This is a genomic window from Streptomyces sp. NPDC052012 (assembly GCF_040689265.1).
GTDB lineage: Bacteria > Actinomycetota > Actinomycetes > Streptomycetales > Streptomycetaceae > Streptomyces.
The window spans coordinates 57672-169222 of sequence record NZ_JBFAXA010000004.1; the positions used below are offsets into that span (position 1 = coordinate 57672).

Below are 111551 nucleotides of genomic sequence, written 5' to 3' on the forward strand. Positions count from 1 at the left end.
CGAGGCGTATCCCCTCGACAACGGCGACGCGAAGGTCGACCTGACGATGGCGTACGCCGGGATCCGCAAGAACTTCGAACGCGCCGGCTTCACCCACGCCGCCGACACCACCTCCGTCCTCGCCGGTCATCCCCGCGTCCTGATGCGGCTCGACCTGCGCTGACGACCGGCCGGGAGCGGACCGACGGCGTACTGTCGGCCTATGCCGCAGCTCTCACCCCGCCTCGCCCGGGCCGTAGCCGCACTTCCGCTGGAGCCGCACCTGCGGGTCCTGGAGATCGGGTGCGGGCCCGGCGCCGCGGCCCGGGCGGTCGCCGCCCGCCTGGAGAGCGGGCACATCCTCGCCATCGACCGCTCCGCCGCGGCCGTCGCCCAGGCGCGCACCGCCTGCGCCGAGGAGATCGCGTCGGGCCGGCTGACCGTACGGCAGTGTGCGGCCGAGGACTTCGTCCCGGCGCCCGGTGAGGGACCGTTCGATCTGGTCTTCGCCTTCCGGGTCGGTGCGCTCGACGGCCGTCACCCGGAAGCCGGCCGTCAGGCCCTCGCCCGCATCACGGCGGCGCTCGCGCCCACCGGGCGGCTCTTCGTCGACGGGGGAGACCCCCTGCGTGAGGTGCCCGTACCCAGGTGAGGGTTCACGCCATGCTGTTTCTCCGGTCGGCCGTGGCCTGCCACTGCCGGCCCATGGCCCGCAGCAGCGCCGGATACACCCCCACGTACCGGAAGGGTTTGATGCCGAGCATGTACACGGCGCCGAACGGCCCGTTCGGCTTGACGAGGACGGCCATCTGGCCACGGTAGGTGCCGGTCGTCCCGTCCTGGACCCAGCCGATGTGCATCACCGCGTGCACCGTGCGGTTGGCGATCTCGGCCGCCCATTCGTCGTGCAGCTGGTAGACGGAGGTGAACGGGGCGGAGCGCACGTCGGGCCCTCGTGGAGAGTCCCGGAGGTCCGCCGGGAGGCGGTCGCGCAGGGTCTGTACCCGGCCGCCGAGGCCGCCGTCGTCCTTGTCCCAGCCGAACAGCCGCCCGAGCTGCCAGCGCACCGCGAACAGTGCGCGGTACACCGGCGACGGGGCCTTGCCGGCGCCGCCCGCGATCTGCTCGACCAGGTGAGGGAGATCGTCGGGGCCGCCGGGGGTGGGCAGCGCCCACACGTCCTCCAGCCGGAAGTCGCCGGCGATCTCGTGGATCCGCCAGGGGCGGGACGTGTGCGCGGTACTGGCGAGTCTCATCGGTCGGCCCCTATCTATACGATGCCGTATAGATAAAGGCTAGCCCGATCTATACGCTCCCGTATAGATGACTCGGCTGCTGTGAGGGGAGACACACCATGGCCGTTGCCCGCACGCCCCGCGGCAGGTGGATCGAGGCGGGACTGCGGGCGCTCACCGCCGGGGGCCCCGAGGCCGTCCGCATCGAGGTACTGGCCCAGTCGCTGGGCGTCAGCAAGGGCGGCTTCTACGGATACTTCCGCAACCGGGACGCCCTGCTCACCGAGATGCTCGACACCTGGGAGCGGGCGGTCACCGACAACGTGATCGAGCAGATCGAGAGCGGCGGCGGCGACGCGCGGGCCAAGCTGGAGCGGCTGTTCAGCATCGCCTCCTCCGCCGACGAGCCGATGACGGGCGTCGCGGCCGAGCTCGCCATCCGTGACTGGTCCCGCCGCGACGAGGCCGTCGCCGAGCGTCTCCGGCGCGTCGACAACCGGCGCATGGACTACCTGCGCACCCTCTTCGCCTCCTTCTGCCCGGACGAGGACGACGTCGAGGTCCGCTGCCTGCTCGCCTTCTCGGTACGCGTCGGCCAGCACTACATCGCCGCCGACCACGGCCCCCGCAGCCGCGCGGAGGTCATGGAGATGACCAGAGGCTGGCTCCTGCGATGACCTTCCGGGCCGCGCTAGGGCGCTCCCTGCCGGCCGGGGAGCTGTTCGAGCGTGGCGGCGACGCCGGCGTGGCGGGCGAGGTCCGTCAGGGCGCGGGCCATGACCGAACCCGGCTCCCTGGTGGTGACGACCAGCCCGACCGGCACCGTCCGGGTGGGCTCGGTCAGGGGCAGGGCGCGCATGCCGTGCGGGACGCCGAAGACATGCAGCCAGGTGTGCGGCACCACGCTCGCCCAACGGCCCGTCCTGACATGGGCGAACAAGGTGGCCACCGAGTCGGTCTCCACACGGGGCGAGGGCCGCACCCCCGCCTCGGCGAACACGTCGTCCAGCACCCGGCGCCCCTGCATCGCCTCGGTCAGCAGACACAGCGGCAGCCTCGACGCCTCCGCCCAGGTCGCCGTCGTCCGGTGGGCGAGGCCGTCGGCGGTGGTGGTCAGCAGGGCGTACCGCTCCTCGTACAGCGGAACCGCCCGGAAGCCGTCCGCCAGGCCCTTGTGCAGATAGGTGACGCCCGCGTCCAGCTCGAAGTTCTGCAACTGCCGCAGGATGTCGTCCGACTGGAGGTCGGCCATCACCTCCACGGTGACCAGCGGATGCTCCGCGCAGAACGGCCCGGTCAGCAGGGACACCGCCCCCGACGCGGTCGGGATCGCGCCGATCCGCAGCCTGCCGCTCAGCCCGGTGCGCAGCGCCCCGACCTCGTTCTTCAGGGCATCGCGGTCGGCGAGGATCCGCTGCGCCCACACCACGATGCGCTCACCCTCGGGGGTGAGGCCCTCGTACCGGCGGCCGCGCCGCACCAGCGGCACGTCCAGCTCGTCCTCCAGCTTCCGGATCGCCTCGGACAGAGCGGGCTGGGAGACGTAGCAGGCCTGCGCGGCACGCGCGAAATGACGCTCCCGCGCCAGGGCCACCAGGTACTCGAGTTGACGGAACAGCACTCCACGGGTGTACCCGAGCCCCCGGCGCAACGCCAATCGGCGGCCGTCCCGGTGCCGGTCAGGCCGGCGGAACCCCTGTCAGCCGTTCGGCGCCGGCGTACACGTTCATCGAGGCACCGCGCAGAAAGCCGACCAGGGTCAGGCCGCTGTCCGCGGCCAGCTCCACGGCGAGCGACGACGGCGCGGAGACGGCCGCAAGCAGGGGAATGCCCGCCATCACCGCCTTCTGCACCAGCTCGAACGACGCCCGGCCGCTGACCATCAGCACCGTCTCGCGCAACGGCAGCAGACCGGCCCGCAGGGCGTGGCCGACGACCTTGTCCACCGCGTTGTGCCGGCCCACGTCCTCCCGCAGGCACAGCAGTTCGCCGTCGGCCGAGAAGAGCCCGGCCGCGTGCAGGCCCCCGGTGGTATCGAAGACCCGCTGGGCCGCCCGCAACCGGTCCGGAAGCGCCGTCAGCACCCGCGGCGCGACGCGCAGCGGGTCCCCGGCCACGGACCACGCCGCCTGGGTGCGCACCGCGTCCAGGCCCGCCTTGCCGCACAGCCCGCACGAGGACGTCGTGTAGAAGTTCCGCTCCAGCGACGCGTCCGGGGCGGCCACACCGGCGGCCAGAGCGACGTCCACCACGTTGAAGGTGTTGCCGCCGTCCGCGGTGGCGCCCGCGCAGTAACGGATCGCGGCGACGTCACCGGCGGCGTGCACCACTGCCTCGCTCACCAGGAAACCGGCCGCCAGATCGAAGTCGTCACCCGGGGTGCGCATGGTCACCGCGAGCGGGCGCCCGCCCACCCTGATCTCCATCGGCTCCTCGGCGGCCAGGGTGTCCGGGCGGTACGAGGCCGCGTCGTCGCGGATGCGCAGCACCCGCCGCCGTGCCGTCACGCGCCCCACGCTGCACCCCCGGCGCGCTCCAGGCGGATCACGACCCCCTTGGAGGTGGGGCAGTTGCTGATGTCGGCGACGCTGTCCAGCGGCACGAGGACGTTCGTCTCCGGGTAGTAGGCCGCCGCCGAACCGCGGCTCGTGGGGTAGGCGACGGCGCGGAAGTTCTCCGCGCGGCGCTCCCGTCCGTCGTGCCAGACGCTCACCAGGTGCACCAGGTCCCGGTCGGCGAGACCGAGGGCCTCCAGGTCGGCGGGGTTGACGAGCACGACGCGACGGGCGCCGTGGATGCCCCGGTAGCGGTCGTTCGGTGCGTACCAGACGGTGTTCCACTGATCGTGCGAGCGCAGCGTCTGCAGCAGCAGATGCCCTTCGGGGACGTGCGGCATCGTGAACTCGTTGCAGGTGAACACGGCCCTGCCGCTGGGGGTGGGGAACACCCGCTCGTTCACCGGGTTGGGCAGCGTGAAGCCGCCGGGCCGGGCCACGCGGGCGTCGAAGTCCTCGAAGCCCGGTACGACGCGGGAGATCCGGTCACGGATGGTGCCGTAGTCCTTCTCGAACTCCTCCCAGGGCAGCGGCGGGGTGTCCCCGAGGGTCCGGCGCGCCAGGCGGCTGATGATCGCCACCTCGCTGAGCAGGTGTGGGGAGGCGGGCGGCAGCTTCCCTCGGGAGGCGTGGACCTCGCTCATCGAGTCCTCGACGGTGACGAACTGCTCACCCGTGGCCTGTACGTCCCGGTCGCTGCGGCCCAGCGTGGGCAGGATCAGCGCGGTGTCCCCGCACACGGTGTGGGAGCGGTTGAGCTTGGTGGATATGTGCGCGGTGAGCCGGCAACGGCGCATCGCCTTCTCGGTGACCGCGCTGTCCGGGCTGGCCCGGACGAAGTTGCCCGCGACGCCGAGGAACACCTTGGCGCGCCCTTCGTGCATGGCCCGGATCGCGTTGACCGCGTCCAGCCCGTGATGCGCGGGCGGGGTGAAGCCGAACTCGCGCTCCAGGGAGTCGAGGAACTCCTGCGGCATCCGCTCCCACACCCCCATGGTGCGGTCGCCCTGGACGTTGCTGTGGCCGCGCACCGGGCACACCCCCGCGCCCGGCCTGCCGACGTTTCCCCGTAGCAGCAGGAAGTTGACGACCTCACGGATGGTGGGCACGCCGTGCTTGTGCTGGGTCAGTCCCATCGCCCAGCACACGATGATCTTCTCGCTCCTCAGGACCCGGGCGTGCACCTGCTCGATCTCGTCCCGGGTCAGTCCGGTCGCGGTGAGCACGTCGTCCCAGTCGGTCTTGGCGGCGTGCCGGGCGAACTCCTCGAACCCGGTGGTGCAGCTCTCGATGAACGCGTGGTCGAGCACCGTACCGGGCGCCGCGTCCTCCGCCTCCAGCAGCAGCCGGTTCAGGGCCTGGAACAGGGCGAGATCGCCGCCGGCGCGGATGTGCAGGAACTGGTCGGCGATCGGCGTGCCGCGGCCGAGAAGTCCGCGGACCTTCTGCGGATGCTTGAACCGCATCAGCCCGGCCTCGGGCAGCGTGTTGACCGCGACGACCTGCCCGCCGCGCCGCTTGGTCTCCTCCAGTGCCGACAGCATCCGGGGATGGTTGGTGCCCGGGTTCTGGCCCACGACGAACACCAGGTCGGCGTCGTGAAGGTCCTCCAGCGAGACGCTGCCCTTGCCGACGCCCAGGGTCTCCGTCAGCGCGGAACCGCTGGACTCGTGGCACATGTTGGAGCAGTCCGGGAGGTTGTTGGTGCCGTAGGCACGGGCGAAGAGCTGCAGGAGGAACGCGGCCTCGTTGTTCAGCCGCCCGGAGACGTAGAAGAGGGCCTCGTCGGGGGAGTCCAGCCGCCTGAGTTCACCTGCGAGCAGGTCGAGCGCCTCGTCCCAGCCGATCGGCTCGTAGTGGGTGGCGCCGGGCCGCTTGACCATCGGCTCGGTGAGCCGGCCCTGCTGGTTGAGCCAGTAGTCGGACCTGCCGTCCAGCTCGGCGATCGAGTGGGCGCGGAAGAAGTCCCGGGTCACCCGCCGTGACGTCGCCTCGTCGTTGATGTGCTTGGCGCCGTTCTCGCAGTACTCGTTCATGTGCCGCTCACCCGGCGCGGGCTCCGGCCAGGCGCAGCCCGGGCAGTCGATGCCGCCGGCCTGGTTGATGTTCAGCAGCGTCAGCGCGGTGCGCCGCGGGGACGTCTGACTCAGCGAGTACTCCAGTGCGTGGGTCACCGCGGGCAGACCCGTCGCCCAGGTCTTGGGCGGGGATACCGACAGGTCGTCGCCCGGGTCCTCGATGCTGCTCATGTTCCGCTCTGCCTCTCCGGCGGGCTGTGACGATCGGCCCCCGCCGTCACAGCACTCTGCGCGCCCGTCCGACGGCAAGTCAAAGACGGGTTGCCGATGAGCTGATAGGTCCCGCTTGTCATCGCACGCGGCGCCCACGACCGGATAGCCGGCGCCGATCAGGCCATCGGAAGCGGCTCTTTGACGGCCGTCGCGTCATCACCGAGGGTGACGCACGAGTCCGTCGTCTGCCGCGTGCCGCGTCGGCGGCCCTCTCGGCACGGAACCGGCACATGCTCCCAGAAACAGCTGATATATACCGCTCATGCCCCCTATGTCCTCGTATCCTCCTGCCCCGACGGGCCGCCCCTGGCGCCGTTGGGCAGCGGGCGTGGCGCGCGTGCTCTCCCCGCGCGGCGCGCTCGTCCTGCACAGGGCCGACGGGGCCTTCACCTTCGCCCTTCGCGCCGCGCTCGCCACGGCCCTGCCCGCGTTGCCGCTGGTGGCGGCGGGGCGGGCCGAACTCGCCGTCTACGCGATGCTGGGTTCCTTCACCACCACCTTCGGGCACAACCTGCCCTACGCCCGCCGCGCCCGGGCCCTCGCCGTGGCCGGCGCGGCCATGACCCTGTGCGTCGGCTGCGGTTCGGCACTCGGCGCCTGGGCGCACCCGACGGGCGGCGGGGCGGGCGCCGCCGTGGTGATCGCGGCGACGGCCCTGGTGGCCGGGCTGGCGAAGTACGCCTGCGACGCGGCGCGGCTGGGCGGCCTCGGCGCCGTGCTGCTGCTCTTCTCCTTCGCGGTGGCCGCCAACGACCCGACCTCCTTCGCCGACGTGCTCCCGCAGACGGGCCTGGCCGCGGTGGGCGCGGCCGTCGCCTGGACCCTGGCCGTGTCCGGGCGGCTCGTCCATCCCGACCGCCCGCAGCGCCTCGCGGTGGCCGCCGCGCTGCGCGACCTCGCGGAGCTGCTCGACGCGAGCACCGCGCCGGGCGGCGGCGGGCCCGCCCGGTACCGGGCGACCGGATCGGTCCTGCGGGCGTACGACTGCCTGCGCCTGATGCCGCCCACCGGCGCGGAGCGGGACGACCGGCGCGGTGTGTGCGCCCGCCTGGCCGAGCTGTGCTGGTCGCTCCTGACCGGCTCCGCCCGCGGGACCCCCGACGACTCCGCCGACCTGGCCCGGCACCTGCGCCGGCAGGCCCGCCTGCTCGCCGACCGGCGGCGCCGGGCACCGGTGCTGCTGCCCGAGCTCGCGCACGCGGCCGGCAGCGGGCCGGCGGCCCGTACCGACGAGAGCCGGCCCCGCGGCCCCGCCGGCGCCCGCACCGCCGAACTGCTGTGGGGTCCCGCCCCCGGGCATCCCGGCCGTCCCGGACATGCGTCCGTGCTGCTCGTGCCGGCCCTGCGGATGGTCCTCGGCACGGGGCTGGCGGGCGGGATGGCGCTCGTCCTCGGCCTCGGGCACGGCTACTGGGCCGCGGTCTCCGCCGCCGCGGTGCTGCACTCGGTCAATGTCCGCACGGCCGCGCAACGCGCCGCCCAGCGCACCCTGGGCACGGTCGCCGGACTGCTGATCGCCTTCGGCGTGCTGGCCGCGCGCCCGGACGCGGCCACGCTCGTCGCCGTGATCGTGCTCCTGGAGTTCCTGCTGGAATACGTCGTCGTCCGCAACTACGCCCTGGGCGTCGTCTTCGTGACACCGCTGGCGCTGCTGCTGACCGATCTGGCCGCGCCGGAGGACGCCGGGGCACTCGTCGTGGACAGGGCGCTGGGCAGTCTCCTGGGGATCGTCATCGGTCTGGCGTGTGCGCTCCTGGTCGTCCACGACCGTGCCGCGGTCCGAGTGGAGCGCGCGCTGACCGCGTGCGCCGAGGCGGCCGACCGGGCGGAGCGGGTGCTGGCCGGCCGGACGGGGACCGCGTACCCCGCCGTCCAGGCGCGGCTGGCCGCGGCGGTGGTGGAACTGCGCGAGGCGGACGACGCCGCGGCCGGTGAGCTGTGGACCGCGGAGATCGACCCGGCCGAACTGGCCGCCGCGGAACAACGCGCCTACGCGCTGCTGGCCCGGCTCACGCGGCATCCGTGACGCCGCGGCCGGGCGGGATCAGCCGACCGGCCAGTGCGCGACCCTGCTGCGCGGCGGGGCCTGTTCCGAAGGCTGCACCTGCCCGTTCCGGATGACGCCCCGCCAGGCGCCCCCCTCCTGCCCCAGCCCCTCGATGAACTCCTTGAAATGACGAAGCTCCGCCCGCAGGACACGGGGCATCGTCCCGGCGCGGTGCAGCAGACGGTCCCTGACGCCCAGCGGCTCGAAGCGGACGCTGACGACGACCTCGGTACGGTCCGCCGCCAGCGCCCGGAACGTCACCTCGCCGCGATGACCGGCACGCCGGTCGAGGGTGCGCCAGGCCACCAGCTCGTCGGGCCGCTGCTCCACGATCTCCGCCGTGAACTCGTGCCGCAGCGGGCCGGCCCCGACCACCCAGCGCGTGAGATTGGGCCGCAACTGCTCGACCCGCTTCACGGCGGTCATGAACCGGGGAAAGCTCTTGAACTGCGTCCACTGGTTGTAGGCGGTGTGCACCGGAACGGCGACTTCGATCGACTCTTCGACGGAATGCGTTGCTGAACGCGTGGCTGTCTGCATGACCCCACCTGTCGTCAGGCACTGCTGACCTCAGTGTCACCGCCCACGCGGCGATCCGCCACCAGGCGGTCCCCGCACCGGCCGCGTGGCCCGTACGGGTCAGCAGGAATGGCCGCCCCTCTCCCTCAGGGAGAAGGGTGGGCGCAGGCTCCGGGAACGTGGGAGGTTCCGTGCGGGAGAAACTGCTGACCAAGGTCGACGACGAACTGCTGCGCCTGCGTCACGCCTTCGCAACCACCGCGGAGGGCCGGGCGGCCCCGGGCGGATTCGCCATCGACAGCACGCTCGTCGGCGATTTCCTCGCCGGCACCATCACCGACCAGCGGGAGAACGAACTGGCCCAGCAGGTGGCCCAGGTGCTTCCGTTCCACTACGTGCAGGCCAACAAAGTGGCCGAGACCATGTCGCGACTCGCCCAGCACCTCGGTGGACAGCGCCAACTGGTGGCCTGGCTCGACCGCTTCCCGGGCCTGCCGCGGCTCGTCGCGCGCCTCTACGTCTTCATGGGCCTGCTGGACCAGTGGAGCGAGAACCCCGCCGTCGTGACCGCACTGCGCGAGTACCGGGAGCAGACACCGTATCCGGAAGGCCTCAAGGGCTATCTGCTGCCGCAGACCGACGACGAGACACTCGCCGGCCTCGCCTTCAGGATCGAGGAACTGCTCGGCGACGGGCAGCGCGCCCACGCGGTGGAACTCGCCCGGGCCACGGCCTCGTGCCTCCGGGAGATCGCCCCGCACGCCGCGGAACTCGATCCCGGGCTGGACGAGATGGGCGAACTGATGGACCACACACGGGACGAACTCGACGCCACCGTATGACGGCCCGCTACGGCAGACCGGCGACAAAGCGCCGGCGGTCGACGACGACCCGGTCGATCTCGCCCTCCGCGACCGCTTCTCCAGAGCCGTCGACGGCACGGACCACGAAGGTGAGCAGCCGGCCGCTCACCGTCGGGGGCTCGGCGGTCACCTCCACCACGCCGCCCACGCCCGTGGCCCGCAGATGCCGGACACGGACCTCCGTGCCCACGCTCGTCCGGCCCGGCTCGGTGAAGGGTTCGGCGGCCCGCAGCGTGGCCGCCTCCAGCCAGGCGATCAGCCGCGGAGTGGCGAGCACGGGCACATCACCGCTGCCCACCGCCACCGCCGTGTCGTCGTCGGTCACTTCATGGCGCATCGGCCCCACGGTAGCGGCCGGGGACCGCCCTCACCCGCACAGGGTGGTCCTGTGGCGGCCATCGGTCACCGGAGCAACACTGAGGTGAGCCGAGCCCACCGGTCGAGAGGGTGCCCCATGCCGAAACCGTCCCGCGACGAGTCGAAGGACCCGCTCACCGTGACCCCGCCCAAGCGCTGGGCGGCGGGCGTACCGGCGGTGGTGCACGCGCTGGAGTACTCCCTGGAGCAGACGTCGCCCGTGCGCGCCGGGACGACACTGCTGACGATGAATCAGGTGGGCGGCATCGACTGCCCCGGCTGCGCCTGGGCCGACCCCGCTCCGGGGCACCGGCACCGCAACGAGTACTGCGAGAACGGCGCCAAGCACATCAACGACGAGGCGACGACCCGCCGTATCACCGCCGACTTCTTCCGCGAACACCCGGTCTCCGACCTGGCACAGCGCTCCGACATGTGGCTGAACCACCAGGGACGGCTCACCGAACCGGTCGTCAAATGGCCCGGCTCGGACCTCTACGAGCCCATCAGCTGGAACGACGCCATCGGCCTGCTCGCCGAGGAACTGACCGCGCTGGACTCGCCCGACGAGGCGGTCTTCTACACCTCGGGCCGGGCCTCCAACGAGGCCGCGTTCGTGCTGCAGCTGTTCGCCCGCGCCTTCGGCACCAACAACCTGCCCGACTGCTCCAACATGTGCCACGAGTCCAGCGGCTTCGCCCTGCACGAGACCCTCGGCACCGGCAAGGGCACCGTCAGCCTGGAGGACCTGCACCACGCGGACCTGATCTTCCTGGTGGGCCAGAACCCCGCGACGAACCATCCCCGGCAGCTCTCCGCGCTGGAACAGGCCAAGCGCAACGGCGCCCGCATCATCGCGGTGAACCCGCTGCCCGAAGCCGGACTGCTGCGGTTCAAGAACCCGCAGAAGGCCGGCGGCATCATCGGCAACGGCGTCCGGATCGCCGACCGGTTCCTGCACATCCGCTGCGGGGGAGACCTCGCCCTGTTCCAGGGCCTGAACCGTCTGCTGCTCCAGGCCGAGGACGACCGGCCCGGCGGCGTCCTCGACCACGACTTCATCCGCACCCACACCAGCGGCTTCGAGGACTTCTCCCGGCACGCCCGCACCATCGGCTGGGACGACATCCGCAGCGCGACCGGACTGACCCGCGAGGAGATCGAGAAGGTCCGCGACGACGTGCTGCGCAGCGAACGGGTCATCGTCTGCTGGGCCATGGGCGTGACCCAGCACAAGCACGGCGTCGCCACCATCCGGGAGATCGTCAACTTCCTGATGCTGCGCGGGAACCTCGGCCGCGCCGGAGCCGGAGCCTGCCCAGTGCGCGGACACAGCAACGTGCAGGGCGACCGGACCATGGGCATCTGGGAGCAGATGCCGGACTCCTTCCTCGACGCCCTGCAGCAGGAGTTCGGCTTCGACCCGCCCCGCGCCCACGGACTGGACTCGGTGAACGCCATCAGGGCCATGCGCGAGGACCGCGTCAAGTTCTTCCTCGCCCTCGCCGGCAACTTTGTGCGCGCCGCCCCCGACAGCGCCGTCACCGAGGAGGCCATGCGCACCTGCCGGCTGACCGCCCACATCTCCACCAAGCTCAACCGCTCCCACACCGTGTGCGGCCGGACCGCGCTCATCCTGCCCACCCTGGGCCGCACCGAACGCGACTTCCAGGCAGGCGGCGAGCAGTTCGTCACCGTGGAGAACTCGATGAGCGAGGTGCACGTCTCCCGCGGACGGCTGAAGCCGGCCTCCAAGCTGCTGCTCAGCGAGGTCGCCATCCTGTGCCGGCTCGCCCGGCGCACCCTCGGCGCCCAGCCGGGGATCCCGTGGGAGGCGTTCGAGGCCGACTACGGCGCGATCCGGGACCGCATCTCCCGCATCGTGCCGGGACTGCACGACTTCAACCGGCGCGTGGCCCGCCCCAGCGGCATCAGACTGCCCAACCCGGTCAACGAGGGCGTGTTCCCCACACCGGTCGGCAAGGCCCTGTTCACCTGCAACGACTTCGACATGCCGCGCGTGCCCGAGGGACACCTGCTGCTGCAGACGCTGCGCTCCCACGACCAGTGGAACACCATCCCGTACACGCCGAACGACCGCTACCGCGGCATCCACGGCAGCCGCCGCGTCGTCCTCGTCAACCGTGCGGACGTGACCGGCCTCGGCCTGACCGAGGGCGAACACGTCGACCTGGTCGGCGTGTGGACGGACGGCACCGAGCGACGCGCCGAGAACTTCCAGGTCGTCACCTACCCGACCACCCGCGGCTGCGCCGCCGCGTACTACCCGGAGACCAACGTCCTGGTGCCGTTGGACAGCGTCGCTGACACCAGCAACCAGCCCACCTCGAAGGGTGTCGTCGTACGGCTCGAGCCCGTGGGCCGTCGGACGGCACCCGTGCCGCAGTGAGCGAGGTACACCGACCCGCATGGCCGATCGCCGACGCACCGGAGACGACCCCGGCCCGGCGCGCGACGCCGCACTGGCGGAACTGGTCGCCTGGGCCGGACACCGGCTGCCCCGGTTGATCGACGAGGTGTGCGAGGCCGTACGGGAGCGCATCCCCCTGTACCGCGAGGACGACGTGGTGCCGGGCGACGATCTGCGGCGGTCGGTCGCGGCCAATCTCACGTTCATGATCAGCGGTCTCGGCGACCCCGGCGTCACGCCCGACAGCGCCGCGCCGTCGGAGACCGGACGACGCAGAGCGCATCAGCGGGCTCCGCTGCCCGAGGTGCTGCAGGTCTACCGGATGGGCTGCTCGACGCTCTTCGACGCACTCGTCGCCCATGCCCGCCGCGACCACCGCCCGGACACCGCGGAGGCGCTGCTGGACGTGTCGAGCAGGCTGTGGCGGCTGTCCGACGAGCACGCCCTGCTGCTGACGGAGGCGTACCGGGAGGCGACCGCGGAGCTCCTGGCCGTCCAGCAGCGGCGACGCTCCGCACTCGTCGAGGCCTTGTTCACCGGTCACCGGATGCAGGACGCCGGACCGTGGGAGGTGGGCAGGCTCCTCGGTCTGCCCCTCGACACGAAGCTGGTCGTGGTGGCCGCGGAGACCCGCGGCCTGGCCGAGGAGAGCCTGGTCGCGGTGGAGCGACGGCTCGCCCGGAGCGGCATCGTCTCGGCCTGGCGGCTCACCTCCACCCAGCAGGCCGGCGTGGTGGCGCTGCGCGACGAGCAGGGCGCCACCGTGCTGGACATCCTGCGCACCGCGGCCGGCGCACGTACCGGTGTCAGTCCGCCCTACGTGGCGCTCACCGACACACCCCGCGCGCTGCATCTGGCCCGCACGGCCCTCGCCGGGATCCCGGCGGGCGAGGCCGGCGTACGCATGTTCAGCGCCAGCCCCCTCGCCGCACTGATCGCCTACGACCCGGACGAGGGACGGCGACTGGCGGAGCAGGTGCTCGGCGCCGTGGTGGACCTGCCACCGGAGGACCGTGACGCGCTCCTGAACGCCCTGCACGCCTTCCTGCACCACGGCGGCTCGGCCGACCGGGCCGCGCGGGTCCTGCACTGCCATCCCAACACGGTCCGCAACCGTCTGAACCGGCTGCGCGAACTCACCGGCCGCTCACTGAACGACCCCCTGGCCCTCGCCGAACTGGCCGCCGCGGCCGAGGCGATGCGCCTCGGCCCGCATGCCGGGTAGCCGGGTGGGTCGGCCGTCAGCCGCTGCTGTAACGGGTCGGCGGGAAGGGACCCTGCCGACTCCCCTCCGTACGGAGCATCCCCGCCCCGGCCTGCCGGTCGATCTCGGCTGTCGCCTCGCGATACACCGCGTCACGGTCGGTGGCGGATCCGCTGTCCGAGGGGTGGGTCAGCCCCGCCTCCACACGATCGGCTTCCGTGCGCCGTGCCAGTTCCTCGTCGTCGGGCCGCAGGGGCAGTCCGCGCCCGTGACCGAAGCCGGGGTCGCCCTCGACCTGCCGGTTCGACTTGTGGTGTCCCATCGTTCCTCCTCAGGAGGAGATCGGTGATCTGCGGCGCCGCTGTCAGGCTGCCTCGGCCTCCGGGCCGGTGGGCGCGTCACGGCGCACGGTGCAGTGCAGGGTGTCGTGGACGACGTCGGCCACGATCGTGTCGCCCGGCTCGGCCTCGCCACCGAGCAGCAGGGAGGCGATGCGGTTGTCGAGCTCGGTCTGGATGGTGCGGCGCAAGGGGCGGGCACCGAACTCGGGCTGGTGTCCGTGGGCGATGAGCAGCTTCTTCGCGGCCTCGGTGACCTCCAGCCTCATGCCCTGCGCGTGGACCCGGTGCACGCTCCGGTCGAGCAGGTGGTCGACGATCTCGGTGAGGTCCTCCTTGGTGAGGGCGTGGAAGACGATGATGTCGTCGATGCGGTTGAGGAACTCGGGCAGGAAGCGGGACCGCAGGTCCTCCATCAACGCGTCCTTGATCTCGGACACATCGCCATGGTGGTCGAGGATGCGGTGGGCGCCGATGTTGGACGTCATGATGACGATGCAGTGACGGAAGTCCACGGTGCGTCCCTGGGCGTCGGTCAGCCGTCCGTCGTCGAGGATCTGCAGCAGCGTGTTGAACACGTCGCGGTGCGCCTTCTCGATCTCGTCGAACAGAAGCACGCTGTAGGGCTTGCGGCGGACCTTCTCGGTGAGCTGTCCGGCCTCCTCGTAGCCGACGTATCCGGGAGGGGCGCCGACCAGACGGGCGACGGTGTGCTTCTCCTGGAACTCGCTCATGTCGAAGCGGATCATGCTGCTCTCGTCGCCGAACAGCAACTCGGCGAGCGTCTTGGCCAGTTCGGTCTTGCCGACCCCGGTGGGGCCGAGGAAGAGGAACGAGCCGACGGGCCGGTTCGGATCGCCCATGCCGGAACGATTGCGCCGCACGGCCTGCGACACCGCGGTGACGGCCTCGTCCTGGCCCACGATCCGCTCGTGCATCTGCTCCTCGAGCTTGAGGAGCTTCTCCTTCTCGCCCGACGTGAGCTGGGAGACGGGGATGCCGGTGCGACGGGACACCACGTCGGCGATGTCGGCCGCCGTCACGGACACCACGCCCTCACGGCGTTCCTCGACACCCGCGAGCTCCGCCTCGGCCGTGTCGATCTGCCGCTTCAGCTCCGAGGCCTTCTCGAAGTCCTCCGCCGCCACGGCCTGGTCCTTCTCCCGCCGCAGCTTGGCGATGCGGTCCTCGCGCTCGGTCATCTCGGACGAACGGCCGGCACTGCGCAGCCGCACCCGTGCGCCTGCCTGGTCCATCAGGTCGATGGCCTTGTCGGGCAGGAACCGGTCGCCGATGTACCGGTCGGACAGCTCCGCCGCGGCGGCCAGGGCGCCGTCCTCGAAGCGGACCTGGTGGTGCGCCTCGTAGGCATCGCGCAGACCCTCCAGGATCTGCACCGTCTCCTCCACCGTCGGCTCGGGCACCATCACCGGCTGGAAGCGGCGTTCCAGGGCGGCGTCCTTCTCGATGTGCTTGCGGTACTCGTCGATGGTCGTCGCACCCACCACATGCAGCTCACCTCGTGCCAGGGCGGGCTTGAGGATGTTGGCCGCGTCCATCGAGCCCTCGCCCGTGGCACCCGCACCGACGACGGTGTGCAGTTCGTCGATGAACAGGATGACGTCCCCGCCCGCCGCCCTGACGTCCTCGATGACCTTCTTCAGCCGCTCCTCGAACTGCCCCCGGTACTGCGCCCCCGCCACCATCCCGGACAGGTCCAGGACGACGACCCGCTTGCCCTTCAGCGTCTGAGGCACCTCGTCCGCCACGATCCGCTGCGCCAGGCCCTCCACGATCGCCGTCTTGCCCACGCCCGGCTCACCGATCAGCACCGGGTTGTTCTTCGACCGCCGCGAGAGGATCTCGACCGTCTGCTCGATCTCCTCCGCCCGGCCGACCACCGGATCCAGCCGTCCCGCCCTGGCCTCCTCCGTCAGGTCCCGCCCGAACTCGTCCAGGGTCGTGGACGGCTTTCCCGGCTCCGCCGGAGCACCGTCGGGACGGGGCGCCTGCTCCGTGAGACCGCGCAGCTTGCGCACGTCCGTGCCGTCACCGCTCAGCAGACGCGACGCGCCGTTGCCGACGTCGTCCAGAAGGGCGCCGAGGATGTGCTCGGGACCGATGTAGGACGCGCCGGCCGCCTGGGAGTGGGCGTAGGCGGTGGCGAGCGTGCGCTTCGCGGCGGGCGTGAGCCCCGGTTCGGCCGACGGTTCTCCCGATGCGCGCGGAAGCACTTCTGTGATCTTGGACGCGAGTTCGTCGGGGTCGATCCCGACCTGCGACAGCAGCTTGCGTGAGGGAGGCACCTGGGCGGCGGCCCACAGCAGGTGCTCGGTGTCGAGGTCCGGCGTGCCGTCCTCCAGCGCCCGCCGAGCCGCGAGGTTGAGCAGTTCCTGGGACGACTCCGTCAGCAGCCGGCCGATCGGCACGCGCTGCACGGCCGGCGGGGATGTGGCGGGGGACATTCCGAAGAACCGGTTCAACAGTTCATTGAAAGGGTCGGACGACCCGAAAGCTGAGCTGAACGGCGTCGACATGGGAGCTCCAGACGCGTTGTACAAGGCGTGCGTGGACTGTCCTGGGAACCCTCGTCGAGGTAGGGCATGTGACCACGCTAACGCCGCCTCTCGCCCGGGACAGCTCCGCGCGGGAACACTGGTGCTCCCCACAGAGAAGGCTGTCGGGCCGTCCAATGCCACGGGCGGGATCTCAGGACTGAGGCCGCTTTCCGTGGTTCGCCGCGTGCTTGCGGCGGGACTTCTTCTTGCGCCGTCGTTTCGAGGACATGGCGACCTCCTGATGACAGGGACGACAGCCGCCGCTCGCGGCGACATCCGACCAGCCCAGGCAATCACCGTTTCCGCGCGGCCGCGACTCCGGCTCAGGACGGCGGCGGATAGGTGAGGCGCCCGTTCCGCACCCGCGCGTGCTCACTGAGGACCGCCGGCTTCGTCACCGTCGGGGACATGATGTGGGCGACCTCCGCGCCCGCGACGATCAACGCGTCCGTGATCAGTCTGCGATGGCAGCGCCATGGCACCGCCTCACTGCACATGATCGCCGGCCGTTCGTGCTCGGCGAGCTCCAGCAGTTCGTCCAGACCCTCCCGGAATTCGCTGCTCGCCATGTGATCGGCGTAATCGCGGAACGCTTTGACGCGCCATGCGCCGTTCTCGCTGGGCACCCCCGCGGGGGTGTGCCGGCGGCCGCCGAGTGCGGGAATCCAGCGGTATCCGATGTCGGGAGGCAGTGCGTCGACGAGGGCCTGCTGGTTCCACTGCGGGTATGTCCTCGACGACGGAAAGGAGCGGACGTCGACCAGGCAGGTGACGTCATTGCGCCGCAGCATCTCCAGCACGTCACCGACCTCGCGTGTGGAGTGACCCACGGTGCAGATCCGGTTCACCCTTCCCGAGTCTAGGCGGGAGCCGCCCGGACGCCGGCCGCGCTGTCAGTGCCGCGTGACAGACTGCGCGCCATGTCAGAACCGAACGCGCAGGCCGATCTCCTCCGTTATCTGCAAGAGGCTCGCGACGCACTGTTGTGGAAGCTCGAAGGGCTCTCGGAGTACGACGTACGCCGCCCGCTGACCCCCACGGGCACCAATCTGCTGGGACTGGTCAAGCACCTCGCCCGCGTCGAGCTGGGGTACTTCGGTGACACCTTCGGCCGGCCGTTCTTCGACAAGGAGCGGCCGCCCGCGTGGTACGTGGACGACGCCGAGGCCAACTCCGACATGTGGGCCACCCCCGACGAGACCCGCGAGGAGATCGTGGGCCTGTACCGGCAGGCGTGGGCGCACACCGACGCGACCGTCGCGGCGCTCGGTCCGGACGCGATCGGTCGTGTGCCGTGGTGGCCGGAGGAGCGGCGCGAGACGACGCTGCACCACATCCTCGTGCGGGTCCTGTCCGACACCCAGCGCCACGCCGGCCAGGCCGACATCGTGCGCGAGCTCATCGACGGTTCGGTGGGGGCGCTCCCGGGCAACACGAGCCTGCCGCCGGGCGACCGGGAGTGGTGGCACGCCCACCGCGACCGCGTGGAACGCGCCGCACGGGAGGCCGACGCCGCCGGCTGAGCTGCCGCCCGCAGGCGGGCACTGTCCACAACCCGGCGCTGTCCGCAGCCGGGCAGCCGATGACCGGCGTGATCCGACGCCCGCCGGCCGCCGACGAGTTCCGACGCCCGCCGGCCGCCGGCGAGCTCTGCCGCCCGCCGGTGAGCACGCCGACGCCCGCCTCACCGCCCTCCGCCCCGCGTCCCGGCGCCCCCCGTGCCGGAGCCGGCGGCATGCGCGCATCCGCGCCACGTCGTCCTGTGGGGCCGGGTGACGGGCAGAGTAGCGGCGCCATGGGGCGTACTTGACCCGGACGACGTCCGCTCGCGGCCGGTCCCGGCCGTAAAACGTCCTGTCCGTGAGAGTTGGGTGAGGAGATGGTCACAGTTCTCGCGCAGGCCCTGGTTGGATCTTCAACCAGCCTTTCTAGCTCGGCATTTGTTCGGTGGTTGGCTCAACTATGCGCGGACCTTGTGGAGATGGCACGCGGTGCCGCGCCGCCCCGCGAGCACGGGGATTGATCTGACCGCGACAAGTAGTCACTCTTCTCGTCATCCTCCGAACGCCACGCCGCGCCGGAGGTGAATCCCCCCACCTGACGAGGAGACCCCTCTTCATGACGCATCAGACGCACACCGGTGCACGCAAGCTCGCCGCCGCGACGCTCGCGGTGACCGCCGCGACCACGGCAGCGCTCCTCACCGCGCCGTCCGCCCACGCCGAGCCTCCCCAGGGCACCGTCCACGGCCTCGACGCCGAAGGGGCCGTCGCGGGCAGCTTCATCGTCCTCCTCGACGAGAAGACCACGGCCGACGACAAGAAGGACCTGGCCCGCGAGTACGGCGGCAAGCTCAGCCGGGCCTACGGCTCGGCCGTCAACGGCTTCGCGGCCACCGGCCTGACCGACGCCGAGGCCAAGCGCCTCGCCGCCGACCCGGCCGTCGGCTCCGTCGTCGCCAACCGCACCCTGCACACCACCGCCACCCAGGACAACCCGCCCTCCTGGGGTCTGGACCGGGTCGACCAGGCCGACACCGCGGGCGACAGCAAGTACACCTACCCCGACAAGGCCGGCGAGGGCGTCACCGCCTACGTCATCGACACCGGTGTGCGCGTCACGCACAAGGACTTCGAGGGCCGCGCCAAGCACGGCTTCGACGCCATCGACAACGACGACACCGCCGACGACGGCAACGGCCACGGCACGCACGTCGCCGCCACCATCGCAGGCGCCGCGCACGGCGTCGCCAAGAAGGCCGACATCGTGGCCGTCAGAGTCCTCGACGACAACGGCTCCGGCACCACCGAGCAGGTCATCGCCGGCATCGACTGGGTCACCAAGAACCACCAGGGCCCCTCCGTCGCCAACATGAGCCTCGGCGGCGCCGCCGACCCCGCCCTCGACGCGGCGGTCAGCAAGGCCATCGCCTCCGGAGTCACCTTCGCCGTCGCCGCCGGCAACGAGTCCGCCGACGCCGGCGGAGGCTCGCCCGCCCGCGTCCCGGAGGCCCTCACCGTCGCCTCCAGCACCAAGGACGACGCCCAGTCCGACTTCTCCAACTTCGGCTCCGTCGTGGACATCTACGCGCCCGGCTCCGACATCACCTCGGCCTGGAACGACTCCGACGACGGCACCAAGACGATATCCGGCACCTCGATGGCCTCCCCCCACGTCGCGGGCGCCGCCGCCGTGTACCTGGCGGGCCACCCCGACGCCACCCCTGACGCCGTGGCCAAGGCCCTGACCGACGGAGCCACCGGCGACAAGATCAGCAACCCGGGCGCCGGTACGCCCAACAAGCTGCTGAAGGTCACCGAGTAGCCCGGGCAGCGCCGGTGAGGGGCCGCGGAGGACACCGTCCTCCGCGGCCCCTCAACACGCGGAGTGGCCCGGCTCACATGGCGTATCGGACCTGCCACCGACACGATGGTCTTCGTCACCGGCAGGCTGAAGGGATCACCAATGTTCCGCAAGGTGCTCGTCGCCAACCGCGGTGAGATTGCGATTCGCGCGTTCCGCGCGGGCTACGAGCTGGGCGCCCGTACCGTCGCCGTCTTCCCGTACGAGGACCGCAATTCGCTGCACCGGCTCAAGGCCGACGAGGCATACGAGATCGGGGAACCCGGGCATCCGGTGCGCGCCTATCTCTCCGTGGACGAGATCGTCCGCGCGGCGCGCCGCGCCGGAGCCGACGCCGTCTACCCGGGCTACGGCTTCCTGTCCGAGAACCCCGAGCTGGCCCGCGCCTGCGAAGAGGCGGGCATCACCTTCGTGGGACCGAGCGCCCGGATCCTCGAACTGACCGGCAACAAGGCCCGCGCCGTGGCCGCCGCCCGCGAGGCCGGTGTTCCGGTGCTCGGCTCCTCGCAGCCCTCCAACGACGTCGACGAACTCGTCCGCGCCGCCGAGGACATCGGCTTCCCGGTGTTCGTCAAGGCGGTCGCGGGCGGCGGCGGGCGCGGCATGCGCCGCGTCGAGGACCCCGCCCAGCTGCGGGAGTCCATCGAAGCGGCGTCCCGGGAGGCGGCGTCCGCCTTCGGCGACCCGACGGTCTTCCTGGAGAAGGCCGTCGTCGAACCCCGCCACATCGAGGTGCAGATCCTCGCCGACGGCGAGGGCGACGTCATCCACCTGTTCGAGCGGGACTGCTCGGTGCAGCGCCGCCACCAGAAGGTCATCGAACTGGCCCCCGCCCCGAACCTCGACCCGGAGCTGCGCGAGCGGATCTGCGCCGACGCCGTACGGTTCGCCCGGCAGATCGGCTACCGCAACGCCGGCACCGTGGAGTTCCTCCTCGACCGCGACGGCAACCACGTCTTCATCGAGATGAACCCGCGCATCCAGGTCGAGCACACGGTGACCGAGGAGGTCACCGACGTCGACCTCGTGCAGGCGCAGCTGCGCATCGCCGCCGGTGAGACGCTGGCCGACCTCGGCCTCGCCCAGGAGACGATCACCCTGCGCGGCGCCGCGCTGCAGTGCCGTATCACCACCGAGGACCCGGCGAACGGCTTCCGCCCGGACACCGGCCGGATCAGCGCCTACCGCTCGCCCGGCGGCTCCGGCATCCGCCTGGACGGCGGCACCACCCACGCCGGCACGGAGATCAGCGCCCACTTCGACTCGATGCTGGTCAAGCTCAGCTGCCGGGGCCGTGACTTCACCACGGCGGTCAACCGGGCCCGGCGCGCCGTGGCCGAGTTCCGCATCCGCGGCGTGGCGACGAACATCCCCTTCCTGCAGGCGGTGCTGGACGACCCCGAGTTCCAGGCCGGACGGGTCACCACCTCCTTCATCGAGCAGCGCCCCCACCTGCTGACCGCGCGCCACTCCGCCGACCGCGGCACCAAGCTGCTCACCTATCTCGCCGACGTCACCGTGAACAAGCCGCACGGCGAGCGGCCCGAGCTGATCGACCCGCTGACCAAGCTGCCCGCGCTGCCCACCGGGCAGCCGCCGGCCGGCTCCCGGCAGCGGCTCACCGAACTCGGCCCCGAGGGCTTCGCCCGCTGGCTGCGCGAGTCACCCACCCTGGGCGTCACCGACACCACCTTCCGCGACGCCCACCAGTCGCTGCTCGCCACCCGTGTGCGCACCAAGGACATGCTCGCCGTGGCGCCGGTGGTCGCGCGCACCCTGCCCCAGCTGCTGTCCCTGGAGTGCTGGGGCGGCGCCACCTACGACGTCGCCCTGCGCTTCCTCGCCGAGGACCCGTGGGAGCGGCTGGCCGCCCTGCGCGAGGCCGTCCCCAACATCTGCCTGCAGATGCTGCTGCGCGGCCGCAACACCGTGGGCTACACCCCGTACCCGACCGAGGTCACCGACGCCTTCGTGCAGGAGGCGGCGGCCACCGGCATCGACATCTTCCGCATCTTCGACGCGCTCAACGACGTCGACCAGATGAGGCCCGCCATCGAGGCCGTACGGGAGACGGGCACGGCGATCGCGGAGGTCGCCCTGTGCTACACCTCCGACCTGTCCGACCCGAACGAACGCCTCTACACCCTCGACTACTACCTGCGCCTCGCGGAGCAGATCGCCGAGGCGGGCGCCCACGTCCTGGCCGTCAAGGACATGGCCGGACTGCTCAGGGCACCGGCGGCGGCGAAGCTGGTGTCGGCACTGCGCCGAGAGTTCGACCTGCCGGTGCATCTGCACACCCATGACACCGCCGGCGGCCAGCTCGCCACCTACCTCGCCGCCGTCCAGGCGGGGGCGGACGCGGTCGACGGGGCGGTGGCGTCCATGGCGGGCACCACCTCGCAGCCGTCGCTGTCGGCGATCGTCGCCGCGACCGACCACTCCGAGCGGCCCACCGGCCTCGACCTCCAGGCCGTCGGCGACCTGGAGCCGTACTGGGAGAGCGTCCGCAAGGTCTACGCCCCCTTCGAGGCGGGCCTCGCCTCCCCGACCGGACGCGTCTACCACCACGAGATCCCCGGTGGCCAGCTGTCCAACCTGCGTACGCAGGCGATCGCACTGGGTCTCGGCGACCGCTTCGAGGACATCGAGGCGATGTACGCCGCCGCCGACCGCATCCTCGGCCGGCTGGTGAAGGTCACCCCCTCCTCCAAGGTGGTCGGCGACCTGGCCCTGCACCTGGTGGGCGCCGGTGTGTCCCCGAGCGACTTCGAGGCCGACCCCGGCCGGTTCGACATCCCGGACTCCGTCATCGGCTTCCTGCGCGGCGAGCTGGGCACCCCGCCCGGCGGCTGGCCCGAGCCGTTCCGCAGCAAGGCCCTCAAGGGCCGCGCCGAGCCCAAGCCCGTCCAGGAGCTGTCCGCCGACGACCGAGCGGGGCTGGCGAAGGACCGGCGGGCGACGCTCAACCGGCTGCTGTTCCCCGGACCGACCCGCGAGTTCGAGACGCACCGCCAGAGCTTCGGCGACACCAGCGTCCTCGACAGCAAGGCCTTCTTCTACGGGCTGCGCCCCGGCAAGGAGTACGCCGTCGACCTCGACCCCGGGGTGCGGCTGCTCATCGAGCTCCAGGCGGTGGGCGACGCCGACGAGCGCGGCATGCGCACCGTGATGTCCACCCTGAACGGCCAGCTGCGGCCGATCCAGGTCCGCGACCGGGCGGCGGCCTCCGACGTCCCGGTCACCGAGAAGGCCGACCGGGCCAACCCCGGGCATGTCGCGGCGCCCTTCGCCGGCGTGGTGACCCTGGCGGTCGCCGAGGGCGACGAGGTGGCGGCCGGTGCCACGGTGGCCACCATCGAGGCGATGAAGATGGAGGCCGCGATCACCGCCCCGAAGGCCGGCACGGTCGCACGCCTGGCCATCAACCGCATCCAGCAGGTGGAGGGCGGCGACCTGCTCGTCGAACTCGCCTGACCCGGCCCGCGCGCGGGAGGCGTCGAACGCGATGCCTCCCGCGCGCCCGCACGACCGCCGAACCGTCCCGTGATGACTCCGTCCGTAGTACTCTGCCTGAAGTAGTCTGAGCGCGGCACATGGAGTCGGGTCATGGTGAGAAGGAACGACCAGCGGCGCGCCGCCCTCGTCGACGCCGCGATCGAGGTGCTGGCCAGGGACGGCGCGCGCGGGCTGACCTTCCGCGCGGTGGACACCGAGGCCGCCGTACCCACCGGCACCGCGTCCAACTACTTCGCCAACCGCGACGACCTGCTCACCCAGGCCGGCGCCCGGGTCTACGAACGGCTCCAGCCCGACGAGGCCACCATCGCCCGCCAGCGGGCCGCCGGCCGGGACCGGGAGACGTACGCGGAGCTGATGCGCGAACTCGTCGGCCGTGTCGCCTCCTTCCGCACGGGCTACCTGGCGCTGCTCGAACTGCGCCTGGAGTCCACGCGCCGCCCCGCCCTGCGCAAGCTGCTCACCGGACGCGTCCGCGCGGACGTCGACGCGAACGTCGCCTACCACGAGGCGTCCGGCCTCCCCGGCGACGCCACCGCCGTCAAGCTGCTCTACCTGGCTCTCAACTGGCTCGTCGTGGAACAGCTCACCCTGCCGGACGTCTTCACCGAGACCGAGCGCGAGCAGCTCGTCACCGCCGCGGTCGAGCGCATCGTGGCCGCCGAGTAGGCCCGTACGGCGGGACCGACGGGCGATTGTCAGTGGCGGGTGTCACGCTGAGGACGAAGAGGATTCAGCGAAAGGGAATCGCCGTGATCACCACTGACTACGCTCCCGGGGCACCCTGTTGGCTCGACCTCGGTGCCCCCGACGTCCCGGCCGCCGCGGCCTTCTACAGCGCGGTGCTCGGCTGGGACTACGAGTCCATGGACGACGAGAACATGGAAGGCGGGATGTTCCGCAAGGACGGCAAGATCGTCGCCGGGCTCGGGAAGCTCACGGAGGAGGGTGCCCGTTCGGCCTGGATGATCTACTACAGCGTCACCGACGCCGATGCCACCACGCAGGCCGTGGAGCGGGCCGGCGGCAGCGTCCGGGTGGCGCCGATGGACCTCGACGAATGGGGCCGGATGGCCCAGTACACCGACCCGCAGGGCGGCCAGTTCGCCGTCTGGCAGCCGGGGACCAGCAAGGGCCTCGAGCTGGTGGACCAGCCGGGCTCGCTGTCCTGGACCGAGCTGATGACCACCGACGCCGCCGCGGCCAAGGAGTTCTACGGCGAGGTCTTCGGCTGGCAGTACAGCGAGATGCAGCTGCCCGGAGGTGGCGGCGCGTACCACATCATCACCCCGGCCGGGCAGCCCGAGGAGCGCATGCACGGCGGCCTCATGGAGCTCGGCAAGGAGGACCTGTCACTGACGAACGGGCGGCCCTACTGGCACCCGGTCTTCGCGGTGGACGACTGCGACGCCGCGGTCGCCAAGGTCACCGAGAACGGCGGCACCGTGCAGATGGGCCCGGAGGACGCGGAGGGCGTCGGCCGCCTGGCCGTGTGCCTCGACCGGGCCGACGCGGACTTCGTGGTGCTGAAGCCGGCGGAGAGCTGAACACGCCCCCGACCGCACGCCCACCGATCGCATGCCCCCCGACCGGCTCCCGGCCGTCACGGCGCCCCGTGCCCGGCCAGGGCGGGAGCCGGCGGGTCCAGCGACTGCTCGGTCCACAGCACCTTGCCCGCCTCGGTGTAGCGCACGCCCCAGCGCGGGGCGAACCGCGCGACGATGTACAGACCGCGGCCCGACTCGTCCATGGTGCGCGCATGCCGCAGACGCGGCGCCGCCCGGCCCGTGTCGGACACCTCGCACGTCAGCGCGTCGGACAGGATCAGCCGCAGTCGGATCGGGGGAGCGCCGTAGCGGATGGCGTTGGTGACGAGTTCGCTGCCGATGAGCTCGGCGGCCTGCGCGGTGTCGTCGTCGATGTGCCATGCGGCGCACCGCTCCCGGATGACCGCCCGTGCCGCCGAGGCACTGGTGCCGTCCTGGGGGAGTTCCACGCAGGTCACGTGATCCGCGGGCAGGGACAGGGTGCGGCACAGCAGCAGCACGGCTCCGTCGCCCACCGCCGGGTCCGGCAGCGCGTAGACCATCGCGTCGGACACCTCGGTCAGATCCCGGCTCGCCCCGGCCAGCGCCCGCCGCAGTGCCGCGTCGGCAGGGCCGGGCGGCGGCAGGAAGCCCCCACCGCGAAAGGCCAGCACACTGCCCTCCTCCACCGTGAAACCGGTGCACGTCACCGGCTCCGGGTCGGCCGACCCCAGTTCCGGCCCCGGCACCACGTCGGGCTCGTGCAGCGTGCCTTCCGGGGACAGCACCAGCGGGGAAGCGTGTCCGGCCGAGGCGATCGCACAATGCCGGGTGGACGGATCGTAGACGGCGTAGGCGCAGGTCGCGGTGAGCGGCTCGCGGTGCAGGGGGTCGCCCGGCGGCAGCGCGGCCCGCTCCTCGGCCAGCCGCAGGGCGCACTCGTTCAGGCGGGCCAGCAACTCGTCCGGCGCGGCGTCGAGTTCCGCCAACGACCTGATGACCATGCGCAGCTGGCCCATCGTCGCGGCGGAGTCGATGCCGTCTCCCGCGACGGATCCGACGACCAGCGCGGTCCGCGCCCCGGGCAGGTCGATCACGTCGTACCAGCAGCTCTGCCCAGCGCCGGTGCGATGCACATGGGCCGTCTCCAATCCCGCCCGCGCACCCGACCACTGCGGCAGGAGCCGCCGTTGAACGGTCGCGGCGATCGTGTGGTCGCGGGCATAGCGGCGCGCGTTGTCCATGCACAGCGCCGCGTGCGCGGCCACGTCGGCCGCCGTGTCGAGATCCGCGGCGGCGAAGGGATCGTCCCCGGCGCACCGGTACAGCGTCAGCAGTCCGAGGACGGCCCCGTGCAACGCCAACGGGGCGATGAGCAGTGAGTGCGCCCCGGCCTCACGCACCGCCCGGGTCCACCGAGGATCGAGATCGGGCCACGACAGGGCCGGGTCCAGGTCGACCAGGCGGGGCCGCAGATCGGCCAGGGTCCGGGCGAACGGAGTACGCGGCGCGCTGAGGCGGGGGCCCGCGGCGGCCTGCGCGGCCAGGGTCACCGTGCTGCGCACGGCCGCGCGTCGCATCGGGCTCGCCTCCGCCGCGGCGGCCGGTGGAGGTTCCTGGCCGTTCAGCACGTCGTCGACGATGTCCACCGTCGCGATGTGGGCATAGCCGGGCACGAGACAGGCCACCAGGTCCCGCGCCGTGGCCGTGAGGTCCAGGGTCTTGCCCACGGCTTCGCGTACCGCGGCCGGCACGGCCGCGCGCCGCCGTGCCCGAGCGGCCTGGGTCTCGTCCTTGACCACCAGGAGCACACCGAGGGGCTCGTCGCAGGCGTCGTGCAGCCGGTGGGCGGTCAGCAGCAGGCTCCGCGCGGACGTCTCCTGCCCGTCCGGGTGCCCCTTCAGACGCAGCCGACCCGGCTCGTGGCCGGACCGCACGCTGCGTACGAACCTTTCGAACGCCTCGGAGTCGTCGAGCCGGTACACCTCGTCGAAGCGGCGGCCGACGCCGTCCACGGCCGTCCCGCCCGGTGCGCGGTACGCCCAGGTGATCCGCAGGTGATCGTCGAGCACGGCCATGTCCGCTCCGGCGCGCGACAGGAGTGCAGCCGCCAGCGCCCGGCTCAGCACGGGGTCCTGCAATGCGTCCCGCATCGATGGCTCACTACCGCCCACCGCTCCACCGCCTTCCCGGTCACCGATCGCCGGTCCGGCGCGCCGGACCGGAGACCTCCACCCTCCGCCACCGCGCACCGTCATGCATCCGGAGTACCTCCGCGTCGCACGCAGCCGGTGACGGGCGAGCCGCACCGAACGCCGCCTCGTAGGATTGGGTGGGGCGGTCCGCTTTGTCGCCCGTCTGAACGGCGTGACACACCATGGGCGAACCCACCGGCTCGCGCACCTGCTCACCCGGGTGCTGCGCTCCCACGACGCGCACGCCGTCCTGCGCGCCCTGACGGCCGACGGCGGCGGAGGCCCGGGACTCCCGCCCGGACGAACGGTTCTCCACCTGCGGGGCGACGCGGGCGTGCGGACCGTTCCGGCCACGGCGACCGGCGACGAGCGGGTGGGCGAAGCCGTCGCCCGCGTCATCACCACCGGACGGCGCACCGTGCTGGACGGCGCGCACGGACGGACCCGTCTGCTGCCGCTCCCGGTCGACGGGACCGTGCACGGCACACTCAGCGTGTCGGTCGACGGCAGTGCCGACGCCCCCGGCCGGCCGGACCTAGCTACCTCGACAGCCGGGGCGAGCTCACCGGCGTCGGCCGGACCGTGGTGATCGTCGGCTTCTCCCGGATCGGCAGCCGTGTGGTCCGGCTGCTGCGCGACCTCGACCTGGCCCGCGTCCTCGTCGTCGACCCGGTCGCCGACCCCGCGGCGATCCGTGCCGCCGGCGCCGAACCCGCCCCGCTGGCCGACGCGTTGCCCCAGGCCGACGTCCTCAGCCTGCACGCCCCCGCGCTCCCGGAGACCCGGCACATGATCGGCGCCGCACAACTCGCGGCTCTTCCCGAACACGCCGTCCTCGTCAACACGGCCCGCGGCAGCCTGGTCGACACCGCCGCGCTCGAAGCAGCCTGCACCGCCGGCCTGCACGCCGTCCTCGACGTCACGGAACCGGAGCCCCTGCCCCCCGACTCACCGCTGTACTCCCTGCCGAACGTGATGCTCACCCCGCACATCGCCGCGCGCTCGGCTCCGAGTCCCGGCGGATGAGCGCGCCGGCCCTGACCGAACTGGAACGCTACGCCGCGGGCCAGGCGCCCCTCGCCCCCGTCACCCGCGACAGCCTGGCCACCCAGGCATAACACCCCGACCGGACAACGGCGGTTCAGCACCGTGACCCGTCAAGGACTCGTGAGGACCACGAGCTGCCGGGTCGCGCGTGTCATCGCGACATAGTGGTCGACCGCTCCTTCGACGCCCGCGCCGAACCGCTCCGGGTCGACGAGGACGACCAGGTCGAACTCCAGGCCCTTCGACAGCTCCGGGGTCAGCGAGCGCACCCGGGACGACGCCGGCCGGAAGTCGGGATCACCGATGACGCAGGCGGTCCCCTCGGCGTGAGCGGCGAGCCAGGTGCCGAGCACGGAATCCCGCTCGGAGACGGAGCCGTGCACGACGGGCACGCCGCCGCTGCGGATGGACGTCGGCACGTTGGCGTCCGGGAGCACGGCCCGGATGACCGGCTCCGCCTCTGTCATGATCTCCTGCGGCGTCCGGTAGTTGATGCTCAGGGAGGCCGACGCGATCCGGTCGAAGCCCACCCGCTCCAGCCGCTCCCGCCACGACTCGGTGAACCCGTGCCGGGCCTGCGCACGGTCCCCGACGATGGTGAAGCTCCGGGACGGGCACCGCAGCAGCAGCATCTGCCACTCGGCGTCGGTCAGTTCCTGCGCCTCGTCCACGACGATGTGCGCGAACGGGCCGGCGAGCAGATCCGGGTCGGCCACGGGCAGTTCGGACTCGTCGACCATGCTGACCCGCGCGTCCTCGCCGCGCAGCATCCTCACCAGGCCCACCCCGTCGTCACCGTCCGCGCCGGAGTCGGCCGCGGCCTCGATCAGATGGTCGACGACCTGCGCCATCCGCTCGCGCTGCACGGCGAGAACGGCCTCCTGACGGCGCTTGCGCCGGGCCGTCTCCGGGTCGCCGAGCCGCTGCCGTGCCGCGTCCAGGAGCGGCAGATCGGACACGGTCCACGCCTGGGGTTCCGCGCGCTGCAGCCTGCGCACCTCGTCGCGGCTCAGCCAGGGCGCGCACAGGCGCAGATAGGCGGGCACCGACCACAGGTCCGCCACGAGGTCCGCCGCCTCGAGCAGCGGCCACGCCCGGTCGAGGGCCGTGACCAGCTCCCGGTTCTGCCGCAGCGACTTGCGGAGCAACTCCTCGGGGACATCGCCGTCGTGCTTGTCCACCAGGATCGCGAGCAGCTCCTCCCGCACCTGCTCGCGCGCCTCGTTGTGGGGGGTACCGGGCTCCGCCGCCCGGAACGCCGCCGCCCAGTCGTCGGCGCTGAGCCGGACGTCGGACCAGTGGGTGGTGACCGTCATCCCCTCGGCGGGCGGCTCCTCGTAGAACGCGACCGCCTTCTCGATCGCCCGCACCATGTCCGCGGACGACTTCAGCCGCGCCACCTCGGGGTCGGCCTCGTCCGTCGCCGACGCCCCCTCGGCGACGAGGTCCCGCAGGACGCAGGTCTGCACGCCCTCCTCGCCGAGGCTGGGCAGGACGTCGGCGACGTACGCCAGGTAGGGGCGGTGCGGGCCGACGAACAGCACACCGCCCTTGCGGTGCCCGAGCCGCGGATCGGAGTACAGGAGGTAGGCCGAGCGGTGCAGGGCGACGACGGTCTTTCCGGTCCCCGGACCGCCGTCGACGACGAGAGCGCCGCGGGATCCCGCGCGGATGATGGCGTCCTGGTCGGCCTGGATGGTGCCGAGCACGTCCCGCATCCGCTCCGACCGGTTGCCGCCGAGGCTGGCGATGAACGCGGACTGGTCGTCGAGCGCGGCGTGCCGGTCCAGGCCGTCCGGGGTGAACACCTCGTCCCAGTAGTCACTGATCCGGCCGTCGGTCCAGCGATACCTGCGGCGGCTGGTCAGCCCCATCGGGTTGGCGTGGGTCGCCCCGAAGAACGGCTCGGCCGCCGGGGAACGCCAGTCGACCAGCAGCCGGCGCCCCGTGCTGTCGGTCAGCCCGAGCCGTCCGACGTACACGGGCTCGCCGCCGTCCGCGGTCACCATGCGCCCGAGGCACAGGTCCAGCCCGAAGCGGCGCAGGGTGCGCAGCCGCGCGGTCAGGCGGTGGATCTCCGCGTCCCGGTCCATGGCGTGCCGGCCCATGCCGCCCGGCGCCCGGCGCTCGGCGTCGAGCCGGGCCGACACCTCGGCGATCGACTGTTCCAGGCATTCCGCGATCGCCGCGAAGTGCTGCTCGTCGGCGGCGATCAGCGCCGGGTCGGCCTTGGCCGAGAGACGGTCGGGAAGAGCGAAGGCGCTGAAGGCCAGCGATTCCGCACCTTTGTGCGACCCATACGTCGACAATTCCCCATGCACGTAGCGACTCTCCCGTTTCCGCAGGTTCTGGCCTAGGCCGGAGATTCTGCGGTACGGAGGGGGCCTTGCCGCAAGCCCCCCGGTGCGCTATAAGTTGAGAGTGGCAAGGAGCGCGTACTCCTTGTCTTTTCTTTTTGTCCCCGGTTTCTGTTCCCGCGGTTTTGTCCCACGGTCCCGTTCGCCGGGACGGCTCCTCGTGCCTCTCAGGAGGCGGGACCGCCGAGGAGTTCGGAAGCCGTCCGGAGCGGCGGGGCGGCACGCACCGCGTCGGGATGCTCGTGGCAGGTGAAGCCGAGCCGGGTCATGGCCCGGACGACTTCCCCGCTGGTGAAGTCGCGGCGGTCCTGACCCGTGACGACCTCGCCCACCTGCTTCACGGGGAAGCGGCGCCGGCCGATGGTGACGGACTCAGCGGTGATCAGCTCGGGTGTGATGCCCTTCATCGTGTCCAGCACACCGTTCTTGCTGAGCTCGAACGGGTATCGAGCGATGACACAGCGCATGACGCCTCACAGGGAGTAGGGGAGCGGACTGCTGGGGAAGGGGACGGCCGGCGCGGAGAGGACGTCCCGCAGCCGCATCCGGTCCGTGTACGCGCTGCTGTCGCGGACGACCGCCAGCTGGGCCCGGGTCACGGAACCCGTGCCCTGGTCGTCGCCGTCGCACAGGAGCAGATGCCCTACCCGGGCACCGGCCATGACGGACAGCGCCACCTCGACGGTCATGTCGTCACGGACCCGGGGCCAGGACGCGTCCGTGACGTCGACGAACGGTACGGGGGCGGGTGCTGCCTGAAGTCGCGGTGCCTGAATCGGTGTCACAACTGCTCCTGCTCGATCGCGAGACGGGTGAACTCCCTGATCCGGCGGCTCTAGGCGGCCGCGGACCGTGCGGTCTGCCGCCGTGCCCTGCGCCGCGCCGCCTCGCCCGCGGGCCCGCCCTGCGCTGCACGACGGCGGCGCCCCCGCGACGAGGACGAGGCGGACGACGACTTCGCGGACACGACCGGCGCGTTGACGACGACGGGCACACCGGAGGGCTCCCGCGCCCCGGTGATGCGGCTCAGCTCCGCCTCGCCCGAGCGTACGGAGGTGATCCGCGGGGTGACACCGGCCGCGGCCATCAGGCGGCTCATGTCACGCTGCTGGTCCGGCGTGACCAGGGTGACCACGCTGCCGGACTCGCCGGCGCGGGCCGTACGTCCGCCGCGGTGCAGGTAGTCCTTCGGGTCGGTGGGCGGATCGACGTTGACGACCAGGTCGAGGTTGTCGACGTGGATGCCGCGCGCCGCGACGTTGGTCGCCACCAGCACGGTCACCTGCCCGCTCTTGAACTGCGTGAGAGTACGGGTGCGCTGGGGCTGGGACTTGCCGCCGTGCAGGGCGGCGGCGCGCACGCCGCTGCTCAGCAGGTGCTTCGTCAGCCGGTCCACCGCGCGCTTGGTGTCCAGGAACATGATGACCCGGCCGTCGCGTGCCGCGATCTCGGTGGTGGCGCGGCGCTTGTCGGCGTCCTGCACGTGCAGCACGTGGTGCTCCATCGTGGTGACGGCGCCCGCGGACGGGTCCACGGAGTGGACCACCGGGTCGTGGAGGTAGCGGCGCACCAGCCGGTCGACATTGCGGTCCAAGGTGGCCGAGAACAGCATCCGCTGCCCTCCGGGGCGCACCTGGTCGAGCAGGGCGGTGACCTGCGGCATGAAGCCCATGTCGGTCATCTGGTCGGCTTCGTCGAGGACGGTGACGGCGACCTCGTCCAGCCGGCAGTCGCGCCGGTCGATCAGGTCCTTCAGCCGCCCCGGCGTGGCCACGACGACCTCGGCACCGGCGCGCAGGGCAGCGGCCTGCTTGCCGATCGACATTCCGCCGACCACGGTGGCCAGCCTCAGCTGGACGGCGCGGGCGTAGGGGGTCAGCGCGTCGGTGACCTGCTGGGCGAGTTCGCGGGTGGGTACCAGGACGAGCGCCAAGGGCTGTCGCGGCGCGGCACGCCGGCCCGCGGTGCGGGCGAGGACCGCCAGGCCGAAGGCGAGGGTCTTGCCCGAGCCGGTGCGACCCCGCCCGAGGACGTCACGGCCGGCCAGGGAGTTCGGCAGGGTCGCCGCCTGGATCGGGAACGGTGTGGTCACACCCTGCCGGCCGAGAGCGGCCAGGACCGGGGCGGGCAGGTCGAGAGCGGCGAACGACTCGACGGCGGGCAGTGCGGGCGTCGTCGTGACCGGCAGGGCGAACTCGGCCTGGGGGGCGGCCGGTTGACGTCCGACGCTCTGGGCGCGACGCGGGGCGCCGGAGCGGCCGGCCGCGGTGCGGCCGAAGCGGGCAGGGGTGCGGGGTGTACGTGCTCGGCTCATGCGAGACCAGACTTCCTTGATGCGGCACGTATCAAGGAAATCGCGCGGTGAGGCTGCGCGGAGTATCGCGAGAACGAACCGGGGTGGGGGCGCGTCGAGGCGCCCGGAAAAGGATCGAGCTGGGGCCCGCACCCGAAGGTGCGGGCCCCAGCTGCGATGTGCGTGTGCGTGCGGGTCAGGCGGGAACGATGTTCTCGGCCGTCGGGCCCTTCTGGCCCTGCGCGACGTCGAAGCTCACCTTCTGGCCTTCCTGCAGCTCGCGGAAGCCCTGGGTGGCGATGTTCGAGTAGTGGGCGAAGACGTCGGCGCCGCCGCCGTCCTGCGCGATGAAGCCGAAGCCCTTTTCCGCGTTGAACCACTTCACGGTACCGGTTGCCATTGTTTTCTCCTTCGGAACGGTGTTCGGAGTTCCTCCTGCGGGGACTCCGGTCGCCGCGATGATCACCCCGTCGGAAAACGTTCTGGCAACCACGACTGCAACTGATCTCGACACTATCACGCCGTGATCGGCGATGCACGGTCAGCAATTTCACTCGCCTGACGGCCGATCGGTGCCATGGACGGGAATATTCCGGACGGCCACCGAAAATTCCCCTTCCCGGCCACGGAAATATGCCGCGAGGGCGAGTCGCGGCCGCGCAGGCGTGCCGCGTCGAGGCGTTCCTGTCCCGGGGCCGGCGGCGCGCGTCACGCGCGGCCACGGTCCACCCGTCAGGCGCGGCCACGTCCGCCCCAGACGCGCGGTCGTCACGCTTCCGACGGACACGGACGGAAGTCTTCCGGCCTCCGTCCTGCCCGCCGCGGCAGAAAAGCTGTCGGCGCGACTAGAGTTGTCCTGTGGGGAAACCAGGTTCCCCGTGGCGGGCCGCGTCCCTCGGGCGACCCGCGGAAAGGTGCGCATGCCCTCGGAGCACAGGCTGGACACGGAAGTCCGGCCGCCGGCCGGCGAACGGCTCGACGACGACCACTACCCGGCGTACACCATGGGCAGGGCCGCCGAGCTGATCGGTGCCACCCCGGCGTTCCTGCGTGCCCTCGGTGAGACGCGGCTGATCACTCCGAGCCGCTCGGAAGGCGGTCACCGGCGCTACTCACGCCATCAGCTGCGCATCGCGGCACGGGTGCGGGAACTGGTCGACCAGGGGACGCCGATCGAGGCCGCCAGCCGCATCGTCGACCTCGAGGACCAGCTGGAGGCGGCGCACCGCACCCACGCGCAGGCCGGCCGTCCGGCCGGGGCACCAGAGAAAACCGACGAGTGAAAACCTCCGTTCGCCGCACCAGATATGGGTGTCGAGCGGGACGAGCTTTTCCTTTCACCGCGCCGGGAGGAACTTTCCGGTGAATCGGGGATCCCTCGGCCGCCCGTTATTTCGTGCTAGGCTCGGTGGCTGTTGCGGTTGTGGTTGCCCTTTGCGTTAGCGGATTTATCCCGGGCAGGTAATCATCTACAGCGATGTGAAGGCCCGCACGGTGTGGGCCCGAAACTGTCTAGGAGTATGGATATGGCCACCGGTACTGTGAAGTGGTTCAACGCGGAAAAGGGCTTCGGCTTCATCGAGCAGGACGGCGGCGGCGCCGACGTCTTCGCGCACTACTCGAACATCGCCGCCCAGGGTTTCCGTGAGCTGCACGAAGGCCAGAAGGTGAGCTTCGACGTCACGCAGGGCCAGAAGGGCCCGCAGGCGGAGAACATCGTTCTCGTCTGACGTCCTCGCGTCCCGCACGGACCAGCACGACAGGCCCGCACCCCTCAGGGGTGCGGGCCTGTCGTCGTCGTGCCCGGACCCCTGCGGGGCCGGGTCGTACGTGCCCGTGCGGGCACCGGCGTCAGGACGGTGCCGCACGGGCGGTCAGGGGGAGCGCCGGTCCGCCGGCTCAGTGATACGGGCGATGGCCTCGACGGTCAGGGCGCGGTCGTGGGGCTTGCTCGCCAGTGCCCGATGGAGCGTCAGGCCCTCGATGAGCGCGTCGAGTTGGCGGGCCGTGTCCGGATCGAAGTGCTTCTCGAGGTGGACCCGGCTGCGGCGCATCCATTCGTGGGTGAGCTCCCGGTAGGCCGGCCGCCGGGCGGCGAGGGTGTACAGCTCCTGGGTCAGCACCAGGTCGCGCTGGCTCTCCTCGGACAGGCTGTGCACGAGATCGGCGACGGCCGTCCGGGCCTGGTCGCGGTCGGCCGCGGCCCCGAGATGGGTGTCGAAGACGGCGACGATGTGGTCGGTGAAGCGGCTGAACGCCTCGCGCAGCAACTCGTCGATGCCGCTGAAGTGGTAGGTCATCGAGCCCAGGGGAACCCCGGCGCGTGCGGCGATCTTCCGGTGGGAGACATGCGCGATCCCCTCCTCGGCGATGAGGTCGAGGGTGGCCGCGATGATGCGTTCGCGTCGCCGGGGATCGGTGTGTCCGGTTGCCATGACGACAGTCCTACAGGGTGCGGACCGGGCGCGCGGGATTGCCGACGGCGACGACACCCGCGGGCACGTCCTTGGTCACCACGGCACCCGCGCCGATGACGGAGTTGTCGCCGATGGTGACGCCGGGCAGGACGATGGCGCCGCCGCCCAGCCAGACGTTGTCGCCGATGGTGATGGGCAGGGCGGCCTCCAGCTTGTCGCGCCGGGGCTGCGGCTCCAGCGGATGCGTCGGCGTGAGCAGCTGCACGTTCGGACCGATCTGGCAGTCCTCCCCGATGGTGATCGCCGCGACGTCGAGCGCGGTCAGGTTGTAGTTGACGAAGGTGCGCGCCCCGATGGTGATGTTGCTGCCGTAGTCGACGTACAGCGGCGGCCGCACATAGGCCTCGTCCCCCAGGCGGCCCAGCAGTTCGGCGAGGATCGGCCGGGCGGTGCCGGCGTCCTCGGCGTAGGCGGCCTGGTAGCGGGCGGCCAGCTGGACGGCGTGCTGCTGCCTGCGGGCGATCTCCGGGTCGTCGGCGATGTAGAGGTCGCCCGCCAGCATGCGTTCGAAGTTGGTGCGCGGGTCCTGCGCGAAGTGGTCCGTCGCCATGCGGAGGACCGTACACCCTGGAGCGTACGAACGTACACTCAGCCGCTCCGCCGGGGCCGGAGCACTCCCGCGAGGGAGATCACCAGGATTCCGGCGAGGGGGATCACCAGCAGGCCCGCCCGCAGACTCGTGGCGTCGGCGACCAGCCCGACCGCCGACGGCGACAGCAGGAAGCCCAGCCGCATCAGCCACGAGACGATCGTCAGCCCCGAACCGGGCTTGGGGGCCGGGCAGTTCGTCGGTCTCGTGCATCGCCGCGGGCACCAGGGTCGCCACCCCGAGCCCGGCCGCGGCGAAGCCGAGGGCCGTGCCCGGCACGGTGGGGACGGCCAGCGCCAGGCCCATGCCGGCTGCGGCGACGAGACCGCCCGCCCGGGCCACGGCACGCTGGCCGAACCGGTCGACGTCAGCAACTGGCTCCGCCCGGACGCGCCGACCAGCGCGGACCGTCTCCGAAGTGCGACGCACAGCCCGGCTCACCCTGCCGCTCGCGCGGCGGCGCGGTCGGTTCCGCCTACCGCACCCGCCGCTTCACCCAGGTGCCCCGCCTGAGGCCGGCCGCACGGGCGGGAGCCGTTCAGCGAGGAATCACCCAGCTCGGTGCCCAAGTCCCGGCGGCGTCTTGGCCGGCCGTCGTGGCGGCGAGATAGGTGCGGAGGGTGGCCAGCGCCGGGTGGGGGTTGTCTCGGTGCCAGAGGAGCGAGTGCGGGTAGACGGGTGTCGGGTCGGTCACCGGGATACGGCGCAGGCCGTGGTCGGTGGGCCAGATGAGGCGGGTGTGTTCGCCCATGAAGGTGGCCAGGGCCGGGGTGTCGGCGATGGTGTCGAGGAGTGCGTCGGAGCCGAAGTTGGGGCCGGTCACTTCGATGGTGAGGCGGAACTCGGCGACGAGGTCGTCGTAGTAGGCGCCCCACTCGGTACCGGGGGCGATGCCAGGCATCCAGATCCGGTGCCCGGCGAGCTGAGCGACGGTCACCGACCGGGCGCCCGCCAGTGCATGGGCGGGGCCGGTGAGGAGCTGGAGCGGCTCGTCGAGCACCCGGACGGACGCGATGTCCCCGGGAAGGGGCCGGCCCGGCGCGGCGACGGCGCGGAAGGACGCGTCGATCTCACCGGAGCGAATGGCGGTGACGGCCGTCTCGATGTCGAAGAGCATCAGCACGTCGAGGTCGATCTCGGGGTGTGCGCGATGGAAGCCGCGCATCAGGTTCGACTGCGCGCTGCGCGAGGCGATCACGTCGACGCGCAGCGGACGGTGGCCCGGGCGCACGGACGCGCCTGCACGCTCGGCGACGCGCAGCAGCTCGCGTGCATGGGGCAGGAACGCCTGCCCGTCGATGGTGAGCTCAGCGCCGCGTGGGGCACGGGTGAACAGCCGCACTCCGAGGTCGTGCTCCAGTGCGGCGATGCGTTTGGAGACGGCCTGCTGGGTGATCGACAGGTCGGCGGCGGCTTTCTGGAACTGGCCCGCTTCCGCGGCGGCGACGAAGGTACGTACTGCTTGGAGATCCACGCCGACCCACCTTAGTGAACAACTGATGGTTGTGGATTGGTGGCGGATCAGTTGTTTGACCTGCTGTTGTCCTGCCCGCTTATCTCTCCTCGGTCAACGTCGGTTTGTTCGGGTGGAGCCATCAAGGGGAGTGCGCCGAGCATGGTGGGCAGGAGACGGCTGGGCCGGCAGTTCGGCTGGCTGTGGGCGTCATATGCGGTGAGCGCGTATGGGTCCGGGCTGGGGTTCGGGGCGTTGCCGCTGATCGCTGTGCTGGTGCTGCATGCCGGCCCGGCTGAGGTGTCCGCGCTGTCCGCGGTGGGGCCTGCGGTGGGTGCGCTGATCGCGGTGCCGCTCGCGCCGTGGGTGGAGTTCCGACGCAAGCGCCCGGTCATGATCATGATGGATTTGGCCCGGTTTGCGGCCATGGTGACGATCCCCGTCGCCTACGCCTTCGGATGGCTCAGTTTCGTCCAACTGCTGGTGGTCTCGGCCGTGGTCGCCGCAGCCAAGATCGCCTTCAACGCGGCCGGCGGCGCCTGTCTCAAGGCCCTCGTCCGACCGGATGACCTGCTCGTCGCCAACGCGCGGTTCGAGTCCACGAACTGGAGCTCCATCGCGGTCGGGCCACCGCTGGGCGGGGCGGCGATCGGCCTGTTCGGGCCGGTCACGACCGTGGTGGCCGACGCGCTCAGCTACCTGCTCTCCGCGTTGGGCATCACCGCGATCCGCGGCCGAGAAGAAGCACCGCGAACGACCGACAAGAGCCCGGTCCGGGCGGGCGCACTGGTCGACGGCTGGCGACACATCATGGGCCACCCCGGTCTGCGGCCTTTCTACCTCAACCAAATGCTCGTCTCCGGTCTGATCATGGCCACCGAGCCGCTGCTGGCCGTGCTCCTGCTACGCCGGCTTGGGTTCCCACCCTGGCAGTACGCCCTCGCCTTCGCCGCTCCCTGCCTCGGCGGACTCATCGGCTCCCGGCTGGCCCGCCGTGTCGTGGCCCGCTTCGGCCGGCACTGGGTCTTCCGTACCGTCGGCACACTGCGCGCCGTCTGGCTGATCGGTCTGGCCTTTGTCCGTCCCGGCGTCGTCGGCCTCGTCACCGTGATCGTTGTTGAGCTGGCGATCATCATCAACATGAGCCTGTACAGCCCAGTACTGGCCACCTACCGGCTCGAACACACTCCCAGGCATCTCGTCGCCCGCACCCTGTCGGCCTGGTCGATCGGCCAGCAGGCGTCCATCGCGATCCTCACAGCACTCGCCGGGCTGCTCGCCGACGTCACCAGCCCACGCACCGCGCTCACGGTCGCAGGACTGCTCATCCTGACCACCCCGCTCCTGCTTCCCCGACAGGACCAGACGTCGCACGAGCCGGAAGTGTGCCGCAGCCACTCATGAGACACCGCAACTCACCACTGAAGTCCGCAGCCCTCAGCCGGTCCACCGGTGCGCGTCCGCGCCTACAGGCACACCAGCAAGTCGACAGGCACACCAGCAAGGTCTGGCGGACGTCCATGGCGGAGGGGTCAAGATCACTCCCTTAGTGCCAATGGCTGTTCCCTTGTTCCCCGATGCCGGTGAAGAACAGCACGGCGACCGCGATGCGGGCCCGCCGTTCGGCCGGGGCGGGCCGGCGCAGCACGTCAACAGGCATGCGCGGCACCCTGCAGGCAGGAGCGTACGAACGTACACTCCTGCCTGTGAACGTGCTCAGGCACGCGGTGAGGCCCCGGCCGCCTCAGCCGACCGGCGGCATCTCCGTGGGCGTCGAGTCCAGGCCCGGCCGCCGCTCCCGCCAGGCGCCCCGGGTGAAGTCGGGTATCTCCACCGGGCGGCCGTCCCTGGCGAGGGAGGCGGCGCTCAGCGGCACCGCCGAGCACCAGGCTGCCGAGTCGTACACGTCGATGTCGGGCACGAGGCCCGCCCGCATCAACTGGACCGTGCGCCACTGCAGGATGTAGTCCATGCCGCCGTGACCGCCGTTGTTCGCGGCGTCGTCGCCCACCTTCTGCCAAAGCCAGTGGTCGAACTCCTTGCGGTAGCTGTCGAAGTCCCGCCAGGAGTGGCCGCTGTGATCCGGCTCGATGTACACGCGAGCGCCGGTCGGTGCCGGGCCCGCGTAGTCCTCGACGATGCCCCGGCTGCCGGCGAGGGTGTTGATCCGGCTGTACGGCCGCGGCGAACTCACGTCGTGCTCCGCCCGGATGGTCCGGCCCTTCGCCGTCTCGATCATGCAGGTGATGAGATCGCCGTTGATGTACGTCTCCTTCCAGGACGGGTGCCCCTTGGGGACGAAGCGCTCGCGGTAGTCGGCCAGACCCCTCGGCGCGGTCGCGGTGGCGCGCAGGGTGACCATGCGGTCGCCGCGATTGACGTCCATCGCCGCCGCGATCGGGGCCAGGCCGTGCATGGGGTACAGGGACGCGGTGCTGCGCGTGTGCCACAGCCGCCGCCAGGAGTCGGTGTAGTAGGTGTCGGAGAACAGCAGTTCGCGCAGGTCGTGCAGATAACCCCCGTGGCCGTTGGTGATCTCCCCGAACAGCCCGTCGTGCGCCATCCTCAGCATGGCCAGCTCGTTACGGCCGTAGCTGCAGTTCTCGGCCAGCAGCAGGTGCCTGCGGGTGCGCTCGGAGGTGTCGACCAGGTCCCACAGCTGTCGCAGCTCGGTGGCGATGGGCAGCTCCACCACGGCATGGCGGCCGCTCAGCAGCGCGGCCCGGCCGTGCTCGTAGTGGAACTCCCACGGGGTGGCGACGTACACCAGGTCGATGTCGTCCCGCTCCAGCATGCGGACGTACGACTCGGCCGAGCCGCCGTACTCGGCGGGGCGCGGCTCGCCCTTGCTCACCAGCCGGTCGGCGGCGCGCCGGGCGCGGTCGGCGCGGATGTCGCAGACGGCGGTGACTGTGCAGCCGGGCACGGCCGCCCAGCCCGTCACCATGCCCGAGCCCCGGTTGCCCAGGCCGATCACGGCGACCCGGACGGTCCTGTGGGCGTCGAACGGCACACCGATCATCGACTTCTGGCCCGGTCTGCGGCTCGGCGCCGGACCGGCCGCGGCCGAGGCGGCCGGAGCCGCGGCGGACATCCCGGCCGCGAGCGCGCCCGTGGCGACGGCGCCGCCCAGCAGAAGTCGGCGTGAGACAGCGGGAATTGGGGACATGACGGCAACACTCCTCGGTGGGCGGCCTGCATCACTGTCGGAGCAAGACTCTGCGGGCTTGGCGATTGCATGTCAATATGTGCTCGATACCGAGCTGTTTCGAACAGGACTGAGCATGAAGGATGCAGTGCGGGCCCTGACGACAGGCCACGGGCTCCGGGACACGGCACAGTGGACGCATGAACGCAGACGACACGGGCACGCTCGCCCGGGCCCGCGTGGCGACCAGGCTCCCCGCCCAGGACCTCGACCGCGCCCGGCGCTTCTACTCCGAGAAGCTCGGACTGGAGCCGGTCGACGAACGCCCCGGCGGGCTCCTGTACCGCGGTGCGGCCGGTGACTTCGCGCTGTTCCAGTCGGCGGGGAGCTCGCCCGGCACGTTCACCCAGATGGCCTTCGAGATCGACGACCTCGACACGGTCGTGGCGGAGCTCAAGCGGCGCGGCGTGGTGTTCGAAGAGGTGGACCTGCCCGGCTTCCGCACGAAGGACGGCATCGCCGAGATCGAGGGGAACTACCCGAGCAAGGGGGCGCGCGGGGAACGTGGCGCGTGGTTCCGGGACAGCGAGGGGAACCTGCTGGGCATCGGCGAGCCGATCGTCTGACACGGTCGACGCGCCGCCCCGATGGGCCGCGCCGGTGGCACAGTGGCGGTATGTGCGGCCGATACGTAGCCACCCGCAGCCCCGACGACCTGGTCCAGCTGTTCCAGGTCGCCGACTGGCGGGCCGAAAAGGCGCTCGCGCCGAGCTGGAACGTCGCCCCGACCGACCAGGTCTACGCCGTTCTCGAACGCCGCCCGCGGCACGACCGCGACAGCGACGAGGTGCGCAGGCAGCTGCGCACCCTGCGGTGGGGCCTGGTGCCGTCCTGGGCCGACGACCTGAAGATCGGCCCCCGGTTGATCAACGCGCGGGTCGAGACCGTCCACGAGAAGCCGGCCTTCCGCCGGGCGTTCGTCAAGCGCCGGTGCCTGCTGCCGGCCGACGGCTTCTACGAATGGCGCCAGATCGAGGATCCGGCCACGGGCAGGAAGCGCAAACAGCCGTACTTCATCCACGGCGAGGACGACCAGGTGATGGCGCTGGCCGGGCTGTACGAGTTCTGGCGCAACCCCGACATCGAGCAGGACGACGACCCCGCCGCCTGGCTGATCACCTGCACCGTCATCACCACCGAGGCCACCGACGCCGCGGGCCACATCCACCCGCGCATGCCGCTCGCTCTCACCCCCGACCACTACGACGCGTGGCTCGACCCCCGCCACCAGGACCCCGACGCCCTGCGCAACCTTCTGACCAGCCCCGCGGACGGCCACCTGCACGCCCGCCCCGTCTCCACGGCCGTCAACGACGTGCGCAACAACGGGCCCGAGCTGCTCCATGAGGCGGCGTAGAAGGAGCGGCCCCATCCGACCGACGCGCCATAGGGGGCAGAACGGCCGAATACGGGGCAGCGGCGGCCGATGTGCGCTGATAGTCCGTAAGAGGTGCCGCCCACTCCGCATCGCCGGCGGACGGCACACCGGAAGGACGGCGGACCGGCGAGGGACGGAGAGGCACCGATGGCGACGACAGGCAACCCCGATGAGCGCTCGGCCGATCTGCGGTTACCCGGGATCGTGCTCGGAGTGGGCCTGGGCGGATTCGCCGACGGCATCCTGCTGCACCAGCTGCTGCAGTGGCACCACATGCTCACCAGCACCGACCAGGACCGCGTCGGTGTGAAGTACTACGACCCCGACACGGTCCCCGGACTGCGGATGAACACCGTGTGGGACGGCATCTTCCACACCGTGTGCTGGCTCGCGGTCCTGACCGGGCTCGCGATCCTCTACTCCCGGGTCACCCACGACCGGCGGCGCGTGTGGACCTCCCGGGTGCTCTGGGGCTGGATGCTCACCGGCTGGGGGCTGTTCAACCTCGTCGAGGGAGTCCTGGACCACCATGTGCTCGGCATCCACCACGTGTACGCCGGCGACGGCCAGCTCTGGTGGGATCTCGGGTTCCTCCTCATGGGCGCGCTCCTGGTCGCCGGCGGATGGCTCCTGCAACGCGGCGGCCGCCCCCTCGACCTCACCGCCCCCGGCACGGGGCGCGACGCCCGATGAACCACCCCGCCCACCACCAGGCGCCGGACCCGGGCACCGGCCCGCTGGAGACACTGCTGCCCGCGCTCGCCCTGCTGGCCTGCGCCGCCGGCTACCTCCGTCTCGCGCACACGGCCCGCCGCCGCAACCCGGTGCTGGGCTGGAGCGCACGGCGCACCGCCGCCTTCACCACCGGTCTGCTCCTGCTGGCCGCGGCGCTGCTGCCACCCCTCGCGTCCTTCGCCCACGACGACTTCCGCGGCCACATGGCCCAGCATCTCCTCGTCGGCATGTACGCCCCACTGCTGCTGGTCCTCGCCGCCCCCGTCACCCTCCTGCTGCGGACCCTGCCCGCGTCCTCGGCCCGCCGCCTCACCACGGCCCTGCACAGCCGTCCCGCCCGCCTCCTCACCCACCCTGTGGTGGCCCTGCTCCTGTCCACGGGGAGTCTCGCGGTCCTCTACTTCACACCGCTGCACACCACGGCCACGGGCCACCCGGCCGGGCACTGGCTGCTGCTCGCCCACTTCCTGCTCTCCGGATGCCTGTTCGCCCACGCCATCGCGGGCCCGGACCCGGCACCCGGCCGCCCCGGCGTACCCGCCCGCCTGGTCTGCCTCGGCTTCGCCATCGCCGGGCACGCCGTCGTCTCGCAGCTGATGTACGGCGGCTACTGGGTCGACGTGCACGCGCCCGCCGCCCAGGTCCGCGGCGGTGCCGAGCTCATGTACTACGGCGGTGACCTCGCCGAGCTGCTCCTGGCCGCCGCCCTCGTGACCACCTGGCGCCCCCAGCGCCGCCCGAGGCCCGGGATGCGGGCACGCCCCAGCCCCTCCTCGGCGTGACCCCATGGACGCGCGGTGCGCGTTGGCGGCGAGCGGGGGAGCGGGGTCACCATGGCGGGAGCGGAGCCGGAGAGGGACGAGCCGTCCGATCATCCCGGAGGATCACGGTGGACATGCTGGTGCCGGTCCTGTTCGCCCTGGGCGCCGCCCTCAGCAACGCCCTCGCCACCGTCCTCCAGCGCAAGGCGGCCCTGAGCGTCCCCCGGTCCGACCACCTCCGCGCCGGGCTCATGCTCGATCTGCTGCGTCACCCCGTCTGGCTCGCCGGTATCGCCGCCGTGGTGGCAGCGGCCGTCTGCCAGGCCGTGGCCCTCGCGACCGGGCCGTTGACGATCGTCCAGCCGCTGTTCGTGCTGGAGCTGCCGCTCGCCCTCGTCATCGCCACGGTGGTGCTGCGGGGGCGGTTGCCCCGCGCCGGCTGGGCGGCCGTCGCCGCCGTGGTGACGGGGCTCGCCGTCGCCCTCGCCGCCGCGGCACCGGACGGCAACCGCACCCAGGTGCCGATGGACCACTGGATCCCCGCAGTCACCGTCTGCACCGCCGCTCTCGTCGGCCTCGTGGTCGCCGGGCTGCGCCGCCCCGAGGGCCGGGCCCGCGCCGCCTGCTTCGGACTGGCCACCGCCGTCGCCTACGCGACGACCGCCGCGCTGATGAAGACGTCGATGCACACCCTCGACGACGGCGGTCTCACCGCGTTCCTCACCACATGGCAGACCTACGGATTCGCGCTGTACGGCGCGTCCGCGCTGTTCCTGCTGGAGCACGCGATGCAGGCCGGGCCGCTGGTCGCGTCCCAGCCCGCCCTGACGCTCGGCGACGCGAGCGTCAGCCTGGCCCTCGGGATCACGGTCTACGCCGAGTCCGTGCGCACCGGCTGGTGGCTCCTGCCCCAGCTGCTGGGCGTCACCCTGGTCGCCGCCGGTGTGCTGGCGCTCGCCCGGCTGCCGCTCGCCCATGCCCTGACCAGCGAGGACCGTCCGGCCGCCGGTGCCGAGGCGCCGTGACACCGGAATCGCCGTACTCGCCGCCGATCGCCTCCAGCTCGGCCGCCAGGGTCGTCAGCCAGTGCTCCACGTCGTGCCCGGACGCCTCCCGGCGGGAACCCGGCCGCCCGGCCGCCCGGACGGCCGCCGCGGCCGCCGACCCAGCCGCCTCACGCGCCCACCGGGCCGCGGGCGCGGGCGCCGTGAGGAACTGCTCGACCATCCTCCAGCGCCGTTGGGCCGGGCACCGGACGCAGACCGCGCAGGTTCGCCGCATGGCGGCGCACTCCGCGCCGATCCCGCTCAGCAGCGCCACCGACGCGGTGTCCGGGGCGGCGGGGCGTGCCCGAGCCGGGCAGGGGCGACAGGACGCCGAGAGCGATCGGCGCGCAGAGGGCGTGCAGCGCCGCCACCGGCGCGTCGAAGACGTACACCGCCGGACAGAAGCCGACGCAGGGCGCGACGGTGACGCGTACCGCACGACGAGCGGCAGGTACGAGGCCGGGTGACGACAGCGGCTTCGGCACGGCCGTCCGCGCGGCGCCCGCGTGGCGGACCACCGCGGTCTCACGCCGGGCCGGCCGGTCCCATCCCGCCCTGGAGGCGTTGCAGGTCGGAGGGCCGGACCTGGATGGCCACGAGGGCGATCAGCGCGGCGAGCGCCGTGAAGATCGCCGCCATGATGAACGCGGCCGACACTCCGGCGGTGAGCACCTCGTCGGCCCAGGGCGGCGGGAGGTCCCCGGTGCGCTCGAACCGGAGGCGCTCGGCCGGGGTCGCCTGCCGCAGGAAGAGCGGGATCTGCTTCTCCGCCTCGTTGGTGCTGGCCGTGCCGAACATCGTGACCAGGATGGACAGTCCGAGCGAGCCGCCCACCTGCTGCGTGGCGTTGAGCAGACCCGAGGCCGCGCCCGTCTCCGCCGTGGGGACGTTGGACAGCGCCATCAGGGTCAGCGACACGAACTCCATGCCCATGCCGAGGCTGAAGACCAGCATCGGCCCGAGGACGCTGCCCGCGTACGTGGAGTGCACGTCGGTCAGCGTCAGCCAGGCCAGGCCCACCGCGGCGAGGATGCCGCCGAGCACCATGAACGGCTTGGGCCCGTACACCGGCAGGAATCTCGAGGCCAGCCCGGCCCCTATCGCGATGACCGCACTGACCGGCAGGAAGGCCAGCCCGGCCTGCAGCGGGCTGAAGTCCAGCACGTTCTGCACGAAGAGGGTCAGGAAGAAGAACATGCCGAACATCGCCGCCGCCAGGCACAGCATGATGCCGTACGTCCCCGCGCGGTTGCGGTCGGCGAACATGTGCAGCGGGGTGATCGGCTGCCGTGACCTTCGCTCGACCAGCACGAAGACGACCAGGACGACGGCGGCCGCGCCGAACGACGCCAGCGTGAGGGCGTCCCGCCAGCCGTCCTGTGCCGCCCGGATGAACCCGTAGACCAGCAGCACCATGCCCACGGTGGAGGTGAGCGCGCCGGTGAAGTCGAAGCGGCCCGGGTGGCGTTCGGACTCCTTGATCCAGCGCGGTGTGGCGAGCGCGATCAGCAGGCCGATCGGCACGTTGACGAACAGCACCCACCGCCAGTTCAGCCACTCCACCAGGACGCCGCCGGCCAGCAGCCCGATGGCGCCGCCGCCCGCGGAGACCGCCGCGAACACCCCGAACGCGCGGTTGCGTTCCGGCCCCTCGCGGAAAGTCGTACTGATCAGGGCGAGGGACGTCGGGGAGGCGATGGCGCCTCCGATGCCCTGCAGCGCGCGTGCGGCGAGGAGTTGACCACCGTTCTGGGCGAACCCGCCGAGCAGGGACGCCAGGACGAACAACAGCACACCGAAGATGAAGACGCGCCGTCTGCCGAGGATGTCACCGGCCCGGCCGCCGAGGAGCAGCAGGCCGCCGAAGGTGAGCGTGTAGGCGTTGACCACCCACGACAGGCTGGTCGTGGAGAAGTCCAGGGAGCGCTGGATGTCGGGAAGCGCGATGTTCACGATGGTGATGTCGAGCACCACCATGAGCTGACACGAGGCGATGACCAGCAGGGCCATCGCGTTCCCGCCACCGCCGGTGTCCTTGGCGGTGGTCTGCGCTGCGGGAGCCGGGCGCGGTCCACCGGTCATGCGGGGTCGCCCTTTCGGGAGTCCACCGTTCGACGGTACGCCGGGCACCGGAAGCCCACCACTCGATCGCAGCAACCCCGGGATGTCGCCCGAGCGCAGGGGACGTCGCCCGAGTACACCCCCAGGACCTCATCCGAGAGGGCGCTGCCCCCATGCCATCGCCATGCCGGGCCCCAGCTCGGCGAGCCGCGGGGAGTTCAGATACGCCAGTGCCTCGTCGACGACCTCGGAATCGACGCGGCCGGTCGCCACCAGCTCCGGCCGCATCCGGCTCCAGGTCTCGGACCAGAAGCGGGCCAGGGGGCCGCCGGCGACCAGGGGCGGGCAGAACAGCTCCGCGCCGACGTCCCGCAGGCCCTCCTCCCGCAGCACGTGCGGATACGCCGGCACTCCGGAGATGTCCGTGCCGATCGTCGCCCACAGCGCCTGCCACATCGCGTCCATGGTGCGCCGGTAGGCGGAGGACGCGTCGAGCACGTCCGGCAGCTCCACCGCGTCCGCCAGCACCAGCCGTCCGCCGGGCTTCAGCCAGCCGGCCAGGCGCGCGACGATCCGGCGCCGCTCGGGCAGATGCATCAGCACGAACCGGGCATGGATCAGGTCGAAGGAGCCCGGCCGCAGCCGCTCGTCGGTGAGGTCCGCCGCGACCACCCGCAGCCGGGGACCGGCGAGGCCCGCCAGTGCGCCGGTGTCCCGGTCCAGGGCGACCACCTCCTCGACACCCGCCTCCTCCACCAGCCAGCGCGCCACCGTGCCGGTGCCGGCGCCCACCTCCAGGCACCGCAGGCCCGGACCCGCCCCCAGAGCACGCAGCCGGCGCGTGGTGATCGGGTCGTACACCACGGCGGCGGCGTCGATCCGCCCCGCCTCGCCCGGCCGGTCGGGCTCGAACAGATCATCTCCGTACCGGCCGTCGGCCGGTCCCTCACCCGGACCGCGCGAACTGTTCACGCCGATACCTCCTGACGGTGTGCCCGCGCGGGCCGGCCGCAGGCGAACAGGAACGCCGCGGCGGCCACGGCCGCGCCGATGTACAGCAGCGCCGGGTAGCCGACGGTGTGCACGACCTGCCCTCCGACGGCACCGGCCAGGGACAGGCCGACGAACAGGGCGCTGTTGTTCCACGACAGCACGGTCGTCGACCGCTCGGGAAACAAGTCGACAAGGTGACGCTGCTGTGCCGGGAAGAAGGCGTATCCGGCGCACGCGAAGAGACCGAGCGCGCAGGCCAGCGCCCAGGTGACCGGACAGGCCAGGGCCACGCCGACCTCCAGCACCGCGGTCAGTGCCAGCGCCGCCGCCGAGACCCGCACGGCACCCGCCCGGTCCGCGAACCGGCCGCCCACCTGCCCGCCGACGACCGCGCCGACCCCGTACGCCACGAGCAGCCACGTCACGGCGGACGCCCGCCCGTCGGCGTGCAGGAAGACGCTCAGAAAGGTGTAGAGGCTGTACACGGAGAAGGCCCACAGGGAGGTGACGGCCACCGCGGCGACCGCACGCCCCCGGGATCCCGGGCCCGGTCTCACCACCGGCGTACCGTCCTCGCCCGGCGGCCGTGGACGCCAGACGAACGCGTGCGGGAACGCCAGCAGGAACGTGCCCACGGCGAGGACGACGAACGCGGCCTCCCAGCCCACGTGCCGCCCCAGCAGCGACCCGGCCGGGGCGCCCACCCACAGCGCGGTCAGCAGCCCCGACCCCACCACGGCCAGCACCTGCGCCCGCGACCGCGGCCGCGCCCGACTGCTGACCAGCGCGTACACGGTGGGCCCGGTGGCGGCGGCCGCGACGCCCGCAACCACACGGGTCAGCAGCAGCACCCCGAATCCCGGCGCCAGAGCGGTGGCCACATTGGCCAGCGAGAACAGCACCAGGGCCCACACCAGGACGGTGGCGCGGTCCCGGCGGTCGGCGAGCCGGCCGGCGAGCGGCGAAGCCACCACGTACGCCACGGAGAACGCCGTGACCAGCAGCCCGGTCCGTGCGGCGGACACGTCGAGCGACGCGGCGATCGCCGGAAGCAGCGGCGCCACCACGAACAGGTCGGTCCCGACCAGGAACTGCGTCAGCCACGCCAGAGCGACCCGTGACGGCGTCAGCCCTGGGGACCGCGGACCGGGCCTCACAGCTGCTGCTCGGACCAGACGGTCTTGTCCCGGCGGTTGTGGCGCACGCCCCAGCGGGAGCTGACCTGCATCACGATGAACAGGCCCCGCCCGCCCTCGTCGCTCTCGCGCGCCTGGCGCAGATGGGGACTGGCGCTGTTGGCGTCGGTGACCTCGGTCAGCAGGCGGTCCCTGTCGTGGATGAGCCGCAGCCGGATCGGTCCCTTGCCGTGGCGGACGGCGTTGGTGACGAGTTCGCTGACGACCAGCTGCGTCGTGAACGCGGCGTCGGCCAGGTCCCAGGCAGTGAGCTGCTGGTCCACCAGCCGGCGCGCGGTCGAGACGACGCAGGGATCGTGGGGCAGGGTCCAGTCCGCCACGCGATCCTCCGGCAGACAGTGCGTACGGGCCAGCAGGAGTACGGCGTCGTCGTCCTGGGAGGGCGCCAGACGGTACACGGCGGCGTCACACAGTTCCCGCAGCGGCAGCGTGGTGGAGGCGAGGACGTGTTCGAGGTGGTGACGGGCGTTCGCCCAGTCCCCGCCCCGGGTGGCGACCAGGCCGTTGGTGTAGAGGGCGAGCAGGCTTCCCGCGGGCAGCGCGACGGTGGCGGGGCTGTAGGCCCGTCCCCCGCCCCCGCCGAGGGCGGGGCCCTCCGGGACGTCCAGGCGCACCGGTGCGCCGTCCGGGTCCACCACGACGGGGGAGGGGTGGCCGGCCCGGACGGCGGTGCACTGCCGGGACACCGGGTCGTAGACGGCGATCGCGCACGTCGCCACACAGGAACCCCCGGTCGGCGAGGGCGCCGTGAGCAGGGAGGCGACCTCGTCCAGGTGGGTGAGCAGCTCGTCGGTCTCCAGGTCGCGCAGCGCCAGTGCGTGCAGCGCGAGCCTGAGTTGTCCCATGGTGGCGGCCGCGTCGATGCCGTGGCCGTTGACATCGCCGACGACGAGGGCCACCCGCGCGCCGGACAGCGGAATGACGTCGAACCAGTCGCCGCCGGCGCTCTCGGGCAGGTACACGTGGGCTGTCTCGACCGCGGACAGGCGCGGGACCGTTCCGGGCTGGAGCCGGCGCTGCAGCGTGGACGCCACGCTGTGCTCCCGGCGGTAGCTGCACGCGTGGGACAGGTGCGCGGACGCGGCGGAGGCGGCTTGCCGGGCCACCTCCAGATCCGCCTCGGTGAACGGGTCGCCGCGGTGCCGGTACAGGTTCAGCAGGCCGAGCACCGCGTCCTGCGCCACGAGCGGGGCCACGATCATGGAGTGCACCCCCGCGTCCACCAGCGGTGCGAAACGTCCGGGATCGGCCGCCAGCCACGACGAGTCCGCCGACACCCGCACCAGGCGGGCCTGGGTGTCGTTCAGGACCTGGGTGTACGGGGTGGGGAACGGAAAGGGCCTGCTGTCCCCCTTCTCGCGCACGACGGTGCGTGTGCCCGAGGGGGCGAAGGCGGTCCGGCGCAGGGGAGTGTTCGGCGGCAGTGAGCCGGACCGCTGCCGCGGGCCCGCGACGGGCGGATCGTCGAGCAGATCGACGCTCGCCGCGTCCGCGAACGCGGGCACGAGCGCCTCCACCAGCTCGTCGGCCGTGGTCTGTGCGTCCAGGGTCGATCCGACCGCCCGGTGCACCGCGCCCAGCACGGCGAGCCGGTCGGCGGCCGCCTGCCGCTCGGTCACGTCCTCGACCACGCCCACCACGGCGGGCGCACCCTCGCGCGCGCCGGGCAAGGGAAAGAGGGACAGCTCGAGCGCGAGGGTCCGCTCCGGCTCCGCCGGGGCCCGCCCGCGCACCAGGCGGTTCCGCAGCGGCCGTCCGGTCCTGAGGACCTCGCCGATCAGTGCTCCGATTTCCCCCGACTCGAACTCGGGTGCGACATCCTCGACCCTGTTGCCGAGGATGTCCTCGGCGGGGACGTCCCGCACGCCGCGTCCGGGCGGGTTGTACCGTACGACCCGCTGCTCGGAGTCGAAGACGAACAGGCCCTGAGGCGAGTTGCTGAACAGGGCGTTCAGCACCAGCGAGTCGTCGACGGATCCGGCGTCCACGGCGTGCTCCCTTCACCGACCTCCCCGCCCTCACCCTCTCGCATCGCCCCGGCACGGCAACCCGGCCGCCGAGCCCGAGCCCGAGCACCCGGACCCGCGGGCCCGCGCACGCACCTGCCCTGCCGGCGGACGCGGCGGCCGGTGAACCGGCTGCGTGCACTCGGGTGACACACGGTGCACAACCGCGTCCCCGGCGCCGAAAGCCCCAGCACTCCCGGTTGGATTCCCCCCAGGCGCGACCGAAGTGAGGGCCATGACCAACGCGACCGCGGACGCACGTCCACCGGACGGGCTGAAGCCCGACGCGATCGGGTTCCTCGACGCGCTCGTCATCGGGCTCAACGCCACGTCCCCCGCGTACTCACTGGCCGCCGTCGTCGGCCCGATCGCGGTGCTCGTCGGCATCCACGCCCCCGGCGTGATGCTGGCGTCCTTCGTACCGATGCTGCTGATCGCGTCGGCGTTCTACTACCTCAACAGGGTCGACCAGGACTGCGGCACGACCTTCTCCTGGGTCACCCGCGCCATGGGACCGTGGGCCGGCTGGCTCGGTGGCTGGGCCATCGCGATGACCGGAGTCCTGGTCGTCGGCTCACTGGCCGACGTCGCCGTCACCTTCGCCCTGCTCGCCGTGGGCCTGGACAGCTGGGCCGAGAACGAGGCCGTGCGCCAGACACTCGCCGTGGTGCTCATCCTCGTCATGACGGCCGTCTGCGTCGTCGGCACCGAAGTGTCGGCCAGGGTGCAGGACGCCCTCATCCTGGCCCAGGTCGTCTGCCTGCTCGCCCTCGCCGTCGTCGCCCTGTACCGCGTCTACGCCGGCACCGGCACCCTCGACTCCCTCGAACCGTCGATGGACTGGCTGAACCCCTTCGGCGCCGGAGGCGCGTCGCTCACCGCCGCGCTCCTCCTCGGCGTCTTCACCTACTGGGGCTGGGAATCCGCGGTCAATCTGACCGAGGAGACCGAGGACTCCGCCACCGCGCCCGGCAGGGCGGCCGTCTGGTCGACCGTCGTGCTGCTGGTGACCTATGTGTCGGTCGCCATCGCCGTCGTCGCCTACGCCGGCACGGACTTCCTCGCGGAGAACGCCGAGGAGGAGGAGTTCCTCTTCGCGCTGCTCGCCGAGGAGGCCATGGGCGGCTGGGACTGGGTCGTCCTGCTGGCCGTCTCGACATCCGCGCTGGCGTCGACGCAGACCACCATCATCCCCGCCTCCCGCACGGCGCTGTCCATGGCCCGCAGGCACGCGCTGCCCCGTCACTTCGCCCGCATCCACCCGCGGTTCCGCACCCCCGACGCCAGCACGTGGTGGGTCGCCGGCATCGCGATCGCCTGGTACATCGTCGTCAGCCGCATCAGCGAGAACGCCCTGTTCGACTCGCTCACCGCCCTGTCGTTGCTGATCGCCTTCTACTACGCCCTCACGGGCGTGGCCTGCGCCGTGTTCTACCGCCGCCATCTCACCGAGAACGTCAAGCAGTTCCTCCTGATCGGCGTCGGCCCGCTGATCGGAGCGGGACTGCTCACCTGGCTGCTGGTGGAGTCGGTCATCGACATGGCGGACCCGGAGAACTCCTACAGCGGCGTCTCGTGGTTCGGGCTCGGCCCACCCCTGGTCATCGGCATCGGCATCGCACTGGCGGGCGTCGTCGTCATGGTGGTGCAACGGCTGGTGTCGCCCGCCTTCTGGTCGGAACGCCGCACGGTGGCCGACCCGGAACTCGTCCACGGCAAGGAGTCCTGAGATGTCACTCGTCCTCGGCTACGACGAGTCCCCCGGCGCGGTCCGGGCCCTGCACGTCGCGATCGAGCTGTCCGCCGCGCTCGGCGAACCCCTCGTCCTGGTCTACGGCGCCGCGGCGCCGGGCGCGCTGGGGGAGGAGTACCGGAGCCACCAGGAAGCCGTCCGCGAAACCGGCCGCAAGGTGCTCGACCAGGCCGTCGGCGTGGCCGCCGGAGCGGGCGTGGCGACGACCGTCGAAGTCATCGACCAGAAACCGGCGCAGGCCCTGCTCGACGCCGCGTCCCGCCACGCCGCGCGGTTCATCGTGGTGGGCAGCTGGGGAGAGAGCCCGGTACGCGGCGCACTGCTGGGCTCGACGCCCCACAAGCTGCTCCATCTGTCACCCGTGCCGGTCGTCTGCGTGCCGATGGAGCAGTGAGCCGCGGGCTGCGCGGCGGGGGTCGCACCGCCGGACATCGCTCCCGCCGATGCCGGGCAGCCTTGCCGTATGCCTACGAACGCGAACGCGACCCCCGGCGTGCAGGTGTGCTCCCTGAAGGTAGACACGCCCCAGCTGATCCAGCCCGGCACCACCTACAAGATCGTCAGATTCCCGTTCGGCGCGGCGGAGCCGAGCGACCGGTTCCAGATGCACCAGGCCGTGCAGCCCGACGGCTATGTGGTGAACAACTGGGCGACGGACGACCGCAGCGGGCTCATATGGCCGTCCAAGGCGGGCTGGGGCCACCTGCACGCCATGATCCAGTGGGAGGCGGCCGGCTCCACCGGCGGTTACACCGAGCTGCGCGACCAGTACGTCCGTGACCCGCTCGGCCTGACACCGAACCCCGACGACACGACGGCGACCGAGCACCGCACGCCCACCCCGGGCGGACAGTACTACGTCAAGAACCACGGCATCTTCGTCGAACCAGGCACCCCCGTGGCCCTGCGCGTCACCCACAACGACGCCGGTCCCCGGCTGCTGACACTCGCCGAGTTCAAACTCGTCATCCACGACGCGGCCTAACCGAGCCGCCGCCCGCCGAGCCGCCGCCCGCCGAGCCGCCGCCCGCCGAGCCGCCGCCCGCCTCGGCGGCGGCCGGCGGGTGAGCTACCAGATCAGACACCAGTAGCCGCCGTGGTCCCCGATGCCGATGCGGCCGCCGTGCGGGACCAGACCCGGGTCCGGCCGGCCCACCGCCGCCAGCGAGCACGCAGGGTCACCCACCACGCCGTTCGCGGCCATCCGCCGGGCTGCGGCCACCGCCGTCGCGGACGTGTACCACGTGGTGGTCGCGGCCGGCGGGTGGGCATCGCGCGTCGGCGTGACCGGCCGGGGCGGGGGAGTGGCCGACGGCCGCGGTCGTACCGGGGTCGGCGCCGTCACCGTTCCGGAGGGCCCGGAAGGCCGAGCCGGGGGTGTGGGCGCCGTGGAACGTCTGGGCTTCGCCGTCGCCCCCGGCGTCCGACCGGGCGAGGCCTCGGGCTTGGTGCGGCGGGGCGTGGGCGAGTGCCCGGGAGGGGTGGTGCGGTGGGTCGGGGCCGAGGTCGTGGGGCGGTGGGCGGGCGGAGTCTGCTGCGACCGGGTGGCGGCCGGCGGCCGCTTGCTGGGCGCCGTCGGCTGCCGGGATCGAGCCGTGGCGGCCGGCCGGTCACTGGGCTGCGCCGGTGTCCGCGTACCAGGGGCGGCGGTGGGCTGCCCGCTGCGCGTGGCCGGCTTCCGGGAGGGGGCCGTTGCCGTGGGCCGTCCGCCGGGCGGCGTCTGCCGCGGGGTACGGGCCGTGGCCGTGGGCCGTCGGCTGGGCGGTGCCTGTTCCTGCGTACGGGACGGGGGTGTCGGTCGTCCGCTGGGCGGTGTCGGCCGGCGGGGGCGGTCCGTCGCTGTCGACCTGGCCGTCGGCGAGGCCGGCGGGGTCGACCGCTGCGTGCTCGTCGCCTCCGTCTCGAGGGTCCAGGTCGGCAGGGGACTGAGTGTCGGCAGGGAGAGGTCGGTGGAGGGCGTGGGCTCCGGGCGCGCCCCGTCGCCGTCCTGTGCCACCAGAGCCCACACGCCGATGCCCCCGAGGGCGAGGACGACGGCGCCCCCCGCGATCCACGGGGCACGCCGGGGAGGGCGTCGGTGACGGTTCATGGTTCTTACTGTGCTATGTGATCAGGAACGCCGCTCGTCGCCGGTGGTGGCTCCCGCGACCGGAAGAACCAGGAGAACCTCAACCCCGCTGTGTCGGCGCCCACTCGAGCAGGTCGCAAGCAGGCCGACGACACGTGCATTCGGGTCATCAGGATCGGCACTCCCCGGCGATGACCGCCGCCGGACGGGGCACCCCGGCAGGGCGGCGACCGCCGGTCAGCCCGCCGCGGCGGCCGCCCGGCGGCGCAGTTCCTCCTCCGGGACATCCTCCAGATGGGTCAGGAACACCCAGACGTGGCCCGACGGGTCCCTGAGGATGGCGGTGCGATCCCCGTGGAACATGTCCTGCGGCGGCTGGAGGATCTCGGCGCCCGCGCCTTCCGCACGCGCCACCAGGCTGTCGACGTCCGGCACGAAGACGTGCAGCGCGACGGACGTGCCGCCGCCGAGGGCCGCCGGGGCGGTGAAGAACGACTCGTCCGACCCGTCCCCACCCGCGTCGCCCAGCATGAGCGTCGACCGGCCGATGGTGATCTCGGCGTGCAGGACGCCCCCGCCCGGTGCGTCCAGACGAAAGTCCTCACGGGCGCCGAAGGCCCGCCGGTAGAAGTCGATCGCCGCGGCGGCATCGTCCACCATGATGTGCGGGACGACGCTGTACCGGTAGCGCTCGGGGATCTCGACGTGATGCGTGCTCGTCGTCATGGTGATCCTCCTCGATCGGAGCCGCGGGCCGATCCGGCGGCTCTGAGAGGAAGCTAGAACCTCGAGCAAGGTTGAGTTCAAGGCCGTGACCGGAGGGTCTGCCGGATCAGTTGTTCACGTCCTTGTCGAAGTCCTCGGCGCACGCGTCCCGTTCGCTCTGTGTGTCGGCGTGCCGGACGCAGTCGTTGAAGTCCTTGAACTCGTCCGAGTTGAGGATCGACGCGCCGATCGCGATGATCACGACGGACGCGATCATCCCCAGGGTGCCGAGCACGGCCCCGATGACCGACATCGTGCGGTGCGGCGCTCGACCGCCCCTCGCCCTGCGCGCACCGATGATGCCGAAGATCAGGGCGAGGAGACCGAGCAGCACGCCACCGAAGACGGTCCAGAACAGCAGGATCGCCACGGTCCCCAGGACCAGTGCGGCGATCGCCATTCCGTTGCCCCGCCGCCCGCCCGTCTCCGGGTGCGTCTGCGTGAAGTCGTTCCCGGCCATGGGCCGTTCTGAGAAGGACACGTCATCACACTCATCTCTGTGTCTGTTCCGGGGAGTTGCCGTAGCTGCCGGGTGCCCCGGCAGCGGTGACGAATGCCTGATCATGTAGGAACGGCACCGCACCGACCGTTGACAGGTGCATATCAGCGCAGGACGCTGAGAGCGCTCTCAAGAATTCTGGAATTCGGCCATCGTCGAACGGAGCAGAGCATGCTGCGCCTCATCAGACATACCCGCGAACGACGGGCCGCCGTGGCAGGTCTGGCGCTGGCCACCGTCCTCGCAGGGTCACTCCTCACAGCCGGAACGGACTCGCCCGCCCACGCCGCCGTCCCGGCGACGATCCCCCTGAAGATCACCAACAACTCGGGCCGCGCCGAGCAGCTGTACGTCTACAACCTGGGCACCGACCTGTCGAGCGGCCGGCAGGGCTGGGCCGACGCGAACGGCACCTTCCACCCCTGGCCCGCCGGCGGTAACCCGCCGACTCCCGCGCCCGACGCCTCGATACCGGGACCGGCCCCAGGGCAGACGGCGACGATCCGCCTGCCGAAGTTCTCCGGCCGCGTCTACTTCTCCTACGGTCAGAAACTGGTGTTCAAGCTGACCACCGGAGGTCTGGTCCAGCCCGCCGTGCAGAACCCCTCGGACCCCAACCGCAGCATCCTGTTCAACTGGTCGGAGTACACGCTCAACGACTCCGGCCTGTGGCTCAACAGCACCCAGGTGGACATGTTCTCCGCGCCGTACAGCGTCGGAGTCCAGCGAGCCGACGGAAGCACGGTGTCCACAGGACAGCTCAAGCCCGGCGGCTACAACGGCTTCTTCAACGCCCTCCGCGCCCAGCCCGGAGGCTGGGCCAACCTGATCCAGACCCGCCCCGACGGCACTGTCCTGCGGGCACTGGCCCCTCTCTACGGCGTCGAGACCGGTGCCCTCCCCGCCTCCGTCATGGACGACTACATCAATCGCGTCTGGCAGAGGTACTCCACTTCCACGCTCACGGTGACCCCCTTCGCCGATCAGCCCGGCACCAAGTACTACGGCCGCGTCTCCGGCGACGTCATGAACTTCACCAACACCTCCGGCGCCGTCGTCACCAGCTTCCACAAGCCCGACGCCTCCTCCGTCCTCGGCTGTCACAGAAGGCTCGACGCGCCCAACGACCAAGTCCGCGGCCCCATTTCGCGTACGCTCTGCGCAGGCTTCAACCGCTCCACCCTCCTGGTCAACCCGAACCAGCCGGACTCGAGCGCCGCCGCGTTCTACCAGGACGCCGTCACCAACCACTACGCCCGTCTCGTCCACGCGCAGATGGCCGACGGAAAGGCATACGCCTTCGCCTTCGACGACGTGGGCCACCACGAGTCCCTCGTCCACGACGGCAACCCCCGCGAGGCCCGGCTCACCCTCGACCCCATGAACTGATCCCCTGGCCCCCTGACCCCCGACACGTCTCCGGCCCGCGGCGCGCCCCACTCCCGCCGACTCTCCGGCGGACGTGTCGTCCCCCGCACCCCACCGGCACCGCGGCGACCGACCGCGGTGCCGGTGACGTCGGGCCTCCCGCGTTCACCGCGCCGGAAGCAGTACCCCCGGGTTGAGGATCCCCGCCGGGTCCAGGGCGGACTTGGCGGCGGTGAGTGCCGCGGCGAAGGGGGAGGGGCGCTGCCCGTCGTACCAGGGCCGGTGATCGCGGCCGACCGCGTGATGGTGGGTGATCGTGCCGCCGTGCGCCATGATCGCCTCGGACACGGCGGCCTTGATGTGGTCCCACTGGGCGACCATGCCGCCCCAGCGGCCGGGGGCGTACACGCCGAAGTACGGCGCCGGACCGTCCGGGTAGACATGGGTGAAGCGGCAGGTCACCACCCCGGTTCCGGCCACCTCCTTCAGGGCCTGCCGCGCCGCCTCGGTGACCGACTCGTGGAGTGCCGCGAACCGGTCCCACGTACAGGCCGTCTCGAACGTCTCGGCGATCACACCGTGGCGGGCCAGCGCGTCACGCTGGTACGGCATCCGAAGGAACGACGAGCGCCACGACTCGCCCGCCGTGTCACGTCTCGCCGCCTCGTCCCCGGCCTCACCGCTCGCCTCCCCGCCGTGGTCCCGGCACAGCTCCACGGCCCGCTCCAGGCTGCCGTCCACCGGATGGTCCGCCGATTCGAAGGCGAGGACGAGTACGCCGCCGCCCACACTCACACCCGCGTTGAGCAGCGACTCGGTCGCGTCCAGGAGGCGGCAGTTCGCGGGGTGCAAGCCGCTCTGGGCGATCGCCCGGGTGGCCGCCACCGCCGTCGCGAAATCCTCGAACCGCACGGACGCCCTGGCACGCCAACGGGGCCGCTGCTGCAGGCGCATCCACGCCTCGGTGATGATGCCGAGCGCTCCCTCGCTGCCGAGGAAGAGGCGATCCGGTGACGGTCCCGCGCCGGATCCCGGCAGCCGCCTCGACTCGCTGGTCCCGCTCGGTGTCACCACGCGCATCGACTCGACCAGATCGTCGATGTGCGTGTACAGCGTCGCGTAGTGCCCACCGGCCCGCGTGGCGAGCCAGCCGCCCAGCGTCGAGAACTCGAAGGACTGCGGATAGTGACGCAGGGTCAGATCGTGCGGCCTCAGCTGCTTCTCCAGGTGCGGGCCGAGGACTCCGGCCTGGATCCGCGCCGCCCGGCTCGCCCGGTCGATCTCCAGGACCCGGTCCAGACCGCCGAGGTCCACGGTGACGACGCCCGGCCTGCCGTCGCATCGCGGCTCGACGCCCCCCACCACCGAACTGCCGCCGCCGTACGGAACGACGGCGATGTCCTCGCGCGTGCACCAGTCGAGGACGTCGATCACGTCCCGTTCGTCGCGGGGGCGTACCACGAGGTCCGGTACGTGGCGCAGATCCCCGTGCAGATTGCGCACCACGTCCCGGAACGCCTTCCCGTGCGCGTGCGCGGCCCGGTCGACCGGGTCGGCGGAGCACAGGCCGGCCAGCGGAGCCGGCGGGGTGACCCGGGGGCGGGGGAGTCCGAGTGAGGCGATGTCGGGTGGCTCATGGTCCGTCGGTTCACCCGGCAGGAGGACCCGCACACGCTCGAGCAGCGCCCGGAGCTCGGCCCCGCGCACCGCGTCCTCGACGTTTCCCCAACCCCACCACGACCGCGTCATGCGTCTCCCTGCCCCTGGTAAATGCCGTCACCCAAGCACGTATTGACTGAGCGTCAGTTAGCCGATCAACTACAACTTTGCCGTTCCTTGGTGTAGCTGCGCCGTCGTTTACGTGAGCCTCAAGGGCACAGGACGGTGACCCCAGCCCCGTCGGCAACTCGACACGACTCTGGTGTCACCGTTCCCCCCACGTTCGTGTGAGAGGCAACAACGATGACAGTGAACCGCATGCTGCGCCACGGTGGCCGTGCCGTGGCGCTGACCGCCGTCGCGCTCGGGACCGTCGCCGCGACGGCCCTGCCCGCCGCAGCCGACGAACAGCCCACCCGGGAGCAGATCCTGGCCGACTGCGCCTCCGGTGAGGGCCAGTGCACCTTCAACGAACCGCGGATCGGTGAGGCCTTCCTCGGCGAGGCCCGCCAGGTGTCCGATCTGCTCTACAACTGCTCCACCTCACCCGCCTCCCAGACGCTGAGCTGGGCCGACACGGTGGGCTCCAGCCACTCCGTCGGAGGCTCGGTCACCGTCGGCGGTGGGATCGAGGGCATCATCAGCGCCAGTGTGACCGCGACGTACAACTACACCTGGCAGAGCTCGCACACGGAGACCAGCACCGCGACCGTGACCGTGGCGCCGGGCGAGGTGGGATGGATCTCCCGCGCCCAGGTCATGCAGCGCATATCCGGGACGTGGCAGACGCACTACGAGGACCGCAAGTGGGGGCACTACTACTGGTTCGTGCCCGACGTCATCACCAGTCCTGCCCCGAACGGCACGGACGGCAAGCGGAGCGCGGTGATGGTCAAGTCCCGCGAGATGACCGCCGAGGAGAAGCAGTCCTGCGCCGCCTCCGAGTCCACCGAGGACCAGGTCTTCACCCGCGCCGGCTGACCGGGCCGGGCCCCGCCGGCGCGCGGCGGCGGGGCCGGGCCTGACCGCCCCGCCGCCTGCCGCTGGCACACCCAGTGCCCACCAGAACCACCCGCGGTTGAAGGCCGGTTGCGCGGTGAGCCAGGCCAGGGCGCTCAGCCCCTGCTTCCTCCCGGCCGCGCCCGGAAGACGTCCGCGTGGTCCGCCGCCCACTGGGTGAACGTGCGGGCAGGGCGGCCGGTGACCTTCTGGACGGTGTCGACGACTGTGCGCCCCACCTCGGGCGTGTTCCCGTACGCCTCGAGCAGGAAGCCGATCACGTCCTCCGGGTGCCCCGCCGCCCGCCACTGCGCCACGGCCTGCTCCTCGGTCAGCTCGACCAGCGTGATGTCCCGGCCGCGTGCGGCGGCGATCGTCCTCACCTTGTCGCCGACGGTCAGCAGCTCGGGTCCGGTGATCACGTACTCCTGGCGCCCGTGTCCCTCCTCGGTGAGCGCGACCGCCGCGACCGCGCCGATGTCGCCCTCGTGCACCATCGCGCTCAGCCGCGACACGAACGGCTCGCGGACCTCGTCCGAGTTCACGATCGAGTCCGCCCACTCCAGGGCGTTGGCCATGAACTCGACCGGCATGAGGACCGTCCAGTCCACGCCGTCGTCGGCGCGCACCGCGTCCTCCAGCAGGGACGGCCCGCCGCCGTGCAGCACCGTGACCCGGTGTACGCCGGCGGCGCGGGCCAGTTCCAGGATCCGGGGGCCGGTCTCCAGCGGGGCGAAGTAGGGGCCGCCGAAGGTGATCAGATGGAGGCCCGTGACCCCGTCCAGCGCGGGGACGAGGCTCTCGGGGTCGGTCAGGTCGCCCTGGACGACCTCGACGCCGGCCGGGAGACCGCCGGCCCGCGCCGCGTCCCGGGTGAGGGCGCGCACCGCGTGGCCGCGGGCGAGCAGTTCGGCGACGACCTGGCGGCCGACGGTTCCGGTGGCGCCGGTGACAAGGATCTTCTGGGTCTGTGTCATGCCCTGACGGTAGAAAGCGTTGCGGTCACCTTCTGTCCGCAAAGGGAATCGCGCGGCTCACCGCTTGCGGGCCACACCGCCGAACATGGCGACCTCGGCCGGGGGCTCGCCTCCGGCGGGTGCCGTGCGCCACCGGTTGCAGGAGACCACGCCCGGCGGCAGAAGCTCCAGGCCGTCGAAGAAGCGGGTGACGGCCTCCGGGGTGCGCTGGGTGAGTCTCGGGGTGCCGTGGGCGTTCCAGAACTCCACCGCGGCGTCCACATCGGGCATGTCCGGCCGGGTGATCGTGTGGGACAGCACCAGGTGGCTGCCGGCCGGCAGGGCGTCCATCAGCCGGCGCACGATGCCGTACGCCTCGGTGTCGTCCTCGACGAAGATGACCACCCCGAGCAGGATCAGCGCCACGGGCCGGGTCAGGTCGAGGCATTTGCCCGCCTGTTCGAGGATGCTGTCGACGTTGCGCAGATCCTCCTCCAGGTACTCGGTGCGCCCCTCGGGGGAACTGGCCAGCAGCGCCTCGGCATGGGCGAGGACGATCGGGTCGTTGTCGACGTAGACGATGCGGGACTCGGGCGCCAGCCGCTGGGCCACCTCGTGGGTGTTGTCGGCGGTGGGCAGCCCCGTGCCGATGTCGAGGAACTGCCGTATCCCGCACTCGGTCACCAGATGACTCACCGCGTGCTTGAGGAACTCACGATCCGCGCGGGCGTACTCACCGATGCCGGGATGCAGTGCGCGGATCTGCTCACCGGCCTGCCGGTCGACCTCGTAGTGGTCCTTGCCACCCAGCCAGTAGTTCCAGATCCGCGCCGTGTGCGGCTGATCGGTCCTGATCCTGCCCTCGGACATCCGGTGCGCTCCCCTTCGTACGGTCGGTTCCCAAGTGTCAACCTACCGAACGAAGTTGAGTCCGCGGTGCTCGGGAGGGCCCGGACGTCACCGGATCAGTCCGCCCCCTCCGCCGCGCGGCCCGCGGGGAGCAGCTCGCGGATGTCCGAGGGCAGCGCGCCCGCCACGTGGTCCATCAGCTCCGGGGCGAGCGCGGCGTCGAGCACCTCCAGTACGGCTGCGGCCTCACGCAGGGCCATGTCCTCGTCCGTACCGGCCCGGCCGGCGATCCGTCCGGCGAAGGTGGCCAGGTCGAACCGCTCGCCGGAGGTGTCCGCCGACTGACGGACCGAATCGGCCAGTTCCCGGGGCAGCTGGGCGGTCATGTGGTCGGCCAGGCCGGACGGCAGCCGCTCGGCCAGCGTGGTCAGCACGGCCTGCGCCGCCCGCTCGGCCGGACCCCTGCCCGGCAGCCGGGTCAGCGCCTGCACCTTCCCGATCATCTCGTCGTGCTGCATGAGAGGGATGTCCTTCCCCGTGGTGCGGTCCGCCGGCACCGCCGACGGCTGGGCGAGGGACGAGTACCCGTCTGCGCGGTGCTCCTCCGAGGCCGTCGACGAGCGCGTGGGAAGGGCGGCGGTGCCGTCCCACCCGGGCCCGCCGGAGCGATGTCACCTCATGTCATCGGGCGCAGCCGACGTCCAGGACTTCGATCACGTCACCGTGGCGGGTGTACACGAGCCAGCACCAGTCGCCGAAGGCCGCGGCCAGATCCGAGGCCTGTGTCTCCCGGTCGCCGGCCACGGCCCCGATGAGCGTGATGATTTCCTCATGCACCTCGTCCGGGACGTCGAACAGTACGCTCGCGGCCTGCTGGACCATTTCCACTTTCATCTCGCCTCCCGCGGACAGCAGGAGCAGCCGGATCAAGAGGTCTGACCAGCATAGTCCTCCGTTCGCCGCACGCCGAGAGGGTTCGCCGAAAGGGGATCGCGGGGGCTGGCGGGCTCACCGGCACAACGTGGTCTCCCGTCCCATGCGCACCAGCTTCTCGGGGTTGCGCACGGCGTAGAGCCCGGTGATGAGTCCGTCGTCGACGCGCACCGCCAGGACGGTGTCGAGCACGCCGTCGAGCCGGAAGAGCAGCGCCGGATACGCGTTGACCTGTGCCGGCCGCAGGGACAGCGAGCCCCGGTACCTGCCGAACCCGCCGAGCAGCAGACGGGCCACCTTGTCGGCCCCCACGACGGGCCGCGTCACAGCCTGCCTGATCCCGCCACCGTCCCCCAACAGCACGACATCCGGCGCGAGGACGTCCAGCAGACCCTGCAGATCGCCCGTCTCGGTGGCCCGCCGGAAGGCGGCGAGCGCGTCCCGTGTCTCGGCCGGGGACACCGCGCCGCGCGGTCGCCGTGCCGCGACGTGGGCCCGTGCGCGGTGAGCGACCTGACGGACCGCCGCCGGGCTCTTGTCAACGGCCTCCGCGATCTCGTCGTACCCGAGGCCGAACACCTCACGCAGCACGAACACGGCCCGCTCGGTCGGCGTGAGCGTCTCCATCACCAGCAGCATCGCCATCGAGACGCTGTCGGCCAGTTCGACGTCGTCGGCGACGTCCGGTGCGGTGAGCAGCGGCTCGGGCAGCCAGGGGCCGACGTAGGACTCCTTGCGGCGGCCGAGCGTACGCAGCCGGCTCAGCGCCTGCCGCGTGGTGATCCGGACGAGATACGCACGCCGGTCCCGCACCCCGGCGAGATCGACGCCGGACCAGCGCAGCCAGGTCTCCTGCAGCACGTCCTCCGCGTCCGCGGCCGAGCCGAGCATCTCGTAGGCGACGGTGAACAGCAGATTGCGATGGGCGACGAACGCCTCGGTGGCCCGGTCCGCCTCTCCGCCGTGCCGTTCCGCCCCTGCGTCCGCTCGCTGCCCGTGCTTGGTGTGCTCGCTGTCCACCGGACGCTCCTGCCTTCTCGCGCTCGACCACGACACGCACACATGACGCCGGCCGTCCCTGCTCTGTGACATCCGCGGGCGGTGGCGCACGTCACACGGTCCACGGCGTCACGGGGAGCGGCCCGGCGGCATCTCGTGGTCATCCGATCCACCACCCCGAGTGAGGACGAGGTCATGGACGCTCGATTCAACCTGTTCGACAACGAGCTCGCCGTCCGGTTCGCCAAGCGCTTCGCCGGCGCCGGCCTGGTGATCCACCAGTCGTCGCTGCCCAGGTCCACTCAGGAACTGGTGTCCCTGCGCGCCAGCCAGATCAACGGCTGCGGTCACTGCGTCGACATGCACACCAAGGAGGCCGCGGCCGCCGGCGAGACCGCGCTCCGGCTCCACCTGGTCGCCGCCTGGCGCGAATCCACCGTGTTCACGGAGGCCGAGCGGGCGGCACTGGCGCTCGCCGAGGAGGGCACCCGGCTCGCCGACGCCCACACCGGCGTGTCCGACGAGACCTGGGAGCAGGTGCGCAAGCACTACGACGACGACCAGATCGCGGCGCTGGTCTCCTTGGTCGCGCTGATCAACGCGGCGAACCGGCTCGCCGTGATCGTGCACCAGAAGGGCGGCTCCTATGAGCCCGGCATGTACGCCGCTATGTCCGGCTGACCGGCCTTGAGCACCGGCCTACCGTGGAAGCATGGGCGGCAGCGTGGTGACGCTGTTCCTGTGCGGTGACGTGATGCTCGGGCGCGGCGTCGACCAGATCCTGGCGCATCCCGCCGATCCGGCGCTGCGGGAGGCGTACGTCGGCGACGCGCGCGAGTACGTCCGGCTGGCGGAGTCGGCGAACGGCCCGATCCCCGCACCCGTGGCACCGTCCTGGCCGTGGGGCGAGGCGCTGCGGGTCCTGGACGAGGCCGCGGTGGACGCCAGGATTGTGAACCTGGAGACGTCGGTCACGCGCAGCGACACCTACGCGCCCGGCAAGGGGATCCACTACCGGATGCACCCGGACAACGTCGCCGCCCTCACCGTGGCCCGCCCCGACGTGTGCGTCCTGGCCAACAACCACGTCCTGGACTTCGGCCGCCCCGGCCTGCTGGAGACCCTGGACACGCTGGCCCGCGCCGGCCTGACGACGGCGGGCGCGGGCCACGACGCCGAGGAGGCCCACGCCCCCGCGACGATCGCCCTGCCGGGCGGCGGGCGGATACTCGTGTTCGCCCTCGGCTCGGCCACCAGTGGCATCCCGTCCGGCTGGGCGGCCGCTGCCGACCAGCCAGGCGTCGCGTACGTCCCCGAACTGTCGCGGTGGGAGGCCGACGCCGTCGTCGAGCGTGTGCGGCGGGTCCGCCGGGACGGCGACGTGGTGGTCGCCTCCGTGCACTGGGGCTCCAACTGGGGATACCGCGTCCCCGGGGACCAGGCGCGTTTCGCACACGCCCTGGTCGAGGGCGGGGTCGACCTCGTCCACGGCCATTCCTCCCACCACCCGCGCCCGCTGGAGGTGTACCGGCAACGGCTGATCCTGTACGGCTGCGGAGACTTCATCGACGACTACGAAGGAATCGGGGGCTACGAGAAGTACCGCGACGACCTCCGCCTGGCCTTCCTGGTGTCCGTCCGCGCCGCCGACGGTCACCTGGCCGGCCTGCGGATGGTGCCGCTGCGGGCCCGGCGGATGACGCTGGAGCGGGCACCCGAGGAGGACAGCCGCTGGCTGCGGGCGACGCTGGAGCGGATCAGCCACGGCGTACAGGTCGCCCTCGAACCCGACGGCACGCTCGTCAGCCGATGTCGAACAGCGGGCGGGTGAGCGTCAGTCCCAGCGGGAGCCGCCGCCGGCCCGCCCCTGGAGGAGGCGTACCAGTACCAGGATGTAGACGCACGACGTCCCACAGACGGCCCGCCAGCCTTGACAAGAGCGAACTCAAGTTTTATTCAGATGACATAGGCAACCCGGTCCGATGTCGCAGTTCGCAGGGCAGGGAGGTGGCCTGGATGACGGTGCCGGACCTGTACGCGGTGCTGGGGGTCGAGCCCTCGGCGACGGCCGAGGTGATCACCTCCGCCTTCCGCCGCCGGGTACGGGAGCTGCGCCCCGACACCCGGGTGGACGCCGTGACCGCAGAGGAGTTCGGGCAGGTGCGGTCGGCGTACGAGACGCTGCGCGACCCCGTGCGGCGCGCGGCCTACGACCAGACGTACGGCAGGACCCGCCGGCAGCCCCCGGTCCCGCCGCGCCGTCGCTACCTCGTCGTCCTCGGCACCCCGCCCGCCGAACCGCCGCTGCGTGCGGGACCGGTCCGCTGGGAGCCCGGCCGGTGACCCGACGGCCCGGGCCGGCAGGACGTGCACCGGGCATGCGCGAGGAAGGAGAGTCCAGATGGCCCGTTCGGTCGGCATCGATCTCGGTACGACGAACTCGGTGGTCTCCGTCCTGGAAGGCGGCGAGCCCACCGTCATCACCAACACGGAGGGCGCCCGCACCACACCGTCGGTCGTGGGCTTCGCCAAGAACGGTGACGTGCTGGTCGGCGAGGTCGCCAAGCGGCAGGCCGTGACGAACGTGGAGCGCACCGCGCGCTCGGTGAAGCGGCACGTGGGCGATCACAGCTGGCGCTTCCCCGAGCACGGGGACATCGACGGCAAGCGCTACACCGCGCAGGAGATCTCCGCCCGCGTGCTGCAGAAGCTGAAGCGGGACGCGGAGGCGTACCTGGGGGAGGACGTCACCGACGCGGTGATCACCGTGCCCGCCTACTTCGACGACGCGCAGCGGCAGGCCACGAAGGAGGCCGGTGAGATCGCGGGCCTGAACGTGCTCCGGATCATCAACGAGCCGACGGCCGCGGCACTGGCGTACGGCCTGGACAAGGAGAACGACCAGACCGTGCTCGTCTTCGACCTCGGCGGCGGCACCTTCGACGTGTCCCTGCTCGAGATGGGCGAGGGCGTCATCGAGGTGAAGGCCACCAACGGCGACACGCATCTCGGCGGTGACGACTGGGACCAGCGGATCGTCGACCACCTGGTGAAGCAGTTCAAGAACAACTACGGCGTCGACCTGTCCAAGGACAAGATGGCCGTGCAGCGCCTGAGGGAGGCTGCGGAGAAGGCGAAGATCGAACTGTCCAGCTCCACCGAGACCACCATCAACCTGCCCTACATCACCGCGTCCGCCGAGGGCCCGCTGCACCTCGACGAGAAGCTGACCCGCGCCCAGTTCCAGCAGCTGACGGCCGACCTGCTGGAGCGCTGCACCGGCCCGTTCCACAACGCCGTCAAGGACGCCGGGATCAAGGTGTCCGACATCGACCACGTCGTCCTGGTGGGCGGTTCCACGCGGATGCCGGCGGTGACGGAGCTGGTGAAGGAACTCACCGGCAAGGACCCGCACAAGGGCGTCAACCCGGACGAGGTGGTGGCCGTCGGAGCCTCCCTGCAGGCCGGTGTGCTCAAGGGCGAGGTCAAGGACGTCCTGCTGCTCGACGTCACCCCGCTGTCCCTCGGCATCGAGACCAAGGGCGGCATCATGACCAAGCTGATCGAGCGCAACACCACGATCCCCACCCGCCGTTCGGAGATCTTCACCACGGCCGAGGACAACCAGCCGTCCGTGACCATCCAGGTCTTCCAGGGCGAGCGGGAGATCGCGGCGTACAACAAGAAGCTCGGCATGTTCGAGCTGACCGGCATCCCGCCGGCGCCGCGCGGCGTGCCGCAGATCGAGGTGGCCTTCGACATCGACGCCAACGGCATCATGCACGTCTCCGCCAAGGACCTCGGCACGGGCAAGGAACAGAAGATGACGGTGACCGGCGGCTCGGCGCTGCCCCGGGACGACATCGACCGCATGGTCCGCGAGGCCGAGCAGCACGCCGAGGAGGACCGCAGGCGCCGGGAGGCCGCGGAGACCCGCAACCAGGGCGAACAGCTCGTCTACCAGACCGAGAAGCTCCTGAAGGACAACGAGGGCAGGATCCCGGCCGACGCCCGGAGCGAGACGGAGACCGCGCTGGCCGACCTGAAGGACAAGCTGAAGGACGAGAACGCGGACACCGCGGCGATCCGGCAGGCCGTCGACCGGACGGCGCAGGCCGCGCAGCGGATCGGCACGGCCCTGTACGAGCAGGCGCGCCCCGAGGGCACGGCATCGGCAGGCACCCCCACGTCCGCCGGATCCGGCGGTTCCGGCACGGAGGACGAGGTGGTGGACGCCGAGATCGTCGACGACGACAAGCCGGAGGCGAGCTGACGATGGATCAGGACGGGCTGCAGAGCAGGGATCCGGCACAGCTGCAGCGTCTGCTGGAGGAGCGCACGGCCGACCTGCAGCGGGTCAAGGCCGAGTACGACAACTACCGCAAGCGGGTGGCCCGGGACCGCATGGCCGTCCGCACCGTCGCGGCGGCCAACGTCGTACGCGCGCTGCTGCCCGTCCTCGACGCCGTCGACCGCACCTGCGCCCACGAGCCCCCGACTCCCGGCCTGAAGGACATCACCGACACCCTGTGGACCCAGCTGGCCTCGCTCGGCGTGACGGCGTTCGGTGCGCAGGGCGCCCCGTTCGACCCCGCGTGCCACGAGGCCGTCGCCTACCACGTCGACCCTGACGCCCAGGAGATGACCTGCACCACGGTTCTCCGCCCCGGTTACCGCCTCGGAGCCGATCTGCTGCGCCCCGCCCACGTGGAGGTGACCGGCCCGCCGCCCCCGGCGCGCAACGCGCCCGCGACGGACCACGGCAGTGAGGTACACGGAAGCAGAACGGGGGGCCGGCCCGCCCGCCCGTGCCCCGCGCCGGCACACCCTGTGATCCAGGGGCCGTGGTCCGACTCCTGACCCCGGCCCACGACCGCGGATTACGTCCGCCCGCCGTCGGGGAATGACCTTGGCGGCCGAACCCGGCCGCGTGCCCCCCGGCACGACCCCTCCGACCGAAGGCTGCTCCCCACCATGGCCCGCTCCATCGCCACCAGCACCCGCGTCGACCTCGACGGCCTGCTCGACTTCGTCCGCCCCCGCCACCGCGCCCTGCTGATCACCCGCCGCGCCGACGGCTCCCCTCAGGCATCGCCGCTGACCTGCGGCGTGGACGACGCCGGGCGCCTGGTGGTGTCCACGTACCCCGAACGGGCCAAGACCCGCAACGCACGCCGTGACCCCGCCGTCAGCGTCGTCGTCCTGTCGGACGAGTGGAACGGCCCCTGGGTGCAGATCGACGGGCAGGCCGAAGTGCTCGACGTCCCGGACGCCGTCGAACCCCTGGTCGAGTACTACCGGAACATCTCCGGGGAGCATCCGGACTGGGACGAGTACCGCACCGCGATGATCGAGCAGGGCAAGTCCCTCATCCGCATCACCCCCCGCCGCTGGGGACCGATCGCGACGGGGGGATTCCCCGCCCGCCTCGCCGACTGATCGGGACGACCGCGCGCTTCCGGGCGTCCCCGCAGGTCCGCTTGTACCAGCCAGTCGATGTCTCCGGCCGCATCGGCCTTGGCCTGGATCTGCTGCAGCTCGGGTGAACACACCGTCCAGGGCGTAACGCGGAAGCGGGAGTGCTCCGTCTTCCAGGGACCGTAGCGTTCGGGCAGGTCACGCCGGGAGATCCCGGTGCGGATCTTGTCGACCATCCCGTTGATGACCTGCCGGTTCTCCACCCGTGGCCGGCCCGTGACAGCCCGCGGTATGAGCGGAGCGAGTAACTCCCGGTCCTGATCGGTGAGTTCATGGCGACGTATCACCCCGCCGTGATCCACCACCCGATGATCTTCGAAGACGGACCCTAGACCCGGTGCACGATCGTGCCGCCCGTCATCGTGAGCGTGACCGGTGCCGCGCCCAGCTCGTCGGCGGGCGCGGTGACGGGGTCGACGGCGAACGCCGTGAGGTCGGCCCGGTAGCCCGGCGCGATCCGGCCCGCCACGTCCTGCTCGCCCGCCGCGAGGGCCGCATGCGAGGTGCAGCCCTCGAGGGCCATCAGGCCGGTGAGGGCCTGCTCGGCCGTCACCGGCTCCACGTCCGGCCGGCCCGGCAGCCGGCGCAGCCGGGCGGTGGCGAGCACCTGCCGCGGGTCGTAGTGCGCGATGGGCCAGTCCGAGCCGAGCACGAGGACCGCGCCCGCGTCCCGCAGGTCGCGACAGCGCCAGGCCCGGGCGGCACGCTCCTCGCCGACCCGCTGCGACCACTCGTCGCTGTGGTCGGCGCGGGTGTAGGCGAGGTGGGTGGGCTGCATGGAGGCGGCCACGCCGAGCCGGGCGAAGCGCGCCAGTTGGCCGGTCGGCACCGTCTCGATGTGCTCGATCCGGTGCAGGGCCCGCTGCCCCGGATCGCCGAGCAGTTCCACGGTGTCGAGCACGTGCCGCACGGCCGCGTCCCCGATCGCGTGGGTGGCCGTACGCACCCCGGCACGGGCGAGACGGTGGACAGCGCGCGTGTAGGCGGCGGGGTCCGGCCAGAAGGCCTCGGTGCCCTGACCGTGGCAGTCGGGGTGCTCGAGCCAGGCCGTGCCGCCCTCGACCGTCCCGTCCATGAAGAACTTCACTCCGCCGACCCGCCAGCGGCGTCCGTGCGCGCGCTGCAGTTCGACGAGGTGGTCGAGGCCGTCCTCGTCGGTACCGGGCATGCACCAGGGAGCGATCCGCAGCCGTACCGGCAGCTCGCCGTCCTCCTCGATCGTGGTCAGCAGGCCGAGGACATCCGGTTCCTGAAGGTCCATCACATGGGCGCCCGTCAGCCCCGTCGAGGCCATGTCGTGCAACAGGGTGAGGAGCCGTTCCCGGCGTACGGCCGCGCTCTCGCGCGGCAGGACGGGGTCCATCAAACTCATGGCGTCGAACTCGACGAGATGTCCGCTGGGCCGCCCGTCAGGGTCGCAGACCACCTGGGCCCGCTGCTCGAAGCGGCGCGGCCCGTCGATGCCCGCGGCGGCCAGCGCCGGGCCGCTGGCGAGGGCGGAGTGTCCGTCGTAGAGGCGGATGAAGGCGGGCACGCCGGCGAGGGCGGCGTCGATCAGGTCGTGATGGACGGGCCGGCCGCCGAAGGCGTTGTGGTCCAGCCCGTGCGCGAGGACCCACGCGCCGGGTGCCGCGTCGCGGGCCGCGCTGCTCAGTGCCGCCCGCACCGCATCCAGGTCCCGGCAGCCGGAGAGGTCGATTCCCGCGGCCATCGTGACACCGAGGCAGGGGTGGCTGTGGCCGTCGACCAGGCCGGGCGTGAGGGTGGACCCGGCCAGGTCGACCACCTCGGTGTCCGCGCCTCGCCACTGCCGTATCACGTCCGTCTCGTCGCCGACGTCCGCGATGCGGCCGTCCCTGACCGCGACGGCGCCGGCGGACGGCCGGCCGGGATCGAGGGTGCGGACCCGGGCGCCGGTAACGATCGTGTCGGCTACGGAGGAAAGGGGCTCGGTGGGGTGGGACACGGGTGTGCTTCCTTCTCGTGGGTGCGGGAGGGTGCGGGGCGTCGTACCAGGCAGTCAGCGTGCGCCCGGACCGGCACCGCCGGTCTCGTCCAGGTCGTCCGGCTCCGGTTCGGCCGGTTCGTCCGCGAAGTGCGCGTACACCTCGGGCCTGCTGCGGCGCACGCGCAGCGCCAGGAGCACACCGAGGACGAAGGCGGCAGGGACCAGCAGCACCAGCACGGTGTTGGTGCCGAACGGCGCTCCGGTCATCAGGCCGATCTTGCTGATGACCAGCCACATCGCCGCGGCCATCAGCACGGTCGCCGCCGTCGGCGCGATCAGGGTGCGCCAGCGCCCCTCCTCGTGCCGGACGCGCCGGAAGTGAGCGAGCACCGCCACCGCCGTGAGTGCCTGCAGCGCCATCAAGCCGATGCCGCCCGGGGTGTTCATCCACAGCACCAGTTGCTGGTACGGGTCGGCGCCGGCCAGCGCGAAACCCGATACGAGGAGCAGCGCGAGGATGCTCTGCGCGATGCCCGCCACATACGGCGAGCGATGGCGCGGGTGAACCCTGCCGAGCGCCTCGGGCAGCACGCCCTCCTGCGCGAGGGAGAGCCCGTAGCGGTTGATGGCGTTGTGGAAGGCCAGTTGCGAGGCGATGATGCTGGTGACGATGAAGACGTGCATGAGGTCCGCCGCCCAGCCGCCGACGTACCGCGTCGTCGCGGTGAAGAACAGGCCCATGGGGTCGGTGGCGACGGCGTTCATGATGCGCGAGCTGCCGAAGGCCTGGATGACGATCCAGACGGTGAAGGCGTAGAAGAGACCGAGGAAGCCGACGGCGATGTAGGTGGCCCGCGGGATGGTGCGGCCCGGGTCGCGCGCCTCGCGGCGGTAGATGGCGGTCGACTCGAAGCCGGTGAAGGCGGCGAACGCGAAGGCGAGGACCGCGCCGGTGCCGGGCACCAGCACGTTGTCCGGTGCGAAGGAGTCCAGTGCCAGGCCCTCGGCGCCGCCGTCGAGGAGGACTCCGCCGGCGAGCAGCACCAGGATGCCGGTCTCCGCGAGCAGCAGGACGCCGAGCACCTTCGCACCGAACTCGATGCTGCGATAGCCGAGGAACCAGATCACGAAGACGCCCGCGACGGCGATGGCCGGCCAGGGCACATGGATGCCCCACAGCGCCTCGAGCGCGTCCTGGGTGCCGGTGGCGAGCAGCCCGTACACACCGATCTGCATGCCGTTGTACGCGAGGAGGGCGAGCGTGGCGGCGCCGAAACCGGCGGGCCGGCCGAGCCCGCGGGTGATGAAGGCGTAGAAGCCGCCGCTGCTGCGGACATGCCGGGCCATCGCGGTGAAGCCGACCGCGAAGAGGGCGAGCGCGGCTCCGGCGAGCAGATAGCCGACGGGCGCCCCGACGCCGCCCACACCGATGGCAAGCGGGGCCACACCGGCCATGACGGTCAGGGGCGCGGCGGCGGAGACGACGAAGAACGCGATGTCGGCGACGCCGAGACTGGCCCGGCGCAGCCCCGGCGACTCGCCGCTCACGGCGGAGCGCCTGCGCTGCGGCACGGCATCCTCGGATGCTCCCTGGCGGGGTGCGGACTCTACGGGCATGACGCACGGCCCTTCTTCGACGGGGGAGAGGGGTGGGCGGCGGCCCGGGGCTTCCGGGGGTGGGGAGGGCTGAGGCCGCAGCGAAACCTAAACCATTTCGGTTTAGGTAATGTAGACGGCGGCCGTACGATTCGGGAAGACCTCACGTCAGGAGAAGCGCATATGGGGCGGCCGCGGAAGGCTCTGCTCGACCGGAGGCGTATCGGCCGGACGGCACTCGAACTCGTCGACGAGACGGGCGACTTCACCGTCCCCGAGATCGCACGCAGGCTCGGCGTGCAGACCGCCTCGGTGTACCACCATGTGGACGGCAGGGCCGGGGTGATCGAACTGCTGCGGGAGCAGGTGGCCGACGACCTCGACGCCGCCACGCTCGACGGACACCCCTGGGATGTCGCCCTGGAGGCGTGGGCGCGCTCCTACCGGGCGGCCTTCGCCGCGCACCCCCGGGCCATCCCCATGCTGATGACCTCTCCGGTGCGTGCGCCGCGGGTGATCGAGCAGTACGAGCGGGTGGCCGGCCTGCTGCTGGACGCGGGGTTCGCGCCGGAGACGGTCATGCCGGTCATCACCGGCCTGGACAACCTCGTGCTCGGCTCGGCCCTGGACATGTCGGCGCCCGAGGTGATGTGGGTGGTCGACGCGGGGACCGAGGCCCCGCGACTCGCCGCCGCCCAGGCGGCCACGGGACCGGCCCGCGCCGACCGGGCCTTCGACCTGACGCTCGCGGGATTCCTGGCCCACTGCCGCGGCCTTCTGACGCCGGGTGCGTGAGGGAGCCGCCACTGCGGTCCCCGTCCCGCGGAACGTGAGTGAAACGGCTGCCGGCGGAGCAGAATGCGTGGGTGCGTGAGTCGGTGTCAGAAACGCGACGAGCGCGCCCTGTTCGGTTCCTCCGCCCTCACCTGACCCTGGAGAAGGCATGCAGCCTGGTTTCCGGCGCCCTCTTCGCGGCAGACGTGCCGTCGCCGCGGCCCTGACCGCACTGGCCCTCGCCGCGGTGGCCTCGTCACCCGCCGCCGCGGACACCACCGTCGACGGGACGAAGCCGCGGCCGGTTCCGCTTCGCGTGGCGACCTACAACATCCACGCCGGCGCCGGCCAGGACGGGGTCTTCGACCTGGACCGCACCGCCGACGCCGTACGCGCTCTGGACGCCGACGTGATCGGCCTCCAGGAGGTCGACGTCCACTGGGGCGCCCGCAGCGACTTCGTCGACGAAGCCCGGGCGCTGGCCGAGATGCTGGACATGCGGGTGTTCTTCGCCCCGATCTACGACCTGGACCCGGCCACCGAGGTCGGCGAACGCCGGCAGTTCGGCGTCGCGATACTGAGCCGCTACCCGGTACTGGACGCCGAGAACCACGAGATCACCCGGCTCTCCACCCAGACGCCCGATCCGGTGCCGGCACCGGCGCCCGGGTTCGCCGAGGTGGTGGTGAACGTGCGCGGCGCACACGTGCACGTGTACTCCACGCACCTGGACTACCGGTCCGACCCGTCGGTCCGTGCGGCCCAGGTGACGGACATGCTCGCCGTGCTGGCCGCGGACCGCGGACCGAAGGTCCTGGTCGGCGACTTCAACGCCGAGGCCACGGCCCCGGAACTGGCCCCGCTGTGGGGGTCGCTGCGGGACGCGGCCCCGGACGGCGGCGGTACGTATCCGGCGGTCGGCCCGGTCAGGCGCATCGACTTCGTGACGGTCTCGCCCGACGTCACCGTGGCCGGTGCCCGGACGGTGGCGACGGACGCGTCGGACCACCGCCCGGTCGTCACGGACCTGAGGCTCCACCGGCGCGGCCACTGACCCGCCCGGCGCGCCGGCGGTGCGTCACTCCTGGCCGGAGACGCTCATCTCGCCCAGCAGTGACCAGTCGTCCTGCGGAACCGTCGCGTTCACGATCCTGGGCGTCTCGGCCAGGTGGGGCGGCAGCGTCCGCTGAGCTGCCCGGAAGTGCTCCGACTGCACGTGAGCGGCCCCCGCCTCGTCGTCACGGAAGGCCTCGACCAGCACGTACTCCGTGGGGTCCTCGACGCTGCGGGACCAGTCGAACCACAGGCAGCCCGGCTCCTGCCGGGTGGCCGTGGTGAACTCGGCGGCGATCTGCGGCCACTGGTCGGCGTACTCGGGGCGGATGCGGAACTTGGCGGTGATGAAGATCATCGGTCTCCCTGGTGGTGGCTGTGCGCATGATCGTAGCCGAGCCGCACCGGACGGATCCGGCATCAGGCGGGGAGCACGCGCAGGCGTCGCGGCGGGGTGGCAGCGGGCGCGGGCAGGCGCAGGCCGCGGCGGCCGGGCGTGATCGAGCCCAGCACGCCGGGGTGGCGCGCGCCGGTGCAGGCGGGGACGGTGCCGGGCAGCCCGTGCACGGTGAGGAACCCAAGGACGGCGAAGGCGTGGGCCTCCTTGGCGGCCGAGGGCATCCCCAGCTCGTCGGAGGTCCGCAGCGGGATGCCGCGGAGCGCGGCGCGGAGCATGGACATCAGGGTCGGGTTACGGGTGCCGCCGCCGGAGGCGATGACCTCACTCGCGCCGGCCGAGCGGACCGCGTCGGCGACCGTGCGGGCCGTGAGCTGCGTGACCGTGGCCACGACGTCCTCCGCCGGGAGCCGATCACAGCCGGCCAGGGCCTTGCGCAGATAGGGCCAGTGGAACAGTTCCTTGCCGGTGGTCTTGGGCGGCGGTTGCGCGTAGTACGGCTCGTCCAGGAGCCGCCGCAGCACGGTGGCGTCGACGCTGCCGCGGGCCGCGAGCGCCCCGTCCTTGTCGTAGTCCAGGCGGCCGTCGGTGAGGGCCTGCACGGCCGCGTCGACGAGGGCGTTGGCGGGGCCGGTGTCGAAGGCGACCGGGTCACCCGCCCGGCCTGCGACGGTGAGGTTCGCGATGCCGCCGAGGTTCAGGGCGGCGGGCACGCCGGGCCGGTCGCGCAGCCACATGACGTCGACCATGCTCACCAGGGGAGCACCCTGGCCTCCGGCGGCGACGTCGCGCGAGCGCAGGTCGGAGACCACCGGACAGCCGGTCGCCTCGGCGATCCAGGCGGGCGAGCCGATCTGGAGCGTGCCGTGCACCCGGCCCTGCTCGACCCAGTGGTAGACCGTCTGGCCGTGCGAGACGACGAGTTCGGCGCGGCCGTCGCACAACTCCCGGTCGGCCCGCGCGGCCGTCGCCGCGAACACCTGCCCGATCCGGGTGTCGAGCCGGCACACCTCCCGCATGGTGGTGGGCGCCGGCGGCAAGGCGGCGGCGAGCGCGGTCCGCAGCTCCTTCGGGTAGGCCTCGCTCACCATCCCCAGCGGCTTCAGCAGCAGGCTGTCACCCTGAAGCGTCAGCTCGGCCGCCGCGGCGTCGACCGCGTCGTACGAGGTCCCCGACATCAACCCGACGACCCGCATCCTCGCACCCTTCTCCCGGCCGTCTGCTGTCAGTCGCGCAACGCGCGACGGTGGTCGTCGCCCCGCAGGGTGAGCAGGGCGACGGTGCTGACCGCGCACGTCACCACCACGTAGTGCGCGGGGATGTCGGCGTCGCCGGTCCGCTTGATCGCCTCGGTGATGATCAGGCCCGCGCATCCGGAGAAGACCGCGTTCGACAGCGCGTACGCCAGCCCCAGACCGGTGTAGCGGGCGCGGGTGGGGAACATCTCGGCGAGCATGGCGGGGCCTGGTCCCGCCATCAGGCCGACGACGGCACCGGCGGCGAACACCGCGAGGCTCTTGGCGGCCGTCGACGCCTCGGGGTCCTGCAGCAGGTGCAGCAGGGGGAAGGCGAGGGCGGCCACGAGCACCGCCCCGGTCACCATCACGGCGCGCCGGCCGATCCGGTCGCTCAGCGCGCCCGCCGGGATGATGGACGCCGCGAAGCCCAGGTTGGCGAGCACGGTCGCGACGAGCGCCTGCTGGAACGTCGCGTTCAGCGTGCTCTGCAGATAGGACGGCATGACGACGAGGAAGGTGTAACCGGCCGCCGACCAGCCCATGAGCCGCCCGGCGCCGAGCGCGATGGCGCGGGCGACCTCACGGGCGGAGGCGGCGGCGACCGGTGCCGCCCGCGAGGCGCCTTGCTCGTCCGGGATCCGGGTCTGCGCGGCCTGCCGGAAGGAGGGCGTCTCCTCCAGCCTGAGGCGCAGCCACAGGGCGGCGAGCCCCAGCGGCAGGGTCAGCAGGAACGGCAACCGCCAGCCCCATCCGTTGAGTTGGGACTCGGTCAGCACGGTGGCCAGCAGCGCCGCCATGCCCGCTCCGGCGAGCAGACCGAGCGCCACGGTGAAGGACTGCCACGCCCCGTAGAGCCCGCGCCGGCCGGGCGGGGCGAACTCCGTCATGATCGAGACGGCACCGCCGAACTCCCCACCCGCGGAGAGTCCCTGCACGATCCGCAGCAGGGTGAGCAGCCAGGGCGCGGCGGCACCCGCCGTGGCGTACGTGGGCAGCAGCCCGATCAGGGTGGTGGCGGCGGTCATCAGCGCGACGACCAGGATCAGCGTGGGACGACGCCCGATCCGGTCACCCACGCGCCCGAAGACCGCCGCACCGACGGGCCGGAAGAAGAAGGCGAGCGCGAACGAGGCGTACGTCTTGACGAGCGCCTCGACATCGCTTCCCCCTTCAGGGGTGAAGAAGTTGGCGGCGATGACGGTGGCGAAGTAGCCGTAGACGCCGAACTCGTACCACTCGATGAAGTTCCCCACCGACCCGGCCACCAACGCCCGGCGCGCCCGCGGCGGTCGGGCGGTGCCCTCGGCGGAGTCGTGCACGGGGGTGGTCATTCGTCGCCCTTCGTCGTGGGGATGACATGCGGAGGGAGAGATTCCCTGACTGGCAGTAAGTTTCAGCAGCTCGCCCGGTACGTGTCAATAACTTTCACCGGGTCGACGGCCCGGCCGGCACAAGGGCTCGACGAGGGGCTTCGCGGACGATGTGCTCCGCGGTCTCCTCCGGGGTGAGCGCCGCGGTGTCGAACCACCAGCCCGACCCGCCCAGTTCACGCTTCATGCGGGCTTCGAGGGCTTCGTAGCCGTGGAATTCGAACCGCTCTCGCGGGTCACGGAGCGTGTTGCGGTGCCGGCACACCTCGATGCCCGGCGCGAGCACCACGAACAGGACCTGTGGCGCGAGAAGCGAGACGAAGAAGTCCAGTTGCGCGCGGTCCGGGATCACCCAGTCGATCACGGGTGTGAAACCGGCGCCGGAGAGGTTGTTGGCCAGCGAGCACAGGTTGCGGTTGCACAGTTCCGTCTGCCGTGCCGCCTCGTCGGCGGGCTCGCCGAGCGGCCCCACGCGACCGCTGACGACCAGCCTGCTCACGAAGTCGCCGTCGAGCCGGGCGGAGCGCGGCAGGCGCTCCGCGACGAGTCTGGTCACCGCCGACTTGCCGGCTCCCGGCATCCCCGTCACGATCAGGCAGTCGGGCGTCTCAGTAGTGATCACGTTCGCAATCGTGTCAGCGTGTCAGATGAACCGGCAATCGCATTGCGGAAGGCATGGCGGCCGTGCGCGACGCCTGTCGATTACCTGGCAGGTCATCGACCCGTGACGCGAACGGATGGGACGATCACGTGGACCGAGGAGCTCGATTCGAGGAGAGGACGCCATGCCCGCCTATGTGATCGGTCATCTGCAGGAAGCCGCTTCGCACCCCGAGATCGCCGAGTACATCGAGCGCATCCCCGCCACCTTCGAGCCGTACGGCGGCCGCTTCCTCGTGCATGTCACGCAGCACGAGGTGTTGGAGGGCGCCTGGCCCGGACACGTGGTGGTCATCGCCTTCCCCGGGATCGCCGAGGCCCGGGCCTGGTGGGACTCACCCGCCTACCGGGAGATCGCCCCACTGCGTTCCCGGCACATCGAGGGCGACATCATCCTGGTCGAGGGCGTCCCCGACGACTACGACCCGGCCGCCACAGCGCAGGCCATGCGCGCGGCCCTGCCTTCCTGACCAGCCGCTGCCGGCCCGGCGACGCGAGCCCCGACCGGGCCGAGCGGCTGACCCCCTTGCCCCGCGACCGAATTGCCTTTCGTGCGAAGCCGCCGCGCACTAGTGTCCGGGGCCTGGTTCAGCGAGTCGGCCCACGAGGAGGTGGAGGCATGATCGGTCGCCCGAGCGCGCGTTGACGTCGTAGGCCGGACCGGCCCGTCATCGCGTGCTGTCCCTGATGGTGCGGCACAACGAGCCTTCTTCCGCCTGAACCACCGGCGTACGTCTCGTGCCCGGTGGCGGGCCCCTTCGTCGGCAACCCGAGGACTCCTGTGCCGTCCGCCGCCTCCGCTGCATCCGACTCCGGTCGCCCCGTCCCGCCGAGCCTGTGGCGCGACAGCGACTTCCGCAGACTCTGGGCGGGTCAGACCGCCTCCCAACTCGGGGAGCACACAGGTCTGGTCGTCCTTCCGCTCCTGGCCGTCCTGACGCTCGATGCCGGTGCCGCCCAGCTCGGTGCCCTGCGCGCAGCGGGCCAGGCGCCGATCCTGATGCTCTCCCTCTTCGCCGGCGCATGGGTGGACAGGTGGCGCACCCGCACGGTGATGGTGCTGACCGACGCCGGCCGTGCCCTCGCCCTGGCTGCCGTCGCCGTGACCTGCCTGCCCGGTGGGCTGGGGCTGCCCGCGCTGGTCGTGATCACCTTCGCCTTCGGGGCCCTCTCCGTGTTCTTCGACGTGGCCTACCAGGCGTCTCTGGTGCGGCTGGTGCACCCCGGTCTGCTGGTGCGCGGCAACAGCGCGCTCGAGGGCAGCCGCTCGGCGGCCCAGATGGGCGGTCCCGCCCTCGGCGGTGCGCTGGTGTCCCTGCTGTCGGCACCGATCGCTGCCGGCGCCGGTGCCCTGTTCTTCGCCCTGTCGTTCCTGTCGATCCGGCGCATCCGCGGGGACGAATCGACCCCGGGGCGCCTGGAGCGTCCCGCCCGGATATGGCGGCGGATCCACGACGGTGTGCGGTGCGTCGCCGGCGATGCCGTGCTGCGCACCGTGTGCCTGGCCTCGGCCGCCTTCCAGTTCTCCTTCGCGGCCGTGATGACCGTCCATCTGCTCTTCCTGCCGCGGGAACTGCATCTGTCCGGCACCGCCGTGGGGCTGGCCCTCGCAGCGACAGGGCCGGGCGCGCTCCTGGGCTCCGTGCTGGCGGCCCGCCTGCCGGACCGCTTCGGCTACGGCCCGGTACTCGTGGCGGCCGCGGCGATCGGCGACGGCGTGTTCCTGTGTGTCCCCGCGCTGCCCGGCTCTTCGGCGGTCACCGTCCCCGTCCTGCTCGCGGTCGCCTTCGTGTTCGGGGCCGGCGGCCAGCTGGTCAATGTGGCGATCATGGCCGTCCGGCAGGCGGTGACTCCGCGGGGGATGCAGGGCCGCGTGGCAGCGACGATCACGTTCGTCGGCATGGGGCTGTCCCCCCTCGGCTCCCTGCTCGGCGGACTCCTCGCAGCGCAGTGGGGGCTGCGTACCGGTCTCCTGGTGGCGGCCGCAGCCATGATGTCGTCCCCTGCGGTGATGGCCATGTCCCCGCTCGCACGCCTGGGACGGACGCTGCCGGCCCCGCGGAGCACACCGCCCGGCTGAGGCGGCGGCGTGCTAGGAAGCGGTCCGGCGTGCCACGCGGTGGCGGAGGTAGACGACTCGGGAGCCGAAGGTGCGGGTCTCGACGAGTTCGAGATCCACCCGGCGCTCCTCGCGCGGGAAGAACGGGATGCCACCGCCGACCAGCACCGGGTAGACCATGGCCCGGTACTCGTCGATCAGATCCGACGCGGCCGCCTCGGCGGCGAGGGTCGCGCCGCCGATCGCGATCTCGCCCTCGCCGGGCTCGGCCCGCAGCCGCGCGATCTCCTCCGCCACGCTGCCGGAGGCCAGGCGGGCATGGCCCCGCACCTCCGACAGCGTCCTGGAGAACACCACCTTGGGGAGCGGCTTCCACAGCGCCGTCCATTCGCGCATCGGGGCGTCGAGCGACGGATCCTCGTCGGCGGTCTCCCAGTACAGCATCGTCTCGTACAGCCGCCGTCCCAGCAGGTGCACCCCGACGTCCTTGATCTCGTCGATCCAGAAGCGGAAGACGTCGTCGCCGGGCGCCGTCCAACCGAAATCGCCGTCGGGTCCGACGATGTAGCCGTCGAGCGAAATGCTCATCGAATAGGTCACGCTGCGCATCGGGAGTCCTCCTCCGTGACGGTTCGACCATACGACTGCCGGACGCCGCAGAACTCATCGCGGCGCGCAGGATCCCCGGGCCTGCTCGCCGCGGGCCGCGGGGCCGGCCGGGGCGGCGCACAATGGGACGCAGCGGTATGAAGTGAACTGATCCATCATGTCGAGGACGTCCCGGATGTCTGTAGACCACACGGAAGACCGCAGCGCACGGGAACGGCTGCGCTCCGAGCCCGGGACGCTCCTGGAGCACGTCTCCGTGGCCGTCGTGGGCATCGACGACAGCGACCGCATCTGCTTCTGGGGGCCGGGCGCGGGCGAGCTCTTCGGCTACGACGACGGGGCCCTCGCGGAGCCGGTCGGCCTGCTGTTCCCGGACCGCTCCGGTCCCGGCACCGGCGCACACGCTGCGGGTGCGGGCCCGTACCTGGCCGACCGGGGCCGCACCCTCGGCTACTGGCGGGGCCGGCTGCCCGTGCGGCACCGGGACGGGACGGTCTTCGACTGCGGCTTCCGGGCCTTCAGCGTGACCGGCGACCAGGGTCGTACGGTGGTCATGGTCCTGGCGAGCAGAAGCGCGGAGCTCGACCGGGTCAAGACCAACCTCGCCTTCCTCGACGCCCTCTTCGAGACCTGCCCGGTCGGCCTGGTCATGCTGGACCAGGACCTGCGGTACGTGCACCTGAACAAAGCGCTCGCCGACATGGACGGACTCACCGTCGAGGAGCACCTCGGCCGCCGCATGACCGACGTGATGTGCGCCTGCGACGGCGCCGGCCTGGAGCGGCTGCTGCGCGGCGTGGCCGAGGAGGGCCGCCCGGCCGTCGGCCGGCTCGTGCGGGTGCGGCGTCCCGGGCGCGACCAGGTCAGGTCGGTGAGCCTGTTCCCGCTCAGTCAGGCCGTCGGCACCCGGCCGGGCGTCGGCGGGCTCGTGGTCGACGTCACCGACCGGGAACGGGCCCTCGTGGAGGCCGCGGACTCACGCGAGCGGCTCGTGCTGCTGGACCGGGCCACCGCCCGCATCGGCACCACCCTGGACGTGAAGGTGACGGCGGGCGAACTCGTCGACGCCGCCGTGCCGGACTTCGCCGACGCGTCGGTGGTGGAGGTCGTCGACTGGATGGACGAACCCGAGATCTTCGATCCACGGGTGCCGTTGGTCACCCACCGGATCGCCTCCGGGACGGTGCTGCCGCCGCCCGCCGACGAACTGGTCAGCGGGCTGGAGACCGTCCACTACCCGCCCGGCTCCCGCATCCACGGAATGCTGCGGACCGGCCGCCCGATCGCCGTCCCGGTGAACGCGGACTTCATGACGACCACGGTCCTGCACCAGGAGCGCGCCCGCATCCTCGTCGACAGCGGTCTGACCTGCATCCTCATCGCACCGCTGATCGCCCGGGGAACGGTCCAGGGGCTCACCATGTTCGGCCGCTCGGCCGCCCGGCCGCAGTTCACCGAGGAGGATCTGCGCCTCGCCGCGGAGCTGTCCTCCCGCGCCGCGCTCTGCCTGGACAACGCGCGCCTCTACACCAGGGTCCAGGACATCGCCCTCACCCTCCAACGGGCCCTGCTGCCCACGAGCCTCCCGACCAGCCCCTACGTCGAGGTCGCCCACCGCTACGTGCCCGGCAGCCACGTCACCGTGGTCGGCGGCGACTGGTACGACGCGATCAAGGTGCCCGGCGGGCGCGTCGCCCTGGTCGTCGGCGACGTCATGGGCCACGGCGTGCCCGCTGCGGCAGCCATGGGAAGGCTGCGGATCACCGCGAAGGCCCTTGCCAGACGCGGCCCCGAACCGTCCGATCTGCTCGCCGAGTTGGACGCCTGCGCCCAGGAAGCGGGCATCGAACTCGCCACGTGCCTGTACATCGTCTACGACCCCGGCACCGGCCGTGCCCGCATCGCCTGCGCGGGACACCCGCCGCCGCTCGTGCGGTATCCGGGCGGCCGGGTCGAAACCGTCTGCGACCTGACCGGGATCCCGCTCGGAGTGGGCGGTCACCCCTTCGCCACCACCGAGATCGCCCTCCCCGACGGCGCCGTCCTGGCTCTGTACACCGACGGCCTGGTGGAATCGCGGGGCAGGGGCATCGACGAGGGGATGGCCGCCGCCGGCGCCGTGCTGAGCGGCGCGTCGGACGGGCTGGAGGAGACGGCCGACCGGATGCTGTCCGAGCTGGTCCCCGGCCCGCCCGGCGACGACACGGTGCTGGTCCTCGCCCGCGTCCGCCACCGTCCGCGGCAGGCGATGAATGACGACCGTACGTGAAGGGGGCGCGGCGAGGGCCGGAGTCGGTCGTCAGCGTGCCCGGTGCCGCATCTCCCGGGGGCTCACACCGTAGCGGGAGCGGAAGGCGGTGCTCATGGCGCTGGCCGAGGAGAAGCCGGAGGCGTAAGCCAGATCGGTGATGGTCATGTGGGCGCAGTCGGCACACAGAAGGCGATCGCGCACGAGGCGCAGACGCTCCTCCCGGATCAGCTCGCGTGGCGTGGTGCCCGCCCGCTGCAGGGCCAGCTGGACCTGGCGCAGGGACCAGCCGAGTGCGCGCGCCATGCCGGCGCCGGTCAGGTCGGGATCGGCCGCGTGGTCACGTGCGTAGCGGCGGACCATCGCCTCCACCTGGGGCAGATGCCCGGAGGCGTCCGGGCGGTCGTCTCCGGAGGCGAGCATGCACAGCAGCTCGACGATGCGGTCGGACACGGCGTCGAACTGCGGGTCGGTGAGGGCATGGCGCTGTTCGTGCAGGTCGGTCAGCATGGAGCGGACCACGCGCCCGAGCCCCTTCGTCAGGTCCAGGCCCAGACCGAGCGGTGACGTCCGGTTCAGCGGGCTGTCGATCTCCCGCGCGGGGATGGTGAGGATGAACGCGTGCGTGCCCGACGCCTGCAGGCACCGGAAGGGCGCCCCGAAGGTGACCAGGACGGCGGTTCCGGGGGCGAGTCCGGCCTCCTGGCCGTTCTGCCGTAACGCGATGCGGCCGCTCACCGGCAGCAGGAGGCGGTAGTTCTCGTCGGGGTCCTGCCGGACCTGCTGGGCGGTGCGGGTGTACTCGATCTGGTCGGACCGGAAGGTGACGAGCTGGTAGGTGGCGGTGCGCTGCAGGTGGGTCTCGCCCCGGAAGTTGTCGGTGCGCGCGTACCGGTAGTCCATCCGTGACTGGTACGAGGCGATGTGTTCGCTCCAGAAGTCGGCCCGTCGGCCCGGGTCGACCTGTTTCGTCGTCTGCGACTCCACGACGTAACGTCCTGCCGGCAACGCGTCCCCTCCAGTGCCACCGTGTCCCGACGAGCTGTCGAGCAACCGTGAACTCCCCTGGAACCAGGGGCGGTTGCCCGGGGCCCACGTTAGGGCAGCAATCGTTTTCCGGGAGACACGACGCAGCTCATCGGCATATGCCGGCGGCAGGACGGAGAGGCGGTCGAAAGGGCCGGGAGGGCGACGCCGCCGTCCACGACGGCACGCAGCTCCGCGCCCCGCTCCTCCGGCTGCCCGAACAGCGCGTTGATCACCCGGACACGACGAGACCGTCCTTCTCGCCGTTGCGTACCGGCACAACTTCCCTGCGCGGACACGAAAGTCCGCTCCCCGCAACCGCCCTAGCGTGTGGGCGTCGGACAGCGGAGCCGGAGAACGTGATGACGCATACCTGGGTGCCGTGGTGGATGCGGGGGAGTGTGGACGAGGTACGGACCCTGCCCGCCGGCCAGTGGTGGGACGCGGTACGCGTTCCCCTCGCCGTCGGGACCGAGGCGCTCCGGAACCTCGGGAGCGAGACGGGAGCGGTGATCGAGGACGGCTTCGGCGGCATCCTGTACTGGCTCGTCGTACCCGGCTCGGCCGCGGACTGGCGACTGCCCCGGGTGCGGGTCCTCGGCCGGGGCTCCCACGTGGCGGTCCCGCCGCCGCACCGGGTCGACGGCCCCGGCCTGCACTGGCGCGTCCCCCCGGCGCACGGCCGCGACACCACCGTCGCCCCCCGCCTCCACACCGCCCTCCTCGACGCCATGTCCCCCACCCCCGATCCGCCCGCCCCGACCGATCCTGAGCCCGGCCGGGGCGGGCACTCCCCGCACGAAGTCGCCTGAGACGGTGGCGCCGACGCAGGCGGAGCGGCGCGTCGGCCCCAGGTCCGGCCGCCGGCTTCGGAGCACCGTCCCCACCTGACCGAGTTCGTGCTCTTGCCGCAGACGATCACAGACGCTTCAATGCCCCCACCCCCCCCCACAGGAGGAACACCCGATCCCAACCCAGCTAAGGGGTTCTTCTTGACCGTCAAACGCGCCACCGCCGTCACCGCGGCCGCCTGCGCCACGATGCTTGCCCTCGCCGCTCCCTCGTCCGCGATCAACTCGTACAACGCGACGCCCGCTCCCGAACGCACCGAGGTCGGCGCGCTCGTGGCCACGTGGGACGACGACGGCGATCCGGCGACCCCGGACCGCGTCGACTGGGTCTGCTCCGGCACGATGATCGACGCGGACACCTTCCTGACGGCCGCCCACTGCACCACGGACTGGCCGGACAACGTACGGTTCCACGTCTCCCTCGACCAGGACGTCCAGGCCGGACTGGACGCCGCCGCACGCAAGTACCCGGGTGACCCGGCCGCCCAGGCGAGAGCGGTCGCCGTCGAGGGCACGGCCCACAGCCACCCCGGCTATCCGGGTCCCGCCGCCGACACGCGTGACATCGCGGTCGTCGAACTCCCCGCCGCTCGGATGGCCGCACGCTGGTCCTTCACCCCGGCCGCACTGCCGTCCGCCAACCAGCTCGGGGCCCTCGGGCCGAAGAAGCTCGACTCCACCGACTGGGTCGTCGCCGGATACGGCACCCAGGAGGCCGTGAACGGTCCGGGCGGCCACACCCACCCGGGTGGCGGTGTCCGGATGAAAGCGCCGGTGAGCTTCGACGCGCTCAACGACGCCTGGGTCCGCCTCGCCATGACCGCCCCCCAGGGCAACGGCGGCGCCTGCTACGGCGATTCCGGCGGGCCCAACTTCGCCACCATCGACGGCCGGCGCATCCTCGCGGCGACGACCATCACCGGCGACGGCCCCTGCTACGCCACCAATGTCACCTACCGGCTGGACACCCCGGGAGCGCGCGCCTTCCTGGCGCCGTTCGTGCAACTGCCCTGACCCCGGCTGCACACCGGGCCGGGTGGTGACGGGCTGCGCTGCCGACTCCACCCGGCCCTGTGGTCACACCGGCCCGCGGTGCCCCGGGCACTACCGTTGACCCATGAGCGAAGACTCCCAGCGTTCGGTGGTCGTCGAGCGCACCAGCACCGGCCACTTCACCGCCACCAACGCCCGCGGCGGCACCCTCCGCTTCGCCACCGCCTCCGACGACGGACGCAACACCGATTTCACTCCCGTCGAACTGCTGCTCGCCGCCATCGGGGGCTGCACGGCCGCCGACGTCGACGTCGCCACCAGCCGCCACGCCGAGCCCGTCGAGTTCTCGGTGTCGGTGACGGGTGACAAGATCAGCGACGAGCTGGGCAACCGCATGACCGGTCTGACGGTCACCTTCGACGTGACCTTCCCGGACGGCGCGGGCGCCGATCGCGCCCGCGCGATCCTTCCCCGAGCGGTCAGGACGTCTCACGACCGTCTCTGCACGGTCAGCCGCACGGTCGAGATCGGTACTCCCGTCACCACGGCGATCAAGGACGCCTGACGGGCGGATTTCCCATTTCTCGACGGCCGGCTCCGTCGCGGGGCGGCGAAATCCGCCGCTCCGCAACCGCCGCCTTTCGTCGCAGGACGCTGTCAGGCCCGGTTGAGCCGGGCGGCAATCCCGTGACCCAACAGCAAATACATGACGGCCGGGAGGCCGTAATTGAGGACGACGCGTAGACCTTCGGTGTCCATCGTGAAAATGTCCTGTGACCACCAGGCCAGCCGGCCGGCCGTTCCCTCGACGAACTCGACGAACACATTCGCCTGATTCGCGTCGAGCAGGAACAAGGCGATCCACAGGCCCAGAAGACCCGCCGCGATGTCGGCGATCGTGCAGATGGTGAGGGCCGTGCGCCGCGCGGTGGCCTGGCGGCGAGCGGACGGATCCGGGCTCGGGGGCGGCTGGTGGTACGTCTGATATCCGGGGGCCGGGTCGATATTGCTCACGGGGAGTCCGATCTGACGTGACGATGTGCCGGCGCGCTCGCTCCGAGTGCACGAATGCGAAGACGAGCCGCCTCGTTTCTTCCTGCCTCTGCGTTGCCGAGCGCCGCCGTGTTACACCGGCGTCCGTGATGACCCGAATATGGCTGCCTGGTCACACACCTGGCCACATGTTCGTGCGTCTGGGCAGTTTTCCGGACGGAATAGGAAGCTCATTCCGGCACCGTCATCCTCGGGGCGGCTTCGTGAATGGACGCTATTCGTCGCGTTCGAAGTCCGCCTCCCACACCTCTTTGTCGAGGGCGCGCTGGGCGGCGAAGTACAGCTCGTGCACGAAGCTTCTGGCCTGCTCCGGCGACAGGGCCGGAGCCTCGTGCAGGAGTCGCTCGGTCCACGTGGCAATGTTCTCGTCGTCGCCCATGTCTCCAGCTCTCCTACCCAGTCCGACGCCCGCGGGGCGGTCATCCCGTGCCCTGGCTCTGTGACCGCGTCCCCGGCCGCGAGCACCGGTTCCACGCTAGCCCCGGGCATCACACCCCGCAGCTCATGACCGCACCACCGGCCGGCGTCACAAGGGGCGCGTGTGTCAGTGGTCGAGGCTCGGGTACCAGTCGCCGCGGCCCTGCGGAGTCAGGTCGAGCAGGTGCCAGACGGGGGCCAGCAGGTCGATGCCGCGCTCGTCGATGTCGTCGGCCATGCGCGGGTGCGCGGAGTAGAAGTGGCGGACCGTGCCGTCGCCGTCGCGGGTGAAGACGGAGATGGTCGAGTCCTGTCCGCCGTCCTCGTCCTCGCTGCCCAGGTCGTACTTGAACGTGCTGTCCCCGCAGCTCAACAGCCGTAGCCGGTGCCAGCCGCGGTTGCGGGCGTGCTGCCGCAGGGTGGGCGGGTCGGCCGCCGCGGCGACGACGAAGTCCGCGTTGCGCGCGACGTGGTGGGCGATGCCGTTGAAGCCGTCGATCCACAGCGTGCACATCGGGCAGGGGTCGCTCTGCAGCTTGCCGTACATGAAGTGGTAGACGAGCAGTGGGCGGTCCGCGGCGGTGAACAGCTCGCTCAGAGCCACCTCGCGGACCGGTGTGTCCCCGGCGTCGAGATCGGCGGGGCCCTCGGTGAACACGTAGTCGTCGACGGGTGGACCCGCGGGGAGCGCCCGGCGCTGGGCGGCGACCTCCTCGCGGTGGCGCATGAGGGCGATCTCGGCCAGCCGCAGCTCCTCGCGAGCTTCCAGGTACTCCGCCGATTCGCCGGCCAGTCGGGTCTGCCGCACCATCGCGTCCTCCTGGGGTGGCCGTCCCCGGGCTCCGGTCCGGGCCACGAGCTGCCCGCTCCTGCGTTCCCGGACCGGTCCTCCGAGTCTATGGCGCCCCGGCCTGCCCGGCAGCACGGTAGGGCGGCCCAGCAGCGCTGATCCCCTGGGTACAGGGGTGCCTGTCAGCGCGCCGCCGCCTCGATACCGGGGACATGCAGCACGTCTTCTTCAAGTCCCTGCCCGGGCTGGTGATCCTGCTGACGCTGCTGGCCTTCGTCGACCAGTTGCCGTTGCGCGCGGGACGGGCCGGAGCGCTGCCGTGGCGGAACAGCGCACGTCAGGGGCAGGTGTCGGCGACCGGCTTCGAGCAGCTGCAGGCGAGCCTCTCGCCCCCCTCACCCACGTCATGGTGAAGGGGGCGCGCCGGTGCGGCCGGGGGTGGCTCAGGAGACCGTGGACGTGGCAGGGGCCGGGGTCTCGTCGCGGTCGGCGGCGGACGCCTCACCGTCGTCCAGGGAGATGTGCTTCGTCTCCTTGCCGAGCACCAGCGCCGCCAGCGTCAGCAGCGCCATCGCGGAGAGGTAGACGCCCACCAGCCAGGGCGAGCCGTCGCCCGCCTCCCACAGCGCCACCGCGATGAACGGCGCGACGGCCGCGCCGAGGATGGAGCTGACGTTGTACGAGACTCCCGAGCCGGTGTAGCGCACGCTCGTCGGGAAGAGCTCGGGCAGCAGCGCGCCCATCGGCCCGAAGGTCATGCCCATCAGCGTGAAGCCGAGCACCAGCCACAGCACCACACCGAGCGTGCCGAGGCCGATCAGGGGCACCCAGACCAGTCCGAAGACCACGATCGCGACGGTGACCCAGATCAGGGTCGTGCGTCGGCCGTACCTGTCGGCGAGCGGTCCGGAGACCAGGGTGAACACGGCGAAGAACAGCACGCCGAAGATCATCATCAGGACGAACGTGGTGTAGCTGTAGCCGAGGCCGGGCACCGCGGCGTCCTTCGCGGTGCGCCCGTAGCTCAGGGAGAACGTGGTCATCAGGTAGAAGAGCACGTACGTCGCCAGCATCGTGAAGGTGCCCAGGACCAGCTGCTTCCAGTGGTCGCGGAAGACGGTGGCCAGCGGCAGCTTCTGCACCTGCCCGGCCTCGCGCGTCCTGGCGAACACCGCCGACTCGACGAGCCGCAGCCGCACCCACATGCCGACCGCGACCATCACGGCCGAGAACAAAAACGGCACGCGCCAGCCCCAGCTGAGAAAGGCGTCGGAGGGCTGCGTGGGGTCGGCGCTCGCCGACGGCAGCAGCGCGCCGATGATCAGGAACAGGCCGTTGCCGATGATGAACCCGAGCGGGGCGCCGAGCTGCGGGAAGGTGCCGTACAGGGCTCGCTTGCCCGCCGGGGCGTTCTCGGTCGCCACCAGCGCCGCGCCGCTCCACTCACCGCCGAGCGCGAAGCCCTGCGCGAGCCGCATCAGCACCAGCAGGGTGGTGGCGACCCAGCCGGCCTGCGCGTAGGTGGGCAGAACGCCGATCAGGAACGTGGCGATGCCCATGGTGAGCAGCGAGATCACCAGTGTGCTCTTGCGGCCGAGGCGGTCGCCGAGGTGCCCGAAGAAGACGGCGCCGACCGGCCGGGCGACCATCGCGGCGCCGAACACGGCGAAGGACGACAGCAGGGCCGTCGTGGGGTCGCTGCTCGGGAAGAAGAGGTGGGGAAAGACCAGAACGGCGGCGGTCGCGTAGATGTAGAAGTCGTAGAACTCGACGGTCGTGCCGATGAGGCTGGCGATGAGGACGCGGGACCGCGGGTTGACGGGTGTCTGGGCCTGGCCGGTATCTGGTGTGGGCATGTGTGGGTCTTTCACGCGAGCACGGGGAACGGTCGCCGGCGTCCAGCGCCGGCCGCCCGGACGGCGGCGCACGCACCCTCACCGGGGTCCGCACGAACCGCGTGGGCAGTACAACGATCTCACTCATCTCATTTCCCGGTAGATCCATCTCGCCATGCGAGACGAACGGACCAGGCGGGCGGGGTCAGAGCGCGCGGGCCGCGTACGCCCTGACGTCCGCGTCCGGGTCCGTGGTCGCGGTGGCCAGGGCCGCCCGGGCGTCCCCGGTGGCGCGGTGCCGGGTCAGCGCCGTCACCGCCGCCTTGCGCACGTCGGCGTTGGGATCGGCGAGGGCTTTCGCGAGGGCGGGGACGGCGAGGCCCGGGTCCGCGAGGGACAGGGCGGTCGCGGCACCGGCCCGTGTCTGCCAGGCCGGGTCGGACAGGGCGGCCTCCGCGCGCGCCGCCAGGGGCGCCGGGCAGCCGGTGGTGCCGAGGGCCTCGTAGGCCGCCGCACGCACCAGGGCGTCCGGGTCGTCGATCAGCTCGGACAGGGCCGAGCGGATCGTTCCGGGATCGGAGCCGGCCCGCGAGGGCGGTGCGGTGTCGGCGAGCCGTCCCCCGGCCACGGCCGCCAGGCCCCTGGCGACGGCGACCCGGACCTCGCGGGAGGGGTCGGCGGCAGCCGCGCGGGCCAGCTCCCCGGCGGCGTCGACAGACACCAGGGCCCGCACGGCCGCGATGCGGACGGCGATGTCGCCGTCCGCCAGCGAGTCCGCGAACAGCCGCGTGTCGCCCAGACGCAGGACGCGCAGGGCGTCCAGTGCGGCGGCGCGGGCGACGGGGTCGGCCCCGGACAGGGCGGCGGCGAGGCCGTCGCGAAGGGCCGGCTCGGGGGCCAGCGTCTCGACCAGTTCGCGCAGTGAGGCGGCAGCGGCGGCGCGCACGCCCGCGTCGGGGTCGGCGAGCGCGGCGGCCAGTGCCGGCCCGGTGCCCGGCGGCACCGTCTCCGTCAGGACCGTCACGGCCGTGCGGCGGACGGTGGGCTCGGGATCGGTCAGGTAGGGGACGAGGGCGGGGAGCCGGGGTTCGTCCTCCGCGAGGGACAGCAGCTCGAGCAGGCGCGGCGTGGTCGGCGCGTCCGCGTCGGTACCGGGACCGGAGGTGGTCCCGGTGCCGGAGGACTCCTGCCGCACCGCCACCGGCGCAGCTTCCCGCGCCCCCGCGGTCGCCACCTGTTCCGGGTGGACCTCGCCGAGACGGCGCGACGGACCGCCGGCCGGGCTGAAGCCGTCGACCGGGACCAGATAGGGCGCCACGGGACGTGCCGTGAACTCCATCGCGCCACTGGGGGACTTGCGCAGATCGAGGTGGTGGAACCAGGAGGCGTCGTCGCGGTGCGGATGGTCGAGGCGGTCGTGGTACAGGCCCCATCGGGACTCCGTGCGGGCCAGCGAGGCCCTGGCCGCCATCTCCGCGCAGTCGCGGATGAAGCTCACCTCCGCACAGCGCATCAGCTCGTGCGGCGTCCGGGCGCCCATCGCGGCGATGTCGGCGCGCATCCGCTCGAACGCCTCCAGGGCCAGCGACAGCCGGGCACCGGACTTCGGTGGCGCCACATAGTCGTTCACGAACCGGCGCAGCTTGTACTCGACCTGGGGCTGCGGCGGGCCGTCGGGATTGCGCAGCGGGCGGTAGATCAGCTCGTGCGCCTCGCGCAGCTGGTCCGGGGGCAACTCCCCTTCGTACGGCGCGTACCGGGCGGCGTCCGCGCCCGCGAGGTCGCCGAACACGAAGGCGCCGATCATGTAGTTGTGCGGGACACAGGCCAGGTCCCCGGCGGCGTACAGCCGCGGGACGGTGGTGCGGGCGTGGTCGTCGACCCGCACCCCGGAGGCCGAGTGGCCGCCGCACAGGCCGATCTCGGAGATGTGCATCTCGACGTCGTGGGTGCGGTAGTCGTGTCCGCGCCCCGCGTGGAAGGTGCCGCGGGTCGGGCGCTCGGTGGAGTGCAGGATCGACTCCAGCGCCGAGATCGACTCCTCGGGCAGGTGACTCAGCTTCAGGTACACCGGGCCCCGGTCGGACGCCACCTCCGCCGCGAACTCGGCCATCATCTGGCCCGACCAGTAGTCGGAGTCGACGAAGCGCTCCCCGTGCCGGTTGACCTGGTAGCCGCCGAACGGGTTGGCGACGTAGGCGCAGGCCGGTCCGTTGTAGTCCTTGATCAGCGGGTTGATCTGAAAGCACTCGATGCCGGTCAGCTCGGCGCCCGCGTGATAGGCCATGGCGTACCCGTCGCCGGCATTGGTCGGGTTCTCGTACGTGCCGTACAGGTAGCCGGAGGCGGGCAGACCGAGGCGGCCGCACGCGCCGGTCGCCAGGATCACCGCGCCCGCGCGGACGGTCACGAACGCGCCGGTGCGCGTGTGGAAGCCGACCGCGCCCACGGCACGCCCCCCGGCCGTGAGCACGCGCACCGGCATGACCCGGTTCTCGATGCGGATCCGCTCCCGCATCTCCCGCCGCCGCAGCTGCCGGTACAGGACCTTCTTGACGTCCTTGCCCTCCGGCATCGGCAGTACGTAGGAGCCGGAGCGGTGGACCTGGCGGACCGCGTACTCGCCGTGGTCGTCCTTCTCGAACTTCACCCCGTACGACTCCAGCCGCTGCACCATGTCGAAGCCGCGGGTGGCGGTCTGGCGGACGGTGGACTGGTCGACGATGCCGTCGTTGGCGCGGGTGATCTCGGCGACGTAGTCGTCCGGCTCGGCCCGGCCGGGGACGACCGCGTTGTTGACGCCGTCCATGCCCATGGCGAGCGCGCCGGAGTGCCGTACGTGCGCCTTCTCCAGCAGCAGGACGTCCGCGCCGTGCTCGGCGGCGGTCAGCGCCGCCATCGTGCCGGCGGTGCCGCCGCCGATCACGAGCACGCCGCAGCTGATCTCCTCGGCGTCGCCGAGGGCCGGGATCTGCAGGGTGTGGTCCACCAGGGTGCCTTTCAAGAACCGAGTGACGTGAGGACGTCGCGCCGCAGGGCGCCGCGCGCCGGATCGTCGTGGGCGGCGCGCTCGCGGGGGCGCGGAACATCCCGTACGGCGATGAGGCGGCCCGCGCCGAGCAGGGCCACGCGGTCGCCGAGGAACAGGGCCTCGTCCACGTCGTGGGTGACGAAGACGACGGTCGCTCCCGTGCCGCTCAGCACCTCCACCAGCAGGTCCTGCATGCCGGCGCGGGTCTGGGCGTCGAGGGCGCCGAACGGCTCGTCCATCAGGACGGCCCTCGGACGGCCCGCAAGGGCACGGGCCAGCTGCGCGCGCTGGCGCTGACCGCCGGAGACGCGGTGCGGCAACCGGTGGGCGTGCTCGGCGAGTCCGACCCGGTCCAGCCACGCCTGCGCCTGGGCGCGGCGTTCGGTGCGTGGCACGCCGCTGATGGCCAGCGGGAGTTCGACGTTGGCCCGCAGCGTGCGCCAGGGAAGCAGGGCGTCCTCCTGGAACACCAGGGCACGCTCCGCGGACGGCCCGGTCAGCGGACGCGCGTCCACGGTGATCTGCCCGGAGAGCAGGGGCAGCAGTCCGGCCAGCGTGCGCAGGAGGGTCGACTTGCCGCAGCCCGAGGAGCCGACCACGGTCAGGATTTCCCCGGGGGCCACGTCGAGGTCCACCACGTCGAGCGCCGGCGCGCCCGGACGTCCGAGGGTGGCGTCGCGCAGGCTGAGGCCGGCGCCGGCGCGGGCGGGGGAACGAACCTCAGACGAGCTGGTCATGGGGCGCTTCCTCCGTGGTCCTGACGCGGACAGGTGCAGGGGCGGGCGTTGCGTGCGTCGGCCGCGGAACCCGACCGCCGGGAACGTACGACGTCCGCGGCAGCCAGCGGGTCAGACGGCGGCCCAGCAGCTCGACCGCCGTGGAGGTGAGCCAGCCCAGCACGCCGATCGTGACCATGCCGACGAACACGCCCGGGTAGTCGACGACCGTGTAGTCCTGCCAGGTGCGGTAGCCGACGCCGTACTGGCCGGAGATCATCTCGGCGGATATCACACAGATCCACGAGACGCCGATGCCCACCGACAGGCCGCCGAAGATGCCGGGCAATGTCCCCGGCAGGACGACCGAGCCGAGGATCCGCCACCGGCCCGCGCCCATGGTGCGCACCGCCTCCTCCCACACGGGCGTCAGCGCGCGCACCGCGTGCCGGGTGGAGACCAGAACCGGGAAGAAGGCGGCGGTGAAGGTGATGAAGACGATGCCCTGCTCGTTCGAGGGGAACAGCAGGATCGCCACCGGGACCAGGGCGATGGCCGGGATCGGGCGGACGACCTCCAGCAGCGGCCCGAGCAGGTCCTCGGCGAGCCGCGAGCGGGCCACCAGCACACCGGCGGCCACCCCCAGCACGGCGGCCAGCAGGAAGCCGGTGAGGATACGGGTGAGGCTGTCGGTCAGGTCCGTCCAGTAGTCCGGTCCGGACAGCCGGCCGGCGAAGGCACGGGCCACGTCGCCGACCGTGGGGAACTGCGAGAAGCGCAGCCAGACGTCGACGTCCAGGCCGGTCAGCAGCTGCCAGAGGCCGAGGCCGGCCGCGACGGCGCTCACCCGCAGCGCGTAGCGGGCCGCCCGAGGCGCGGTCCGGCTCACGACGCACGCTCCAGGGCGTCGGCGTAGCTGACGACACGGGCCCCGTCGTGCCGGTCGGTGTACGCCCGCGCGGTCGCCGGGGCGACGAACGGCAGCAGCTCGTCACCGTCGGCCACCCACACCGCCTTGTCGGCGAACCAGAGGGTGCCGGTGGTGGCGTCGGGGACGTAGGCGGCACGCACCGTGTCGCGGTGGGCGGCCACGTGACGGAGCAGTGCGGCCGGTGACGTGAAGACCCGCGTACGCGAGGATCCCTTCGGCCACACCTCTCCCGCCGGGGCGGGGGGTGCTGCGGCGAGCCGTTCACCGTAGGACGCCCCCAAGGCCTTCCTGACGTACCGGTCGTCGACGAAGGAGTCCACGTCCACGTCACCCGTCAGCCTCGCGGACTTCAGGATCGGCACGTCCTGCTTCAGCGCGGAGACGAGCTGAGGCCTGATCGCCGGGTCGAACGTGGCGATGCCGTGGGCGCCGTTGTACAGATAGACGACCTCGGCGGGCAGGCCCGTCGCCTCGGCGACCTTCTCGGCGGCGGCCACCGGCTGGTCGTTGAGGTAGTCGGTGGCCTCGGCCTGGGCCTTGAGGAACGCCTCCAGTACGGCCGGACGCCGCTTCGCGAAGTCCTCGCGGGCGGTGACGCCGTGGAACGTGGGAAGGTTCAACTGGGCGCCGTCGTACAGGGCCTTCGCCTTGCCCTGGTGGGCCAGCAGACCGGGCCAGGCGACGAACTGCGACAACGCGTCCGCGCTGCCCGCCGCCAGCGCGGACGCACCCACCGCGGGCTGCTGGTTGAGCTTCTCGATGTCCTTGCCCGGGTCGAGGCCGGCCCGCTGCAGAGCCCGCACGAGTGTGCCGTCGGCCGCCGAGCCGACGCTCGTGGAGACCTTCCTGCCCTTGAGGTCCTTCAGTGAGGCCAGCCCGGAGTCCGGCGCGGTGACGACCGTGTTGAGGCCGCCGCGCAGGTTGTAGCCGGTGACGGAGACCAGACGGGTGGGGCGGTTCAGCTGCTGGCCGCGGGCCGCGTTGATGAGCAGCGGGAAGTCACCCATCGAACCGATGTCGATCTTCCCGGCGGTCATCTGGGCGGTGATGGGTGCGCCGGTGGCGTAGTCCTGCCACTCGACCTTGTAGGTGTGGCCGTCGTCCAGGGCGCGCAGCTGCTTCTCGAAGGAGCCGAGGGAGCGCAGCAGGGTGCCTGCCGTGACCGTGTTGATCGTCTTGGACTGGTAGCCGACGGTGACGGTGATCGTGGATCCGTCACCGGCCTCGGCACTGCCGCCGCAGGCGGTCAGCGGTGCGAGCAGGACGGCGGCGGACGCGGCGACCGCGGTGCGTTTCATGGGTGTTCTCGCCTTCACCGGAGCAGATAGGGCATGTTGACCGTGACGGCCCCGGTGGGGCAGCGGGCCGCGCACGGGCCGCAGTACCAGCACTCGTCGACGTGCATGTACGCCTTGCCGTTGCTCTCGTCGATGGCGAGGGAGTCCAGCGGGCACATGTCCACGCAGAGGGTGCAGCCGTCGATGCACTTCGACTCGTCGATGGTCACGGGCACGTCGGCCCGCTGGGGCGCCAAGGGCATGGCTGTCTCCAGGAAGGGTGCTACAGGGGGCGTGCTTACAGGGGTGCGTGCTACAGCGAGTGCGTGCTGCGGGGAGTGCGCGGGGAGTGCGCGTCAGGGTGAGCGGCGCAGCAGGCCGCTCATGGTGATGCGGTCGCCGCGGAACCGGATGAACTCCAGGTCGACCGGGCGTCCGTCGTCCAGGTGGGTGAGCCGTTCCAGCATCAGGACGGCCGCGCCGCGCGGCGCCTCGAGCACGGCGGAGGAGTGGGCGTCCGCGGTGACCGCCTCCAGGGTGATCTCGGCGTGGCCGAGGGACCGGCCCGCGATGTCTTCCAGCAGGCGGAAGACGTCCGTGTTCTCCAGATCGGCGCCGAGCAGGGCGGTGCCGAGGTCGAGCGGGATGTAGGTGAGGTCGAGGGACAGGGGAAGGCCGTTCAGGCGGCGCAGACGTTCGATGTAGAGGACGTCGGCACCGGCCGGGACGCGGAGGCGTTCGGCGACCGGGGCGGGTGCCGGGGCGGGGCCCATCGTGCGGACCTCGTTCGTCACCCGCCCGTGCTCGCGGAGGGTTTCCGCGAGCCCCATGAGGCGGTCCAGCCCGTGGGGGTACTTACGGGCCACGACCACCGTCCCGACACCCGGCTGGCGCTGGACCAGCCCCTCGGCGCGCAGCAGATCGAGAGCCTGGCGGACGGTGTTGCGGCTCGCTCCGTAGTCGGAGGCGAGGAGCGACTCGTGGGGGAGCGTGCCGTCGGCGAAGGCGTCTGACAGGAGCTGGTGGCGGAGCAGGTCGGCGAGTTGCCGGGCCCGGTCGGCGCGCAGCCGGCGCCGTGCGCGGTGGGCCGCGACGGTGGTCGCTGCGCCGTGGCCGGCGTGGTCTCGGATGCGGTCGGTGGGCGGCATGGCAGGAACCATACCTATCCGGTAGGGAAAGTGGTGTTGCGCAAGTGTTGCGCCACCTGATGCATCGTCAGATCGGTGCCTGACCTGCGCTTTCAGCGGACTCCCGGGAAGATCTGCCAGCCAGGCGGCTTGGCTGCTGTCAGCTCCCCGGAGCCGATCATCGCCTGCTGCCCTGATCCCCATGGGTACGGGCTCGCTCAGCCGTCACGCAAAGGGCCGGGCCGCGCGGAGTCCGACAGGGCAGTCGTCGCCTCAGCCGGCCAGGACGGCCCGCACGGTCTTGCCGCCCCCGGCCGTCGGCGTCACATCGACCCGCTGGGCCAGTTGCCGCACCATGGCCAGCCCCCGCCCGCTCTCGTCCTGCGCGGTCGACGGACGGATGCGCGGCAGTGCCGGACTGCCGTCGGACACCTCGATGCACACCTGCCGGTCCGAGACCGCCACCCGCAGACGGCAGTCGCCGCCGCCGTACCGTACGGCGTTGGTGACCAGTTCGGAGACCACCAGCTCGGCATCCTCGACCTGGGCACCGGACGTCGGTGCGGTGTGGCGGTCGCTGTCACAGCCGGCGAGGAACGCACGCGCCAGTCTGCGCGCCTGCCGGGCCGCAGCCACGTTCTGACGAAACAGGTACTCCACTCGGGCGCAACGCCGATGGGCGCCGGCGGGCGCACGCATGGCGGATCACTTCCCCTCCTAGGACGAACCGGCCGCACCAGCCACGCGGCTGGGGCCGGAGCCGCGGAACCTCCGACGCGGCTGACCCTGCTTTTCCGGTGATGCCCCGTCCTGTGAGCTCCAACCCTCTTCGGCATGCTCGCGGATGGCGTCATGCCCCCGGGGAAAGCGAAGTGGAGAGACGAATTCACTCCAGTTGAGGCTTGTGATGATCCAGGCAGCCGAGGAAGAAGACGAAGAGCACGAGTCACTGCACGAGGCCCACGTACGGAACGCGGAGCAGGCAAGGATCGTGACACGCGCGTTCCTTGCCGAAGTCGGCCCGATCGGTGGGCCTGACGCGGAAGCGGTTCTGCTGGTCGCGTCGGAGCTGGTGACCAACGCCGTGCGCCATGCCGGGGGCGTGACCCGGTTCCGCCTGGTGGCCGGCCCTGGGACGGTGACCGTCACGGTGGAGGACGCCAGTGCCACGGCGCCTCGGCGGTGGCGGAGGACCCCGGACGAGCCGTGCGGAGCAGGCTGGCGGTTGGTGCGGCAACTCGCCGAGGACGTGGAGGTCAGCACCCGTCCAGGAGGGAAGTCGGTGTCCGCGGTCGTTCCGCTGCCCCCTGAGACCTGAAGGTGTCCCTGACCTGCCGACTAGTCCTGGGGGCCCACCTGGTGGGCGACGACCGCACCGATCCGGCCCGCCTGCTGTCGCAGCACTGCGGCCCGCTGCTGACGCGGACCACGCGCTGCTGCGCCGCATCCTCACCCAGCTTCCGCCAGGCCACGCGAGCCTGTTCGGACGCACGGATCCGGCCTGATCGGCAACGACTACGGCAACGACGTCACGAGGCGAACACCCCCGCCAGCCGGTCGATCAGGACCGCGGCGGAGGGATGAGGGTCCCGCCGGGGAGTGACCGTGTAGATGCCACGGGTCGGCGGATCCACGAGCGTCACAGCGGTGACGTCGGGCCGCAGTGCGCAGGTCAGCACCCCGGGTATCAGCGCGATGGCATGGCCGGCCGCGACCAGGGCCAGCTTGCCGTGCAGGTCGGCCGCCGCGAGGTCGATGCGGGGGCTGAATCCGGCCCGGGCGGCGTGCCGGCGCAGGAGCGCCGCCGAGCCGTCGTTGTCCTCGACCCACATCTCGTCGGCCAGCACCTGAAGGGGCAACGGGCCCTGTTCGCCTTGCGGATGGCCGACGGGCAGGACGACGACCATGCCGTCCAGGCCGAGGAACCGCGGTTCGACCCGCGGGTCGTTCGGCAGCCCCGGCGGTGCGTCGGTGACGACAGCGATGTCGAGATCCCCGGCGATCACGCGGCTGTGCAGGTGCGGAGTCAGTCCGGGCAGCAGGCTCCACCGCACGGGCCCGGCGTGCTCCAGCAGGTCCCGGATGGCCTCGGGGACGATGCCCGCGGCCAGCGAGGGCGTGGCACCGACGGCCAAGGGCCGGCCGCACGCGCCGTCGCCCACGTCGCGTGCGGCACGCACGGCGCGGTCGGCCTCGTTGAGCGTGGCCAGGGCGTGCCGCCGGAACACCTCGCCGGCCGGCGTAGGACGCACACCGCGCGCATGGCGCTCCATCAGAGGCACCCCGAGCTGCCGCTCGAGCCCGGCGATCTGCCGGGACACGGCCGACTGCGTGTGATGGAGCTCGGCGGCCGCCGCCGAGAGCGAACCGAGCCGGCACACGGTCACGAACGTGCGCCACACCGTCAGATCCATGGCGCCAGTATGCCCAGCCGGTATGCGTGTTCGGCATGGCGGGCCTGCGAGATCATCGCTTGTCGCAGCCCTCCCGCTGCACCACGCTGGCGCTCATGACCACACCGCACTCCATCGCCGTCCTCGGCCTGGGCCGCATGGGCCAAGCGATCGCGACCCGACTCACCGCCCAGGGCTGGGACGTCGTCGGCTGGACCCGCTCCGGGCGTACCGCGGGCGCCGTCGAGACGATGGGCGATCCGAACGACGCCGTCGCGAAGGCCGATCTGGTGCTCCTGGCTCTGTTCGACGGTGCGGCCTGCCTCAAGCTCCTCGACGACGTGCGTGACGCGCTGCGCGCGGACACGATCGTGGTGAACACCAGCACCGTGGCTCCCGCCGAGGCATCCCGACTGGCCCGGAGACTCGGCCCGTCCTACATCCACGCCCCCGTGCTCGGCTCCGTGCCGGCCGCCACCGCGGGCACCCTGCAGATCCTCGCCTCCGCCGACCCGACAACGCTCGACCGGGTCCGACCCGCGCTGGAGACGCTGGGCACCGTGCGGCGCGTCAAGGACGCCCCCACCGCTGCGGCGCTCAAGTTGATCGCCAACCACAGCCTCGCCGGCGCCGTCCTCGCGCTGCGTGACGCGCTGCGGCAGGCGGACGCCCTCGGCCTGCCCCGCGCCCAGGTGCTGGACGTGCTCGAACTCGGCCAGCTCGGCGGTCTCGTGGCGCGCAAGCGACCCTTCCTCACCGACCCGCCGGGCGCCGGTCCGGCCGCGTTCACGGTCGGTGCGCTGGCCAAGGACATGGCGCTGCTGGCCGCCGCGTCGAACGCCCCCTTGCGCAGCGCGGCCGGCCTGGCCGACACCCGTGCCGCGGCCGAGGACGACATCGCCGTCGCCGCCACGGACCCCGCCGTGGACGACGCCGTGCTCGCACCGCTGCGCGCCTACATCCGTGGACACGCCACCGGCGACCCCACCCACTTCCGCGACGCGTTCCTGCCCACCGCCCACATCGAGGGCATCCGGGACGGCGCCTTCGTCTCGTGGTCCCTGGACAAGTACTGCGCCCTGTTCTCCGGCCGCCCGGCCCCGGACGAACCGACCCGGTCCCGCCGCATCGACGCCGTCGACGTCCACGGCACCGTCGCCACGGCCACCATGACGCTGCTGCACGGCGCGGACACGTTCACCGACATCTTCCTGCTGGTCCGCGTCGGCGACAGCTGGCGCATCGCCAACAAGGCCTACCACCGCCGCTCCTGATCGCCATGGGCGCCAAGAGTGCTGAGAGTTCCCGAAGGGTCTGTTGCCGACTGGGCGGACCCGGACGTCGACGCATGGCTCACCCCGCTGCTGGAACACCTGCGCCGTTCGGGCGCCTTCGCCGTACGCATCGGCCCCTCACCCGCTTACCGGCGCTGGGACGCCGCCCGGCTCAAGTCGCTCACGGGCCCGGGCAGGCGCCTGCGCGACGTCCTCGCCAGTGAGGTCGAGCCGCTGGGGGCCGCCGTAGCCGAGCGGTTGCGCGAACGGGGCTGGCATCGCTGCGGCGGTGACGGGGCCGGGGAGGACGGTGACGCCCAGCCACGCCACGTCTTTCATGTGCCGCTCACCGGGCGCACGTGACCTGTGGCCGAACTCCCGGAGTTCTACCGGCTGCTGCGCATCACGGAGCAGCGCGACGGCTTCGGCTCGGCCGCTCCCTGGCGTACTACGAACGTCAGTACGCGGCGCTCAACGCCGAGGAACCGGGCCGTATGAAGCTCTATCTCACCCGTCACGACGGGGAGATCATCGCGGCCCACACGATGATCACGGTGGGTCGCCCGGGTGTGGTACCGGCGGACAGGTCGTCGAGACGCTGGGGGAATGGGAGCGACCTTCGCACGGCACCGCCAATTGGGCGCTGTACCGGCTTTCCAGGCGTACCTCAAGCGTCGATGAAGCCGACGACCCGAGCGACACCGGCGACACCGGACGTACATGCACCGTCGACAGCGGAGGTACGACCGGCGGCACAGGCGCAACCGGCGGCACCGATGACGGCGCGCAGGGGAAGCCCTGCTTCTCAGACACTTCGGGCTCACGCTGGGATCGGCCGGACGGTCATCGCCGAGTTGGTGGGCGAGCGCCTCGGTGATCGTGAAGTTCTCCGCGCCGTCCACGCCACCACCATCGGAGATCACAATCGCGGCCCCGGTCAGCTCCGGTCGCCCCGCGGTCGCACACGGAACACAGCCGATGATCTTCGCGCCGAGAGACACCGTTATCTGCTCCGTCGGTCCGTTTGGCGCCGATGCTTGCCGTCGCTGCTGTGCTGTATGAACCCTCACTCAGTTGAACGACGTCCCGGACTTGATCGCGAGTGAAGTCCGGGCGGGCGGAAGCACACCCTCCGGCCCGGAGCACGCCGTCGTCTCAGGCTTTCGCTGCTGCCGTGGGCAATGCCACGCTGACCCGGCGTCCGAGTGGACCCTGGTGGACGCGGATCTCCTGGGCCAGGAGTTCGACGATGGTCAATCCTCGGCCGTGCTCGTCGGGGTCCGTGTCCTGGGTGGTGCGCGGCCGGACGGCCGCGCCGGAGTCCGTCACTGAGATCCGCAGGAGCCCGGCGTGCAGGGACAGATACACCGTCATGTCACACCGACCGTGCTCAGCGGCGTTCGCGGTGAGTTCCCCGACGACCAGTTCGGCCGATGCGCGGTCCGCAGACGGGAGCCGCCACTGGGCCAGCACTGCCGAGACGCCACGGCGTGCCACCGGAACCCAGGGGATCTCCGCGGGCAGCGCAACGAGGGCCTGGTGGCCCGGCACCTGCCGGGGTCGGGGGCGAACAACTGGCGGCACCGTGCTCGGCCGGGTCGTCGCCCAGAGGGTGGGGCTGCTCATGATCGGCCCTACTACTTACTGGAAGGGACGTGATGCTGGGGCTCTCCCGACGGGTTCGGCTGCGAAACCCGCCTCGGTGCTTGCGTCACTCCTCACGCTATGCTGCTGTGCGACGCTGGATAGCTGGACGACGAGGCGCACCTAGCCCCTCCGTATGGAGGGGGCGGCACCCTGCGCCCGGTGGAGCGGATGCGGGGCGACCCAGTCTCCGCCGATGAAGTTGTCGTAGCGGCGGGCGAAGGTGACGATGCTGCCGTCCGTGCCGTGCTGCGCGTACACCATGGCGGCTCTCCTCGGGGGATGGTGAGCGCGGGGGCCGACGGCCCACTACGCCGTAACGCCGTTCACTCTGGTCCGGGAAGGTCGGCGCCGGGTGCTGGTGACGGACCTGCCGGACCGTCCGTCGTCGCATCCTCAGTAGCGCAGAGCGGTGGCCAGCCGGCCGGCAGCGATCGCGCGCCGGGTGTCGCCCTGGCCGAGCAGGTGCAGCGCGTGCTGATGCACCTCCACGTCGTACGTGGCCCGTTCGCCGTAGCCCAGGGCGTGCTCCGGGCGGCTGCTCGCCAGCACCGCCTCCCGCACGGCTACTTCGAGGTGTGTGCGCCACTCCTCGATGCCCGGTGCTTCCGACCGTGGCAGCAGCGGGCCGCGGTACAGATGCAACGCCGTCTCCACGTCGCCGTTCTTGAGCGCGTGGAGTACGTCAACGGCGTCGCAGGACACGGGTGTGGTCAGCGCGTAGCGACGGTTGGCGATGCCGCCGCCGAGGGCCCGGCGGAGGTGTGAGATCTCCGCCCTGAAGGTGGAGGCTGTGACGGTGCGGTCTCCGTAGAGGGCCGCACGGAGCCGTTCCGGTGAGAAGCCGTCCGGTTCCAGCGCGAGCAGGGTAAGAATTTCCAGTTGCCGGGGCCGCAAGGGTAGCGGCTGACCGTCGCGTGCGACCTGTTCCCTGCCCAGGCAGTGCAGATGCATCCGGCTCGGAACTCCTCGGATCTGGCGGGGCAGCTCCGCACTCAGCCGGGCCTCGATGGTCGAAACGAGCGTGCGTACGGTGGACATGGCGAGGGGGTGTGAGCGGTCCCAGGTGGTGGACATATCCAGGACACCGAGGACACGCCCGTCCGGAGCGTGGATCGGCGCGCAGTAACAGACCCAGCCGTGCAAGGCCGTCACCAGGTGCTCGGCGGAGAAGACGGAGCTGGGGCGGCCCGTGCGCAGAGCGAGGGACAGGGCGTTGGTGCCCATGGCTTGCTCGTCCCATCGTCCGCCGGGCGCGAAGTTGACGCGCTCGGCCCTGCGGCGCATGGCAGGACCGCTGCACGTCCACAGGATGGTGCCGGACTCGTCGGTTACCGCCGTGACGAACCCGGCATCGTCCGCGATGCTGTGCAATTCGTCCCTGAGGTCGTTCACCGGCGGGCGGAGCGGCGACGCGGTCCAGCGATGGTGCACGGCGTCGCCGCCGGTGACGGGCGCGCTGTCCCGGCCGGGGTCCACGCTTGTCAGCGAGCGCACCCAGGACTCGGCCACCTCGTGGCGCACGGTGTCGACACCCTGCGGTTTCGACTCCGCGGTCCTCAGCCGCGGTACCAGACGGGCCCATTCGCTCTCCAGCGTGGCCCGGCGCCTCATGAGGTCACTGCGCTGTGACATCTTCTTCCCCTACCGTCGAACGGGGACAAACGGTTATTGCCTGCAATGATCGTGCCGGCGCACCTGACCGGGCGGGCCGTTCCCCCTGTCCGATCGGACAGGGGCGGCGCCCTCGACCACACGCCTTGCTTGGTCTTCGCTTTGAGGACAGTGTCATCGGCCAATCAGGCAGTAGAAATCGAAGGTTGCGTATGCGTTGCCGGCTTCGCGCCCCTGGGAGGTCGCATGTGGCTCACGTCCGGCGATGTGGTGAGCAGCGGCAATGATCCGAGCGCCGACTGGAGCGGCGACGAGTGCCGGTGCGAGCTGCTGGGACCCCAGCAGACGAACACGGAGGCCCTGAGCCGGTCGGCTCGGCTGGCGAAGTTCCATGTGCCCGAGATCGTGTCGGTCCCGGTTCGCTGACCCGAACTCGGACAGTGCGCGTTGCGCTTCGGGAGCCGTCGACCGTTCCTCGTCACGGAGCCAGACCGCCGGCTCCCCGGCCAGTTCTGGTCAGGGAGCCCGCCCCACCCGACCCGTCCGGGTCCGTTGTGCCGGTGCGGGCCTGCGAAGGGCGATGCACGTGGATATCCCCTTGGGAGCTCCATGGCAAGACGCATGGCAAACCCGCTGAGCCGGTTGTGCACCCTCACTGTGGGCGCACAAGGATCTTGACGTTCTCTTCCTTGTTGTTCACCAGTTCGTCGAAGCCGCTCGTGACGATGTCGTCGAGACCGATTCGGCCGGTGATGAACTGGTACGGGTCGATGCGGCCGCTCGCGACCATGGCAATGGTCGCGGGGTGGTCATTCGCGTAGGCGAGGCTTCCGAGCACCTTCACCTCGCGGAACACCAGATCGTTCAGCGCGACCTTGGCCTCGTGTCCCCAGATGGCGACATTCACGCAGGTGCCGCCCGCGCGCGTGGAACGGATCGCGGACTTCAGTACTGCGTCGATGCCTGCGCATTCGAAGGTCACGTCGGCGTTGCGACCCTTGGTCAGTTCTGACACAGCCGTGGCGATGTCCGTAGTGGTTGGATCGAGTACGTGGTCGGCGCCGGCCACGAGTGCTTTGGCCTTGCGCACGTCCGCCGGCTCCACGACGATGATCGACTCGGTGCCGACCGCGCGCAGAGCAGCCGTGGTCACCAAGCCGATCGGTCCCGCACCGAACACGATGGCGGTGCCGCCGGGGCGGATGCCGGACAGCCGTACGGCGTGGTAGGCGACCGCGAGTGGCTCGATGAGCGCCCCCACGTCCGTGCCGAGTTCGCCGAGCGGATGGAGCCAGCGCCGCTCTGCGACGACGAACTGTGAGAATCCGCCTCCTCCACCGGAGAGGCCGACGAATCCCAGCGACTGGCAGACGTTGTACATGCCGCGCTGGCAGGGGTCGCACCGGCCGCACACGAGGTAGGGCTCCACGACGACTCGGTCGCCTACCCGCAGGTCGTCGACGCCCTCACCGAGTTCCCGGACCACTCCGGCGAACTCGTGACCCAGAGTGATGGGTACGGTTTCGCCTGTGAGGGGGTGCGGCGCACCTTCGGCCGGCGCGAATATGGGCCCTTCCAGGTACTCGTGGAGGTCGGTGCCGCAGATGCCGCACCATTCGACCTCGACCTTGACGGTGCCCGGCCGTGTCGCTGGTTCCGTGACGTCGTCGATCCGGATATCGCCCGGACCGTAGAAGCGTGCTGCCTTCATTCTCAGCTCCCTTTGCTAGTGGGTGGATTGTGCAGCGGCATGGCGGGGGGCGGCCTTTGGCTCGGCAGCCGTTTCATCGGCCGGCTTCGGCAGGCCGTAGGAGCCGAATCCGACGACGTACAGCAGGGTCACGAGGGCGAACCAGTCCACGAACCCGAGCGCATTGCCGTGCAGGTCTCCGGCTATAACCGGTTCGTGTAGCAGCGTGCCGGCCGCGAACCAGTAGTAGGCGATAAAAGTCAAGACACCCAGGGTCAAGGTGACAGCGACGCGCGCTGCCAGGTTGACGGCAGGGCTGAGGTTCGTGGGCTTGTTGCCGAATGCGTTGGCCCACGCAATCATCCACGCGACCCAGCAGACGCCGAGTTGAGCCGGGAATTGGTGAATGGCGTCGCCGAGTTCCGCCACTGTAGCGGTCGGGATGATCAGCTTGCAGATTCCCAGGAGCACGAAATACAAGATGCCGCCAAGCCCCGCGTTCCCGACGAGGGAGAAGAGCGCGATACGTCCGCGCCCGGTCGCCTTACGCCAGGGCCAGTTCTCCATGGACAATCCAGTCACGACGACGGCCACAACGATCGAGTAGTACCAGCCGAGGAGTGTGTTCAGGCCGAGTATCGGCATACCAGGAGTGTTACGCGAAACCGCCGGAAGTCCCAGAACTGCGTAGAGGATGACGGTCGGCAGCATGAGGAACGCGATCTCACACAAGCCGACCAGTGGTTGCTTCAGACCCAAGTCTGTCCATGGCCAGTGCGACCAGTTCACCACCGCGAGCACCCAGGTCGAGAAGGCGAAAAGCACGAAGAGTGCGGCGGTGAAGTAGCCGAGATCACCTTCCCGTGAGGCCGTGAAATCGGCGTTGAGGTGCCCGAAACCCACTGCGAACGCGTAGGTGACCCCCACCGCGAACACCGCGGTTGATGCCGTTATCACGACTCCCCGGAGCGGCTGGCGGAGTCGGTCGAACCCGAAGAACTCGAGGTTGAATCCCGACCAGACGACGAACAGCAACGCCCAGAACACGGCGGCGTTAAAGGGTAGCGGGTAGAGATCGAATGGACTCACACGCGGGTCGGCGAGCAAGTACCAGCCGCCAAACGTGATGACAAGTACGACGAGCATATTGCCGATGCCGTGCATCAGCCAACTCACGGCTCGTCTAGTGGGAAGGGGCTCGGACATGGCCGCACCCAGCTTTCTGTGAGCGAGAGAGGAAGGCCCCGGCGCGCCGCAGACTTCCGCCCGAGGGAGTAAGGAGAGTCCTTGCGCCCGCTGCCGGCCGTACGCGGGTGCCGTCCTCTCTAAGGAACGCACCTTCATGTAGGGACCACCGGAATCCTCGGCAACCGCCGTCGCAGAGTCGACGGATCACCGCAGTCGCGCCGATTACATGCCCTGCCGGACGCGCCGGACAGGGTTGCACGGAATTGCATGGAGTTGTTGCACAGCAGTAGCGCTTGGTTCATGCGGTGGATACGCTCCCCTCCGACTGGCGTGAACGTGCGGGAGGTGCGGCGGTCATGAGCATGCACAGTGCGATCCCTCCGGGCCGGAGCTTGCCCGATTACGCCCGGGACCTGGTCCGGATGCATGAAGCCGTCATCGGCGGAAGCCGCCCACCACTGGCGCCACGCCCCCTTGTCTCCCGGTCCTGGACACGCATGTTGCGCATGGGCCTGACGGTGCAGGGCGGGAACCCGCGCGTTTCCGTGACGGAAGAGGAGATCGCACGCCGGCGGCACGACTCACCGATGCGAGGCGCCATACAGGAATTCATGCAGATATTCGCAGCAAATCCAGATGCCGCGTCACACATGCTGCTCGTGGTCGCAGACGCGGATGGTGTCATCCTCTGGCGAGCAGGTGCGTCATCGGTGCGGCGGCGAGCCGACACGCTCGGTTTCACCGAGGGCGCGGTCTGGACGGAGGCACAGGTGGGCACCAACGCGATCGGCACCGCGCTCGCCGAGGCCGCACCGGTGGAATTGCTCTCCGGCGAACACTTCGAGCAGGACCAGCACGCGTGGTACTGCACCGCCTGCCCGGTCCACGACCCCCGCACTGGGGATCTGCTGGGCATCATCGATATCAGCGGCCCTGCCCTCACGCTGCACCCGGCGATCGGCGCGTTGGCCGAGACCGGGCGCCGTCTCATGGAAGCCCAGATCTGGCGGTGTCACCAGGAGCATCTTCAGCGGCTACGGCAGTCGGCCGAACCACTTCTGGCCGCCACTGCAGGACCGGCGCTGGTGGTCGACGATCATGGGTGGGTTGCGCACAGCTCCGGCGTCGCCGTGGGGGCACGGATTCCCGCACCAGCTGCCAGGCAGCCCCTTGCTGTTCCTGGCTATGGCGCCTGCGTGCCCGAGCGTCTGCCGAACGGATGGCTCGTCCGGCCGTTCAGTCGTGGGCAGAAAGTGCTGCTCGAACTCGACCTGTCCAGCACCCCGTCGCTGCAGGTGCACGCCGGTGACACGGCATGGCGCCGGCTCATCACGAAACGGCACGCCGAAATACTTGCGCTCCTGCACCGTGCGGGTCCCGCCGGCATGTCCTCCGAAGCGCTCAGCCAGGCATTGTTCGGCGATGCAGGTCACCTCGTTGCTGCGCGGGCCGAGGTGTCGCGTCTTCGCCGCCAGCTCGGCGGGATTGTGGCGACCCGGCCCTACCGCCTCAACGACGGCGTCCAACTGACCGTCATACAGGACGCGCACAGAAGATCGTGACCTAGCGGCAGGAGAACAGCGAGGGTGACCTCATGGCCCCAGAAAGTGCCTTCCGACGGCAGAGGGCTGCCTTGGAGCGAGCCCGGACCCGAGGCTTGCCCACCCGGCTTCCGTTCTGGGGCTGTGGCAGAGGCGCCCGAGCCGTGCGCCGAAGTGTCCAGTCGTGGATGCTTCGCTGTGCACCGTTGACCCAGCCCAGGACAGCGTGCCCACGACCAACGGCGGTGACGTGCGCGGCCCACTGGTCCACATCACCGTTGCGGGGCCCAGCGATGCTGGTCGTGTGGCGGGCGGGTGATGCGACTGCGTGCGGAACGGGTGAACTTCGCGCCCGGCGCCAGGTGGGACGAGCCGCACGTGGGCACCAACGCACTCTCGCTCGCCCTGCGCAGTGGGCGCCCGAGCACAGTGTTTCTGAGCATGTTGCCGGCACTGCACGGCTGGGTGTGCTGCTGCGTGCCGATCCACCATCCTCGTGGCCGGCGGCTCGGCGTCCTCGACCTGTCCACGGGGACCACCCGGTCAGCGCGGCAACGCTCAAGGCCGAGGTATCACACCTGCGCAGCGCCATCGACGGTGGCATCACCCACCGGCGGTACACGCTCAACAGGCCGATCGCCTGCGACGCGACGGATCTGCTCACCGTCTTGGACGCCGGCGACACGGCCACAGCCGTGCGCCTGTACCGGGGCCCGCTGCTGCCCGAGTCCTGCGCATCCGGGATCGTGCAGTGACACTACCGGGAGGTGAGCGTGCGCATCGCAGTCCTGGCCAGCGACTGTGCGGATCACGCCTTGCGGTACGGTCCGCACGCACTCCACGACGTCACCGCGCACGAGCACGCCCTGCGGCCCCTGGCGCCCAGCGATGCGGTCCGCGCGATCGCGGCAGCACGGCTTCACAGGGCCCTGCTCGACTGACGAGCATCAATCTCACGCCAGCCCCGAATACCGCATGATCTGCGCTGAGCCAGGGGCCGACGGTCTGGGTGCGTGCCTCCAGTTTGTGCACTGGAGGCACGCACCCCACTGCTGATCTTGTGTAGGAGCGAGGCAGCGGGTTCAGCTGTGTGTGTGCAGCGGTTTGCCGGCAAGGGCGAGGTGCGCTTCGCCCAGGGCCTCGGATTGGGTCGGGTGTGCGTGGATGAGCGGTGCGATCTGTTCGGGCAGGAGTTCCAGGTTGTAGATCAGCTGGGCCTCGCCGATCAGCTCCCCGACACGATCGCCGACCATGTGCAGGCCGACCACGCGTCCGTCGGGCGCTTTGACCAGCTTGATCGCCCCCGATGTCTTGAGGATCTGGCTCTTGCCGTTGCCCGCGAGGTCGTACGTGAGGGTTGTGACACCGGTCTTGTACTTCTCGTTGGCGGTCGCCTCGGTCAGGCCGACCGAGGCGACCTCCGGGTGGGAATACGTCACCCGCGGGATGCCGGCCTCGTCGATGGGGGGCGGGTTGAGCCCAGCGATCACTTCGGCCACGAACACGCCCTGGGCGAAGCCTCGGTGTGCCAGCTGCGGGCCTGCCACGACGTCACCCACGGCGTACACGTCGGGCAGGTTGGTCCGCAGCCGCTCGTCGGTGGCGACGAATCCGCGCTCCAGTTTCAACCCGGACTCCGCGTAGCCGTGGCCGGCCGTGTTCGGGCCGCGGCCCACGGCCACCAGCAGCACGTCACATTCGAGCGTGTCACCGGATTCCAGTGCGACGCTCACGCCGCGCTCGTCCTGTTGGGCCCCGGTGAACTTCACTCCGGTCTTGAAGCGAATCCTGCGGCGGCGCAGCGCACGCTCCAGTTGCTTGGAGGAGAACTCGTCCTCGGTGGGGAGGAGCCGCGGCAGCGCCTCGACAATGGTCACTTCGGCGCCGAAGGACGCCCAGACGCTGGCGAACTCGACGCCGATGACGCCGCCGCCGAGCACGACCGCCTTCGCGGGGATGTAGTCCAGCCGTAGTGCGTCCTCACTGGTGATGATTCTGCCGCCCAGCTCCAGACCGGGCAGGGACTTGGAGTAGGAGCCGGTGGCAAGGATGAGGTTGCGGCCGGTGTAGCGGGTGCCCTCGACCTCGACGGTAGTACCGCCGACGAGGGCGCCACGCCCCTCGATCACGGTGACCTTGTGGGCGTCAGCCAATGCCTGCAAGCCCTTGTAGAGGCGGGAGACGACCGAGTCCTTGTATGCGTGTACTCCCGCGAGGTCGATCCCTTCGAGGGTGGCCCTCACGCCGAACTGCCCTCCGGCGCGCGCGGTGTCGGCGACCTCCGCCGCATGCAGGAGCGCTTTGGTGGGGATGCATCCGCGGTGCAGGCAGGTCCCGCCGAGCTTGTCCTTCTCGATGAGTATCACGGACTGGCCCAGCTCAGCCGCCCGGAAGGCCGCGGCATAGCCACCTGATCCGCCACCGAGGATCACCAGGTCGGCAGTGGTCATTTCGCTTCTCCTTGTCTGGCTTCCTGCGCCTGCCGGTAGAGCCGTCCGGCCCGGTAGGAGGAGCGCACCAGCGGGCCGGCCATCACCCCCGCGAACCCCATCTCAAGTGCACGGTCGCGGAGTTGGTCGAACTCCTGGGGCGGTACCCACCGCACGACCGGGTGGTGCCGCACCGAGGGCCGCAGATACTGGGTGATGGTCAGCAGCCGGCATCCCGCCGCGTGAAGGTCGCGCAACATCTCCACGACCTCGGCGCCGGTTTCGCCCAGTCCCAGGATCAGATTTGATTTGGTCACCAGCCCGGCCTCCCGCGCCCGTGCCAGCACGTCGAGCGAGCGCCGGTAGTCGAAGCCGGGACGGATCCGCCGGAAGATGCTCGGTACCGTCTCCACGTTGTGGGCCAGCACCTGTGGACGTGCTCCGAATACCTCGTCGAGGAGATCCGCTGCGCCGTTGAAGTCCGGGATCAGCACCTCGACCGCGGTGCCCGGGTTGTGCTGGTGGATTCGTCGCACCGTCTCCGCGTACAACCACGCGCCGCCATCAGGCAGGTCGTCCCGCGCCACACCGGTGACGGTGGCGTATCGAAGGTTCATCACGCGTACCGACTCGGCGACGCGCTGCGGCTCCGCAGTGTCCAGCTCGGCGGGTTTCCCCGTGTCGATCTGGCAGAAATCGCACCGGCGGGTGCACCGGTCCCCGCCGATCAGGAAGGTGGCCTCCCGATCTTCCCAGCACTCGAAGATGTTCGGACAGGCCGCCTCCTCGCACACGGTGTGCAGTCTCTCGTTGCGTACGAGCTCCTGCAGCTCGGTGAATTCCGGCCCCGTCCGTATGCGGGTCCTGATCCAG

The 111551-nt window shown here is 71.5% G+C and carries 106 protein-coding genes and 4 pseudogenes (2 of these 110 cut by a window edge); 49 read left to right on the forward strand and 61 right to left on the reverse strand.

Annotation, left to right across the window (positions count from 1 at the left end):
• Window positions 1-163, forward strand: the end of a protein-coding gene (locus tag AB0412_RS09855; RefSeq protein WP_366402011.1) for a GNAT family N-acetyltransferase. It extends 410 nt beyond the left edge of the window; 163 of the gene's 573 nt are visible here — the last part of the coding sequence; the start codon falls outside the window, past its left edge; its stop codon occupies window positions 161-163.
• A gap of 39 nt (window positions 164-202) precedes the next feature.
• Window positions 203-631 (forward strand): class I SAM-dependent methyltransferase, encoded by a 429-nt coding sequence (locus AB0412_RS09860; RefSeq protein ID WP_366402012.1) that lies wholly within the window; start codon window positions 203-205, stop codon window positions 629-631.
• Window positions 632-635: 4 nt separating this feature from the next.
• Here AB0412_RS09860 and AB0412_RS09865 read toward each other — a convergent pair whose 3' ends face one another.
• On the reverse strand, window positions 636-1235 hold the full coding sequence (locus AB0412_RS09865) for a DUF2867 domain-containing protein (protein WP_366402013.1): 600 nt from the start codon (window positions 1233-1235) through the stop codon (window positions 636-638).
• 98 nt (window positions 1236-1333) lie between these two features.
• Between AB0412_RS09865 and AB0412_RS09870 the strand changes: the two genes are divergently transcribed.
• On the forward strand, window positions 1334-1891 hold the full coding sequence (locus AB0412_RS09870) for a TetR/AcrR family transcriptional regulator (RefSeq protein ID WP_366402014.1): 558 nt from the start codon (window positions 1334-1336) through the stop codon (window positions 1889-1891).
• Between the two features lie 14 nt (window positions 1892-1905).
• Here the strand turns inward: AB0412_RS09870 and AB0412_RS09875 are convergent, their stop codons facing one another.
• From AB0412_RS09875 to AB0412_RS09885, 3 genes are read right to left on the reverse strand one after another with little or no spacing between them, the layout of a single operon-like run.
• Window positions 1906-2835: a LysR family transcriptional regulator gene (locus AB0412_RS09875; RefSeq protein ID WP_366402015.1), complete on the reverse strand. Its 930-nt coding sequence runs from the start codon at window positions 2833-2835 to the stop codon at window positions 1906-1908.
• Between the two features lie 58 nt (window positions 2836-2893).
• On the reverse strand, window positions 2894-3730 hold the full coding sequence (gene fdhD / locus AB0412_RS09880) for a formate dehydrogenase accessory sulfurtransferase FdhD (RefSeq protein ID WP_366402016.1): 837 nt from the start codon (window positions 3728-3730) through the stop codon (window positions 2894-2896).
• Entirely contained in the window at window positions 3718-6018 is a 2301-nt protein-coding gene (locus tag AB0412_RS09885) for an FdhF/YdeP family oxidoreductase (RefSeq protein ID WP_366402017.1), read from the reverse strand. Before AB0412_RS09885 ends, fdhD begins: the two co-directional genes overlap by 13 nt.
• A gap of 313 nt (window positions 6019-6331) precedes the next feature.
• Between AB0412_RS09885 and AB0412_RS09890 the strand changes: the two genes are divergently transcribed.
• Window positions 6332-8086 carry an FUSC family protein gene (locus AB0412_RS09890; RefSeq protein WP_366402018.1) on the forward strand — a complete coding sequence of 585 codons (1755 nt, stop codon included), beginning with the start codon at window positions 6332-6334 and terminating at the stop codon, window positions 8084-8086.
• Window positions 8087-8104: 18 nt separating this feature from the next.
• Here AB0412_RS09890 and AB0412_RS09895 read toward each other — a convergent pair whose 3' ends face one another.
• The gene (locus AB0412_RS09895; RefSeq protein WP_366402019.1) at window positions 8105-8647 is read right to left on the reverse strand and encodes an SRPBCC family protein; all 543 of its coding nucleotides are present in this window, start codon (window positions 8645-8647) and stop codon (window positions 8105-8107) included.
• A 170-nt stretch (window positions 8648-8817) separates the two neighbouring features.
• On the opposite strand from AB0412_RS09895, the gene AB0412_RS09900 reads away from it, so the two are divergent.
• Window positions 8818-9468 (forward strand): hypothetical protein, encoded by a 651-nt coding sequence (locus tag AB0412_RS09900; protein ID WP_366402020.1) that lies wholly within the window; start codon window positions 8818-8820, stop codon window positions 9466-9468.
• A 7-nt stretch (window positions 9469-9475) separates the two neighbouring features.
• On the opposite strand, the gene AB0412_RS09905 is transcribed toward AB0412_RS09900, so the two are convergent.
• A complete protein-coding gene (locus AB0412_RS09905) occupies window positions 9476-9826 on the reverse strand; it encodes a hotdog domain-containing protein (RefSeq protein ID WP_366402021.1) in 351 nt (116 codons plus the stop codon).
• 117 nt (window positions 9827-9943) lie between these two features.
• Between AB0412_RS09905 and AB0412_RS09910 the strand changes: the two genes are divergently transcribed.
• Together AB0412_RS09910 and AB0412_RS09915 are read left to right on the forward strand one after the other, a co-directional pair.
• Window positions 9944-12256 (forward strand): FdhF/YdeP family oxidoreductase, encoded by a 2313-nt coding sequence (locus AB0412_RS09910; RefSeq protein WP_366402022.1) that lies wholly within the window; start codon window positions 9944-9946, stop codon window positions 12254-12256.
• Window positions 12257-12275: 19 nt separating this feature from the next.
• Entirely contained in the window at window positions 12276-13502 is a 1227-nt protein-coding gene (locus tag AB0412_RS09915; protein ID WP_366402023.1) for a helix-turn-helix domain-containing protein, read from the forward strand.
• Between the two features lie 16 nt (window positions 13503-13518).
• Here the strand turns inward: AB0412_RS09915 and AB0412_RS09920 are convergent, their stop codons facing one another.
• The 3 genes from AB0412_RS09920 to AB0412_RS09930 form a co-directional block, all read right to left on the reverse strand.
• The gene (locus AB0412_RS09920; protein ID WP_366402024.1) at window positions 13519-13803 is read right to left on the reverse strand and encodes a hypothetical protein; all 285 of its coding nucleotides are present in this window, start codon (window positions 13801-13803) and stop codon (window positions 13519-13521) included.
• 42 nt (window positions 13804-13845) lie between these two features.
• Window positions 13846-16356: an ATP-dependent Clp protease ATP-binding subunit gene (locus AB0412_RS09925; RefSeq protein WP_366402025.1), complete on the reverse strand. Its 2511-nt coding sequence runs from the start codon at window positions 16354-16356 to the stop codon at window positions 13846-13848.
• A gap of 344 nt (window positions 16357-16700) precedes the next feature.
• Window positions 16701-17168 (reverse strand): DUF488 domain-containing protein, encoded by a 468-nt coding sequence (locus tag AB0412_RS09930; RefSeq protein ID WP_366402323.1) that lies wholly within the window; start codon window positions 17166-17168, stop codon window positions 16701-16703.
• A gap of 129 nt (window positions 17169-17297) precedes the next feature.
• Here AB0412_RS09930 and AB0412_RS09935 point away from each other — a divergent pair, with 129 nt between their 5' ends.
• The 5 genes from AB0412_RS09935 to AB0412_RS09955 all read left to right on the forward strand — a co-directional run bounded on the left by AB0412_RS09935 (window position 17298) and on the right by AB0412_RS09955 (window position 24806).
• The gene (locus AB0412_RS09935; RefSeq protein ID WP_366402026.1) at window positions 17298-17900 is read left to right on the forward strand and encodes a DinB family protein; all 603 of its coding nucleotides are present in this window, start codon (window positions 17298-17300) and stop codon (window positions 17898-17900) included.
• A gap of 595 nt (window positions 17901-18495) precedes the next feature.
• A complete protein-coding gene (locus AB0412_RS09940; RefSeq protein WP_366402027.1) occupies window positions 18496-19701 on the forward strand; it encodes a S8 family serine peptidase in 1206 nt (401 codons plus the stop codon).
• A gap of 141 nt (window positions 19702-19842) precedes the next feature.
• Window positions 19843-23217, forward strand: coding sequence for a pyruvate carboxylase (locus tag AB0412_RS09945; RefSeq protein WP_366402028.1), 3375 nt, complete (start codon window positions 19843-19845; stop codon window positions 23215-23217).
• Window positions 23218-23349: 132 nt separating this feature from the next.
• On the forward strand, window positions 23350-23928 hold the full coding sequence (locus AB0412_RS09950) for a TetR family transcriptional regulator (protein WP_366402029.1): 579 nt from the start codon (window positions 23350-23352) through the stop codon (window positions 23926-23928).
• An 83-nt stretch (window positions 23929-24011) separates the two neighbouring features.
• Complete coding sequence (locus AB0412_RS09955) at window positions 24012-24806, forward strand: VOC family protein (RefSeq protein ID WP_366402030.1); 795 nt, start codon at window positions 24012-24014, stop codon at window positions 24804-24806.
• 56 nt (window positions 24807-24862) lie between these two features.
• Here the strand turns inward: AB0412_RS09955 and AB0412_RS09960 are convergent, their stop codons facing one another.
• The gene (locus AB0412_RS09960) at window positions 24863-26938 is read right to left on the reverse strand and encodes a SpoIIE family protein phosphatase (protein WP_366402031.1); all 2076 of its coding nucleotides are present in this window, start codon (window positions 26936-26938) and stop codon (window positions 24863-24865) included.
• Between the two features lie 214 nt (window positions 26939-27152).
• Here AB0412_RS09960 and AB0412_RS09965 point away from each other — a divergent pair, with 214 nt between their 5' ends.
• Entirely contained in the window at window positions 27153-27569 is a 417-nt protein-coding gene (locus AB0412_RS09965) for a hypothetical protein (RefSeq protein ID WP_366402032.1), read from the forward strand.
• On the forward strand, window positions 27563-28006 hold the full coding sequence (locus AB0412_RS09970) for an NAD(P)-dependent oxidoreductase (RefSeq protein WP_366402033.1): 444 nt from the start codon (window positions 27563-27565) through the stop codon (window positions 28004-28006). Before AB0412_RS09965 ends, AB0412_RS09970 begins: the two co-directional genes overlap by 7 nt.
• A 131-nt stretch (window positions 28007-28137) precedes the next feature.
• On the opposite strand, the gene helR is transcribed toward AB0412_RS09970, so the two are convergent.
• The 5 genes from helR to AB0412_RS09995 all read right to left on the reverse strand — a co-directional run bounded on the left by helR (window position 28138) and on the right by AB0412_RS09995 (window position 33077).
• Window positions 28138-30348: an RNA polymerase recycling motor ATPase HelR gene (helR, locus tag AB0412_RS09975; protein ID WP_366402034.1), complete on the reverse strand. Its 2211-nt coding sequence runs from the start codon at window positions 30346-30348 to the stop codon at window positions 28138-28140.
• Between the two features lie 203 nt (window positions 30349-30551).
• Window positions 30552-30851, reverse strand: a complete 300-nt coding sequence (locus AB0412_RS09980) for an SCO5918 family protein (RefSeq protein ID WP_366402035.1) — start codon at window positions 30849-30851, stop codon at window positions 30552-30554.
• 6 nt (window positions 30852-30857) lie between these two features.
• Window positions 30858-31073, reverse strand: coding sequence for a CBS domain-containing protein (locus AB0412_RS09985; protein ID WP_366402324.1), 216 nt, complete (start codon window positions 31071-31073; stop codon window positions 30858-30860).
• A 146-nt stretch (window positions 31074-31219) separates the two neighbouring features.
• On the reverse strand, window positions 31220-32698 hold the full coding sequence (locus tag AB0412_RS09990; protein WP_366402036.1) for a DEAD/DEAH box helicase: 1479 nt from the start codon (window positions 32696-32698) through the stop codon (window positions 31220-31222).
• Window positions 32699-32873: 175 nt separating this feature from the next.
• Complete coding sequence (locus tag AB0412_RS09995; protein ID WP_161148376.1) at window positions 32874-33077, reverse strand: cold-shock protein; 204 nt, start codon at window positions 33075-33077, stop codon at window positions 32874-32876.
• A gap of 520 nt (window positions 33078-33597) precedes the next feature.
• Here AB0412_RS09995 and AB0412_RS10000 point away from each other — a divergent pair.
• Window positions 33598-33960 (forward strand): MerR family transcriptional regulator, encoded by a 363-nt coding sequence (locus AB0412_RS10000; protein ID WP_366402037.1) that lies wholly within the window; start codon window positions 33598-33600, stop codon window positions 33958-33960.
• 243 nt (window positions 33961-34203) lie between these two features.
• Window positions 34204-34407 carry a cold-shock protein gene (locus AB0412_RS10005; protein WP_260830157.1) on the forward strand — a complete coding sequence of 68 codons (204 nt, stop codon included), beginning with the start codon at window positions 34204-34206 and terminating at the stop codon, window positions 34405-34407.
• Between the two features lie 144 nt (window positions 34408-34551).
• Here the strand turns inward: AB0412_RS10005 and AB0412_RS10010 are convergent, their stop codons facing one another.
• The 4 genes and pseudogenes from AB0412_RS10010 to AB0412_RS10025 all read right to left on the reverse strand — a co-directional run bounded on the left by AB0412_RS10010 (window position 34552) and on the right by AB0412_RS10025 (window position 37217).
• Complete coding sequence (locus tag AB0412_RS10010) at window positions 34552-35112, reverse strand: TetR family transcriptional regulator (protein ID WP_366402038.1); 561 nt, start codon at window positions 35110-35112, stop codon at window positions 34552-34554.
• A 10-nt stretch (window positions 35113-35122) separates the two neighbouring features.
• A complete protein-coding gene (locus AB0412_RS10015; RefSeq protein WP_366402039.1) occupies window positions 35123-35704 on the reverse strand; it encodes a sugar O-acetyltransferase in 582 nt (193 codons plus the stop codon).
• A gap of 38 nt (window positions 35705-35742) precedes the next feature.
• Window positions 35743-36147 (reverse strand): annotated as a pseudogene (locus AB0412_RS10020) (MFS transporter); the annotation flags it as partial.
• 134 nt (window positions 36148-36281) lie between these two features.
• The gene (locus AB0412_RS10025) at window positions 36282-37217 is read right to left on the reverse strand and encodes a LysR family transcriptional regulator (RefSeq protein WP_366402040.1); all 936 of its coding nucleotides are present in this window, start codon (window positions 37215-37217) and stop codon (window positions 36282-36284) included.
• A 141-nt stretch (window positions 37218-37358) separates the two neighbouring features.
• Between AB0412_RS10025 and AB0412_RS10030 the strand changes: the two genes are divergently transcribed.
• The gene (locus AB0412_RS10030; RefSeq protein WP_366402325.1) at window positions 37359-38600 is read left to right on the forward strand and encodes an MFS transporter; all 1242 of its coding nucleotides are present in this window, start codon (window positions 37359-37361) and stop codon (window positions 38598-38600) included.
• A gap of 340 nt (window positions 38601-38940) precedes the next feature.
• Here AB0412_RS10030 and AB0412_RS10035 read toward each other — a convergent pair whose 3' ends face one another.
• Window positions 38941-40365: a Gfo/Idh/MocA family oxidoreductase gene (locus AB0412_RS10035; RefSeq protein WP_366402041.1), complete on the reverse strand. Its 1425-nt coding sequence runs from the start codon at window positions 40363-40365 to the stop codon at window positions 38941-38943.
• Window positions 40366-40544: 179 nt separating this feature from the next.
• Between AB0412_RS10035 and AB0412_RS10040 the strand changes: the two genes are divergently transcribed.
• The 6 genes from AB0412_RS10040 (at window position 40545) to AB0412_RS10065 (ending at window position 44791) form a co-directional block, all read left to right on the forward strand.
• Complete coding sequence (locus tag AB0412_RS10040) at window positions 40545-40970, forward strand: VOC family protein (RefSeq protein WP_366402042.1); 426 nt, start codon at window positions 40545-40547, stop codon at window positions 40968-40970.
• A gap of 50 nt (window positions 40971-41020) precedes the next feature.
• Window positions 41021-41761 carry an SOS response-associated peptidase gene (locus AB0412_RS10045; protein ID WP_366402043.1) on the forward strand — a complete coding sequence of 247 codons (741 nt, stop codon included), beginning with the start codon at window positions 41021-41023 and terminating at the stop codon, window positions 41759-41761.
• A gap of 168 nt (window positions 41762-41929) precedes the next feature.
• Window positions 41930-42475 carry a DUF2243 domain-containing protein gene (locus AB0412_RS10050; RefSeq protein WP_366402044.1) on the forward strand — a complete coding sequence of 182 codons (546 nt, stop codon included), beginning with the start codon at window positions 41930-41932 and terminating at the stop codon, window positions 42473-42475.
• Window positions 42472-43299 (forward strand): cytochrome c oxidase assembly protein, encoded by an 828-nt coding sequence (locus AB0412_RS10055; protein ID WP_366402045.1) that lies wholly within the window; start codon window positions 42472-42474, stop codon window positions 43297-43299. Before AB0412_RS10050 ends, AB0412_RS10055 begins: the two co-directional genes overlap by 4 nt.
• Window positions 43300-43406: 107 nt before the next feature.
• Window positions 43407-44303, forward strand: a complete 897-nt coding sequence (locus AB0412_RS10060; protein WP_366402046.1) for a DMT family transporter — start codon at window positions 43407-43409, stop codon at window positions 44301-44303.
• On the forward strand, window positions 44300-44791 hold the full coding sequence (locus tag AB0412_RS10065) for a hypothetical protein (protein ID WP_366402047.1): 492 nt from the start codon (window positions 44300-44302) through the stop codon (window positions 44789-44791). The genes AB0412_RS10060 and AB0412_RS10065 overlap by 4 nt, the downstream gene beginning before the upstream one ends.
• 58 nt (window positions 44792-44849) lie before the next feature.
• On the opposite strand, the gene AB0412_RS10070 is transcribed toward AB0412_RS10065, so the two are convergent.
• The 4 genes from AB0412_RS10070 to AB0412_RS10085 form a co-directional block, all read right to left on the reverse strand.
• Window positions 44850-46334 (reverse strand): MFS transporter, encoded by a 1485-nt coding sequence (locus AB0412_RS10070; protein WP_366402326.1) that lies wholly within the window; start codon window positions 46332-46334, stop codon window positions 44850-44852.
• Between the two features lie 201 nt (window positions 46335-46535).
• Window positions 46536-47357, reverse strand: a complete 822-nt coding sequence (locus tag AB0412_RS10075; RefSeq protein WP_366402048.1) for a methyltransferase domain-containing protein — start codon at window positions 47355-47357, stop codon at window positions 46536-46538.
• Entirely contained in the window at window positions 47354-48535 is a 1182-nt protein-coding gene (locus tag AB0412_RS10080) for an MFS transporter (protein WP_366402049.1), read from the reverse strand. The genes AB0412_RS10075 and AB0412_RS10080 overlap by 4 nt, the downstream gene beginning before the upstream one ends.
• Entirely contained in the window at window positions 48532-50562 is a 2031-nt protein-coding gene (locus AB0412_RS10085) for a SpoIIE family protein phosphatase (protein WP_366402050.1), read from the reverse strand. The genes AB0412_RS10080 and AB0412_RS10085 overlap by 4 nt, the downstream gene beginning before the upstream one ends.
• A 253-nt stretch (window positions 50563-50815) precedes the next feature.
• Here AB0412_RS10085 and AB0412_RS10090 point away from each other — a divergent pair, with 253 nt between their 5' ends.
• The 3 genes from AB0412_RS10090 (at window position 50816) to AB0412_RS10100 (ending at window position 53318) form a co-directional block, all read left to right on the forward strand.
• On the forward strand, window positions 50816-52309 hold the full coding sequence (locus tag AB0412_RS10090; RefSeq protein WP_366402051.1) for an APC family permease: 1494 nt from the start codon (window positions 50816-50818) through the stop codon (window positions 52307-52309).
• Window position 52310: 1 nt separating this feature from the next.
• On the forward strand, window positions 52311-52727 hold the full coding sequence (locus AB0412_RS10095) for a universal stress protein (RefSeq protein WP_366402052.1): 417 nt from the start codon (window positions 52311-52313) through the stop codon (window positions 52725-52727).
• A 69-nt stretch (window positions 52728-52796) separates the two neighbouring features.
• The gene (locus AB0412_RS10100; RefSeq protein WP_366402053.1) at window positions 52797-53318 is read left to right on the forward strand and encodes a hypothetical protein; all 522 of its coding nucleotides are present in this window, start codon (window positions 52797-52799) and stop codon (window positions 53316-53318) included.
• A gap of 84 nt (window positions 53319-53402) precedes the next feature.
• Here the strand turns inward: AB0412_RS10100 and AB0412_RS10105 are convergent, their stop codons facing one another.
• From AB0412_RS10105 to AB0412_RS10115, 3 genes are all read right to left on the reverse strand, one after another.
• Window positions 53403-53555, reverse strand: coding sequence for a hypothetical protein (locus AB0412_RS10105; RefSeq protein ID WP_366402054.1), 153 nt, complete (start codon window positions 53553-53555; stop codon window positions 53403-53405).
• A 1083-nt stretch (window positions 53556-54638) separates the two neighbouring features.
• The gene (locus tag AB0412_RS10110) at window positions 54639-55127 is read right to left on the reverse strand and encodes a VOC family protein (protein ID WP_366402055.1); all 489 of its coding nucleotides are present in this window, start codon (window positions 55125-55127) and stop codon (window positions 54639-54641) included.
• Between the two features lie 106 nt (window positions 55128-55233).
• Entirely contained in the window at window positions 55234-55647 is a 414-nt protein-coding gene (locus AB0412_RS10115; protein WP_366402056.1) for a DUF4190 domain-containing protein, read from the reverse strand.
• 189 nt (window positions 55648-55836) lie between these two features.
• Between AB0412_RS10115 and AB0412_RS10120 the strand changes: the two genes are divergently transcribed.
• Window positions 55837-57054: a glycoside hydrolase family 64 protein gene (locus AB0412_RS10120; protein ID WP_366402057.1), complete on the forward strand. Its 1218-nt coding sequence runs from the start codon at window positions 55837-55839 to the stop codon at window positions 57052-57054.
• Between the two features lie 144 nt (window positions 57055-57198).
• Here the strand turns inward: AB0412_RS10120 and AB0412_RS10125 are convergent, their stop codons facing one another.
• Window positions 57199-58782: an FAD-binding oxidoreductase gene (locus AB0412_RS10125; RefSeq protein ID WP_366402058.1), complete on the reverse strand. Its 1584-nt coding sequence runs from the start codon at window positions 58780-58782 to the stop codon at window positions 57199-57201.
• Window positions 58783-59010: 228 nt separating this feature from the next.
• Between AB0412_RS10125 and AB0412_RS10130 the strand changes: the two genes are divergently transcribed.
• A complete protein-coding gene (locus AB0412_RS10130) occupies window positions 59011-59673 on the forward strand; it encodes a hypothetical protein (RefSeq protein WP_366402059.1) in 663 nt (220 codons plus the stop codon).
• Between the two features lie 134 nt (window positions 59674-59807).
• Here the strand turns inward: AB0412_RS10130 and AB0412_RS10135 are convergent, their stop codons facing one another.
• The 5 genes from AB0412_RS10135 to AB0412_RS10155 all read right to left on the reverse strand — a co-directional run bounded on the left by AB0412_RS10135 (window position 59808) and on the right by AB0412_RS10155 (window position 63449).
• The gene (locus AB0412_RS10135) at window positions 59808-60668 is read right to left on the reverse strand and encodes an NAD(P)H-binding protein (protein ID WP_366402060.1); all 861 of its coding nucleotides are present in this window, start codon (window positions 60666-60668) and stop codon (window positions 59808-59810) included.
• 57 nt (window positions 60669-60725) lie between these two features.
• The gene (locus AB0412_RS10140; protein WP_366402061.1) at window positions 60726-61517 is read right to left on the reverse strand and encodes an SAM-dependent methyltransferase; all 792 of its coding nucleotides are present in this window, start codon (window positions 61515-61517) and stop codon (window positions 60726-60728) included.
• A 95-nt stretch (window positions 61518-61612) separates the two neighbouring features.
• Complete coding sequence (locus AB0412_RS10145; protein WP_366402062.1) at window positions 61613-62014, reverse strand: DUF2267 domain-containing protein; 402 nt, start codon at window positions 62012-62014, stop codon at window positions 61613-61615.
• A gap of 163 nt (window positions 62015-62177) precedes the next feature.
• Window positions 62178-62426, reverse strand: coding sequence for a hypothetical protein (locus tag AB0412_RS10150; protein WP_366402063.1), 249 nt, complete (start codon window positions 62424-62426; stop codon window positions 62178-62180).
• A 78-nt stretch (window positions 62427-62504) separates the two neighbouring features.
• Entirely contained in the window at window positions 62505-63449 is a 945-nt protein-coding gene (locus AB0412_RS10155; protein WP_366402064.1) for an RNA polymerase sigma-70 factor, read from the reverse strand.
• A gap of 174 nt (window positions 63450-63623) precedes the next feature.
• On the opposite strand from AB0412_RS10155, the gene AB0412_RS10160 reads away from it, so the two are divergent.
• The 6 genes from AB0412_RS10160 (at window position 63624) to AB0412_RS10185 (ending at window position 68867) form a co-directional block, all read left to right on the forward strand.
• On the forward strand, window positions 63624-64109 hold the full coding sequence (locus tag AB0412_RS10160) for a carboxymuconolactone decarboxylase family protein (RefSeq protein WP_366402065.1): 486 nt from the start codon (window positions 63624-63626) through the stop codon (window positions 64107-64109).
• 31 nt (window positions 64110-64140) lie between these two features.
• Window positions 64141-65259, forward strand: coding sequence for a CapA family protein (locus tag AB0412_RS10165; RefSeq protein ID WP_366402066.1), 1119 nt, complete (start codon window positions 64141-64143; stop codon window positions 65257-65259).
• Window positions 65260-65444: 185 nt separating this feature from the next.
• Window positions 65445-65771 (forward strand): J domain-containing protein, encoded by a 327-nt coding sequence (locus tag AB0412_RS10170; protein WP_366402067.1) that lies wholly within the window; start codon window positions 65445-65447, stop codon window positions 65769-65771.
• Between the two features lie 58 nt (window positions 65772-65829).
• On the forward strand, window positions 65830-67701 hold the full coding sequence (gene dnaK, locus AB0412_RS10175) for a molecular chaperone DnaK (protein ID WP_366402068.1): 1872 nt from the start codon (window positions 65830-65832) through the stop codon (window positions 67699-67701).
• 2 nt (window positions 67702-67703) lie between these two features.
• Window positions 67704-68288, forward strand: a complete 585-nt coding sequence (grpE, locus tag AB0412_RS10180; protein ID WP_366402069.1) for a nucleotide exchange factor GrpE — start codon at window positions 67704-67706, stop codon at window positions 68286-68288.
• A 114-nt stretch (window positions 68289-68402) separates the two neighbouring features.
• Window positions 68403-68867 (forward strand): PPOX class F420-dependent oxidoreductase, encoded by a 465-nt coding sequence (locus AB0412_RS10185; RefSeq protein WP_366402070.1) that lies wholly within the window; start codon window positions 68403-68405, stop codon window positions 68865-68867.
• Between the two features lie 140 nt (window positions 68868-69007).
• Here AB0412_RS10185 and AB0412_RS10190 read toward each other — a convergent pair.
• From AB0412_RS10190 to AB0412_RS10200, 3 genes and pseudogenes are all read right to left on the reverse strand, one after another.
• Window positions 69008-69211, reverse strand: a pseudogene (locus AB0412_RS10190) (transposase); the annotation flags it as partial.
• A gap of 23 nt (window positions 69212-69234) precedes the next feature.
• The gene (locus AB0412_RS10195) at window positions 69235-70872 is read right to left on the reverse strand and encodes an amidohydrolase (protein WP_366402071.1); all 1638 of its coding nucleotides are present in this window, start codon (window positions 70870-70872) and stop codon (window positions 69235-69237) included.
• Window positions 70873-70926: 54 nt separating this feature from the next.
• Window positions 70927-72471, reverse strand: coding sequence for an APC family permease (locus AB0412_RS10200; protein WP_366402072.1), 1545 nt, complete (start codon window positions 72469-72471; stop codon window positions 70927-70929).
• Window positions 72472-72633: 162 nt separating this feature from the next.
• Here AB0412_RS10200 and AB0412_RS10205 point away from each other — a divergent pair, with 162 nt between their 5' ends.
• Window positions 72634-73245 carry a TetR/AcrR family transcriptional regulator C-terminal domain-containing protein gene (locus AB0412_RS10205; RefSeq protein ID WP_366402073.1) on the forward strand — a complete coding sequence of 204 codons (612 nt, stop codon included), beginning with the start codon at window positions 72634-72636 and terminating at the stop codon, window positions 73243-73245.
• A gap of 148 nt (window positions 73246-73393) precedes the next feature.
• The gene (locus tag AB0412_RS10210) at window positions 73394-74278 is read left to right on the forward strand and encodes an endonuclease/exonuclease/phosphatase family protein (protein ID WP_366402074.1); all 885 of its coding nucleotides are present in this window, start codon (window positions 73394-73396) and stop codon (window positions 74276-74278) included.
• A 24-nt stretch (window positions 74279-74302) separates the two neighbouring features.
• Here AB0412_RS10210 and AB0412_RS10215 read toward each other — a convergent pair whose 3' ends face one another.
• The 4 genes from AB0412_RS10215 to AB0412_RS10230 all read right to left on the reverse strand — a co-directional run bounded on the left by AB0412_RS10215 (window position 74303) and on the right by AB0412_RS10230 (window position 77904).
• Window positions 74303-74635 carry a putative quinol monooxygenase gene (locus AB0412_RS10215; protein WP_366402075.1) on the reverse strand — a complete coding sequence of 111 codons (333 nt, stop codon included), beginning with the start codon at window positions 74633-74635 and terminating at the stop codon, window positions 74303-74305.
• 62 nt (window positions 74636-74697) lie between these two features.
• Window positions 74698-75870, reverse strand: coding sequence for an anhydro-N-acetylmuramic acid kinase (locus tag AB0412_RS10220; protein ID WP_366402076.1), 1173 nt, complete (start codon window positions 75868-75870; stop codon window positions 74698-74700).
• 29 nt (window positions 75871-75899) lie between these two features.
• Window positions 75900-77243, reverse strand: coding sequence for an MFS transporter (locus tag AB0412_RS10225; RefSeq protein ID WP_366402077.1), 1344 nt, complete (start codon window positions 77241-77243; stop codon window positions 75900-75902).
• Between the two features lie 94 nt (window positions 77244-77337).
• Complete coding sequence (locus AB0412_RS10230) at window positions 77338-77904, reverse strand: AAA family ATPase (protein ID WP_366402078.1); 567 nt, start codon at window positions 77902-77904, stop codon at window positions 77338-77340.
• A gap of 163 nt (window positions 77905-78067) precedes the next feature.
• Between AB0412_RS10230 and AB0412_RS10235 the strand changes: the two genes are divergently transcribed.
• Complete coding sequence (locus AB0412_RS10235) at window positions 78068-78412, forward strand: DUF1330 domain-containing protein (protein WP_366402079.1); 345 nt, start codon at window positions 78068-78070, stop codon at window positions 78410-78412.
• 311 nt (window positions 78413-78723) lie between these two features.
• Complete coding sequence (locus tag AB0412_RS10240) at window positions 78724-80022, forward strand: MFS transporter (protein WP_366402080.1); 1299 nt, start codon at window positions 78724-78726, stop codon at window positions 80020-80022.
• Between the two features lie 12 nt (window positions 80023-80034).
• Here AB0412_RS10240 and AB0412_RS10245 read toward each other — a convergent pair whose 3' ends face one another.
• On the reverse strand, window positions 80035-80610 hold the full coding sequence (locus AB0412_RS10245) for a dihydrofolate reductase family protein (protein WP_366402081.1): 576 nt from the start codon (window positions 80608-80610) through the stop codon (window positions 80035-80037).
• Between the two features lie 175 nt (window positions 80611-80785).
• Between AB0412_RS10245 and AB0412_RS10250 the strand changes: the two genes are divergently transcribed.
• Window positions 80786-82879 (forward strand): SpoIIE family protein phosphatase, encoded by a 2094-nt coding sequence (locus AB0412_RS10250; protein WP_366402083.1) that lies wholly within the window; start codon window positions 80786-80788, stop codon window positions 82877-82879.
• Window positions 82880-82909: 30 nt separating this feature from the next.
• On the opposite strand, the gene AB0412_RS10255 is transcribed toward AB0412_RS10250, so the two are convergent.
• Entirely contained in the window at window positions 82910-83866 is a 957-nt protein-coding gene (locus AB0412_RS10255; RefSeq protein WP_366402084.1) for a helix-turn-helix domain-containing protein, read from the reverse strand.
• Window positions 83867-84246: 380 nt separating this feature from the next.
• On the opposite strand from AB0412_RS10255, the gene AB0412_RS10260 reads away from it, so the two are divergent.
• The 3 genes from AB0412_RS10260 (at window position 84247) to AB0412_RS10270 (ending at window position 86293) form a co-directional block, all read left to right on the forward strand.
• A complete protein-coding gene (locus tag AB0412_RS10260) occupies window positions 84247-84696 on the forward strand; it encodes a hypothetical protein (RefSeq protein ID WP_366402085.1) in 450 nt (149 codons plus the stop codon).
• Between the two features lie 180 nt (window positions 84697-84876).
• A complete protein-coding gene (locus AB0412_RS10265; RefSeq protein WP_366402086.1) occupies window positions 84877-85749 on the forward strand; it encodes a trypsin-like serine protease in 873 nt (290 codons plus the stop codon).
• A gap of 103 nt (window positions 85750-85852) precedes the next feature.
• A complete protein-coding gene (locus AB0412_RS10270; RefSeq protein WP_366402087.1) occupies window positions 85853-86293 on the forward strand; it encodes an OsmC family protein in 441 nt (146 codons plus the stop codon).
• Window positions 86294-86385: 92 nt separating this feature from the next.
• Here the strand turns inward: AB0412_RS10270 and AB0412_RS10275 are convergent, their stop codons facing one another.
• From AB0412_RS10275 to AB0412_RS10285, 3 genes are all read right to left on the reverse strand, one after another.
• A complete protein-coding gene (locus tag AB0412_RS10275) occupies window positions 86386-86742 on the reverse strand; it encodes a hypothetical protein (protein ID WP_366402088.1) in 357 nt (118 codons plus the stop codon).
• 253 nt (window positions 86743-86995) lie between these two features.
• Window positions 86996-87160 (reverse strand): hypothetical protein, encoded by a 165-nt coding sequence (locus tag AB0412_RS10280; RefSeq protein WP_366402089.1) that lies wholly within the window; start codon window positions 87158-87160, stop codon window positions 86996-86998.
• A 165-nt stretch (window positions 87161-87325) separates the two neighbouring features.
• Complete coding sequence (locus tag AB0412_RS10285; RefSeq protein WP_366402090.1) at window positions 87326-88009, reverse strand: DUF899 family protein; 684 nt, start codon at window positions 88007-88009, stop codon at window positions 87326-87328.
• Between the two features lie 191 nt (window positions 88010-88200).
• Here AB0412_RS10285 and AB0412_RS10290 point away from each other — a divergent pair.
• Window positions 88201-88380, forward strand: a pseudogene (locus AB0412_RS10290) (hypothetical protein); the annotation flags it as partial.
• A gap of 51 nt (window positions 88381-88431) precedes the next feature.
• Here AB0412_RS10290 and AB0412_RS10295 read toward each other — a convergent pair.
• The 8 genes from AB0412_RS10295 to AB0412_RS10330 all read right to left on the reverse strand — a co-directional run bounded on the left by AB0412_RS10295 (window position 88432) and on the right by AB0412_RS10330 (window position 97541).
• Window positions 88432-89844 carry an MFS transporter gene (locus tag AB0412_RS10295; protein WP_366402091.1) on the reverse strand — a complete coding sequence of 471 codons (1413 nt, stop codon included), beginning with the start codon at window positions 89842-89844 and terminating at the stop codon, window positions 88432-88434.
• A gap of 184 nt (window positions 89845-90028) precedes the next feature.
• Window positions 90029-92827 (reverse strand): fumarate reductase/succinate dehydrogenase flavoprotein subunit, encoded by a 2799-nt coding sequence (locus AB0412_RS10300; RefSeq protein ID WP_366402092.1) that lies wholly within the window; start codon window positions 92825-92827, stop codon window positions 90029-90031.
• Window positions 92824-93591: an ABC transporter ATP-binding protein gene (locus AB0412_RS10305; RefSeq protein WP_366402093.1), complete on the reverse strand. Its 768-nt coding sequence runs from the start codon at window positions 93589-93591 to the stop codon at window positions 92824-92826. Before AB0412_RS10305 ends, AB0412_RS10300 begins: the two co-directional genes overlap by 4 nt.
• Entirely contained in the window at window positions 93575-94459 is an 885-nt protein-coding gene (locus tag AB0412_RS10310) for an ABC transporter permease (protein ID WP_366402094.1), read from the reverse strand. The genes AB0412_RS10305 and AB0412_RS10310 overlap by 17 nt, the downstream gene beginning before the upstream one ends.
• The gene (locus tag AB0412_RS10315) at window positions 94456-95799 is read right to left on the reverse strand and encodes an ABC transporter substrate-binding protein (protein WP_366402095.1); all 1344 of its coding nucleotides are present in this window, start codon (window positions 95797-95799) and stop codon (window positions 94456-94458) included. The genes AB0412_RS10310 and AB0412_RS10315 overlap by 4 nt, the downstream gene beginning before the upstream one ends.
• Before the next feature lie 14 nt (window positions 95800-95813).
• A complete protein-coding gene (locus tag AB0412_RS10320) occupies window positions 95814-96041 on the reverse strand; it encodes a ferredoxin family protein (protein WP_010986276.1) in 228 nt (75 codons plus the stop codon).
• Window positions 96042-96134: 93 nt separating this feature from the next.
• The gene (locus AB0412_RS10325; protein ID WP_366402096.1) at window positions 96135-96926 is read right to left on the reverse strand and encodes a GntR family transcriptional regulator; all 792 of its coding nucleotides are present in this window, start codon (window positions 96924-96926) and stop codon (window positions 96135-96137) included.
• Window positions 96927-97178: 252 nt separating this feature from the next.
• Window positions 97179-97541 (reverse strand): ATP-binding protein, encoded by a 363-nt coding sequence (locus AB0412_RS10330; protein WP_366402097.1) that lies wholly within the window; start codon window positions 97539-97541, stop codon window positions 97179-97181.
• 271 nt (window positions 97542-97812) lie between these two features.
• On the opposite strand from AB0412_RS10330, the gene AB0412_RS10335 reads away from it, so the two are divergent.
• Window positions 97813-98223: an ATP-binding protein gene (locus tag AB0412_RS10335; RefSeq protein ID WP_366402098.1), complete on the forward strand. Its 411-nt coding sequence runs from the start codon at window positions 97813-97815 to the stop codon at window positions 98221-98223.
• Window positions 98224-98434: 211 nt separating this feature from the next.
• Here AB0412_RS10335 and AB0412_RS10340 read toward each other — a convergent pair whose 3' ends face one another.
• Window positions 98435-99319 (reverse strand): LysR family transcriptional regulator, encoded by an 885-nt coding sequence (locus AB0412_RS10340; RefSeq protein WP_366402099.1) that lies wholly within the window; start codon window positions 99317-99319, stop codon window positions 98435-98437.
• Window positions 99320-99414: 95 nt separating this feature from the next.
• On the opposite strand from AB0412_RS10340, the gene AB0412_RS10345 reads away from it, so the two are divergent.
• Both AB0412_RS10345 and AB0412_RS10350 read left to right on the forward strand, forming a co-directional pair.
• On the forward strand, window positions 99415-100572 hold the full coding sequence (locus tag AB0412_RS10345; protein ID WP_366402100.1) for a nuclear transport factor 2 family protein: 1158 nt from the start codon (window positions 99415-99417) through the stop codon (window positions 100570-100572).
• A gap of 27 nt (window positions 100573-100599) precedes the next feature.
• Window positions 100600-101253 (forward strand): annotated as a pseudogene (locus AB0412_RS10350) (peptidoglycan bridge formation protein FemAB); the annotation flags it as partial.
• Between the two features lie 474 nt (window positions 101254-101727).
• On the opposite strand, the gene AB0412_RS10355 reads toward AB0412_RS10350, so the two are convergent.
• The 3 genes from AB0412_RS10355 to AB0412_RS10365 all read right to left on the reverse strand — a co-directional run bounded on the left by AB0412_RS10355 (window position 101728) and on the right by AB0412_RS10365 (window position 103851).
• The gene (locus tag AB0412_RS10355) at window positions 101728-102198 is read right to left on the reverse strand and encodes an ATP-binding protein (protein ID WP_366402101.1); all 471 of its coding nucleotides are present in this window, start codon (window positions 102196-102198) and stop codon (window positions 101728-101730) included.
• 141 nt (window positions 102199-102339) lie between these two features.
• Entirely contained in the window at window positions 102340-102480 is a 141-nt protein-coding gene (locus AB0412_RS10360) for a hypothetical protein (protein ID WP_366402102.1), read from the reverse strand.
• A 132-nt stretch (window positions 102481-102612) separates the two neighbouring features.
• On the reverse strand, window positions 102613-103851 hold the full coding sequence (locus AB0412_RS10365; RefSeq protein WP_366402103.1) for a GAF domain-containing protein: 1239 nt from the start codon (window positions 103849-103851) through the stop codon (window positions 102613-102615).
• Window positions 103852-104076: 225 nt separating this feature from the next.
• On the opposite strand from AB0412_RS10365, the gene AB0412_RS10370 reads away from it, so the two are divergent.
• Window positions 104077-104256, forward strand: a complete 180-nt coding sequence (locus tag AB0412_RS10370) for a hypothetical protein (RefSeq protein WP_366402104.1) — start codon at window positions 104077-104079, stop codon at window positions 104254-104256.
• Window positions 104257-104482: 226 nt separating this feature from the next.
• Here AB0412_RS10370 and AB0412_RS10375 read toward each other — a convergent pair whose 3' ends face one another.
• The gene (locus AB0412_RS10375) at window positions 104483-105541 is read right to left on the reverse strand and encodes a 2,3-butanediol dehydrogenase (protein WP_366402105.1); all 1059 of its coding nucleotides are present in this window, start codon (window positions 105539-105541) and stop codon (window positions 104483-104485) included.
• Between the two features lie 15 nt (window positions 105542-105556).
• Entirely contained in the window at window positions 105557-106696 is a 1140-nt protein-coding gene (locus AB0412_RS10380) for a hypothetical protein (protein WP_366402106.1), read from the reverse strand.
• Window positions 106697-107064: 368 nt separating this feature from the next.
• Here AB0412_RS10380 and AB0412_RS10385 point away from each other — a divergent pair, with 368 nt between their 5' ends.
• Together AB0412_RS10385 and AB0412_RS10390 are read left to right on the forward strand one after the other, a co-directional pair.
• The gene (locus AB0412_RS10385; RefSeq protein WP_366402107.1) at window positions 107065-108270 is read left to right on the forward strand and encodes a transcriptional regulator; all 1206 of its coding nucleotides are present in this window, start codon (window positions 107065-107067) and stop codon (window positions 108268-108270) included.
• A 752-nt stretch (window positions 108271-109022) separates the two neighbouring features.
• Window positions 109023-109190, forward strand: coding sequence for a hypothetical protein (locus AB0412_RS10390; protein ID WP_366402108.1), 168 nt, complete (start codon window positions 109023-109025; stop codon window positions 109188-109190).
• A gap of 141 nt (window positions 109191-109331) precedes the next feature.
• Here the strand turns inward: AB0412_RS10390 and lpdA are convergent, their stop codons facing one another.
• Both lpdA and lipA read right to left on the reverse strand, forming a co-directional pair.
• On the reverse strand, window positions 109332-110699 hold the full coding sequence (gene lpdA / locus AB0412_RS10395; RefSeq protein WP_366402109.1) for a dihydrolipoyl dehydrogenase: 1368 nt from the start codon (window positions 110697-110699) through the stop codon (window positions 109332-109334).
• Window positions 110696-111551 carry the 3' portion of a lipoyl synthase gene (gene lipA, locus AB0412_RS10400; protein ID WP_366402110.1) on the reverse strand. The gene runs 83 nt beyond the window's last position, so 856 of the gene's 939 nt are visible here — the last part of the coding sequence; its start codon lies off the right edge, out of view; its stop codon occupies window positions 110696-110698. The genes lpdA and lipA overlap by 4 nt, the downstream gene beginning before the upstream one ends.

What these genes read in the sequence shown, in the direction of transcription:
- AB0412_RS09860 (WP_366402012.1), top strand. Translation starts at nt 203, where the DNA reads ATGCCGCAGCTCTCACCCCGCCTCGCCCGGGCCGTAGCCGCACTTCCG.
- AB0412_RS09865 (WP_366402013.1), bottom strand. Translation starts at nt 1,235, where the DNA reads ATGAGACTCGCCAGTACCGCGCACACGTCCCGCCCCTGGCGGATCCAC.
- AB0412_RS09870 (WP_366402014.1), top strand. Translation starts at nt 1,334, where the DNA reads ATGGCCGTTGCCCGCACGCCCCGCGGCAGGTGGATCGAGGCGGGACTG.
- AB0412_RS09885 (WP_366402017.1), bottom strand. Translation starts at nt 6,018, where the DNA reads ATGAGCAGCATCGAGGACCCGGGCGACGACCTGTCGGTATCCCCGCCC.
- AB0412_RS09890 (WP_366402018.1), top strand. Translation starts at nt 6,332, where the DNA reads ATGTCCTCGTATCCTCCTGCCCCGACGGGCCGCCCCTGGCGCCGTTGG.
- AB0412_RS09895 (WP_366402019.1), bottom strand. Translation starts at nt 8,647, where the DNA reads ATGCAGACAGCCACGCGTTCAGCAACGCATTCCGTCGAAGAGTCGATC.
- AB0412_RS09905 (WP_366402021.1), bottom strand. Translation starts at nt 9,826, where the DNA reads ATGCGCCATGAAGTGACCGACGACGACACGGCGGTGGCGGTGGGCAGC.
- AB0412_RS09910 (WP_366402022.1), top strand. Translation starts at nt 9,944, where the DNA reads ATGCCGAAACCGTCCCGCGACGAGTCGAAGGACCCGCTCACCGTGACC.
- AB0412_RS09915 (WP_366402023.1), top strand. Translation starts at nt 12,276, where the DNA reads ATGGCCGATCGCCGACGCACCGGAGACGACCCCGGCCCGGCGCGCGAC.
- AB0412_RS09920 (WP_366402024.1), bottom strand. Translation starts at nt 13,803, where the DNA reads ATGGGACACCACAAGTCGAACCGGCAGGTCGAGGGCGACCCCGGCTTC.
- AB0412_RS09925 (WP_366402025.1), bottom strand. Translation starts at nt 16,356, where the DNA reads ATGTCGACGCCGTTCAGCTCAGCTTTCGGGTCGTCCGACCCTTTCAAT.
- AB0412_RS09930 (WP_366402323.1), bottom strand. Translation starts at nt 17,168, where the DNA reads ATGCTGCGGCGCAATGACGTCACCTGCCTGGTCGACGTCCGCTCCTTT.
- AB0412_RS09935 (WP_366402026.1), top strand. Translation starts at nt 17,298, where the DNA reads ATGTCAGAACCGAACGCGCAGGCCGATCTCCTCCGTTATCTGCAAGAG.
- AB0412_RS09940 (WP_366402027.1), top strand. Translation starts at nt 18,496, where the DNA reads ATGACGCATCAGACGCACACCGGTGCACGCAAGCTCGCCGCCGCGACG.
- AB0412_RS09945 (WP_366402028.1), top strand. Translation starts at nt 19,843, where the DNA reads ATGTTCCGCAAGGTGCTCGTCGCCAACCGCGGTGAGATTGCGATTCGC.
- AB0412_RS09950 (WP_366402029.1), top strand. Translation starts at nt 23,350, where the DNA reads ATGGTGAGAAGGAACGACCAGCGGCGCGCCGCCCTCGTCGACGCCGCG.
- AB0412_RS09960 (WP_366402031.1), bottom strand. Translation starts at nt 26,938, where the DNA reads ATGCGGGACGCATTGCAGGACCCCGTGCTGAGCCGGGCGCTGGCGGCT.
- AB0412_RS09980 (WP_366402035.1), bottom strand. Translation starts at nt 30,851, where the DNA reads ATGCGCTGTGTCATCGCTCGATACCCGTTCGAGCTCAGCAAGAACGGT.
- AB0412_RS09985 (WP_366402324.1), bottom strand. Translation starts at nt 31,073, where the DNA reads ATGACCGTCGAGGTGGCGCTGTCCGTCATGGCCGGTGCCCGGGTAGGG.
- AB0412_RS09990 (WP_366402036.1), bottom strand. Translation starts at nt 32,698, where the DNA reads ATGAGCCGAGCACGTACACCCCGCACCCCTGCCCGCTTCGGCCGCACC.
- AB0412_RS09995 (WP_161148376.1), bottom strand. Translation starts at nt 33,077, where the DNA reads ATGGCAACCGGTACCGTGAAGTGGTTCAACGCGGAAAAGGGCTTCGGC.
- AB0412_RS10000 (WP_366402037.1), top strand. Translation starts at nt 33,598, where the DNA reads ATGCCCTCGGAGCACAGGCTGGACACGGAAGTCCGGCCGCCGGCCGGC.
- AB0412_RS10005 (WP_260830157.1), top strand. Translation starts at nt 34,204, where the DNA reads ATGGCCACCGGTACTGTGAAGTGGTTCAACGCGGAAAAGGGCTTCGGC.
- AB0412_RS10010 (WP_366402038.1), bottom strand. Translation starts at nt 35,112, where the DNA reads ATGGCAACCGGACACACCGATCCCCGGCGACGCGAACGCATCATCGCG.
- AB0412_RS10015 (WP_366402039.1), bottom strand. Translation starts at nt 35,704, where the DNA reads ATGGCGACGGACCACTTCGCGCAGGACCCGCGCACCAACTTCGAACGC.
- AB0412_RS10030 (WP_366402325.1), top strand. Translation starts at nt 37,359, where the DNA reads ATGGTGGGCAGGAGACGGCTGGGCCGGCAGTTCGGCTGGCTGTGGGCG.
- AB0412_RS10035 (WP_366402041.1), bottom strand. Translation starts at nt 40,365, where the DNA reads ATGTCCCCAATTCCCGCTGTCTCACGCCGACTTCTGCTGGGCGGCGCC.
- AB0412_RS10040 (WP_366402042.1), top strand. Translation starts at nt 40,545, where the DNA reads ATGAACGCAGACGACACGGGCACGCTCGCCCGGGCCCGCGTGGCGACC.
- AB0412_RS10045 (WP_366402043.1), top strand. Translation starts at nt 41,021, where the DNA reads ATGTGCGGCCGATACGTAGCCACCCGCAGCCCCGACGACCTGGTCCAG.
- AB0412_RS10050 (WP_366402044.1), top strand. Translation starts at nt 41,930, where the DNA reads ATGGCGACGACAGGCAACCCCGATGAGCGCTCGGCCGATCTGCGGTTA.
- AB0412_RS10055 (WP_366402045.1), top strand. Translation starts at nt 42,472, where the DNA reads ATGAACCACCCCGCCCACCACCAGGCGCCGGACCCGGGCACCGGCCCG.
- AB0412_RS10070 (WP_366402326.1), bottom strand. Translation starts at nt 46,334, where the DNA reads ATGGCCCTGCTGGTCATCGCCTCGTGTCAGCTCATGGTGGTGCTCGAC.
- AB0412_RS10090 (WP_366402051.1), top strand. Translation starts at nt 50,816, where the DNA reads ATGACCAACGCGACCGCGGACGCACGTCCACCGGACGGGCTGAAGCCC.
- AB0412_RS10095 (WP_366402052.1), top strand. Translation starts at nt 52,311, where the DNA reads ATGTCACTCGTCCTCGGCTACGACGAGTCCCCCGGCGCGGTCCGGGCC.
- AB0412_RS10100 (WP_366402053.1), top strand. Translation starts at nt 52,797, where the DNA reads ATGCCTACGAACGCGAACGCGACCCCCGGCGTGCAGGTGTGCTCCCTG.
- AB0412_RS10110 (WP_366402055.1), bottom strand. Translation starts at nt 55,127, where the DNA reads ATGACGACGAGCACGCATCACGTCGAGATCCCCGAGCGCTACCGGTAC.
- AB0412_RS10120 (WP_366402057.1), top strand. Translation starts at nt 55,837, where the DNA reads ATGCTGCGCCTCATCAGACATACCCGCGAACGACGGGCCGCCGTGGCA.
- AB0412_RS10125 (WP_366402058.1), bottom strand. Translation starts at nt 58,782, where the DNA reads ATGACGCGGTCGTGGTGGGGTTGGGGAAACGTCGAGGACGCGGTGCGC.
- AB0412_RS10130 (WP_366402059.1), top strand. Translation starts at nt 59,011, where the DNA reads ATGCTGCGCCACGGTGGCCGTGCCGTGGCGCTGACCGCCGTCGCGCTC.
- AB0412_RS10135 (WP_366402060.1), bottom strand. Translation starts at nt 60,668, where the DNA reads ATGACACAGACCCAGAAGATCCTTGTCACCGGCGCCACCGGAACCGTC.
- AB0412_RS10140 (WP_366402061.1), bottom strand. Translation starts at nt 61,517, where the DNA reads ATGTCCGAGGGCAGGATCAGGACCGATCAGCCGCACACGGCGCGGATC.
- AB0412_RS10145 (WP_366402062.1), bottom strand. Translation starts at nt 62,014, where the DNA reads ATGCAGCACGACGAGATGATCGGGAAGGTGCAGGCGCTGACCCGGCTG.
- AB0412_RS10160 (WP_366402065.1), top strand. Translation starts at nt 63,624, where the DNA reads ATGGACGCTCGATTCAACCTGTTCGACAACGAGCTCGCCGTCCGGTTC.
- AB0412_RS10165 (WP_366402066.1), top strand. Translation starts at nt 64,141, where the DNA reads ATGGGCGGCAGCGTGGTGACGCTGTTCCTGTGCGGTGACGTGATGCTC.
- AB0412_RS10170 (WP_366402067.1), top strand. Translation starts at nt 65,445, where the DNA reads ATGACGGTGCCGGACCTGTACGCGGTGCTGGGGGTCGAGCCCTCGGCG.
- dnaK (WP_366402068.1), top strand. Translation starts at nt 65,830, where the DNA reads ATGGCCCGTTCGGTCGGCATCGATCTCGGTACGACGAACTCGGTGGTC.
- grpE (WP_366402069.1), top strand. Translation starts at nt 67,704, where the DNA reads ATGGATCAGGACGGGCTGCAGAGCAGGGATCCGGCACAGCTGCAGCGT.
- AB0412_RS10185 (WP_366402070.1), top strand. Translation starts at nt 68,403, where the DNA reads ATGGCCCGCTCCATCGCCACCAGCACCCGCGTCGACCTCGACGGCCTG.
- AB0412_RS10200 (WP_366402072.1), bottom strand. Translation starts at nt 72,471, where the DNA reads ATGCCCGTAGAGTCCGCACCCCGCCAGGGAGCATCCGAGGATGCCGTG.
- AB0412_RS10205 (WP_366402073.1), top strand. Translation starts at nt 72,634, where the DNA reads ATGGGGCGGCCGCGGAAGGCTCTGCTCGACCGGAGGCGTATCGGCCGG.
- AB0412_RS10210 (WP_366402074.1), top strand. Translation starts at nt 73,394, where the DNA reads ATGCAGCCTGGTTTCCGGCGCCCTCTTCGCGGCAGACGTGCCGTCGCC.
- AB0412_RS10215 (WP_366402075.1), bottom strand. Translation starts at nt 74,635, where the DNA reads ATGATCTTCATCACCGCCAAGTTCCGCATCCGCCCCGAGTACGCCGAC.
- AB0412_RS10220 (WP_366402076.1), bottom strand. Translation starts at nt 75,870, where the DNA reads ATGCGGGTCGTCGGGTTGATGTCGGGGACCTCGTACGACGCGGTCGAC.
- AB0412_RS10225 (WP_366402077.1), bottom strand. Translation starts at nt 77,243, where the DNA reads ATGACCACCCCCGTGCACGACTCCGCCGAGGGCACCGCCCGACCGCCG.
- AB0412_RS10235 (WP_366402079.1), top strand. Translation starts at nt 78,068, where the DNA reads ATGCCCGCCTATGTGATCGGTCATCTGCAGGAAGCCGCTTCGCACCCC.
- AB0412_RS10245 (WP_366402081.1), bottom strand. Translation starts at nt 80,610, where the DNA reads ATGCGCAGCGTGACCTATTCGATGAGCATTTCGCTCGACGGCTACATC.
- AB0412_RS10250 (WP_366402083.1), top strand. Translation starts at nt 80,786, where the DNA reads ATGTCTGTAGACCACACGGAAGACCGCAGCGCACGGGAACGGCTGCGC.
- AB0412_RS10260 (WP_366402085.1), top strand. Translation starts at nt 84,247, where the DNA reads ATGACGCATACCTGGGTGCCGTGGTGGATGCGGGGGAGTGTGGACGAG.
- AB0412_RS10270 (WP_366402087.1), top strand. Translation starts at nt 85,853, where the DNA reads ATGAGCGAAGACTCCCAGCGTTCGGTGGTCGTCGAGCGCACCAGCACC.
- AB0412_RS10280 (WP_366402089.1), bottom strand. Translation starts at nt 87,160, where the DNA reads ATGGGCGACGACGAGAACATTGCCACGTGGACCGAGCGACTCCTGCAC.
- AB0412_RS10285 (WP_366402090.1), bottom strand. Translation starts at nt 88,009, where the DNA reads ATGGTGCGGCAGACCCGACTGGCCGGCGAATCGGCGGAGTACCTGGAA.
- AB0412_RS10295 (WP_366402091.1), bottom strand. Translation starts at nt 89,844, where the DNA reads ATGCCCACACCAGATACCGGCCAGGCCCAGACACCCGTCAACCCGCGG.
- AB0412_RS10305 (WP_366402093.1), bottom strand. Translation starts at nt 93,591, where the DNA reads ATGACCAGCTCGTCTGAGGTTCGTTCCCCCGCCCGCGCCGGCGCCGGC.
- AB0412_RS10315 (WP_366402095.1), bottom strand. Translation starts at nt 95,799, where the DNA reads ATGAAACGCACCGCGGTCGCCGCGTCCGCCGCCGTCCTGCTCGCACCG.
- AB0412_RS10320 (WP_010986276.1), bottom strand. Translation starts at nt 96,041, where the DNA reads ATGCCCTTGGCGCCCCAGCGGGCCGACGTGCCCGTGACCATCGACGAG.
- AB0412_RS10325 (WP_366402096.1), bottom strand. Translation starts at nt 96,926, where the DNA reads ATGCCGCCCACCGACCGCATCCGAGACCACGCCGGCCACGGCGCAGCG.
- AB0412_RS10335 (WP_366402098.1), top strand. Translation starts at nt 97,813, where the DNA reads ATGATCCAGGCAGCCGAGGAAGAAGACGAAGAGCACGAGTCACTGCAC.
- AB0412_RS10340 (WP_366402099.1), bottom strand. Translation starts at nt 99,319, where the DNA reads ATGGATCTGACGGTGTGGCGCACGTTCGTGACCGTGTGCCGGCTCGGT.
- AB0412_RS10345 (WP_366402100.1), top strand. Translation starts at nt 99,415, where the DNA reads ATGACCACACCGCACTCCATCGCCGTCCTCGGCCTGGGCCGCATGGGC.
- AB0412_RS10355 (WP_366402101.1), bottom strand. Translation starts at nt 102,198, where the DNA reads ATGAGCAGCCCCACCCTCTGGGCGACGACCCGGCCGAGCACGGTGCCG.
- AB0412_RS10360 (WP_366402102.1), bottom strand. Translation starts at nt 102,480, where the DNA reads ATGGTGTACGCGCAGCACGGCACGGACGGCAGCATCGTCACCTTCGCC.
- AB0412_RS10365 (WP_366402103.1), bottom strand. Translation starts at nt 103,851, where the DNA reads ATGTCACAGCGCAGTGACCTCATGAGGCGCCGGGCCACGCTGGAGAGC.
- AB0412_RS10370 (WP_366402104.1), top strand. Translation starts at nt 104,077, where the DNA reads ATGTGGCTCACGTCCGGCGATGTGGTGAGCAGCGGCAATGATCCGAGC.
- AB0412_RS10375 (WP_366402105.1), bottom strand. Translation starts at nt 105,541, where the DNA reads ATGAAGGCAGCACGCTTCTACGGTCCGGGCGATATCCGGATCGACGAC.
- AB0412_RS10385 (WP_366402107.1), top strand. Translation starts at nt 107,065, where the DNA reads ATGAGCATGCACAGTGCGATCCCTCCGGGCCGGAGCTTGCCCGATTAC.
- lpdA (WP_366402109.1), bottom strand. Translation starts at nt 110,699, where the DNA reads ATGACCACTGCCGACCTGGTGATCCTCGGTGGCGGATCAGGTGGCTAT.